Here is a 110,014-nt window from a genome sequence, read left to right on the forward strand (position 1 = left end):
GCGAGGGCCTCGAAAAGCCGCTGATCCTGTGGATCAACGACGGCCTGATGGCGATCTTCTTCTTCCTGATCGGCCTCGAACTGAAGCGCGAGCTGCTGGAAGGCAAGCTGAAGAACCCATCCGACGTGGTGCTGCCCGGCATGGCGGCCGTGGGCGGCATGGTCCTGCCCGCCGCGGTCTACCTGATCTTCAACCTGGGCAACCCCGAAACGGTCGGCGGCTGGGCGATCCCCGCGGCCACCGACATCGCCTTTGCCCTTGGCGTTCTCGCGCTTGTCGGAGACCGGGTACCTGCCTCGCTCAAGGTTTTCCTGCTGACGCTGGCGATCCTCGACGACATGGGCGCGATCATCATCATCGCCCTGTTCTACACCGCCGAGCTGAAGGTGACCTACCTGCTGATGGCGCTGCTTCCCATGGCGCTGATGTGGTACCTGAACCGTCAGCGCGTCCACCGCGTGGCACCGATCCTGCTTTTGGGCCTCGTGCTCTGGGTGCTGGTGCTGAAGTCCGGCGTGCACGCGACGCTGGCGGGTGTCGTCACGGCCTTCTTCATCCCGCTCAAGGACAAATGGGGCAAGTCCCCCCTGCACTCGCTCGAGCACGGCCTGTCGCCCTATGTCCTCTACTTCATCATCCCCGTCTTCGCCTTCGCCAACGCGGGTGTCGTGCTGGCGGGCATGGAGATGAGCCAGGTTCTGGCGCCGCTGCCGCTCGGCATCGCGCTTGGCCTGATCATCGGCAAGCAGGTGGGCGTCTTCGGCGTGACCTTCCTGATGGTGAAGACCGGAATGGCGCGGATGCCCCACGGGGCGAACTGGGCGCAGATCTACGGCATCGCCTGCCTTGCGGGCATCGGCTTTACCATGTCGCTCTTCATCGGTTCGCTGAGCTTCTCGGACCCGGCCCTGATGAACGAGGTGCGCATCGGCGTGCTGAGCGGGTCGATCATCTCGGGCATCATCGGCTTTGTCGCCCTGCGCATGTCGACCAGCAAGGCAGACACGCCGGACGAGACCGAGCGTGAGGCCAGCGCCACCGCGGCCTGAACCTACTGTGTCGGGGCCGTCCGAGAAGGTCGGCCCCGATACCGCTGTTCCTAAATATGGCCCGAGCGATAGACTTCGAATTCGTATGTTCCAGCGTTTCAAGCTCTCGGACAGAAGGCCCCATTGAGGGGCCTTCGCGGCCCCTCTCCCCAATAGCCCAACTCGACAACGCCCTGAACAGGGCGCATCGATAACGCCTTGGGCGTTGGGTTTAAGGCCAATCTGGGTTTTGGAATGCCGGATTTGATGCGACGCGCGTGTTCTGCGCCGGACGCTCGATCCAGCAGGATGCGCCCCGCCGCTGCTTGCGGGGATGCGCAGCGCCGGGTTCGGCGCGAGTAGCTTTGCCTTCCAAAGCGATTGTGCGCGCCCCCAGACCGGGGACGCGCGAAGGGTGTCAGGCCGCCGCGTCGGACCGCGCCTGCCGGATCAGCCGCAGGATGTCCTGCGCCGCTTCCGGGATGTTGGTGCCAGGGCCGAAGATCGCCTTGACGCCTGCGTTCTTCAGGAACTCGTAGTCCTGGTGCGGGATGACGCCGCCGCAGATCACGATGATGTCGCCCGCCCCTTCGGCCTGCAGCGCCTTCACCAGTTGCGGCGCAAGCGTCTTGTGACCGGCGGCCTGGCTGGAGATGCCCACCACGTGCACGTCGTTGTCGATGGCGTCCTGCGCGGCCTCTTCCGGGGTCTGGAACAGCGGGCCCACGTCGACGTCGAAGCCGATGTCGGCAAAGGCGGTGGCGATGACCTTGGCGCCGCGGTCATGGCCGTCCTGCCCCATCTTGACCACCAGCATGCGCGGGCGGCGGCCTTCGTCCTCGGCGAACTGCTCCACCGATTTCTGGATGGCGGCAAAGCCCTCGTCGCCCTCGTAAGCCGCGCCGTAGACACCGGCGAGGGTCTTCACCTCTGCCCGGTGCCGGCCGAATTCCTTTTCCATCGCCATGCTGATCTCTCCTACGGTGGCACGTGCGCGCGCCGCTTCGACCGCCGCGTCGAGCAGGTTGCCGCCCTCTTTGGCGCGGCGGGTCAGTTCGTCGAGGGCCGCGGTGCAGGCTGGCTCGTCGCGGGTGGCGCGGATCTTCTCCAGCCGGGCGACCTGGCTCTCGCGCACTTTGGCGTTGTCGATGTCGAGGATGTCGAGATCGTCCTCCTTCTCCAGCCGGTACTTGTTGACGCCGACAATCACATCGGTGCCACGGTCGATGTCGGCCTGACGGCGCGCGGCGGTTTCCTCGATCCGGAGCTTCGGCATCCCGGATTCGACGGCGCGGGTCATGCCGCCCATCTCGTCCACTTCCTCGATCAGCGCCCAGGCCCGTTCGGCCAGTTCGTTGGTCAGGCTCTCGACGTAGTAGGAACCCGCCAGCGGATCGACGACCTTGGTGACGCCGGTTTCCTCCTGCAGCACAAGCTGCGTGTTGCGCGCGATGCGGGCGGAGAATTCCGTCGGCAGGGCAATCGCCTCGTCCAGCGCGTTGGTGTGCAGCGACTGGGTGCCGCCCAGCACAGCCGACATGGCCTCGTAGGCGGTGCGGATGACGTTGTTGTAGGGGTCCTGTTCGGCCAGCGACACGCCGGAGGTCTGGCAGTGCGTGCGCAGCATCTTCGACCGGGGGTTCTGCGCCCCGAGCTCCGTCATGATGCGGTGCCAAAGGAGCCGCGCGGCGCGCAGCTTTGCCACTTCCATGAAGAAGTTCTTGCCGATGGCGAAGAAGAACGACAGCCGGCCGGCAAATTTGTCAATGTCCATACCGGCTTCCATGGCGGTCTTCACGTACTCCTTGCCGTCGGCGAGGGTGAAGGCCAGCTCCTGGACGAGGTTCGCGCCCGCCTCCTGCATGTGGTAGCCGGAGATCGAGATCGAGTTGAACTTCGGCATGTAATCCGATGTATACGCAATGATATCCGAGATGATCCGCATCGAGGGCGCGGGCGGATAGATATACGTGTTGCGGACCATGAACTCCTTCAGGATGTCGTTCTGGATGGTTCCGGACAGCACCGACCTGTCATGGCCCTGCTCCTCGCCGGTGACGATGAAGTTCGCCAGCACCGGGATCACCGCGCCGTTCATCGTCATCGAAACGGACACCTTGTCGAGCGGGATGCCGTCGAACAGGATCTTCATGTCCTCGACGCTGTCGATGGCTACACCGGCCTTGCCCACGTCGCCCACCACGCGCGGGTGGTCGCTGTCATAGCCGCGGTGCGTGGCGAGGTCGAAGGCGACCGACACGCCCTGCTGACCGGCGGCCAGCGCCTTGCGGTAGAAGTTGTTCGATTCCTCGGCGGTGGAGAAACCGGCGTACTGGCGGATCGTCCACGGACGGCCCGCGTACATCGTTGCCTTCACGCCGCGGGTGAAGGGCTCCTGCCCCGGCAGGCTGCCCATGTGCGGCAGGCCCTCGGTGTCCGCGGCGGTGTAGAGCGGCTTGACCGGGATGCCCTCCAGCGTGTCCCAGGTCAGGTCGTCGACAGCCTTGCCGCGCAGTTCCTTTTCAGCGATCGCGCGCCAGTCGTCGGGGAGATCCGTCATGTGTGTGTCCTCTCTCTTTCAGACCCGCCGCCAGGGTCAGCCTGCGGCGGCCCGGGTCCGGGTCGGCTTTCAATGTTGCGAGCCCGTCCGCCCCGGCCTCGAGCCAGAACAGATCGTCGGCATTGGCTTCGCGCAGGCGGGCGCGCTGGCCTTCTGTGAAGGGCATGTAGCGGCCCTCTCCCTCCGGCAGGTGGCCGGGATCTTCGCCCCGGTCCGAAAGTGTCGTGCGCAGGCCCCTCAGGTCGAGGCGGCGGTTGCGCCAGAATGCGCCCGGCCGGGCGACCGGCAGGTGGGTCAGCCCGCTCATCACCGTTAGCAGGCGGTCGGGGCGGTCGCAGAACGCCTCGAACGGGGTGACAACGATCTCTGCCTCCGGACAGGCGCAGGCCAGTTCGGTGACCAGTTCGCGCCAGCTGCGCGGGTTGGCGGCGATGCGGGCGAGCGTGTCATCGGAGGGCACCGCTTCGCCGCGCGGGATGACGTGCCCGATGAGCGAGGCCCACCAGGCATCCAGCGCGCGCACCTGAATACAGATCGTGTTGACCTGGCCGAAGGCCTGTGCCAGCCGGGCCACCCGCTCTCCGGCGCCGGGATAGAGGCTGGCCTGCCGCAGGCACCGGCGCGGCATGCCCAGCATGTTCTCGTCACTGACGACAAGCCGCGCGATGCCGGTCTTGCGCGCACCTTCGAGGGCGAGGCGGACGCGTCCGGTGGCGCGGCGCGCCTGTTCCGGGCTTTCCGGTGCCTCGGCCACGCCATGCAGGAGCCCCTTGCGGGTGCGCCATGGCCCCCAGAACCCCAGTTGGCGCTCCTCCAGGTCGGCGCGGTGGGCGCGCAGGTAGGTCTGGAAGCTGGTGGTGGCGGCACGATGGGCGCCGAGATGGAGAATGATCTGCATGGCCGTCACGGTCCCGAGGCGCCCGGACGCACCCGATGCGCGTACGGTCCCTGCGGGGACGGACCTTGCCCGCCACCCGGTGACGATGCCGTTAAAGGTAAAATTTTCGGGGGCTGCCGCGCTTGTGCACTGTGCAGGCCGCGTCGGGCAGCATATATCTGCTGACATGCGTTGGATTTTATGCCTGATCGCCGTTCTTAGCCTGGGGGCCGCCCCCCCGACACAGGCGTGGGCCGCAGACAACGAGGTCGAGACCGACGCCGAGAGGCCGGTCGTCCTCGACGCCGCCGAGACATCCCTGTCCGACTGGCTCTGGATCAAGCGTCCGGTGGTGGTCTTTGCCGACAATGCCGCCGATCCGCGCTTCCAGGAACAGATCGAACTGCTGACCGAGCGGTATTCGGCGCTGGAGGAACGCGACGTGGTGATCATCGTCGACAGCGACCCGGAGGCGATGACCTCCGTCCGCAAGGCGCTGCGGCCGCGCGGCTTCATGCTGGTGGTGATGGCCAAGGACGGCACCATCGTCACCCGCAAGCCGGGCCCGTGGTCGGTCAGGGAAATCTCCCGCTCCATCGACAAGCTGCCGCTCCGGCAGGACGAGTTGAAGGGCTTCTGAACCGCCCTCAGACGTTGCCGCGCATGAAGAACAGCAGCCGCGCGCTGCGGTGCAAGAGCATGATCGCGTTGTTCGCCGGGTCGTAGATCGTCAGGCTCTGCTCCGACATCAGCGCGTAATAGGCATCGAGCTGGAACTGGTCGTCCATGCAGGCCATCGACGGCCCGATGAAGCTGGACAGCAGGCCCATGCCCTCCTCCAGGCTGATGGACATCAGCTGCTCCGATACGGTGTTGGGGTTGGCCCCCGGCACGTCGAAGGCCACCACGCGCCCCGACTTCACCAGCCGCAGCCCGGAGCGCACGTCCGAGACGATACGCACCGCCTGACTGCGCACCGAGGAGGACGCGAGGTCGAAGATCGCCGCCGTGCAGGTGGGCTTCGACGTGAAGCGCCGGGTCTGCGCCAGGTAGACGAGGCCGGACAGCTCGGCGCGGACCTCCTCCTCCTTGTCTAGGGGAAGGCAGGACGACAGCACCAGCAGCGCCGACAACAGCAACACCACGTGGTTTGCGATCCGCATCATGTCCTGCCTCCGGCCGTTCGGTACGGGCCGGGAGGTTAAGCGCAAGGTCTTGAGACTTCGTTTCGCCGGTCCGGGAGGCGCCGGTCAGGCGTCTTCCTCGGCCTCCGTCAGGGGCCGGATGCCCGTGGCGCGATGGGTCAGGATCGCCCCGCCGATCACGAAAAGCGCCACGTAGCCCGCAAGGCTGCCCTGCCCCACGGTCAGGATGTGCCAGTAGACCCCGAGGAACACCAGCGCCATGACCACCAGCACGATGACCGGCCCCAGCAGGTAGTACGCCCAGCCGAGATCCACATCCAGCAGCAGCCCCACCAGCGTCAGGTACAGGCCGTAGCCCGCGCCCACCGCCACGATGGAAACCGACAGCGCCATGCCGAACAGCATCCAGGTCGGCCCGGCCACGGGCACCACCGCCCAGAGACCCACCGCGACAACGCCGGACACGATCAGCCCGGCCAGAAAGGCCAGGCTGTGCATCAGCCAGATTGCCGCGACGCGTCGCACCATCGCCCGTGTCCCCACTCGATCCCGTCCCGCGCCGACAATAAACCGGAAATTGTCCGGAGGTCACGGGTCCAAAAGCAGTGCGCACACAGAGAGGTGCGGCGGCAGCCGGCGGGCGCAGCGGAAAGGGCCGCCGGACACCCGTCCGACGCCTGCCTCTCTGCCCCTGCCTGCCGCCTGCCGCCATGGTCTCACTCGAATTCCATGATCACGTCGTCGACCCTCAGGCTGTCGCCCGGGCCCGCGTTGATCTTGGACACCACGCCCTTCTTCTCGGCGCGCAGAATGTTCTCCATCTTCATTGCCTCGACAGTGCAGAGCGCCTGCCCCTCCTGCACTTCCTGCCCTTCCTCCACGTCGATCTTCACGATCAGGCCGGGCATCGGGCAAAGCAGCAGCTTTGAAGTATCGGGGGCCTGCTTCTCGGGCATCAGCCGGGCCAGTTCGGCCTGGCGCGGGCTGCGGACATGCACCTTCAGGTCGGCGCCGCGGGTGCGCAGGCGGAAGCCCTGGATGATCTTGTCGACCTTCAGGACCAGCGGCGCGCCGTCCACGGTCATCCAGGCGAGGCTCTGGCCCGGTGTCCAGGCGCCCTCGACCCGCATCGTGCCGCCCTCGGCAAAGGAGATGGTCGCGCCCTTCTGGTCGGCGTCGATGGTCACGTCGAAGGAGGTGTCCTGCAACGACACGTTCCATTCGGCGCCCACACGGCGTTCGTGGTTGCCGAGACGCCCGGTCACACGGGTGCGCCGGATCTCCGCCACGCGGTTCATCGCGGCGGCGGCGGCGGCCACGCGCTTCAGTTGCGCCTCGTCGAGGGTCACGCCGTCGAAGCCGTCGGGATACTCCTCGGCGATGAAGGCGGTGGTCATGTCGCCCGAGATGAACTTCGGGTGATCCATCACCGCGGCGACGAACGGCAGGTTGTGCCCGATCCCCTCCACCTCGAACGAATCGAGCGCGTTGCGCATGACCTCGATGGCCGCCTCGCGGGTCGGCCCCCAGGTGCAGAGCTTGGCGATCATCGGGTCGTAGTACATGGAGATCTCGCCGCCCTCGAAGACGCCGGTGTCGTTGCGCACGACCCCCTCGCCCAGCTTGCCCTCTTCCGGCGGACGATAGCGGGTCAGACGCCCGATGGAGGGCAGGAAGTTGCGGTACGGGTCCTCGGCGTAGAGGCGGTTCTCGATGGCCCAGCCGTTTATCTTCACGTCGTCCTGGGTGATCGACAGCGGCTCGCCGTTGGCGACGCGGATCATCTGTTCGACAAGGTCGACGCCGGTGATCAGCTCGGTCACCGGATGCTCCACCTGCAGGCGGGTGTTCATCTCGAGGAAGTAGAAGTTCTTCTCGCCGTCGACGATGAATTCCACCGTCCCGGCGGAGGCGTAGCCCACCGCATTGGCCAGCGCGACGGCCTGCTCCCCCATCGCCTTGCGGGTGGCCTCGTCAAGGAAGGGGGACGGGGCCTCTTCGACCACCTTCTGGTTGCGGCGCTGGATCGAGCATTCGCGTTCGTTCAGGTAGATGCCGTTGCCATGCGCATCGCACAGGACCTGGATCTCGATGTGGCGCGGCTGGGTGACGAACTTCTCGATGAAGATGCGGTCGTCGCCGAAACTGCTGGCCGCTTCGTTCTTCGACGACTGGAAGCCCTCGCGTGCCTCCGCGTCGTTCCACGCGATCCGCATCCCCTTGCCGCCGCCGCCGGCTGAGGCCTTGATCATCACCGGATAGCCGATCTCGTTGGAGATCTTCACCGCCTCGTCGGCATCCTCGATCAGGCCCATGTAGCCGGGCACGGTGCTGACGCCCGCCTCCTGCGCGATCTTCTTCGAGGTGATCTTGTCGCCCATTGCCTCGATCGCCTTGACCGGGGGGCCGATGAACGCGACGGAGGCCTTTTCGAGCGCCTGCGCGAATTTCGGGTTCTCGGACAGGAAACCGTAGCCCGGGTGCACCGCCTGCGCGCCGGTCTTTGCGATGGCATCCATGATCTTGTCGATCACGATGTAGGACTGGTTGGCGGGCGGCGGGCCGATGTGCACGGCCTCGTCGGCCATCTCGACATGCAGCGCGTGCTTGTCTGCGTCGGAGTAGACGGCCACCGTCTTGATGCCCATCTTGCGCGCGGTCTTGATGACCCGGCAGGCGATTTCGCCCCGGTTCGCGATCAGGATCTTTTCAAACATCTCTCGTCCCTTCGTTCGTCACGCCGAGGGCGTGTTCCTTGTCGTCACGCCCCGGGCGTGTCGTCTGTCGCCCCGCCTCGGCAGGGAATGTGGGCACACGAAAACGCCGCCCGGGGACAAAGCCCCGGACGGCGTGTTTCCGTAACTGTCGGCCCGAATGCGCCGCGAAGGCGCAGGCCGGATGTCAGCTTGCGATCAGTTGCAGAGCTGCGGTGTGACGTCGTCGCAGACCACACCGGCTGCGCCGCCGATGGCTGCACCTGCCGCCACGTTGCGGTTGGTCGCTGCCGCGGTTGCCGCGCCGATACCGGCCCCCAGAGCGCCGCGCTCCAGATCGGTGCCTTCGCAGGCCGCAAGGCCGAGAGTCGCAGCGAGAGCGGCGGTGAGGGTGAGAATGCGCATTGGATGTCCTCCTTGGAAAAGGCCGGATAGTGTTGATTATTCGTACGACCATACGCACGCGCGGGGCACAAGGGTCCCGGGTCTTCGTCATTTTTCAGAAAATTTTTGACGAAAACCCCGGCACGCGCGCGTATCGTCCTGTTTTCAGCAGCGCGACGGATATGTCCTGCAATAGGCGATGTTGGCCGCGGCACCGACGGCCGCGCCCGTGATGGCGTCCTTTTCAAGGACCATGGCTGCGGCGCCACCGGCGCCCATGCCCACGACGGCCTGCTCTCCAAGCGTGTCGCCACAACTTGCAAGCAGGAACATCGCCAATATGGCGAAAGATATACGAAGGGTCTGCATCTGTCTGCCTCAGGCTTATGTTTTTTCTGCTCTGCGGTCAGAGTCGCCCAAAGAGGTGCAAACTTCCAGAAGTTTCTCCGCATGACGTGGCATGACACACACTCCTGACGATCCGACCATTCCTGGAAGTGCTCCCAAGGGCGGGGCGACCGTACTGGGGACAAGTGCGGCCGCCCCTTTGGGGAACGGGCAAGGGCGGAACGGACAGCCTTGTACGGACTGAACCCTTGACCTGTCGTCAGGCTGGCAGAAGCGGCGCTCGCGGCAAAGTGTGAAATGGCCTGCAGATTCCCGTCGGCATTGTGCCGCGCATAAAATCGGGAGATCGGCAAAACCACGCGCACGGTCATTTTTCCCACGGCTCCTGGTCGTCGAAGGCCTCGGGGAAGGATGCGCGCGCGGCGGTCTCGTCGATGATCAGGCGGGCCTCGTAGGACTCCGGATCGAAGGGGTCGTCGTAGGGCAGGACCTCGCGGCCGAACAGCCACGACAGACGTCCGGCATCGAGGTTGCCGCGTTCGAAGGGTTGGTCGCCGAAGTGATACCACAGCGCCGACATGAAGACCCAGTCGGCCTTGCGGTCTGGCGCGCGCCGGTCGCGATAGCGGTCGCGCCGTACGATAGGCGTCGCGCCCTTAGGATTGGCGCGACGGATCGTGAACTGAAAGTCCGTGCCTGGCAGGCGGCCCGGAAAACCGCGGTGCTTCAGCATGTCCGGCCCTCGTTCGACGGGGCCCGATCAGCCGTGCTCGATAGAAATGTCGGGACGAGCGGGGTTACCACCCGCCCCGATAGGTTCTTACTTGTACTTGCCCGTGTACACCGGCTCAACGCTGATCGGCTCAGGGTTGACCACGACGTACTCTTCTTCTTCCTGCTGTGCGCAAGCCGAGAGGCCGGCGACAACCGAAAGCATGGCAAGCAGTTTGATGCTCTTGGACATCTCTTGCTCCTGTCATTGAACGGGAGGCCGCACTTTGCCACCCCCCTTTCGAGGTGTCGATTGCTTGGGTGCAATCGCGTGTCAGAATAACGGCCTTGCGGGGGAAAAGATACGCGGTCCGAGCAAGCGATTTCACCTGTGACTCGGAAGACGCATAAACCCGTCCAGATGGGGCGTTTTGCGCTAGATATAGTGGAGTCATCAGTAGACCTCCCAGATGCAGAGGCCGTCTTCGACCGTGTAGCTTTCGAAAAACTGGCGGATTCCGGGCATCGCGGCGCCGAATTCCACCGGCTCCTGCATCAGCGTGACGACGATGTGTTCGGGTGACGCAGCGACAGCTTCGAGACGCGGCAGCGCCTCTTCCTGGCACAGCCACGCCATGTCGTCAGATACCGATGCGTAGTCCACGTCCTCGGACGCGAGGCCGGGCGCGGTGAAGCGGATCCGCCATGTCGGCGTGTCGTCGATCAGGTCGAAGAAGGCGACGGAAAGACCGGATACCGGCAGGACGCGCTCAACCTCCGGTTCCCCTGCCGCGACAGGCGCGGAAAGGGCCGAGATCAGCGATACGAACAGCGCAATCCGGGTGATCATGTGGCAGCCCCGGCACGTTCGCTTTGACGCGCTCGCTCCTCCCGCCGGGGCCGCTGCTGCCCCGGGCGCACCCGGGGCATGGTGTCTCATTGCGCTCATTGCGTGCGCCTCCGGGCCCATGTGATCCACCGCTCACGATTGGCGGGGTTGTCCAGAAGGGCTTGAATCTGCGAAGCGATTCCCCGTGGCGCGCGTCCGCAAACGCGCCCTCCAGCGGTAACAGTCATTCCCTGTAACGTAAAGTGAATTTGCACGATGGGCGAGAATCCACGCATATTTTTAAGGGCTCTCCAGAGGTCCTGACGAATTTGCCGGGCGAGTCGCGAGGCGCTCAGATCCGGAAAGGTTGACATGGCGGAAACATCCAGTCGCGGCGGCCATTCGCGGGCCAGAACATAGCCCTCGGCCGACCGTTGCTCGACCCAGCCGCCCTTCAGACGGCGGATTGCGACCTCCCCCTGCATCATCGGCTCACAGCGGAATGTTGTCGTGTTTCTTCCACGGCATCGACTGCCGCTTGTTGCGCAGCATCGCGAAGGCGCGGGCCACGCGGCGCCGGGTCGACCGCGGCTGGATGACCTCGTCGATGAAGCCCCGCTCTGCCGCGATGAAGGGGTTGGCGAACCGCTCCTCGTAGGCATCGGCGTGGGCCTTGATCTTCTCCGGGTCGCCCAGATCGGCGCGGTGGATGATCTCTGCCGCACCCTTCGCGCCCATCACCGCGATCTGCGCCGTGGGCCAGGCATAGTTCACGTCAGCTTTCATATGCTTCGACGCCATCACGTCATAGGCGCCGCCATAGGCCTTGCGGGTGATGACCGTGACCATCGGCACGGTCGCCTCGCCGTAGGCGAACAGCAGTTTCGCGCCGTGCTTGATGACGCCGTTGTATTCCTGCGCGGTCCCCGGCAGGAAGCCCGGCACGTCCACGAAGGTGAGGATCGGGATCTCGAAACAGTCGCAGAAGCGCACGAAACGCGCGGCCTTGCGGCTCGAGTCGATGTCCAGAACCCCCGCCAGAACCATCGGCTGGTTGGCGACGACACCCACGGTCTGCCCTTCAAGGCGGATGAAACCGGTGATGATGTTGCCTGCAAAGTCCTGCTGGATCTCGTAGAAATCGCCCTCGTCCGCGACCTTGTTGATCAACTCATTCATGTCGTAGGGCATGTTGGGGTTGTCGGGGATCAGCGTGTCGAGCGACGCCTCGACCCGGTCGACCTCGTCGAAGAACGGGCGCACCGGGGGCTTTTCGCGGTTGTTGAGCGGCAGGAAGTCGACAAGGCGGCGCACCTCGGCCAACGCCTCCACATCGTTCTCGAAGGCACCGTCGGCGACCGAGGACTTCTTCGTGTGGGTGGACGCGCCGCCCAGCTCCTCGGCGGTGACGATCTCGTTGGTCACGGTCTTCACCACGTCGGGGCCGGTGACGAACATGTAGGAAGTGTCCTTCACCATGAAGATGAAGTCGGTCATCGCGGGCGAATAGACGGCACCGCCGGCACAGGGCCCCATGATGACAGAGATCTGCGGGATCACGCCCGAGGCCTCGATGTTCTTCTGGAAGATGTCGGCGTAGCCCGCCAGCGCGTCGACGCCCTCCTGGATACGCGCACCGCCGCTGTCGTTCAGACCGATGACCGGCGCGCCGTTCTGCATCGCCATGTCCATGATCTTGCAGATCTTCTGCGCGTGGGTGGCGGAAACCGAGCCGCCCAGCACGGTGAAGTCCTGGCTGAAGACATAGGCCATGCGGCCGTTGATCGTCCCCCAGCCGGTCACAACGCCGTCGCCGTAGGGGCGATTCTGCTCCATGCCGAAATCGGTGCAGCGGTGGGCGACGAAAGTGTCGTATTCCTCGAAGGATCCCTCGTCGAGCAGCAGCTCGATCCGTTCCCGCGCCGTCAGCTTGCCCTTGGCGTGCTGCGCGTCGATCCGCTTCTGTCCCCCGCCCAGACGGGCGTTCTCGCGGCGGTCGTGCAGTTCCTGGATAATGTCCTTCATCGGCGGCCCCTTTCCGTTTGGGCGGAACATACAGGGCGCGCGCGCCCACTCAAGCATTTCCTCGCAAATTTGCAAAGTATGGAAATAATCACGAATGCAAATTGCAAAATTGAATACTACATGAGAAAGACATGTATCCGGATGGACAAACGAGCCGCACCGCCCTACCCGTCTTTCGCATGACCCCCAGCAGACACGCGCGGTTTCTGGACCGCTCCACCCCTCCTCATATCCTGACGCTCGTCCTGCTGGCCAGCATGACGGCGCTGACGCTGAACGTCTTCGTTCCGGCGCTGCAGATCATGGCGGACTGGTACGAGACCGAGTACCACATCATGCAGCTCGCGATCTCTCTGACGCTGCTGATGAACGCGATTCTCCAGCTTCTGATCGGGCCGATTGCCGACAACCTCGGACGTCGGCCGGTGATCCTCGGCGGGCTTGCGATCTTCGTCCTGGCGACGATCGGCTGCATCCTGGCGACCGATGTGAAGGTGTTCCTCGCCTTCCGCATGATGCAGGCCAGCGTGGTCGTCGGCATGGTCCTGTCCCGCGCCGTGGTCCGCGACCTGTACCCCCCGGACGAGGCCGCCTCGATGATCGGCTACGTCACGATGGGAATGTCGCTGGTCCCCATGGTCGCACCGATCTTCGGCGGCGCACTGGCGGAGGCCTTCGGCTGGCACTCCAACTTCTGGCTGATGCTGGTGGCGGGTGTCCTGATGCTGGCCCTCGTGTGGGGCGACCTCGGAGAGACGGCCACCCGAAGCGGGCTGACCCTTGGCAAGCAGTTCAGCCAGTACCCGGAGCTTTTCCGCTCGCCGCGGTTCTGGGGCTATGCGCTGGCCTGCGCATTCTCCTCCGGTGCGTTCTTCTCCTACGTGGGCGGCGCGTCCTTCGTCGGCATTGAGGTCTTCGGCCTGACCACCGCCAACCTCGGGTACTTCTTCGGCGCACCGGCGGTCGGCTATTTCCTCGGCAACTTCATCTCGGGCCGTTTCTCCGCCCGCTTCGGCATTAACCGCATGATCCTCTGGGGCGCGTGCATCGTAAGTCTGGGCCTCGCCATATCGATCCTCGTCTTCGCGGCGGGCTTCGGCAGCCAGTGGACCTTCTTCGGCTTCATGACGCTGGTCGGCCTGGGCAACGGCATGACCATCCCCAACGCCACGGCAGGCGCGCTGTCCGTGCGTCCGCACCTGGCCGGAACGGCTTCCGGTCTCGCCGGGGCCATCATGCTGGGCGGGGGCGCCGGGCTGTCGCAGATGGCAGGCACGATGCTGACACCGGAAACCGGCGCATGGCCGCTTCTGTGGATGATGTTTGCCTCGTCCGTCGCCTCGATCCTGGCCATCTCGGTGGTGATCTGGCGTGAACGGCAACTGAGAGGACTGGACGTCGCCTGAGTGAAGTTGCAAAAAGTGGTTCGAGCAGCCGCAAAATTGCAAAACGCGCAGACAGCAGGACGACCATGGCGACCCAGAAACTTTATGCCGGCGCAAAGCTGCGGGACATCCGCGGGCGACTGTCGCTGACCCAGAAGGATTTCGCGGCCAAGCTGGGCATATCGCTGCCGTATCTCAACCAAATGGAAAACAACAACCGTCCGGTGTCTACCACGGTTGTGCTGGCGCTTGCGCAGGAGTTCGGCTTCGACGTCACCGAGCTGGGCCAGGGCGATGCGGAGCGTCTGGTCACCGACATGCGCGAGGCCCTGGCCGACCCGGTCTTCGGGGATGCCACGCCGCAACTGGCCGACCTGCGTCTGACCGCGTCCAACGCCCCGGTGCTGGCGCGCGCTTTCCTTGCCCTGCACCGCGCCTATCGCCAGACCCACGAACGTCTTGCCTCGCTCGACGAGGCGCTGGGGCGCGAAGGCTCGCAACTCCAGCCCTCCCCTTGGGAGGAGGTCCGCGATTTCTTCCACTACTGCGACAACTACATCGACGCCGTGGACCGCGCCGCCGAGCACTTCGCCGGGCTTCTGGCCAGCGAGGGCGACCTGCGCACCGCAGCCGTGGCCCGGCTGGAGATCGGCGGGATCAAGGTCCGGTTCTCGCAGGCCTCGCCCATGCGCGCCTTCGACACCGAGCGGCAGGAACTGACCCTCTCCTCGCTCCTGCCGGTCGAGACGCAGACCTTCCAGCTGTTCGTGCAGATCGCGCTGCTCAGGCAGAACCAGCTGCTTGAGGCGACGTTAGACCTCGCCCGTTTCCAGAGCGAGGAAGCCCGCGCCATCGCCAAGCTGGGGCTGGCCAACTACTTCGCCGGCGCGGCCATGATGCCCTACAAGGCCTTCCTCTCCGCCGCGCAGGAAACCCGCCACGACCTCGAACTGCTGGCCGCGCGGTTCGGTGCCTCCATCGAACAGGTGGCCCACCGCCTCTCGACCCTGCAACGCCCGGGCGCGAAGGGTGTGCCGTTCTTCTTTGTCCGCGTCGATCAGGCCGGGACGATCACCAAGCGGCACTCCGCCACGCGCCTGCAATTCGCGCGCTTTGGCGGCGCCTGCCCCCTGTGGAACGTACACCGCGCCTTCGAGACGCCGGGCCGCTTCCTTCGCCAGCTTGCCGAGACGCCGGACGGTGTGCGCTACATCTCGTTGGCGCGTGACGTGTCGAAGACGGGCGGGCATTTCGGCGCCCCGGTGCGGCGCTACGCCATCGCCATCGGCTGCGAAGTGCGCCACGCCGCCGCGCTTGTCTACGCCGACGACATGGATTTCACCCGGGCAAGCGCCTTCGAACCCATCGGAATCTCCTGCCGGATCTGCGAGCGCACATCCTGCCACCAGCGCTCCGTGCCGCCGCTTGAGAAGCGCCTGACCACCACGCCGAACCGGCGCGACGTGCTTCCCTACAAGCTGGATTAGGCGAGCGCGGCCTGCGCGACGGGCCAGCGATTGGCCAGATCGTGCATCAGACGCCGATCTTCGTCCTCCAACGGCCCTTCAGCCCAGGGACGGAACCGCATGCGGAAGGCGTTCAGCACGACATCCTCCCCCGCGGCCTCCACATCGTACCCGAAACGACGTGCATCGTGCAGGAAATCCCCCGGCGCTTCCGCGGCAGAGGGCCAGATCGACAGCCCCTGAAGTGCCAGCCTGCGCCAGTCGAACCGCGGGCCGGGATCGATCTTGCGTCCCGGCGCGGTGTCGGAATGCCCGACGATCCGGTGCGGAGCGATCCGCCAGCGCGCCATGATCCCGCGCAGCAGCTCTTCGACAAACGTCATCTGCAGGTCCGGGAAAGGCGCTGCGCCGGTGTTCGCGATCTCGATGCCGATGCTGTGGGAGTTCACGTCGCGGACCGGGCCCCAGGCCCCTGCCCCGGCATGCCAGGCGCGATGCTCTTCACGCACCAGCTGCCACGCGCGGCCGTCCTCGGCCACGACGTAATGGGCCGAAACCTGCGCGGCCGGATCGCAGAGCCTCTCGCACGCCGCCTCGGCGCTTTTCATCGCGGTGTAGTGAAGGACGATCATGTCCGGCGCGACACCGCCGCGCCGGTCACCAACGTTGGGGGAAGGATGCCAGACCGGCTCCGCCGTCATCCCTTCGCAGCGCGGAAGGGCGCGGGGTTCCAGCCGCAGGCGTAGCCGTCACCGTCCGGGTCCATGCCCTTGCGGTCCTTCTCCGGGCCGCCGAGCGCGAGGAACTCTTCCTGCGCAAGGTCCGGCGAGGCGAAGGCACCGCAGGAGTTCTGGTACCGCGTCTCGGCCCGCAGCGACGACCGCTTGTAAAGCGCCGTTCCGACGGGGTTCGTGGTGCGCAGGGCGTATTCCACGATGTTCGGCCGGTTGGTGCCCGGACGGGTCGGCAGATCGGTCGGCTGGATCACCTGGTACTGCGCGCGGTTCTGCTGGATCATCGCGGCGTCGGCGGCGATGTCACGCTGCGCGGAGACGGCGTCGAAATCGTTCTCGCCGGAGATCCCGGCCGAGTTCTCGACCATCTGCGGCGCCGGGTTGGAGGGCGACGCGTCGATGGGTGCCTGGCCGGAGTTCAGCGCCGCGGCCTGCTGCGAAGCGGCCGCATCCTGCGGATCGAGCGTCCCGGACTGCACGTCTGCCGGCGGCGCGATCAGGGCGGACTGGCCGGTCGCGCCGTTCAACTGCGCCTCACGCTCTGCGCGATAGCTGTCGTAGTTGTTGAAACCGACGCCCTGCCCCGTGTCGACCACCCCTGCCGCGCTGTCGGGAACGGAGGTCGTGCACGCCGTCAACGCAAGCGCCGCCACTCCACAAAGGATATACCGCATCACATGTCCTGCCTGTCCCACCGGTTCTTCAGGCGAGCGCCTTACCACCATTGCACGGGTTTGGAAACAAAGCCTGCGGCCCGTTCCAGCGCATAGGCGGTATTCAGCAGATCGCCCTCTTCCCACGGACGACCGATCAGCTGAAGCCCGAGCGGCAGCCCCTGACCGTTCAGACCCGTCGGCACAGCAACCCCCGGCAGACCCGCCAGGTTGACCGTCACGGTGAACACGTCGTTGAGGTACATCGCGACCGGATCCGCCTCGACCATCTCGCCCAGCCCGAAGGCGGCAGAGGGGGTCGCAGGCGTCAGAATCGCGTCGATTCCTGCATGAAACGCGTCCTCGAAGTCCTTCTTGATCAGGGTCCGGACCTTTCGCGCCCGATTGTAGTAGGCGTCGTAGAAGCCCGCCGACAACACGTAGGTGCCGACCATGACGCGGCGCTTGACCTCTTCGCCGAAGCCTTCGGCGCGGGTCTTTTCGTACATCTCGGTGATGCCGTCGCCCTGGCTCAGCTTCGCGCGATGGCCGTAGCGCACGCCGTCATAGCGCGCGAGGTTCGAAGAGGCCTCTGCCGGGGCGATGACATAATAGGCGGGCAATGCGTATTTCGTGTGCGGCAGCGAGATGTCGACGATCTCTGCGCCCGCGTCGCGCAGCATGTCGCGGCCCGATGCCCAGAGGGCGTCGATCTCGGCGGGCATGCCGTCCATGTGGTATTCCCTCGGGATACCGATCTTCTTGCCCTTGATGTCGCCGGTCAGCATGGCTTCGAAATCCGGCACCGCGAGGTCGGCAGAGGTCGAATCCTTCGGGTCGTGGCCGCACATCGCCTGCAGCATGATCGCCGCGTCGCGCACGTCCTTGGCCATCGGGCCCGCCTGGTCCAGCGAGGACGCGAAGGCCACGATCCCCCAGCGAGAGCAACGCCCGTAGGTCGGCTTGATCCCGGTGATGCCGGTGAAGGCGGCGGGCTGGCGGATGGAGCCGCCGGTGTCCGTCCCGGTCGCGCCAAGGCACAGGTCCGCCGCAACCGCCGCCGCCGAGCCGCCCGAAGAGCCGCCGGGCGTCAGTTGCGCGTCGTCGTTGCCGCGCCGCCACGGGTTGACCGCGTTGCCGTAGACCGAGGTCTCGTTCGAGGACCCCATTGCAAACTCGTCCATGTTGAGCTTGCCCAGCATGACCGATCCTGCCTCGAACAGCTTTGTCGTCACGGTGGATTCGTACTCGGGCCTGAAACCTTCGAGGATCCGCGACGCCGCTTGAGAGGCCACGCCCTTCGTGCAGAACAGGTCCTTGATGCCCAGCGGGATGCCGCAAAGCGACGGCGCATCGCCCGCCTTCAGCCGCGCGTCCGCCGCAGCCGCCTGTTCGCGCGCGATTTCGGGCGTTTTGTGCACGAAGGCGTTCAGGGCATCGGCCTTGTCGATCGCCGAAAGGCAGGCGTCCGTCAGTTCGGCAGAGGTCACGTCGCCGGAACGCAGCGCATCGCGCGCCTCGGCAATCTTCAGTTTCGTCAGTTCGCTCATCACTCGACCACCTTCGGAACCGCAAAGAAGCCTTCCCGGGCATCCGGTGCGTTCGACAGGACCTTGTCCTGCATGCCGCCATCGGTCACCCCGTCCTGACGGCGCTTCAGCCGCATCGGCGTGACGGAGACCATCGGCTCCACGCCCTCGACATCCACCTCGTTCAGTTGCTCGATGAACCCGAGGATGTCGTTGAAGGCATGTGCCAGCGCGGGCAGGTCGTCCTCTTCCACCTTGATCCGCGCAAGCTTGGCGACGCGGGCGGCGGTCTCGATGTCGATCGACATGGGGGCCTCTTTCGCAGAAAGTTCACGCGCCGCTTTACCGCCCCGCCGCCCGGCCCGCAAGCATGTGACGGGATAAGGCCGCGCCCTGCCTGCATACCGCCCCCGGGCTGCCCGCTTTTCCGGATATTCACGGCAACGGACCGCAGGTGGCGATCACCAGCCGCCCCCGCGCCGCCGTCGCCCCCACCAACCGGCCAATCGCGAAATCTCGCGCGGCAGCCGGATTTGCTGCGCCCCGCCTCTGGCCTTCGGGCCGCGCCCTGCTAGCCTTTCCCCCGAAGACGACAGGGAGAACAGACATGAAGATCATCTGGATGGGCCACGGCAGTTTCCGCATCGAAACCGGCGGCGAGGTGCTGCTGATCGACCCGTGGATCGACGGCAACCCGATGATGGAAGGCAAGGACGCCGAGGCGGCCATCGGCGGTGCAACGCAGATCCTCGTCACCCACGGGCATTTCGACCACACGAGCGACATCGTCAACTTGTCCGAACGCACCGGCGCGCCGGTCCACGCCATCTTCGAATTGGGCCATGCGCTGCAGGCGATGGGCGCGAAGGAGGGGCACGCGTTCAACATGGGCGGATCGATCACCTTCGGCGAGGTCAAGGTGACCATGGTCCCGGCCTCGCATTCCTCCTCGATGAAGGTCGACGGCGCGGCGGCCTACATGGGACAGGAGGCGGGCTTCGTCATCCAGAGCGGCGGTCAGGTGCTCTATTTCTCCGGCGACACCTGCCCGATGGCCGACATGGCATGGATCGCGGACTACTTCAAACCGACCATCGGCATCCTGTCGGCGGGCGGCTACTACACCATGGACATGGAAATGGCCGCCTATGCCGCGAAGACCTACTTCGATTTCAAGACCGTGATCCCCTGCCATTACCGCACCTTCGACGCGCTCGAACAGTCGGCCGACAAGCTGGCCGCGGGCCTGCCCGGCGTCAGGGTGATCGAACCGCAGGTGCTGGAAGCCATCGCGGTCTGAGCGCCCCCAAGGTCGTTCCATGACGGCCTCGGGCAAGCGCTGCGGATCGTAGGGCGGGGCTGTGCGCCGCCCTTCGTGCGCCATCACGATCAGGGCACGATCATCAGGGCATCAGCACGCCCTGCCGGTTGAAGGTCGACCGCTCGGTCGTCAGGTCGTCGTAGATCAGCTCCACCGTGACCGTCTCCACCGACTTCAGCGGGAAGGCCCGGTAGGGCAGCCCGTCGCTCTCCAGCATGGCGTTGGGCTGGGCGGTGTCCTCGTGACAGGGCGGCAGCGGCCACTCCTCGGGGTCCGCGCCGTTCACGCCCAGCTTCATCGCCACCAGCCCGCAGCGCCAGCTCCAGATGTGGGTCACGTAGATCAGGTCCTGCCCGTCCCATTCCCGCACCGCGACCCAGTTGGCCCGCGTGGCCCCCATGATCGGCTTGATCTCGAGCGCGGTAAGGAAACGGCCCGTCGCCACCTGCGGCTCGGCCTCATACGGCAGTGCGGCGGGAGCCTCTTCGGAAGATGTGACCGGCGGCGGCGCCTCCTCTGACGAGGACGAGGATGAGGCCACGGGGGCCGGTGTCTCCGCCGGCGCCAAGGTCAATGTCTCCCTCTCAGCCCCTGCCCCGCCGCCGCCCGTCGCCAGCGCGATCATCACCAGAACCACATCCAGCATCTCAATCTCCCCGTTAAAACCTGTCGGCAGATCGGCGCTTTCGGTCTGCGCGTCCTCGCGTATACTGCCGGAAAAATGCGAGCAGCCCCATCATGCCACGCCCCGCGCGCGACGCGCAAACCGTCAATATCCTCATCGTCGGCCAGAACGGTCGCCTGGCCTACGAGGCGCTGCTGTTCGCCGCCTCCCGCGCGGAACGCTCTCCCAAGGACGGGTTCCGCCTGTTCGTGGCCGAACCCGCTCCGGGCGCCCTCTGGCCCAACGATCCGACGATCCGCGACGCGGAGATCCGCGAGGCGCTGACGGAGCTTGGCGCGACCTTCGTCTCTTTCGAGTCGCGCCACTTCGGAAACAAGTACCCTTACGGCAACAAGATCGAGGCGCTCTTTGCCCTGCCCGAGGGCGAACCCTTCGTGTTCTTCGACACCGATACGCTGGTGCTGGACGACCTGGGCGCGGTGCCCTTCGATTTCGACCGGCCCACCGCCTCTCTGCGCCGCGAAGGCACATGGCCTCAGCCGGAGCTTTACGGCCCCGGCTACACCGGCATCTGGAAATCGCTCTACGACCGCTTCGGGCTGGATTTCGAGTCGAGCCTCGACCTGAGCCAGCCCGACGAGTACTGGCAGCGCTATCTCTACTTCAACGCCGGGTTCTTCTTCTACCGCTGCCCGAAGGTCTTCGGTCAGCGGTTCCTCGACTACGCGCTGGAGATCCGCGACAACCCGCCAGAGGCGCTCGTCTGCCAGTCGCTCGACCCATGGCTCGACCAGGTGGCGCTGCCGCTGGTGATCCACTCCTTCGGGGGCGGCAAGGACACCCTGCCCGAGGGCCTGCTGGACGGGTCCGTCACCTGCCACTACCGCACCATCCCGCTCCTCTACGCACGCGAATCGGACAAGGCGGTGGAGGTGCTAGAAAGCGTGAGCGAACCCAACCGCCTGAAGAAGATCCTGAAGCAGTACGACCCCTTCAAGCGCATGATCTACCAGGGCCGCGGGCAGAAGGCGCGCGCGCTCTTCGACCGCGACGACCTCCCCCGCCGCGAACAGGCCATCCGCAACACGCTGAAGCGCGAAGGATTCTGGATGCGCTAGGCGGACCGGCCGCCCGATCTACGATCGGAACGGGGCCTGTTGGCAAGGATCTGCCACCCTCCGCGCGGCAATGGGTGGATATCAACTCTTTTCACACAAGGCGCGCCGAAACTGCTAGTCTCGCGCCACGCGACAGGAGTTTAACCATGAGCCATTGCACCACCATATTCATCGGCACCACCAAGGGGCTTTTCCTTCTCAAATCCGAAAACGGCCGCGACGGCTGGGTCCTGTCCGGGCCGCATTGCGACGGATGGCCGATCAACCACGCGCTCGGCTCCGACGGCGTGATGCTTGCGGGGGGCGGCGGCGATTTCCCGGGCGCGGGCATCTGGCGCTCCGCCGACGCGGGCGCGACCTGGGAGGTGGTGAAGCTGGCCGACGGAGAGATGGACGCATGGGCGCGCGCAGACCCGGAGGCCGCCAAGATCTTCGGCCTGGACGCGACCGCCGACCCCGCCCCCTACAGCGGACGGATCAAGGCGATCTGGTCGCTGGGCAAGGCGGGCGACCGGATCTATGCCGGTGCGAAACCGGCAACGCTATTCTCCAGCGATGACAAGGGGATGTCCTGGCAGGCGGTGGAAAGCCTGACGGACCACCCGTCGGCAGAAAGCTGGCAGGCGGGCGGCGCGGGGCTGGTGCTGCACAGCATCGTCTCGGCCCCGAAGACGCCCGAAAAGGTCTGGCTCGCGATCTCTGCCGCGGGGATCTTTGCCACCGACGACGGCGGCGCAAGCTGGGAGCGGCGCAACAGGCTGGGCAACCTCGGCCCCTGCGGACACACCCACCACCCGGCCGGACCGAAAGACGGTGAAACCGGCCATTGCGTGCACAACATCGTCCGCGCGGGCGGCGACGAGGACCTGCTCTACCAGCAGAACCACCACGGCGTCTTCCGTTCCCGCGATGGCGGGCGGTCGTGGGACGACATCACCGAAGGGCTGCCCTCCACCTTCGGCTTCCCGATTGCCGTACATCCGGAGAAGCCCGACACGATCTGGACCCTGCCGCTCAACGGCGACATGGAGGGCCGCTACCCGCCCGACGCCTCCGCCGCGGTCTGGCGGTCGCGCGATGGCGGCGACACGTGGGAGGCCTGCCGCACCGGGCTGCCGCAGGAGAACTGCTACTTCACCGTGCTGCGGCAGGCGATGACCACCGACGCAGACGCGGGGCTGTGGTTCGGCACGAACTCCGGGTCGGTATTCGCCAGCTTCGACGAGGGCGACAGCTGGCAGGAACTGGCGCAGCACCTGCCCACGGTGCTCTGCGTCGAAGCCGCGCGCTGACCCCTAGGGCGGGGGGGCGCCCCTCCGCCCCGCGTCCCCTGCCCGCCCGACCTGACGCTGGGGCAGCTTTCCTCCGGCGCGCGCGTCCGGCGCGGGCGCTTGCGCTTGTCCGCCCCCGTCCCTTCGCATACCGTCGCCGCGAATACCCAAAGGGAGAGGGACAGATGACTGACGCACCCCAGTTCGGCTTCGACACGCTGCAGATTCACGCGGGCGCCCGGCCCGATCCGGCCACCGGCGCACGGCAGGTGCCGATCTACCAGACCACGGCCTATGTCTTTCGCGATGCCGAACACGCCGCCGCACTCTTCAACCTTCAGGAAGTGGGCTACATCTATTCCCGCCTGACCAACCCGACCGTTGCCGCCCTGCAGGAACGCGTCGCGGTGCTCGAAGGCGGTGTGGGCGCGGTCTGCTGTTCTTCCGGCCACGCCGCGCAGATCATGGCGCTGTTCCCGCTGATGGGTCCGGGGCGTAACATCGTCGTTTCCACCCGGCTTTACGGCGGCTCGATCACCCAGTTCAGCCAGACCATCAGGCGCTTCGGCTGGTCCGCGAAGTTCGTGGACTTCGACGATCTCGACGCCGTGGCCGCGGCCATCGACGACGACACGCGCGCGGTGTTCTGCGAATCCATTGCCAACCCGGGCGGCTACATCACCGACCTCGACGCAATCGCCGCCATCGCGGACAAGGCCGGGCTGCCGCTGATCGTCGACAACACCTCCGCCACACCCTACCTCTGCCGCCCCATCGAGCATGGCGCAACGCTGGTCGTGCACTCGATGACCAAGTACCTGACCGGCAACGGCACGGTCACCGGCGGCGTGGTGGTCGATTCCGGCAAGTTCGACTGGTCCGCCTCCGACAAGTTCCCGTCGCTCTCGGCGCCGGAACCGGCCTACCACGGGCTGAAATTCCACGAGACCTTCGGCCCGCTGGCCTTCACCTTCCACGGCATCGCCATCGGCCTGCGCGACCTCGGCATGACGCTGAACCCGCAGGCGGCGCATTACACGCTTCTGGGGATCGAGACGCTGAGCCTCCGGATGCAGAAACACGTGGAGAACGCCAAGGAGATCGCCGCCTGGCTGGAGAAGCATGAGGCGGTCAAGGGCGTGACCTATGCCGGTCTCGCCAGTTCGCCCTACCACGACCGCGTGGCGCGGATCTGCCCGAAGGGCGCGGGCGGCCTGTTCACCGTCGCGCTCAAGGGCGGTTACGACGCCTGCATCAAGTTCGTGGATTCGCTGGAGATCTTCAGCCATGTCGCCAACCTCGGCGACACACGCAGCCTGGTGATCCACTCCGCCTCCACCACCCACCGCCAGCTCACCGAAGAGCAGCAGGTCGCGGCCGGGGCGGCGCCGGACGTGGTGCGGATTTCCATCGGGATCGAGGATGCGAAGGACCTGATCGCCGATCTGGACCAGGCGCTGCACAAGTCGCTGTCGTAAGACGCCGGCAGCGTGACGGCAGGGCGGATCACCTCCGCCCTGCCCCGTAACTTACTGATCCAGCGCGTAGGTCATCGTGACTTCGGCGCGGATCTCGATCTCGCCCGCCGCGACCGGCACGTCCTTTGCGGCACGCGCTTCCATCACCACCGGCTCTGCCAGGTCCATCGGGCGCACGATGGGCGTCGCGCTGTCGGTCAGCGTCACCAGCGAACCCAGCGACACGCCTGCCGCCTCTGCGTAAAGTTCCGCCTTGGCGCGGGCGTCCGCGACGGCCTGGCGGCGCGCCTCGTCCTCGACCTCGCGCGGGTCCTGAAGCGTGAACTGCAGGCCCTGCATCCGGTTCGCACCTTCATCCAGAACGTCGCCGAGAATCGCACCCAGCGCGTCGAGGTCGTGCACGCGCACCTCCACGAGGTTCTCCGCGCGGTAGCCTTCGAAGACCTCGACCTCCTGCTCGCGGTCCCAGCGCCGCTCTTCCGAGAGGTTGAGCGAGGTCGTCTTGATGTCGTTCTCCGCGACACCGAGTTCCTGCAACCGGCTCAGGATCGCCGACACCGCGGTCGAGGTCGAATCCATCGCCTCCGCCGCCGTCTCTCCGCGTCCCTGCGCACCGAGGCTCAGGACCGCCATGTCGGGGGTCGCCACGACCTTCGCCTCGCCCGAGACGGTCATGCGGCCGGGGGCCTGGGCCGGCGCCTGTGCGGGCGTTTCCTGGGCGAAGGCAGGCCCGGTCATCGCCACAAGTAAAATCATCGTTATGAAGCGCATCGCAACATCCTCAAATCAGGGAACATTTCTGTGTGAAGGTCGGTCATCGGGCGGTCGGCGTCCATCCCCTGAGCGAGGTCTTTCTTCCCCTCGGCGAAGAGTTGCCATATACTTCGTGGAAAAGGGATAAACCCTCCCCCGAGCACGGCAGGACTGGTAAGACCCGCGCCATGGTATCGAATTTTGCGCTCGCCCTTTCGTTCGAAGGCATCGCCTTGCTGCGTCGTGTCGGGTCCTCCTGGGCTCGCATCGAAGAGGTGCCCATCGACCACCCGGACCTTGATGTCGCGGTCATCGCCATGCGTGACCGCGCCGAAAAGCTCGACCCCAAGGGGGCCGAGGTCGCCATCGTCATCCCGACGGAGCAGATCCGCTTCCTCGACCTGCCGGACTTCGGCGGGGACGCCTCGGCGCGCGACGTGGCGATCCGCGCCGCGCTGGACGGGGCCACGCCCTACCCGCTGAGCGCCCTGGCCTACGACCACGCGCTGGTCGGCGGACGGTTGCAGATCGCCGCCGTCGCCCGCGAGACGCTGGACGAGGCAGAGACCTTCGCCAAGGAACACGGCTTCACGCCGGTCTGCCACCTCGCGCAGGCGCCCGACGGCGCGTTCGACGGCGCGGTCTACTTCGGCAAGGCCCGGACATGGAAGCGCGCGGCGGACCGCCCGTCCCGCGCCATCGAGATCGTGCCAGCCACCGAAGCGGCGCTGACCCCGGTCTCCGCCGCCGCCCCGGCGCCCCGCAAGCCCGATCCGGTGGCCGCGCCTGAACCGCTCAGCACGCCGGAGATGCCCGACCATGTCGCGGCGGAACTCCCGGAAGCGCGCAACATGGCGCCGGTTGCCACCAAGCAGGTTGTCACTACGAAGGACGACGCCCCCGCGCTGCCGCTGCGCGACGAGGCCCCGGTGCACCGCGCCCCGGCCAACTTCGCCCCGGCAACAGATGAAGAAGAGGCCGCCGCGCTGCCGCCTTCGGGTAACGCGAACCACGCGGTGTCAGAGCCCGAAACGGCACGCGCCGCTTCCGACGACAGGACGATCCCCGCATCAGCCGCACCGGCCATGCCGCGGAAGGCCGCGATGCCCCCTGCAATGCCGGTCCTCCCGGACGTGGACGCCCCCGCGCGCCCCGACCCCGTCGCCACGCACAAGACCGATGCCGCGCCGCAGCCCTCGGACAGCGGCACCGAGGCCGCCCCCGCCGAGGCGGCGCCTGTCGCCTTCGCATCGTCCCGCACGCTGCGCGCCGACGGGCGTGTGCCCCCGGCGCCGCGCCCGAACCTCGTGCCCTCGACAGACGTGCCGCCGCGCCGCGCGCGCTTTACGCCGCTGGCCACGCCCGAGATGCGCACCCGCGACTCGCATGTCACCTCCGATCACATCGAGGGGCTGCCGGATCTGAAACCGGCGGCCATGCCGATGGGCCACGCACCCGAAGCGCCGAAGCCTCAGGCACAGGCCACGCCCCCGGCGCCCGGCACACCGCTGACGGCCCGGACGGACGAGACCACGATCCCCGCAGGCACCCTGCCGCTTCCCGCAGCCCCGGCGCCGCGCACGGATGAGCCCGCGCTCGCCGCCGCGTCCCGCGCCGTGGGCCCGGCAGGCGACCGTCAGGGCGGAACCCCGGCACGCGCGCTTGGCGCACCGTCCCATCCCGACGCCAACAATGCGGCCCCCACGCTCGGCGCCGCCGGACGCGCCGACGCCGACACCCAAGCCCGCCCGCTCGGCGTCCCCTCCCGGCCGGAGGCAGGCACCGCCGCCCCGACACTCGGCGCCGCCAGCCCGCAGACCGGAGAGGCCCCGCGGTTCGGATCGGCCCTGCCGCGCACGACCTCCAAATCCGAGGGCGAGGCGCGCCCGAAGACACCGAAGAAATCCGGCCTGCGCCTTGGCCGCAAGGACAAGCGCAGCGCCCCGGCCACGGAGCGCCCGGCCTTCGCTGACCCCGCCCCGCAGGCGGCAGCGGCAGAGGCCCCGGCGAAACGCAAGTCCGGCCTGCGCCTGTCCCGGCGCGACAAGACGCCCGCGCCTGCCCCTGCACCTGCGAACGTCGCAGCACCCGCGGTCGCAGTGGCCGCCTCCGGCGCCAGCCCGCTTGCACGGCTCGCGGCCCTGCGCGCGCCCGATGCGGTGCCGCCCGCCGCCGCGCGGGTCGCGAAGTTGGCCAAGGTCACAGCCGCCCCGGAACGTATTCCACCCGCGCCCACCGGCGCGGCGCTCTCGCCGCTGAAGATCCAGCCCGATCCCGAAGCGGTCGACGATCTCCCGCTGCCGGTCTCCAAGCCGATGGCGCGAACCGCGCCCAATATCGCGCCGGTCACCCCGGGCAAGCCCGCGCTGGAACGCGACCGGCGCAGCCAGATGAGCCCGCGCGAGGAACGCGACCGCATGACCGTCTTCGGCGCGCGGGAACAGCAGGCCGTGGGCGGCAAGCCCCGCTTCCTCGGCCTGATGCTGACCGCCGGGCTGCTGCTGTTCCTCGTGGGCGTGGCGGCCTGGGCTTCCGTCTTCCTCGAGGACGGGCTGGCCCGCTTCTTCCGCGGACAGGACGAACCGACTGCCGTGGCGGCACTGCCAGACCCGGTCGCCACCGAAGACCCCACTGTGTCCTCTTCGGCGACGCCGGAGGCGACGGCCAACGACCAGACCGGCACCACGGCAGGCACGGAAACCGCCCCCGAAGCGCAGGAAGACACCGTCGACCTCGCAGCCGCGCAGCCGGAGCCGGCAGACACCGCCGACGCGCCTGCGCCGCGCAGCACCCCCGTCCCGGCCCGCGCGCTGACCCCGGAAGAGGCCGACGCGACCTATGCCGCGACGGGCATCTGGCAGCGCTCGCCCGCCTCGCCGCTGACGCCGCCGGACGACGGGGTGGAGAACGTCTACGTCGCCTCCATCGACCCGTCTGTGCGGATGTTCGACGCCGTGGCCCTGCCCGAGGCGCCGGATCTGCTGTCCCAGCCCGTCCCCGTGGACCCGGGCCTGCCGCCGCCCGCGGGCATGACCTTCGACATCGACGAGCGCGGCGTGGTCCGCGCCACGCCCGAAGGCGCACTGACCCCGGACGGCCTGCGCGTCTACACCGGCCCGCCGCCGGTGGTGCCGCCGCTGCGCAATCCGCCGGTCGAACTGGCCGCGCTGCCCGGACCGGACACGCCCGTCACAACCGACGCGCCTGACGCGACCGATACCCCCGATGCCGCGCCGGCCGTCACCGATCCGCTGTCCGACTTCCGCCCCGAGGCCCGTCCCGACGATGTGGTGGAGCAGCAGGAGCGCGCGACGCTTGGCGGCATCTCCCTGCAGGAGCTCGAGGAATTCCGCCCGCTGGCCCGCCCGCGCACCGCGCAGGAAGAAGCCGTCGAGGAGGAACCCTCGTCGCCCGCCACCGACCTCGCCGTCCGCAATTCGCTGGAACCGGTGGGCCGCCCGCGCAACATGAGCGCCATCGTCGAACGCGCCGAACGCGAACGCCCGACAGAGCCGGTGCAGACCGCCGCCGTGGCGCCGCGCGTCGTGGCCCCCTCGGTGCCGTCGAGCGCCTCGGTCGCATCATCGGCCACGGTGCGGAACGCGATCAACCTCAGCCGGATCAACCTGATCGGGGTCTACGGCACCCCGGCCAACCGCCGCGCGCTGGTGCGCCTGGCCAGCGGCAAGTACCTGAAGGTGAAGGTCGGCGACAAGCTGGACGGCGGACGCGTTGCCGCCATCGGCGACTCCGAACTGCAATACACCAAGGGCGGCCGCAACGTGACGCTGCAGATGCCGCGCGGCTGACCTGCACGGCACAGAGCCTTTCCAAACGGGTCCGCAGGGCCCGTCCCATCGGGCCATGGCCCACCCCGCCGCGGTGCGCAGCACCGGCCCCGGCGGACGGTCCCAAGCAAGCTTCCGCCTGACCCGATCCTTTTGTCAGGCGCCCCTTGCGGCCGCATTGAAGTTTGCCCGTCCCTCACCACTTACGCTCGACGCGCCGCACGTGATGCGGCTGGAGGATCATCATGTTCGATACCTGGGTGCCACTCATTGCGGGGCTTGTGCTTCTCGTGATCGGGGGAGAGTTGTTGGTGCGCGGCGCCGTTCAGGCCGCGGAACGGATCGGGATATCGCCGCTTGTCATCGGCCTGACACTGGTGGGATTCGGCACCTCGATGCCGGAACTCGTCACCTCGGTGCAGGCCGGGCTGAGCGGATCGCCGGGCATCGCCTATGGCAACATCGTCGGCTCCAACATCGCCAACATCCTGCTGATCGCAGGCATCTCGGCGCTGATCTGCCCGGTCATCGTGGCGCGCTCCGCGCTGCGCCGCGACGCCATGGCGATGCTGCTGGTGGCCGTGCTCTTTGCCGTGCTCGCCGTTCTCGTGCCGATGGGGCGGATCGTCGGTGCGGCGCTTGTCGCGGCCCTCGTGCTTTATATCGCCTTCGTCATCCAGCAGGAGCGCACCGGCCCCGGCGGCGGCGCGATCCACGACAAGAGCCTCGCCCTGGCGGAGGCCGATCCGGGCCTTGCACCGCCGCACCCCGCAAGACACCTCGCCATCCCGCTGCTCATCGCCCTGGGCGGGCTGGTGATCGTGGTGGCGGGCGGCTCGCTCCTGGTGAACGGCGCGGTGGCGCTGGCGCGCGGATTCGGCGTGTCCGAGACGGTGATCGGCCTGACCATCGTGGCAGTGGGCACCTCGATGCCCGAACTCGTCACCTCGGTCATCGCCGCTTTGAAGCGGCAGGGCGACGTGGCCTTCGGCAACGTGGTGGGATCGAACATCTACAACATCCTCGGGATCGGCGGCACCACCGCGCTGATCGCGCCCTCGCAGGTGCCGTCCGAGATCGCCGGGTTCGATGCGCCGCTCATGGTCGGCGTGTCCGTCCTGCTGGTGATCTTCGCGGCAACCGGCCTCAGAATCGCGCGGCGCGAAGGCGCGGTGCTGGTCGCGGGCTATGCCGCCTATATCTGGATGCTCTGGCCCTGACGCGCCCCCCGGCCGGGACCAAAGAAGAAGGGCGCCGCGAACGGCGCCCTTCCCCCTCTCCTCCCTGGGTCGTCTTGTTCGGGCGCACGCGCGCCCCGGGACCGATCATTCCGCGGCGATTTCGCCGTTCTCGATCTGCTCCCGTTCGATCGACTCGAAGAGCGCCTTGAAGTTGCCCTCGCCAAAGCCGTCGTCGCCCTTGCGCTGAATGAACTCGAAGAAGATCGGTCCGATCACCGTCTTCGAGAAGATCTGCAAGAGGATGCGCGTCTCGCCCCCGTCGACCACGCCTTCGCCGTCGATCAGGATGCCGTGTTTCTTCATCCGGTCCATCGGCTCGTCATGGCCCTGAACGCGGTCGTAGGACAGGTCGTAGTAGGTGTCCGGCGGCCCCGGCATGAACTTCAGGCCGTTGTCGGCAATCGCGTCGGTCGCGTCGTAGATGTCGCGCGCGCCCACGGCGATGTGCTGGATGCCCTCGCCCTTGTACTTCTTCAGGTAGGCCACGATCTGCCCGGTCTCGCCCCGGTCCTCGTTGATCGGGATGCGGATGCGGCCGCAGGGCGAGGTCAGCGCGCGGCTCAGCAGACCGGTGTACTTGCCCTCGATGTCGAAGAACCGGATCTCGCGGAAATTGAACAGGTCGCCGTAGAACCGGAACCACGTGTCCATGTTGCCCTTGAACACGTTGTGCGTCAGGTGGTCGAGATAGTAGAACCCCACGCCCTTCGGCTTCGACTGGGCGATCCAGTCGAATTCCTCGTTGTAGGGCGAGGTGTCGTAATACTGGTCGGTGAAGTACAGGAGCGACCCGCCGATGCCCTTGATCGCGGGCCAGTCGACGGTCTTGTCGGTGCCCTCGTAAGGCTCCGCCCCCTTGGCCACCGCGTGTTCAAACGCCTTCTGCGCGTCGACCACGCGCCACGCCATCGACGGCGCACAGGGGCCGTGCTCTTCCACGAACCGGGCGGCAAAGCTGTCGGGGTCGGCGTTCAGAACGTAGGTGATGTCACCCTGCTGCCAAAGCTCCACCCGCTTCGTCTTGTGGTTGGCGACGTGCTCATACCCCATGCGGCGGAAAAGCGTGCGCAGCTCTTCCGGATCGGGATGGGCAAATTCGACGAATTCGAAGCCGTCGGTGCCAGCCGGGTTCTCGGCGGTGATGGTGGACTGCGGTGCGTCGTGCGGGAAAGGTCCCATGGTGTCCTCCTGTTCGTGCGTATTTCTGTTTCCTGCCCCCAGTATGCCTTTACCGGCGCGCGGCTTGCGCGCATTCTTCGCCCTAATGGAACGCTGCACGCGCAGGATTCGCACGAACCGGAGGAAACATGCACGAAAACCGCGCCAATCTGGACCAGACCGACATCGCCCTGCTGGAACGGCTGCAGACCCGCGGGCAGGCCACCGCGCAGGAACTGGGCGAGGCGCTGAACCTGTCGGCCAGCCAGGCCGGGCGGCGGCGGCAGCGGCTGGAGGAGACCGGCGTGATCCGCGGCTACCGCGCGACGCTCGACCCGGCGCGGCTGGGGCTCGACGTGCAGGCCTTCATACAGGTGCAACTGGCCCGCCACGGCGCCGAGGAAGGCGCGGCCTTTGCCCGGCTCCTGCGCACCCGGTCCGAGATCACATCCGCCTGGACCATGACCGGTGAGGCCGACTACCTCCTGCGGGTCTACTGCTCCGACCTGCCCGCGCTCAACACGCTGATCCACGAGGTTCTGCTGGCGCACCCCGTGGTCTCGCGCGTGCACAGCCAGATCGTCATGGACCAGCCCAAGGCCGACGCGCCCCTGCCCATCGGCTGAGGCAGGGCACCTCCGACAGGCCTTCCGCGCCCCCTCATCACAACGCAACAGCGCCCCATTGACGGCATCGCGAACCCGGCGTATCCGCCGCTCCGCACGGACCCCGATCCGTGAGACTCGTGCCGTCCGCCGCGTGCCCGTCCCTGAAGGATGCGGGAAACAAGCGGGCCCTATGAAGTGACAAGGAATGACCGGAGTTCTCTTCTCCTCCGGCGTGCCCGCGGCCGACAGCCGCGCCGGTTTCGCCGAAAACATGGCGTATCTGGGCGACCTGCCCGCCGCCATCGACATCCTCGAACAGGCGCTTGCGCTTGCCCCTGACTGGGCTGCCGGATGGTTTCGCCTGGGCGAGTACCTGAAGGCCGCGGGCGACCTCCCCGCCGCCGCCGAGGCCTGGACCCGGGCGGTCGAGGCCGACCCGACCGACCCGCTGGGCGCGGGCATCAACCGCGACCTCGCGCGCGACGTGCCGATCACCGAAACCTTGCCCCCGGCCTTCGTCGAACTGCTCTTCGACCAGTACGCGCCGCGCTTCGAACGCTCCCTGCGCGACCGGCTCGCCTATCGCGGGCCGGAGGTGGTGCTTGCCGCGCTGAAGGCCGCCGGGCTGGACCGGGCAGACCATGCGCTGGACCTCGGCTGCGGCACCGGCCTGATGGGCGAGCTGCTCCGGCCGCACGTGGCGCGGCTCGACGGGTTGGACCTGTCGCAGCACATGCTGAACGAGGCGGAGGCCAAGGGCCTCTATGACCACCTCGAAAAGCAGGACATCGCCACGCTGGACCGGCGCCCGGACCGCTATGACCTGATCGTCGCGGCGGATGTGTTCAACTATCTCGGCGCGCTCGAACAGCCGGTGGCCTGGGCGGTCGATGCCCTGCGGCCCGGAGGGCTCTTCGCCTTCACCGTGGAACTGGGCGACGCCCCCGTCCTGCTGCGCGAAACCCGGCGCTTTGCCCATTCCCGCGACTACGTCGAGACGCTGCTGAAGGATGCGGGCCTGACCATCGCCCATATGGCCGAGGTCGTCCTGCGCGAAGATCGCGGCGAAGCGGTGCACGGGCTGACCGTGGCCGTCCGGCGCGGGATGCCTTTGGGCCACGCCACCGACGGATCGGAACTGGCGACCGCCGGCTGACCCGCCGCCCCGGGGGCTACGACATACCCATGAAAAGGGCGCGGAGGTGCTCCCCCGCGCCCTTCCCTTTTCTGGCCCCTAAGGGCCCGGATCACTCCATTTCGACCAGCAGGTCCTTGGCGTCGATCTGTGCGCCCGCGGCGACATGCACGGCCTTCACCGTGCCGTCGCGTTCGGCGTGCATCCCCGATTCCATCTTCATCGCCTCGATGGTCAGCAACAGGTCGCCTGTCTTGACCTTGTCGCCCGCCTTCACGACGATGGAGGACACCACCCCCGGCATCGGCGCACCGATGTGGTTGGGGTTGCCGACCTCCGCCTTGGGCTTTGCGCCACCGGCCGCCTTGGCCTTGCGGTCGGGCACGCGGATGGTGCGCGGCTGGCCGTTCAGTTCGAAGAACACCCGCACCTCGCCATCGTCCTGCGTGCCGCCCACCGCCTGCAGCCGGATCTCCAGCGTCTTGCCGGGGTCGATCTCGGCGGTGATCTCCTCGCTGGGCTCCATGCCGTAGAAGAAGGTCCGCGTCGGCAGCACCCGCACCGGGCCGTAGGTCTCGTGGCGCGCGGCATATTCGGTGAAGACCTTGGGGTACATCAGGTAGCCGTTCAGATCCTCGTCGTCGAACTCCACGCCTTCGATGGTCTTCTCCAGCTCGGCGCGTTTCTCGGCGATGTCGACCGGCGCCGCCTTCAGGCCCGGACGCTCGGTGAAGGGCTTCTCGTCCTTCAGGATCTTCTTCTGGATCTTCTTCGGCCAGCCGCCCGGGGGCTGCCCGAGGTTGCCCTTCATCATGTCGATGACCGAATCCGGGAAGCTCAGGTCGGTCTTCGGGTCCTCGACCTGTTCGCGCGTCAGGCCCTGGCTGACCATCATCAGCGCCATGTCCCCCACGACCTTCGAGGACGGCGTGACCTTCACGATGTCGCCGAACATCTGGTTCACGTCGGCATAGGTCTGGGCGACCTCGTGCCAGCGCTCCTCCAGCCCCAGGCTGCGCGCCTGAGCCTTCAGGTTGGTGAACTGCCCGCCCGGCATCTCGTGGAGGTAGACCTCCGAAGCCGGGGCCTGCATGCCGCTCTCGAACGCCGCGTACTGGCCCCGCACCGCCTCCCAATAGTTGGAGATCGCGCGGATCGCCGCCATGTCGAGGCCGGTGTCCCGCTCGGTAAAGCGCAGCGCCTCGACCACCGACCCCAGCGTCGGCTGCGAGGTGTTGCCCGACAGCGCGTCCATCGCGGCATCGACACAGTCCACACCGGCGCGCGACGCCTCCATGATCGTGGCAATCGCCGCGCCCGAGGTGTCGTGCGTGTGGAAGTGGACCGGCAGACCGACCTCTTCCTTCAGTGTCTTGACCAGCGTGTAGGCGGCATTGGCCTTCAGGAGGCCCGCCATGTCCTTCAGACCCAGCACATGCGCGCCCGCGTCCCGCAGCTCCTTCGCCATGGAGACGTAGTACTTCAGGTCGTACTTCGACCGGTCCGGGTCCAGCATGTCGCCGGTGTAGCAGACCGTCCCTTCGAGGATCTTGCCCGACTCCAGAACCGCGTCCATCGCGACGCGCATGTTCTCCACCCAGTTCAGAGAATCGAACACGCGGAACACGTCGACGCCGGTTTCCGCCGCCTGCTTGACGAAGAACTGCACTACGTTGTCGGGGTAGTTGGTGTAGCCCACCCCGTTCGCGCCGCGCAGCAGCATCTGCGTCAGCAGGTTGGGCATCCGCGCGCGCAGGTCGCGCAGGCGCTGCCACGGGCATTCCTGCAGGAAGCGGTAGGCCACGTCGAAGGTCGCCCCGCCCCAGCACTCCATCGAGAAGAGCTGCGGCAGGTTGTGGGCATAGGCGGGCGCCACGCCGATCATGTCGATCGAACGCATCCGCGTCGCCAGAAGCGACTGGTGGCCGTCGCGCATCGTGGTGTCTGTGATCAGAAGCTGCTTCTGCTCCAGCATCCAGTCGGCAACCGCCTTCGGGCCCTTCTCCTCCAGCAGCGTCTTGGTCCCCGGCGCGGGCGCATCGGCGCGCAGCTTCGGCGGCTTCGCGGGCTTCAGGTCCGGATGCGGCGTCGCGCGGCCCTGCACCTCCGGATGACCGTTCACCGTGATGTCGGCGATGTAGGTCAGCACCTTGGTGCCCCGGTCGCGGCGCTTCTGGAAGTCGAACAGCTCCGGCGTCGTGTCGATGAACTTCGTCGTGTACTGGTTGTTCAGGAACGTCGGGTGTTTCAGCAGGTTGATGACGAACTCGATGTTCGTGGTCACGCCGCGGATGCGGAACTCGCGCAGCGCGCGGTCCATCCGCTTGATCGCCTTCTCCGGCGTCGGCGCCTTGGCCGTCACCTTCACCAGCAGCGAATCGTAGTAGCGCGTGATGACCCCGCCCGCATAGGCCGTGCCGCCGTCCAGGCGGATGCCCATGCCGGTCGCGCTCCGGTAGGCGGTGATGCGGCCGTAGTCGGGGATGAAGTTGTTGGTCGGGTCCTCGGTGGTGATCCGGGTCTGCAGCGCGTGGCCGGTCAGGCGCACGTCGTACTGCGATGCCTTGCCCGTCGCCTCGGACAGCGACTTGCCCTCCGCGATCAGGATCTGCGCCTGCACGATGTCGATGCCGGTGACTTCCTCGGTGACCGTGTGTTCCACCTGCACGCGCGGGTTCACCTCGATGAAGTAGAAGGACCCGGTGTCCATATCCATCAGGAACTCGACCGTGCCCGCGCATTCATAGTTCACATGAGCGCAGATCTTGCGGCCCAGTTCGCAGATCTCCTCGCGCTGTGCCTCGCTCAGGTAAGGCGCGGGCGCGCGCTCGACGACTTTCTGGTTGCGGCGCTGGACCGAACAGTCGCGTTCATAGAGGTGGTAGATGTTGCCCTGCTTGTCGCCGAGGATCTGAACCTCGACATGGCGGGCGCGTATGATCATCTTTTCGAGATAGCCCTCGCCGTTGCCAAAGGCCGCCTCCGCCTCGCGCCGGCCTTCCAGCACCTTTTCCTTCAGTTCCTTCGGACCGTTGATCGGGCGCATCCCGCGTCCGCCGCCGCCCCAGGAAGCCTTCAGCATCAGGGGATAGCCGATCTCCTCGGCCTCCTTGGCGATGGCCTCGAAATCGTCGCCCAGCACTTCCGTCGCCGGGATGACCGGCACGCCCGCCTCGATGGCGACCCGCCGGGCCGAGGCCTTGTCGCCAAGCGCGCGCATCGTCTCGGCCCGCGGCCCGATGAAGGTGATGCCCGCCGCGTCGCAGGCGTCGACGAAATCCGGGTTCTCGGACAGGAGGCCATAGCCCGGGTGGATCGCGTCCGCGCCGCTTTCCTTCGCAACGCGTATGATTTCATCGATCGCGAGATAGGCCTGCACAGGGCCAAGCCCTTCTCCGATTCGGTAGGCCTCGTCCGCCTTGAAGCGGTGAAGGCCCAGCTTGTCCTCTTCTGCGAAGACCGCGACGGTCTTCTTACCCATCTCGTTCGCAGCCCGCATGATGCGGATCGCGATTTCACCGCGGTTGGCGACGAGAATCTTCTCGAAATCGGGCATGTGTGTTGGTCCTCTCGCGCATGATTGTTGTCAGTTTGCGCAACATTATTACTTTGACGCCTTGCCGCACCGCGGCGCAAGAGGGGTTTGCAAATTAATTTTTCAGCAAGGCCAGGTTTGCAAACGCACCGGCTTAATCCGTCATTAACGCTGACGATCTATTCGGTTGCGGAAAGACCCGGGTCAAGGAGCCCACCATGTTCGACAGATCCGAACGGCCTGCGGGCGCGCTGGCGCGAAACCTCATGGCGCGCCCCGACTGGATGATCAGCCAACACCTCGATCACCTCGACCGGGAGATCAGGACCTTCGGCTGTCTGACCCTGTCCCGAAAGGCGTGGAAGCCCTGCACGATCGAGACTTATGACCGGACGATCGTGCTCTATTCCGTCGAGGACCTCGAAACCGCGATGCTGGCGCAGGCCGACGACGACCATACCCGCGGCATCGAGCGCACCCTCCGCGTCGTCACCAAGGCAGAGGCGATTTCCGACAAGCGCATCGACGGCGTGGTGATCACGGCACGCAAGATCGACGACTTCTTTCCGGACCACCCGCTGCGCGCCGACCTGCGGCTGACACGGTGCGGCGACGACTGGCAGGTGTCCCACATCATCGCCCATATCGCGGCCGAGTGCTGGGCCTTCACCCGCCCGTTCCTGGCAAACCGCTGAGGATCTCGGTCCGGCCACGCAGTTCCGAAGGCCGCGCCACGCCAAGCTGGCCGATGGCCGCCACCAGATCGCGGCGCAGCATCTCGGTCAGGTGCGCCGGGCCGTCCTCTCCCAGCGCGCAGACGGCGTAGTGCCAGGCGCGGCCCAGCATGATGAAATCCGCGCCAAGCGCGATGCCCCGCAGCATGTCCAGCCCCGACTCGAAGCCACTGTCGGCGATCACCGGCAGGGTCGTCGCGGCGCGCACCTCAGGCAGCACCTCGGCCACGGCGGGGGCGCCGTCGAACTGGCGCCCGCCGTGGTTCGACACCCAGATGGCATCGATGCCCGCCGCCTCCAGCCGCGCGGCATCGGAGGCGCGCATCACGCCCTTGACCACCAGCGGCCCGTCCCAGTGGTCCCGGATCCACGCCACGTAGTCCCAGTCGGGCGCGGTGCGCAGCAGGTAGCCCACATGTGCCGTCGGATCGCGGGTCGACAGGTCGGTCGTGTACCGGTCGAGCGTCTTCATCCGCGGCATCCCCGCCCGCATCCGGGCCAGCGACCACGCCGGCCGCAGCGCACATTGCGCGGCGATGCGGGGCGTCAGGCGCGGCGGCTGCACCAGCCCGCCCTTCACTTGCGCCTCCCGCCGCGAGGCCACCGGCACGTCGACCGTCAGCACCAGCACGCGGAACCCGCTGTCCCGCGCCCGCGCCAGCATGTCGAGCCGCACGTCCACGGCACGGGGCGGATAAAGTTGGAACCACCCCTGCCCGCCGGTCAGCGGGCCGATCTCCTCGGGCGTGGCGGTCGCCACGGTAGACAGCGTGTAGGGGAGCCCGGCCTGCGTGGCGCCCCCGGCCAGCGTCGCCTCCGCGCCCGGCCACAAAAGGCCCGACTGCCCGACCGGCGCCACCCCGAAGGGCAGCGGATGGGACACGCCCAGAAGCTCCGTGGCAAGGTCCGGCGCCACTTCCCCGTCGAGGATCGAGGGCATGAACCCGACCCGGTCCAGCGCCGCACGGTTGCGCCGGGCGGTCGCCCCCGTTCCCGTCGCGGTGTCGAGATAGGCCCAGGCAAAGCGCGGCACGCGGCGCCGCGCACGCGCTCTCAGGTCGGCCACGGTCATGTATGTCTGCTGCGGATCCATGGCCCTTGTCTCGCCCGAAATCCCCGCCCGCGCCAGCCCCCGCCGCATTCTCCGCAAATGTTCAGTTTATTTTAAGCGCGATCGCCGAGGCTCTGCCCCGAGCGTTCCCGAACACCGGAGTAGACCATGCACGCGATGCTGTTGGACAGTGACATTCCCCGCCTGGACCGCCTTCAGATCGCCTTCCTGGAGGCGGGCATTCACGTGACCGGCTCCGGCAGCATCTCGGTCGCCGAATGCTGCCTGCGCCGCGCCGTGGCCGACGTGCTGCTGGTCGACCTCGACACCGCGGGCGCCTACCTGCCGGAAATCGTGACGCTGGCGGAACGCCGCAATCCCCGGCTGGTCACGCTGTTCCTGTCGGACGCCGTCTCTGCCGCGACCGACCGCTGGTCCGACCGCTTCGGCTCGCTCCACTGCGTGCTCGAAGGCGTGTCCGAGGCGGGGCTGGTCGCCCGCATGGCCCGCGCCTCGCTCGCCGGGCGCGCCCGGTGTTCGGAGGTCGCGCAGAAGGCCGCGGCCGAGGTGCGCGCCGCCGCCGAACAGACCACCCGCCAGCGGGCGGAGGCGGCCCGGTCGCAGACCGCCGCCGCAGACACGCCGCCGCAACCCCGGCCACAGGACATGACCGCCGCCGCGCAGCCCGTTCACCACGATCCCTCCGTCGCCGCGCGAGAGGCACACCTGAAGCAGCAGACCGCCGCCATGCGAAGCACCATCGCCCCGCAGTCCGACACACCCGTCCCGCAGACGGCAGAGACCGAACAAACTGCGGCCCAGCCCCCCCAGCCGAACCACTACCCGGCGATTCGCATGCACCCGGCGCTCGCCGCCCAACGCGCCGCCGAAGCCGAGGCCCGCAACTCCGCCGCACGGAAAGACGCGCCGGCACCGGCCACACGGCCCACAGTCCAGCCCGCGCCAGCCTCCATCCAGCCGCTGCGCGTGCAGCCCGCCGCTGCCGCCGTCCAGCCGCTCCGCCCGCAGCCTGCGCCCGCGGCGCCACGCGCCTCCGCACCGGAAACGGGGGGCGCCGACGACACGCCGCGGCCCGTCTTCCAGACCTCCCGGCGCAGGCTCGGCGTGACCTCAGGCGCGCTGATGTCCGCCTGACCCAAGAAAACCCGCGGAACACAAGGCGAACACACCTTCCCCTTCCGGCGCCCCGGCGTTAGATTGACGCCATGAGCAGCTACGACGAATTCGACGCATTCGAGGCGTCTTCGCTTTCCGCCCGCGCCATGGCCGCGCGCCCGCACCCCTATCTGGACGAGCTGAACCCGGCCCAGCGGGAGGCTGTCGAACATCTCGACGGGCCGGTCCTGATGCTGGCCGGGGCCGGCACCGGCAAGACCAAGGCGCTGACCGCCCGCGTGGTGCACCTGCTGAACACCGGCCGCGCCCGCCCGAACGAGATCCTCAGCGTGACCTTCACCAACAAGGCCGCGCGCGAGATGAAGAACCGCGTCTCGAACATGCTGGGTCAGGTGGTGGAGGGGATGCCATGGATGGGCACCTTCCACTCCATCTGCGTGAAGCTGCTCCGCCGCCACGCCGAACTCGTGGGGCTGAAGTCGAACTTCACCATCCTCGACACCGACGACCAGCTCCGCCTGCTCAAGCAACTGGTGCAGGCGCATGGCATCGACGACAAGCGCTGGCCCGCCCGCCAGCTGGCCAACATCATCGACGGCTGGAAGAACCGCGCGCTGACGCCCGACAAGGTGCCCGCCGCCGACGCGGGCGCCTACAACCACAAGGGCCCCCGCCTTTACGCCGAATACCAGGAACGCCTGAAGGAGCTGAACGCCACCGACTTCGGCGACCTGCTCCTGCACATGGTGACGATCTTCCAGACCCACCCGGACGTGCTGGAACAGTACCAGCGCTGGTTCCGCTACATCCTCGTGGACGAGTATCAGGACACTAACGTCGCGCAGTACCTCTGGCTGCGGCTGCTGGCGTCAGCGCACAAGAACATCTGCTGCGTGGGCGACGACGACCAGTCGATCTACGGCTGGCGCGGCGCCGAGGTGGGCAACATCCTGCGGTTCGAAAAGGACTTTCCCGGCGCGCATGTGGTGCGGCTGGAACAGAACTACCGCTCCACCCCGCACATCCTCGCCGCCGCCTCCGGCGTGATCCGGGGCAACTCGAACCGCCTCGGCAAGGAGCTCTGGACCGATCGGCAGGAGGGCTGGAAGGTCCGCCTGATCGGTCACTGGGACGGCGAGGAAGAGGCGCGCTGGGTCGGCGAGGAAATCGAATCGATGCAGAACGGCACGCGCCGGATGCGGCCGTTCAGCCTCGACGAGATGGCGATCCTCGTCCGCGCCTCGCACCAGATGCGCGCCTTCGAGGACCGCTTTCTGACCATCGGCCTGCCCTACCGCGTCATCGGCGGCCCCCGCTTCTACGAGCGGATGGAGATTCGCGATGCCATGGCCTACTTCCGGCTGGTGGTGTCGCCCACCGACGACCTCGCGTTCGAGCGGATCGTGAACACGCCGAAGCGCGGCCTCGGCGACAAGGCCCAGCAGACCATCCAGCGCATCGCCCGCGAAAACGGCGTCTCCCTGCTGGACGGCGCGGCGCTGGCGGTCGAGCAGAAGGCCATCACCGGCAAGGGCGCCAAGGCGCTGGGACAACTGGTGGCCGACCTCGCGCGCTGGGGCCGGATGACCCGGGCCACGGTCGCGGTGGACAGCGACGACGACGTGATCGACGACCTGGCCCAGCCGATGAATGCCCGGCCGGAGGTCAGCCACGTCGAGCTGGCGCAGATCATCCTCGACGAATCCGGCTACACGGAGATGTGGCAGAACGACAAGACGCCGGAGGCGCCGGGCCGGCTGGAAAACCTCAAGGAACTGGTCAAGGCGCTGGAAAGTTTCGAGAACCTGCAAGGTTTCCTCGAACACGTCAGCCTTGTCATGGACAACGACACCGACGAATCCGGGGCCAAGGTCTCGATCATGACGCTGCACGCCGCCAAGGGGCTGGAGTTCCCCGCCGTCTTCCTGCCCGGCTGGGAGGACGGCCTCTTCCCCTCGCAGCGGTCGATGGACGAAAGCGGCGTTAAGGGGCTGGAGGAAGAGCGCCGGCTCGCCTACGTCGGCATCACCCGGGCCGAGGAATGCTGCACCATCAGCTTCGCGGGCAACCGCCGGGTGTTCGGCCAGTGGCAGTCGCAGATGCCCTCGCGCTTCGTCGACGAGCTGCCCGAGGAACACGTGGAGGTGCTGACGCCCCCGGGCCTTTACGGCGGCGGCGGGTTCGGCGCGGCGCAGGGCGGGTTCGGCGGGGCGTCCTCGACGCTGGAAACCCGCGCGGCAGAGGCGAATGTCTACAACTCGCCCGGCTGGAAGCGCCTGCAGGCGCGCTCCGGCGAACGCCCGGTCAGCCAGCCGCGCGAATCGAAGACGCAGGTGATCGACATGCAGGCGGTCTCGGCCTTCACCGTGGGCGAACGCGTGTTCCACCAGAAGTTCGGCTACGGCGCCGTCACGGGGATCGAGGGCGACAAGCTGGAGATCGCCTTCGAGAAGGCCGGGACGAAGAAGGTGGTCGCCCGATTCCTCTGCGCCGCGGACGACATTCCGTTCTGATCTGGTCTGACCTGATGCCGGGCCGCGCGGGCCTCCGGGGCCGAAATCCGCGCAACCGTGCCTTCGCCTGTTCGCAAGCGCCGCGCGGCGTGCTATCCCGTTGCCCACGCTCACATTCAGGGAAGTCCCGTGCACCGCAAGACACCGCTCCGGATCGCCGCCGCGCTGGTCCTTTGCCTTCTGTCCGGTCCACTGGCCGCGCAGGACCCGGTGGTCAACTTCGCGCCCGAAGACGCGGACATGGCCGCCGCCATCGAGGAGGCGCGCAGCAATCTCGACTTCGTCCTGGCCCGGCTGGCGACGGAGGATGGCGGCCTGCACCCGGCGCTGAACCTCAAGGCACGGCTGCCCGTCAATCACTTCGACGTCGATGACGAGGTCATCTGGGTCGAGAATTTGGCCCTTGCCGAGGACGGCACCTTCACCGGCCAGCTCGCCAACGATCCCGCCTACCTGCCCGGCCTGACGCTGGGCGACAGCGTCAGCTTCGGGCGCGACCAGATCGCCGACTGGTCGGTGCTGTCCACCGACGGGCGGATGTACGGCCATTACACCACCCGCGTGATGCTGCCGCACCTCTCGCGGGCCGAGGCGGAACAGGTGGGCGATCTGCTGTCGCCCGATCCGATCCCCGAGGCCTGGCGCTGAACAGCGGGCTATCCTGCACGAAACACGTCGCTTTCGGCACGAAACGCCCGGCACAAGGGCATTCTGCGCCGGATTTCCGCCCTCGCCTTCCGCGCCGCCAGCTTCTACCTTGACCGCAGTGCTTCGAAACGGACAGCTTGCGACACCATGGAGAAACTCAACGTAACCGCGGCCCGCATGGTCGCCGCCGCCCGCGCCCGCATCCCCGAAATCGGCACGGCCGAGGCGATCGAGATGCTCAAGGACCCGGACGTCGTCTTTGTCGACATCCGCGATGTGCGCGAACGGCAGAAGCTGGGCTACATCCCCGGCGCCGTGCACGCGCCGCGCGGCATGATCGAATTCTGGGTCGACCCGGAAAGCCCCTACCACAAGCCGGTCTTCGCGCAGGAGGGCAAGCAATACGTCTTCCACTGCGCGTCCGGCTGGCGCTCTGCGCTGACCGTGGCCACCCTGCTCGACATGGGGTTCGACGCGGCGCACCTGCGCGACGGCTTTTCGGACTGGGTGAAACAGGACGGCCCCGTCCAGAAGGACGACTGATGGGCCTGACCCTCGCCGCCTTTGCCTTTCTCGTGCCGGAATACGACGCGGGCATCGCGTTCTTCCGCGACACGCTGGGATTCGAGCTGAAGGAAGACACCGACATGGGCGGCGGCAAGCGCTGGGTCCGCGTCGGCCGTCCCGGCCACTCCACCGAGATCCTGCTGGCCCGCGCCGTGGGAAACCAGCGCGACACCATCGGCCAGCAGGGCGGCGGGCGCGTCTGGCTGTTCCTGCACACCGACGACTTCGCCCGCGACCACGCCGCCTTCACCGCGAAGGGCGTGATCTTCGACGAAGCGCCGCGCCACGAACCCTATGGCACCGTCGCCGTTTTCCGCGACCCCTGGGGCAACCGCTGGGATCTGATCGAACCGAAGGCACCCGCCGCCTGACCGATACCCGTTTCCACCTGTCAATTCTGTCAGGTGAGGGAAAACCGGACTGCCCTCCGCCCGCGTCCCGCGCAACAGTGCGGCCATGGAACATTTTGATGGCGCGGCCGTTGCGGCCACCGAGACATTCGTACCCGCACGGCTTTTGGATTTTCTTTTGAGGCTCGAAGCGACCCGCACAACCGACGCGGTCTGGGAGCTGTTTCTCGATCTCGCCCACGGGCTGGAGCTGACCGTGGTCGATTACGTCTATGCCACGGACTTCCGCAACTGGGAGCAGGCGCAGTTCATCCGCACCACCTTCACCTCCGACTGGCTGGAGCGGCTGCGCGCCTATCCCCACATCCGCGACACCTCGAACTTCCGGATGCACGGCTGTCGCTACCTCACGCCGCTGAAGATCGGCCCCGCCTATCTGCCGCTGATGGGCGAGATCTCGGACGACAAGCGGCGGCATGTGCACCTCGCGGCCGAACAGGGCCTGAACGCCGGCGTGGCCTTCCCGCTGCGCATGGGCGACCCGGGGCATGCCGCGCTCATCGCCTTCGGCGGCAGCCACGGCGCAGAGGCCTTCGATGCCCTGCTGACCCGCCACGGCTGGACGCTGCACGCGGCGGCCTTGGCAGGGCACGCGCGCTACGCGGAGCTCTTCAAGACCGAGTTCGTGAAGCGCAACCACCTGACCCCAAAGCAGAAAGAGCTTCTGCGCCTGGTCGGCCACGGGATGATGGACAAGCAGATAGCGCATGCACTGGGCATCTCGTTCTCCGCCGTGCGGCAGCGGCTCTCGTCGGTACAGGCCAAGACCGGCGCACAGAACCGGGCCGATCTCGCAGCGCTGGCCGCCCGCATCGGGCTGGTCCCCGACCCGCTCCTGAAGGCACATGGCGACGACCTCACCGTCTTCGTCTGCACCGGCGACGGCCGCACCGGGACAGAGGTCCGGCCGCCCCGCGCGTGTGCCCACGAAGCGGCGGAATGAACCCCGCCGCCCGCCCCCGGCGCCGCGCAGGGCGGGGCTGCGCGCCGCCCCGTTCACAATTTTCCGCGGGCTCCGATTTTTCCGCTTGCGCCCCTCCCGCGGAAGTCTTAAACGCCCCCTACCATTTGGCACGCGGGCGTAGCTCAGGGGTAGAGCATAACCTTGCCAAGGTTAGGGTCGGGCGTTCGAATCGCCTCGCCCGCTCCAAGTGGCCGGACACCGAAGCAGCGCCGCACGCGCAGGACGGGGTCCAGATGACAGACTGGTTCGCGGGCGTAGCTCAGGGGTAGAGCATAACCTTGCCAAGGTTAGGGTCGGGCGTTCGAATCGCCTCGCCCGCTCCAGTCGTCAATCTTCCACATGCCGGACCAACACCGCAGCGCCACGGCGACACCCGCCGGGCTTTCGGCGCGCGCCCTCTTTCCGCGCCTGCCCCGCCCCCCTATAAGGCGCCGACCAGCAAGAGGACGACCGATGCGCCGCGCCACCGTGACCCGCAAGACCGCCGAGACCAGCATTACCGTCGAGCTCGACCTCGACGGCACCGGCACCTACGACAACCAGACCGGCGTGGGTTTCTTCGATCACATGCTGGACCAGCTGTCGCGGCACTCGCTGATCGACATGACGATCCGGGCCGAGGGCGACCTGCACATCGACGACCACCACACGGTCGAGGACACGGGCATCGCCATCGGGCAGGCGCTGGTGAAGGCGCTTGGCGACAAGCGCGGCATCCGCCGCTATGGCGCCTGCCTCCTGCCGATGGACGACAGCCTCGTGCGCGCCGCGCTCGACCTCTCTGCCCGGCCGTACCTCGTGTGGAACGTCGACCTGCCCAGTGCCAAGATCGGCACCTTCGACACGGAGCTGGTGCGCGAGTTCTTCCAGGCGCTCAGCACCCACGGCGGCATCACGCTGCACGTCGACAAGCTGCACGGGCTGAACAGCCACCACATCGCGGAGGCCGCCTTCAAGGCCGTCGCCCGGGCCCTGCGCGACGCGGTGGAACCCGATCCGCGCAAGGGCGACGCGATCCCCTCGACCAAGGGCGCGCTCTAGGCCGCCCCTCGGGCCGCGACCGGCAGGCGGCGGGCACGGTCCCGCCGCAACCACCACTCGATCAGCATCAGATTCGGCACCCACGACGACCACGCCGTGATGACGTAGATCGTCTCGAACCCCACCAGCGGCGCGAACAGGCCCAGTTGCAGCCGCAGGGTCACCGCGCCAAAGGTCATCGCGGCCGAGCGCAGCATCCAGACCCGGTGTTCCGCGATTCGGCCCGCACGCGCCAGCCAGACCGCCCGCGCCGTGCTGCCCAGCCACAACACGGCCAGCAGGCCGAAGCCCCAGGCCGCCACCGGCCCTGCCGAGGTGCCCGGCGCCAGCCACAGCCCGCCCAGCCCCGACAGCAGCACCGCAACGGCATAGACCCGCCCCGTCCAGCGGTGCAGCGCCGGGCGGCGCGCCCGCAACCGTGGCCAGAACTGGAACGGCATCGCCGCCAGCGCCACCGGCGCCAGCAGGATGTGCGCGTAAAGCGCCACCGCCCGCCCGTCGAGGTGATGCGCCATGAACGGCATCGCCTGCGCCACTCCGAACACCAGGAACCGCCACGACGCCAGCGCCACCGCCAGCGACAGGACCGCGATCAGGATCGTCCTTGTCTTCGTCATCTTCTTCGCCTCCGATGAACTTTACAGTGTCAAGTTACCCGGACGATAGCCACGCAAACTTGACAGTGTCAAGCGGCAGACATATCCCGGCGCCATGAGCAGCACGGACGACAAGACCCGCCACCATCACGGCAACCTGAAACCCGCGCTGGTGGAGGCCGGGGTCGCGCTTCTGGAGGAAGGCGGGCTGGAGGCGCTCAGCCTCAGGAAATGCGCCGCCCGTGCCGGTGTCTCCCACGCCGCCCCCGCCCATCACTTCGGCAACGCCGACGGGTTGCGCCGCGCCATCGCCGACGAGGGATTCGCCCGGTTCGAGAAGGCCATGCTGCGCCATGCCGAGGCCGCGCCGCAGACGCCCCGTGACCGCCTGCGCGGCATCGCGCGCGGCTACCTCGCCTTCGCCCGCTCCGAACCTGCGCTTTACGACCTGATCTTCAGCTTCCGCGAGGCCAGCCCCTTCACCGAACAGGAACGCGGCGCCTCGGCCGCCTACCGCGTCCTGCGCGACACCTGCGCGCCGCTCGTGCCGCCGGGCACCGACCCGCTGGTGATCGAGACGCAGGTCTGGGCGCTGGTCCACGGCTTCATTCTGCTGGAGATGACGGGCCGCATCGGCGACGCCCTGCCCGACGACGAGGCGATCCTAGCCCTGCTCGACCACGTCGGCCGCGATCCCCAGCCCTCTTGACGCCTGCGCCGTTTCGCGCGACCTCCGGGGCGGACAGGAAAGGACCGCCCATGCTCACCGCCATCATCGACTACGAAAGCGGCAACCTGCACTCCGCCGAGAAGGCCTTCCAGAAGATGGCGGCCGAAACCGGCGCGGGCTCGGTCGTCGTGACTTCCGATCCGGAAACCGTGGCGGTGGCCGATCACATCGTCCTGCCCGGCGACGGCGCCTTTCCCGCCTGTGCGGCGGCGCTGCGCGCCTCGGGCTGTTTCGAAGCGATGGTGGACGCGGTCGAAAACCGCGGCCGCCCGTTCCTCGGGATCTGCGTCGGCATGCAGCTCATGGCGCGCGAGGGGCACGAATACGAGGCGACGCAGGGGCTGGGCTGGATCGACGGCTCGGTCGAGCTGATCAAGCCCTCCGACCCGGCGCTCAAGGTGCCGCACATGGGCTGGAACGACCTTGTGATCGACACGCCCCACCCGCTGCTCGACGGGATCGAGACCGGCGAACACGCCTATTTCGTCCATTCCTACCAGATGCGGATGCTGGCCCCCGGCCAGCGCGTGGCGCACGTCGACTACGGCGGCGACGTCACCGCCATCGTGGCCGAGGGCACGAAGATCGGGCTGCAGTTCCACCCGGAGAAAAGCGCGGGCGCCGGCCTGCGCATGATCGCCAACTTCCTGACCTGGCGCCCGTAATCACGCCCGAAGGCGCCTCAGTTCACGCGCGTCCAGACCTGCCCGTCGCAGACCGGCCCCTTGCAGCCGGTGACCTCAAGCTGGTTGCCGGACAGGCGCGCGCTTGCCCGTGCGGTCACGTCCAGAAGCGGCACCCAGACGGTGCCGTCCTCGTAGTCGCCGCCGCCCGCGGGCTTCAGGTCCCAGAACAGCCGCTTGCCGACGTTGGCGGTCTTCACCTCCTGCCCGGAGGCGTCGAAGGCCTTTGCCACGGTCCCGCACAGCGCGTTGCCGCAGCTCGTGACGCTGATGTGGCTGGTCAGGTTCTTGCGGTCGGGTTCGGTGCGCCAGGTCCCCTCCATCGGGTCGGCCAGCGCCGGGGCGGCAAGGACACAGGCCATGGCGGCATACATCGCGGGACGGATCATGGTGAGCTCTCCCTCAGTGATTGTAACGTCTTTCCCTGTTGATATGGGGCCCGATGCCGCGGCGTGAAGGCCTGCATTCCGTGCCAGCAAGGACCTGCCGACCCCGGCCCGGCCAACGCATCCGCGCCCCTGTCTGCGATTTCCAGATCGGCCCGCCCGGAAGAACGCCTCGCATGACATCGCCTCCGTCAATCGGAGCCTGCCTGCCGTTCCGCCAAAGAACAAAAGACGACCGGGCGGGACGGCTTCGCGCCCTGCCCGGCCGAGGGTCACGTCACGCGATCACTTTACGCGCGCCCAGGTCTGCTTCTTGCAGATCAGGCCGCCCGCGACGCAGCCCGCAAGCTGCAGGCGGTCGCCCGCGAGGTCCATCTTGCCCATGAAGATGCGGTCCTTCGACGGCTGCCAGACCTGTCCCTGGTACTTGCCGCCGCCCTGCGGGGCCATGTCGATGACCAGCTTGCGGCCGATGTTCGGCGACTTGTATTCGCCCGACGCGTTGAACGTCCGGGTGATCACACCGCAGAGCTTCGCGCCGCAGGGTGCCATGGTGACATGGGCAAAAGACCCCTCGTCCGGCTGCGTCTGCCACACCCCCTCGACGGGGTCCGCCTGTGCAGCCGCGGCGAATAGCCCCAATGCGGCAACATATGCCAACAATCTCATTGTCTTGTCCTCCCTCTTGGTCCATTCGACTTGACGCGCATGACGGCTTTCGGACAAGGATGACGTTAGGTTCATCTTCGTTTCGTGGCGTGACGTCATAATAAGCGGGCCCCCAAGGCCCCAGGACAGGCGGGCCCACCGGCCCAAGGGCAAGTTTGAGAAGGGCAGTCCGATGATCCTCTATCCGGCGATCGACCTGAAGGACGGCAAGGCCGTGCGGCTTCTGCGCGGCGACATGGACAAGGCCACCGTCTTCAACGACGACCCGGCCGCACAGGCGCTGGAATTCGTGGCCAAGGGCTGCGAATGGCTGCACCTCGTCGACCTGAACGGCGCCTTCGCGGGCCAGCCGGTCAACGGCGCCGCGGTCGAGGCGATCCTGTCCCAGACCGGCACCCCGGCGCAGCTTGGCGGCGGCATCCGCGACATGGCGACAATCGAGACATGGCTGTCCAAGGGCCTCGCCCGCGTGATCCTCGGCACCGTGGCCGTGGAAAACCCCGCGCTGGTGCGCGAGGCGGCGGCGGCCTTCCCCGGCCAGATCGCCGTGGGCATCGACGCCCGCGACGGCAAGGTGGCCACCAAGGGCTGGGCCGAGACAACCGACGTGGACGCCACCGACCTCGCCCGCAGCTACGAGGACGCGGGCGTCGCGGCCATCGTCTACACCGACATCAACCGCGACGGCGCCATGCAGGGCCCGAACGTGGAGGCGACAGCCGCCCTCGCCCGCGCCGTGCAGATCCCGGTCATCGCCTCGGGCGGCGTCTCCTCGATCAGGGACCTGCGGGCGCTGCGCGACTGCGGCGCCAACCTGAACGGTGCGATCTCCGGCCGGGCGCTCTACGACGGCGCCATCGACCTGAAGGAAGCGCTGCAGGTCCTGCGCACCTGACCGCCACCGCCTGAACGGTGTGCCGCCCCGGCGCGGCCCGCCGTCACTCCGCCGGCAGGTCGGCGGCCTTCTCCGTCAGCGCCCGCAGCGCGTCGACGATCTCTTCCTGGCCGTCCACACCCTCGTCCACGTTGACGGAATCGAGCATCGGCACGACCTCCTGGTACAGCAGCCAGGTCTCGCCCTCGTCCTTGAAGGCCAGCACCCGCAGCGGCAGCACCAGCCCCGCGCGCATGTTGTCCTTCATCACCGGCGTGCCCAACTTGGGGTTGCCGAAGATCAGCAGCTGCGCATCGGTCAGCTCGACCCCCAGCTCCTGCGCCGCGGCGGCATGGTCGATGCGGGCAAAGATCGTCCCGCCCGCCTCCTCGACCGCCGCTTCCAGCCGGTCCATCGCTTCCGGAACCGTGCCCTTCGCCTTGACCCAGTTCAGGTTCTCGTCGGCCAGTGCGCCCAGTGGCAGAAGGGCCAGCGCCGCGGCGATCAATAGTCTCATGAAGTGTCTCCCTGATCATCTCCACCCGGTCAACACCCCCTTCGCGCCCCCGGTTCCTCCGCTCGCGTCCTTATGATCGCCGCGCATGATTTCAACCGCAGGCGGTTGCCGCCCGCGGAGCACCGCGCACCCCTTCCCCCCATTTCGGCGAGCGCGCGCCGGTTCTTCCGCCCCCGGTTGCGCCGCGCCGCCGTGGCCCTCAGGTTCAGTCCATCGCAGCGCCGGTCCGCCCGGCGCACCCGCAGACCAAACCGATGGAGACCCATGATGACCATCCGCAAATCGATCCTCGGCACCGCAGCCATCCTCGGCATCGCTGCAGCCCCTCTGGCCCCGGCCTTCGCACAAGAGGCAGACACGGCCCCCGCAGAGGCGCCGATGACGCAGGAGGCCCCGGTCGCCGAAACCGCCAGCTTCACCGACGAGCAGCTTGAAAGCTTCGTCACCGCCGCCATGGCCATCGTCGAGATCCGCCAGCAATACACCGCGCAGATCCAGGCCGCCGAAGGCGAAGAGGCGATCACCGATCTCCAGCGCGAGGCGATGACCGAGATGCAGGCCGCGATCACCGAGACCGAGAACCTCGATGTCGAGACCTACAACGAGATCGGCGAGGCCGTGCAGACCGACAAGCAGGTCGGCGAGCGTGTGGCCGCGCTGGTGAAAGAGTTCCGCGCAGCCGACGCGCAGGACACCGAAGGCGAGGGCTGAGGCCACTCCCCCAGGCACAATCGGCCTGACGCCTTTGACGCGCCGCCTCCCCCCGGAGGCGGCGCTTTTCGTTGCCGGTTTCATGTGCCCGAAGCACGCGATCTGGCAGAAAAACCGCGCCCGCGCCCGGCTGTTCACGACGATCTCCGCAGCCCCTTCCCAACATGAAGTTTTCGCGCTAACCCCCGAAGCATGTTGAAGACGCGCATCATTCCCTGCCTCGACGTGGCCGACGGCCGCGTGGTCAAGGGCGTCAACTTCGTCGACCTTGTCGACGCAGGCGACCCGGTGGAAAGCGCCCGTGCCTATGACGCTGCCGGCGCGGACGAGATCTGCTTCCTCGACATTCATGCAACCCATGAGAACCGGGGCACCATGTTCGACGTCGTGACACGCACGGCCGAACAGTGCTTCATCCCCCTCACCGTCGGCGGCGGCGTTCGCACCGTTGGTGACGTCCGCGCCCTCCTGCTCGCGGGCGCGGACAAGGTGAGCTTCAACTCCGCCGCAGTCGCCAATCCCGACGTCGTGGCGGAGGCCGCCGACCAGTTCGGCAGCCAGTGCATCGTCTGCGCGATCGACGCCAAGACCGTATCCCCCGGCAAGTGGGAGCTGTTTACCCACGGCGGCCGCAAACCCACCGGCATCGACGCCGTGGAATTCGCCACCATGATCGCCGCGAAAGGCGCCGGGGAAATCCTGCTGACCTCCATGGACCGCGACGGCACGAAGGCGGGCTTCAACCTGCCGATGACCCGCGCCATCGCCGACGCCGTGGACATCCCGGTGATCGCCTCCGGCGGTGTCGGCACGCTCGATCACCTCGTCGAGGGCGTGACCGAAGGCCACGCTTCCGCCGTGCTCGCCGCGTCGATCTTCCACTTCGGCACCTTCACGATCCAGGAGGCCAAGGCCCACATGGCCGCCGCCGGGATCCCCGTACGCCTATGATCTCCGACGGCTCGGACGTCACGCTCCGCGAGGGCGAGACAGAGCACACCGCCTGCAACTGCTGCGGAAAGCCTACCACCGTGGTCAACGGCTACCTCGAAGTCGGCGAACGCTCCGTCGGCTGGTACTCCGTCGGCGTGACGCTCGACGCGCCCAACCACCGCCCGCTCTGCCGGCTCTACATCGGCGACTGGTCGCAATCCGCAGGCCCCCGTGAACGCTGGGGGGTGCGCATCGGCATCTCGAGCGACGGGCCGCTCCTGCTCGACTGGTCCCCCGCCGAAGATGCGGAGGCCCGCCCGGTCTTCACCCCGCTGAATCGCTCCCAGATCGAAGGCACCCCGATGGAGCCGCAGTTCTGGACGCTGATCGACCTGATCCTGAAGCACGACAGCCGCCTCTGACGGCGGCCTCTCTTTCGCACCGAACGCCTCCGGAAGGACCTCGCATGACCCTGGAAGAGCTCGAAACCATCATCGCCACCCGCGCCAAGGCGTCCCCCGACGAATCCTGGACCGCCAAGCTGCTGGCCAAGGGCCCAGAGAAATGCGCCGAGAAGTTCGGCGAGGAAGCCGTCGAGGCGATCATCGAGGCGGTGAAGAACGACCCCGAAAAGCTCGCGTCAGAGGCCGCGGATGTGCTCTTCCACCTGCTTGTCATGCTGCACGCCCGCGGCGTCACCGTGGCGCAGGTGATGGAGGTGCTGGCCGCCCGCCAGACCCAATCGGGTCTCGCGGAAAAGGCGTCGCGCGGCTGACCTCGCGTTTCGGCCCTTGTGGGCATGCGGCTTTCGGGTCGCGTCGTCCGCCCTGCGACGAAGCCGCCCGTTAACCACGTTTTACGCCCCTCCCGGCCAAAAGGTTACCAACCGGCCGGTTCGAGGGGTCGAAACGGCCGGTTCACCCCTTACAGGGCGTCAACCTTGGTGAAGAACCGGCAAACGCGGGTCTGGTCAGGGCGAATCCGCCACCACATCTGGCCACCGGCCTTACCGGAAACCACCACGCGCGCGGTCTGAACGGGGTGTTGACGGGACGGTGGGCGGGGCGCCTTTGCGCCTGCGCAAACAGCGCCGGCCCCGTGCTCAAAGCTTCGAGGAAATGATCCCGGTGTTGAAGCCGCCCATGCGCAACTCCCCGAAAAGACGCTGGTATTCGATCTTGGGGCAGCGGTTCATCACCACGTCCACACCCTTCGCCTGCGCCATCTCCGCGGCCTCCGGGCTTTCCACGCCGATCTGCATCCAGACCGTCTTCAGCGCCGGAAACACGTCGAGCGCCTCCTCGACGATCGGCGGCACATGCTCCGACCGGCGGAAGACATCGACCATGTCGACCTCTTTCGGACATTCCGAAAGCGCGCCTCTAACCTCCTGACCGAACAGCTTTTTCCCGGCGTGCCCGGGATTGACCGGGATCACCTTGTAACCCTTCAGCGAAAGGTAGCGCGCCACGTAGTAGCTGGGCCGGACCGGGTTCATCGACACGCCGACCACCGCCACCGTCCTGGTGCGGGTCAGCACGTCCTTCAGGAATGAGTCGTCGTATTTCATGACCGCCACCGTACGCAGCCTTCAGGCAAAGAAAAAGCGCCCGGGATAATTTCCCGGGCGCAAGTCACGGAACGAGGGACAGTGAAGGTCTCGCGGGAGTTCCGGTCCCGCGATCCTGACAAAGAGATAGGCGCAAAAGGCACAGGTTAAAGGGCAGTAAATAAAATGTGAGCCTTTTCGCTTGACCTCGGCGAAAAACCTTACTCCGCGGGCGCGCCCGCGGGGAATGGCACATCGATGCTTTCGTGCAGCCGCTCCGACGGGTCCCGCCCCAGCACCCGGCGCCGCCGGTTCAGGAACAGCTTGCCAAAGCCCTGCCACGTCCCGACCGAGGGCGCATCCACGTCGCAGGGGAACCTGTCCCGCCAGCCCGGCGGCAGCGCCACGGCACAGCCCTCCAGCCGCTCCAGCATCCAGACCAGCGGAATGTTCGCCAGCGGCCGCGCCGCCGTGAAACTGCCGATCTGCCCGCCCACGTCGCCATGGGTGCCGCGGAACCAGACCTGCTCCATCACGCCCCGCCAGTCCGGAGGGCGTTCCCACATCACCGGGCTGAACGTCTCCCGCGTCTCGTCCAGCGCCAGCGCGTGGAACCCGTGCCGCACCGAATTGCCCAGCGCGTGGTTGTGAAAGGCGTGGGTCGCATCCGTCATCCGCCAGAGAAGCGGCAGTTGCAGGCCCAGCGCCTTCACCGTGTCCCAGACGCCGACCATCTCCACCAGCGTCACGTCATGGCAGTAGAGGCGCGCAAAATCCTCCGCCGTGTCGCTGTCGGGCGCGTACTGGTAGAGCCTGTAGGCCTGGGTGATGTTCCGCTCCGTCGCGAAGTCGGGCCTCAGCAGACCCACCCGGTCGATGATCCCCGCCAGCGACCGCGCGGCATAGGCCCCGCGCGAAAACCCCAGCAGGAAGATCCGGTCGCCCACCCGGTAGCGCGATGCGAGGTAGCCATAGGCGCGCCGGATCTGCCGGTTGATGCCACGGCCCGAGACCACGTCCCAGGTCGACATCCACGCTTCCCACTGGATACCCGCCTCGTAGTACAGGGAGGTCCGCCCGACCTCTTTCAAAAGCTTGTAGGTCAGGCCAGCGTTGCTCTCCATCCCCGGCTCCAGGGTAGAGGCCGTGCCGTCGAGGATAATGATGTGATCGCGCGGCCCACGCCGCGGCTCATAGGGCGTGTGGCCGGTGGCAAACCGCTTGCGGACCCAGCCCAGAACGGTGTTGGCGATCTGCGTGCCGATCATGTCCGGCCTCCCTCGCCAGGATGCATGGGGACGGTCCGGACACAGGGCGCCGGGGCAGAGGCTGAACGCCCGCCCCGTCCGCCCGTTCCATCATTCAGCCGCGATCCGGTCATTCTCCAGCATCGCCCAGACGCGCATTGGCGTGAAAGGCATGTCCACTTGTCTGATTCCGCGTTCCCACACCGCATCCTGCACCGCGTTCGACACGGCTGCCAGCGCGCCGACGGTCCCCGCCTCGCCGCAGCCCTTCATCCCCATCGGGTTGGCCGTCGAGGGCACCGGCTCCGTCTCGAACCCGATCATGGGTATGAGATCGGCACGCGGCATCCCGTAGTCCATGAACGTTGCCGTGAGCAGCTGCCCGTTTTCATCGTAGACCACATGTTCGGTCAGCGCCTGCCCAAGCCCCTGCGCCACCCCGCCGTGCACCTGCCCCTCGGCCAGCATCGGGTTGATCAGGTTGCCGAAATCGTCGACCACCGTGTAGCGGTCGCAGACGACAAGGCCCGTCTCCGGGTCGATCTCCACCTCTGCGACGTGGCAGCCGTTGGGATAGGACCGGCCCGGCAGCTTCGCCGTGGTCTGCCAGACCAGCAGGTCCTCGCGGCCCGCATCCCGCGCCATCTGCGCCACCTCCAGCATCGTGGGCGTCAGGTTCGACCCCTCCGCGCGGAAGCGTTCGTCGTCGAAGGTCACATCCTCCGCCGCGACGCCCATTTCGCCTGCAAGGAAGGCCGAGAACCCCTCGACCATCTGCGCCACGGCCTGCAGCGTCACGTTGGTCTGCGTCGTGACGGACCGCGATCCGCCGGTGCCGCCGCCCGACGCGATCCGGTCGCTATCACCCTGGATCACCTCGATCTTTTCCGCCGGGATGCCGGTCTGGTCGGCAAGGAACTGGCGGAACACCGTCTCGTGCCCCTGCCCGTTCGACTGGGTCCCGACGTAGATCAGCGCACCGTCACCGACAAATTCCACTTTCACATCCTCATGCGGCTGCCCGAGGATAGACTCGATGTAATAACAAACCCCCAACCCGCGCAGCTTGCCCTCCGCGGCGCTGGCCTCGCGCCGGGCGGCAAAGCCAGCGACGTCCGCCGAAGCTTCGGCATGGCCAAGCACGCGGGCGAATTCACCCACGTCGTACATTTCCCCGGCCACGGTGGTGTAGGGAAACTGGTCCGGCCTGATGAAGTTGATCCGGCGCAACTCCATGGGATCGACGCCCAGCTCGCGTGCGGCACGGTCCATCACACGCTCCAGCACGTAGATCGCCTCCGGCCGGCCCGCGCCGCGATAGGCGTCCACCTGCGTGGTGTTGGTGTAGAAGCCCTCTGCCCGCTGATAGACCGTCTGCATATCGTAAACGCCCGTCAGGACACGGGAATACAGGAACGACTGGATCATCTGGCCGAACTGGGAATTGTAGGCGCCAAGGTTCGACCGGGTGTGGGAGCGATAGGCGACGATGCGGTTGTCCGCGTCGAAGGCCAGCTCTGCCAGCGTCACGAGGTCCCGGCCAGCATTGTCGGAGAGCATCGCCTCCGTCCGGTCGGACATCCAGTGCACAGGACGGCCCAGCACCTTCGCGGCGTGCGGCAGCACGAAGTACTCGGGGTAGGCCATGCCCTTCATGCCGAAGCCGCCGCCGACGTCGGGGTTGGTGGTGCGGACCTTCTCGGCTTCGACCTTGTAGGCGCGCGCCAGTTCCTTCTTCATCCCCCAGACGCCCTGACCGCCAAAGGCCAGGTGCATGCGGTCGCCGTCCCACTCGGCAAAGGCGCCGCGCGGCTCCATGGAGTTGACGATGATCCGGTTGTCCCCGACCTCGAGCGACACGACCTTGGCCGCCGTCTCGAAGGCCGCGTTGGTGGCCGCCTCGTCGCCCAGTCCGTAGTCATAGGCCCGGTTGTCCGGCGCTTCGGAATGGATGGCCTCTCCCCCTGCGCCGATCTCCATGTGGGTGGACAGTTCGTCGTAGTCGATCTCCACCAGCTCGGCGGCGTCCTTCGCCTGCTCCAGCGTGTCGGCGACGATCATCGCCACCGCCTCACCGACGAAGCGCAGCCGGTCTTCGGCCATGAGCGGACGCTTGGGCGCGGCGCCCTGCGTGCCGTCGCGGTTGGGTGCGCAGGTGTAGGTCATCTGCGCGTCGAGACCGGCCTCTTCCAGGTCAGCTTGGGTAATGACGGCATGGACGCCCGGCGCCTCCAGCGCGGCAGAGACGTCGATCCCCTTCAGCACAGCATGCGCCACGGGAGAGCGCAGGAAATAGGCCCTGAGCGCACCCTCCGGCACGATGTCGTCGACGTAGCGCCCCTGGCCTGTCAGGAACCGCGTGTCCTCGACCCGTTTGACCGGCTGGCTCTTGCCGAACTTCTCCATGGACACACTCCCTCACGCTTCCGGATTTGCCCCGGACCTTAGCCTTTACGGGCCAAGTGTCCAGAGCAGCCCGGTCAGCGCAGGAGCGTGACGATTTTCCGTGCACCGTAACCGTTGAAACGGGTCACGAGGGCGGTGGAATAGGCACCACAGGCATGGAACAGCAGGTAGTCGCCTTCCGCCAGATCTTCGGGCAGCGCCACCTGGTCGGACAGCCGGTCGAGGCTGTCGCAGGTCGGCCCGAAGACGGTATTGGCTACGGTTTCGCCCTGGCGCCGCTTGCCGTCCTGCGAATAGGCCGTTAGCCGCTGCGACGGGGAAAGGTCGCGCCACTCCGACAGGCCGCCGTAGATGCCGTCGTTCAGGAAGACCGCACCGTCGCAGACCGCCTTGACCTGCAGGGCCAGTTCGAACGCTTCGGCCACCATGGCGCGGCCCGGCTCGCAGACCAGAGCGGGGGCCTTCTCGCCGAAAGACACGCGCACGGCGTCGCGGATCGCGTCGAAGATCACCTCAAGGTCCGGTTCCGGGTCGTTGCGGTGCGCGGGGAAGCCGCCGCCGACGTTCAGCCGGTGCAGGGTCACGCCCGACTCTGCCGCGATCTCGGCCGAGGCCGCGATATAGGCCACCCAGGCCTGCGCGTCGCGGCACTGGGTGCCGGGGTGGAAGGTGATCGAGGGCACGCCGCCCTTCGCCTTCACCGCCCGCAGGAGCGCCACGGCCTTCTCCGGCGCCGCGCCGAACTTCGTCCCGAAGTCATAGACGGCACCGGCCACCGGCAGCTTCAGCCGCACGGCGATCTCTGCGCCCTCGATGTCGCCCAGCTTGTCCAGCTCGCTCATCCGGTCCACCGACCACGACACGACGCCGAAATCGCGCGCCGCCGCAACTTCTGCGCGGGAGCGGACGGGGTTGTGGTAGTGCAGCCGTGCCTTGGGATCCACGTCGCGCACCAGCGCCATCTCCTCGGGCGAGGCGACGTCGAAGGCCTGCAGCCCGGCGCGAGACAGCGCCTCGATCACCACCGGGTCGGGGTTCGCCTTGACGGCATAGGTCACTTCTCCGGGGAAACCGTCAATGAAACGGCGCGCCATGCGGGTCAGCCGTTCCGGATCGTAGAAAAAGACCGGCTCGTCCGGCAATTCCCGGGCCAGCCATTTCGCCGGGTCACTGTAGAAGGTGTCCTGTACAACCATGTGTTCATGTCTCCTGCTCGCGTTCCCCGAAAATGCCCCGACGCCCCTGCGATTCATATCGGCAAGACGGACAGAATGTGCCATTCTCTTCGTCAGAATGACGAGGATGACATGCAGATCGACGAAACAGACCGCAAACTGATCGCCGCGCTGGCCGAGAATGCCCGCGCCCCGGTGGCGGAACTGGCCCGCCAGCTGGATCTGGCCCGGACCACCGTGCAGGCGCGCATCGACCGGCTGGTCAGCAGCGGCGCCATTGCCGGCTTCACCCTGCGGCGCGGTCCCGGCCTGCGGCCGCCGCTGCGCGCCACGGTTCTGATCTCGCTGGAACCGAACGAAGCCGCCGCCGTGCTGTCGCGCCTGAAGGCCATGCCGGAGGTCGAGACGGTGCACACCACCTCCGGCCGTTTCGATTTCCTCGTCAGCCTGACCGCCGCCACGACGGAGGCGCTGGACATCAGCCTCGACAAGATCGTGGAGGCCAAGGGCGTCCGCAGCTCCGAAAGCCTGATCCACCTCTCGACAAAGATCGACCGCGTCGGCCGCTGAAGGCGCAAGGACCTTGCCGGGAATGCGCGCCCTGATTGACAGATGTGCGCCAGCGTTTACCATGACGGTGTATTTTATTAACGAATATTCAGGAGCGCGCGTATGCCCGGTTCCCCAGATGCCCCCGTTTTCACCCACACCGGCTTTCTCGGGCAGACGGTTCCCTTCCACGCCATCACTTACGACAAGGCCGGGGTCTGCACCTCTCCGGCGACGCGCGACGCGGTCCTGCGCCTGATCCGCGACGGCGGCTACACCGACACGATCCTGTTCAGCCACGGCTGGAACAACGACTGGGACGATGCCATGCGCCTCTACCGCGCCTTCATGGAAGGTGTCTGCGCCATGGCCGACCAGCGCGGCGACATCCTGCCCGGCGGCATCAAACCCATGTTCCTCGGCGTGTCCTGGCCCAGTGCCGCACTGCTCTGGCCGTGGGAAGAGACACCCGATCTGGCCGCCGGAACACCCGGTCCGGTCGAGGAAAGCGCCGATGCGGAGCTCTTGCGCGAGGACATGGACCCGGAGGAGGCAGAGGCCCTGACCGCCTTCCTCAACGGGAAGGAAACCCTCTCCGGTCCCGAGCTTGCGCGGCTGTCGGACCTGCTCGCCCCGCAGTTCGCCCATCCCGACGAGGACGAGACGGAGACCGCGGCACCGTTCACCGCGCGCGACCTCGAACACACCTTCCGGTCCGCCGACATCCTGGTGGAGGGTCCTGAGGACGACGACGGCGGCTTCGACAGCGGCGGCACAATCGACGACACGCCCACCCATGACCCGAAAGCTGCCGGCGGCCCGCTCTCCGGCGTCTTCGGCCTGCGCAAGGCACTGAGGATGGCGACGGTCCTGAAGATGAAGGACCGCGGCGGGGTCGTGGGCGCCAATGGCGTGGCGACGCTGTTGCAGCGCGTTCTGGGCGAAACCGGCACCCGCCTTCACCTGGTCGGCCATTCCTACGGCGCGAAGGTGACGATGACCGCGCTCAGCCGGGTGCAGGCGCCGCGCGCGGTGGAATCCGTGCTGCTTCTCCAGCCAGCGGTGAACCACCTCGCCTTCTCTCCCGACGTGGAGGGGCGGCCCGGCGGTTTTCGCAAGGTGCTGGAACGGTGCCGCAAGCCTGTGCTGACGACCCGGTCAAAGAACGACATCCCGCTCCGGCATGTCTTCCACCTGGCCGTCCGCCGGCGCAGCGACCTGGGCGAGATGCAGTTCGCCTCCGGCGTCAGCCAGTTCGCAGCGATGGGCGGCTACGGTCCGCACGAACTTGCGCCGGGCGAGCTGCTGGAAGTCACCCTGCCCGACCGTGGCATCACCTATCCCGACCTTTCCGGCCACGCGGTGATCGACCTGAACGGCGACGGGCGCATCACCGGGCATTCCGACGTCACCAATCCCTACACCTTCTGGGCGATGCTCCAGAACCTGCGCTGAAAGGACCCGATGGCCACCCTCGTCCGCTCCTCCGAACATCTGCTCGCGGTCTGCTGCACGGTCGAGATGTCGCGGAGCGGGGCGCTGCTGGCCGCCGAACCCTTCCGCGGCGAGGAGGCGCTGGCCGAACCGCTGCGCGTGCCGCTGACCGACCTCGGGTTTCCGGCCACGATCCGGGAACGGCAGAACGGTTTCAGACCGAAGGTGCCCGACGCGCTGAAGGCGATGTTCGAATGGCTGGGCGATCAGGCCGACGGGCCGGAGGCGCTCTGGATTCAACTCGCCTACGGCGCGGAGACGCTTGGCGCCTACCCCTGGGAAGAGGTGTTTTCCGACACCTGCGGACGGGCGATCCTGCGGGTGCCGAACTTCGTCCGTCCGGGTTACACACCGGCTTCAGACCGGCCCATCGCGATCTGCGGGGCCACGCCCCGGGCCAAGGGGATCGAGGACTGGGGCGACGCACTTCTGGACCTGCTGGACAGCCTGCCGGTGTTCGAGAACCGCGATATCGTGCTGTTCCATGGCGACGACATGGTGCCCGACCCGGTGCGAGACCTTGACCGCCTGGGCCAATCCTACCCGCATTTCCGTTTTCTCCGCGCACCCCTTCCCGATGCGGCGGATGCACCGGCGCGCGCCCGGACCATCCCGCAGTCCGGGGAGGTGAGCAATCCGTGGCTGACATGGATGGCCGACGCGCTTGGCCCCGAGGGCGCCCATGCCGTGCATTTCCTCTGCCCCGGCTACGCCAGCAACACGCATGGCGCGCTGGCGCTGCCGGAAAGCCCGCTGTTCGACCGCGACGCGCAATGGTCCCGCTTTGTCGGTGCGCAGGAACTCATACGGTTCTGCGACACCATCGGCGCGCAGCTTGTCACCCTGACCGCCCTTGGCGGCCCGCAATGGTCCACCGGCCTGCGCCTCCTGCTGAACGAAATGTCGTGGCGGCGTCCCGGCCCCCTCCTGCTGAACCTCCGCCAGCGCGACCACCAGCTTACCGCCGCCTTCCACGCCCTGGCCGGAGAGCCGTTCTACCCGGACCCGGCGCCGGGGCTCGTGTTCTCCGTCCATCCAAAGGCCATTTCCGCCGCCGAATCCGTCGCCGCCTTCCAGACAATCACCCGGGGCGTGCGAACCGCCACCTTCGCGCCCTCCGCGCCGCCCTCCGGAAACACCCAGGGCACCGGGCATCCTGCGCCATTCGGGATGCCCGAAGACCTCTCCACGGCCTCGCCCGAGACGCAAACCTCAGACAGCGCCTTGGCGCTCCCCGCCGAACTTCAGCGCACGCTCGACCAGATCGGCAGCGCACGGCCCAAGTCCCGCACGCAGGAAGCGCGCGATCAGGGGGCCTTGCGCGCGTTGGAGTTCGTTTCGAAACTGACCGGCGGCGACTTTGGCGGAGGAACGGGCCGATGAGCGTCACCCGTATCCGGTTCGACCGCGCCATCGGCCATGACATGACCGAATACACCCAGTTCCACATCGAGGCGCCGGGCATCGCCCTGCGCGACGCCCCCCGCCCGCCGCTGCAGATAGCGGCGCACAAGGCGGTGTTCGACGCCTTCGACGCCGCCGGACCCGACGACGACGTGGTGCGCGCGGCGGGCGATGCGCTCTGGACCTGCCTGTCGGTCCACCGCAACACAGAAGAGGCGTTCCGCCCGATCCTGAGCAACGGCGCCACGGACGGGGCGCTGCGGCTGGCCTTCTCCGACCTCGCGGGCGATGCCAAGGCCCTGCCGTGGGAGGCGCTGCGCGAGACGCAGGCCGGTTTCCTCTGCTTCGACCGCCGCATCCCGATCCTGCGCGAGGTCGAGACCGAGACCACCCCCGACCTGCAGATCGCCCACACCGACACGCTGCGCTTCCTCGCCGTGATCGGTGCGCGCGGCGACGACGGCCAGGGCGAGTGGGCCAGACTGCACAGGGCGCTTCGGTCGCTCGACGGCAAGGTAAAGGTGCGGGCGCTGATCCTCGCCTCGCGGCAGGACCTCGAGGACGAGATCAACGCCATCGGCGATCCGCAGATCCAGGCCGAGACCATACCGCATGGCGCCGACGCCCTCGTGGCGCGGATCGAGCGCTTCGGTCCGCATGTCGCCCACCTGTTCTGCCACGGCTATGCCGGTGCCCAATCCGTGCTGGAGATCGAGGACGGCTCGGTCAACTACGGCGGCACGCAACCCACGTGGCTGATGCGGGGCGACCTCCTGCGCGCGCTTTCGGCCAAGGCTTGGCTCGTGGTCCTGAACGCCTGTTCGCTGGCCGATGTGGCCGGTGCGGAGGACGGCGGGCTGGGCACGCCCGAAACCGCCAGCCTGTGCGAGGATCTGGTGCAATCAGGTATCCCGGTGGTGGTGGGGATGCGCGGGCCGATGCTTGCGGAATACGCCCATGCCTTCGGCGGCGCCTTCCATGAACGGGCGCTGAAGGCGCTGGGTCACGCCATTGCGCAGGGCGGCGGAGAACTGGACCTTGGCGCCTGTTTCTCCGAAGCGTGCTGCGCCATCCTTGCCAATCCGCCGCTGCCGCCGATGCTGGCGGCCGCCCGCATCCGCGACTGGACTTTCCCGGTCATGACACTCCGCAGCGGCCCGCTGAGGATCAGGGTCATCGGCGGCGGCGCGGCCCCAGCAGGCGCCGCGCCCGACGAGGACGAGGCCACGCTTCTCGCTCGAGAAGAAGCCATCGGCGAACGCGAGGTGCTGGCCGACATGCTCGACACACGCGGCGACATGCTGCCGGACGATGCCGTGCGCGAGATCCGGGCGCGCATCGCAGAGCTGGAAGCGCAACTGAGTGCCCGCGCCCGCCCGGCCGAGGACACGGCCCTCGACGAGGCCTGAGCCGTCACGGAGACCGCCCGCCATGACCCTGCCCGACACGCTGCAACTGAACGCATGGTCCGGCGGCGACAACACAGGCGCGGTCGACCCCGATCTGAAACGCCACCTGCTGGGCCTGCCCTTCGCCGGGCAGAGCCGCCGGCTGCCCGCCGCCCCCGTCCCGCAGGACCGATGGCAGGACCCGAAGGTCGGCTGGGGCGTGATCCTGCCGGAGAACCGCGAACTGACGCGCGCCGAACTGGCCACCGCCATGGACGCCCCTGCCCCGGTCCGCGAATTGGTGGCGCGCCGCAGCGATGCGCCGGTCTTCCGGGTCGGCCAAGGCTGGCAGCCGGGCACCCTGCGCCGCTATGCGCCGGACGGCTCGGCCATGGACATCGACATTCACGTCGGACGCATCGGCACGGCACCCGGCCATATCCCGCGCTACCTGCTGATCGTCGGCAGCCCGGCGCAGATCCCGTGGGACGTGCAATACGACCTGCACCTGACCTACTTCACGGGCCGCCTCGACCTCGATGACACCGGGCTGGGTCACTACGTCGACGCCCTGCTGTCCGACTGGCAGGGCAGTCCCGTGATGAAGGCGAACACGCTGTCCTGGACGGTCGATCACGGCGGCGGGGACATCACCACCCTGATGCGCAAGACCATCGGCGACCCGATCCACGACCGCTTTGCCACCGACCCGGTGCCCGAACTCGTCGCGGGCGCGCGGGTGGTGCGCGGGCCTCAGGCCACCCAAGCCGCACTGGCCGCCGCCATAGAAGAAAGGCATCCCTCCCTCATCGTGTCGACCAGCCACGGAGACACAGCGCCGCTGGATGACGTCGATCTGATGCGGCGGAACCTCGGCCTGCTGATCGACGCCGACCTGCGCCGCCTCGACCCCGCGCTTCTGAGCGGGGCCGCCGCGCCCTCCGGTGCGATCTGGTTCGCGCAGGCCTGCTGTTCGGCGGGAAGCTCGGCGCGCACCGCCTATGACGGCGTGCTGAAGGCCGGGACCGCCGCCGACCGGATCGTGCGGGCCGTGGCCGGATGCGGGGAAACGACGGCGCCCTTGCCGCGCGCGCTGCTGGGCGCATCAAAACCGCTGCGCGCCTTCGTCGGCCACGTGGAGCCGACATTCGACTGGTCCCTGAAGAACCGGAAGACCGGGCAGTACGTGACGACCTCGATCCTCGAATGCTTTCATACGGGGTTGTTCACCGGCCAGCCCATCGGCATGGCGCTGGACCGGGTGCGCGCGACGGGTGCGTCCTTCCGCAACAGCCGCGACATCGCGGAGCAGCGCCTTCTGGCCAACCGCGACGAAAGCCAGCTTGGCGACATCCTTGCCGCGAAGCTGATTGCCGACGACTGGCGATCCATCGTCCTGCTGGGGGATCCGACCTGCCGGGTGTGGTGACACGACCCGGCCCGGAACGCTCACTCCGCCGGTTTGTCGGCCTCGGCCTCATCCTCGATGGCGTAAGTCTTGAACAGGCTGCCTTGGGTCATGAAGAAGGCAAAGACCGCCGCGGTCAGACCGAACGTCTTGAAATAGACCCATGTCTCCGTCGACATGGTGCGCCAGATGACTTCGTTCAGGACGGCCAGCCCGAAGAACATCAGCATGACGCGGCGCGTCAGGATCATCCACCCTTCCTGCCGGAGCGGCATCAGCCCCTCCATCACCGCGCGCAGCCAGCTTTCGCCGCGCAGAAGCCCGATCCCCAGTGCCGTGCCGAAGAGCAGGTAAATCAGCGTCGGCTTCATCTTGAAGAACCGGTCGTCGTTCAGCCATACCGACAGACCGCCGAAGATCACGATCAGCACCGCTGTCACAAGCTGCATCCGGCTGAGATGCCCGGTCAGCTTCCACAACAGGCCGGTGGCGATCAGGAAGACCGGGATGAACCCGGCAGTGACCACGATGAAGCCCTCGTACTCCGTCCCGCCGATGGTGAAGATCCGGTTCTTCAGCGCAAGGTAGGCCGCGAAGAAGGCAAGCAGCGGCCCGAACTCCAGCGCGCTTTTCAGCATCGGGTTGATCGGGCGCGGCCCGGCTTGGTCGGTCATGTGAGGCTCCCTTTTGTCCCCAGATAGTGGCTTCAGCCGCCCAACTCAACGATCACCGCACCCGCCGCGATCAAGGTCATGAGAGCGATGCGCCGGGGGCCCACGGTTTCGCGCAGCACTAGCCAGCCGATGACCGCCGCGAAGACGGTGGAAGTTTCGCGCAACACCGCCGCTTCGCCCACCTTGTCGAGCCGCGTCGCCAACATGATGGAGCCGAAGCTGAAGAAGGCGACAAACGCGCCGATCACGCCGCGAACCATCAGGGGCGGAAGCTCCGGCTTCACCGCCATCGACCGCCAGCGCACCGCGGCGATGCCGGGCATGAGCCAGCCGTCGATGAAGAAGAACCACGCAAGGAAGGTGAACGGGTCCGCCGTGGCGCGGATGCCGTAGGCGTCATAGGTCGTGTAGAGCGCCACGAACAGGCCGGTCGCCACGCCGAACCCCAGGGCGGCGGGCAGCGTGTCCCGGTCGACCTCAAGGAAGATCAGGTTGTAGACCGCAAGCCCGAAGATCCCGCACAGCAGCACAGCGACCCCCATCCACTGCATCGGCGCAAAGCGTTCGCCAAAGACCAGCGACGCGCCGATGACGGCGAACAGCGGGCCGGTGCCGCGCACCACCGGATAGACCACCGTGTAGGCGCCGCGCGTGTAGGCCAGGGCCTGCAGCACCTTGTAGAACGCGTGGATGACGAAGGCGCCGGCAAAGATCGGCCACATATGCGGCTCGGGCCACGGCACGACGAACAGCGCGAAGGGCGCCGCGATCAGGCCGTAACTTCCGTCGATGGCGCCGCGCGACAGCCACGGATCGTGGCGCCCCTTCTGAAGCGCGCCGAAAGCCGCGTGCAGGAACGCGGCCAGAACCGCCAGCCAGAGCGCAAGGGTGTGCCCCGCCTCCGTGCCCTCAAGGGAAATCAGCCAGTCGCTCATCGACACTCGTTCTCGGAACCCGGCGCCTTGTCGGGCGGTTGGAGGCTATGACGTTCTTGTAACACCCGGAGGTTCCGCATGTTTGAACAGGTCGCTGGCGAACTTGGGTCCAGCTTCTCTGTCGTCCCCGCATCGCTCGCGTTCACACGCTTGCTGGTGGCGGTGGTCCTGTCAGCAATTGTCGGATTGGAGCGGGAGTTGCAAGGCAAACCCGCCGGTCTCAGGACGCATATCCTCGTCGCGGTCGCCGCCTGCCTCTTCGTGCTCGTCGGGCAGGAGCTGTCGTCCATCGAGTTCGGCAATACAGGCGAACAGCGTCACGACCCGCTGCGGATGATCGAGGCGGTCACCGCCGGTGTCGCCTTCCTGGCGGCGGGCGTGATCTTCACCAGCGGCGGGCAGGTGCAGAACCTGACCACGGGCGCGTCGCTCTGGCTGTGCGGTGCCATCGGCCTCGGCTGCGGGGCGGGCAGCATCGCGCTGGCCTCCATGGCGACGGGGATCGTCGTTGTGGTGCTGTTCGTGCTGGGTCAGGTGGAGAAGTTGATCGGGACGAACAACGACGCCTGAACTCAGGGCTCCAGCCCGGTCAGGGCCGCCGCGAATTCCTCGGGGTCGAAGGGGGCCAGGTCGTCGATCTGCTCCCCCACCCCGATGGCGTGGATCGGCAGACCGAACTTGTCGGCCAGCGCCACCAGCACACCGCCCTTCGCCGTACCGTCGAGCTTTGTCATCACGAGGCCGGTCACATCCGCCAGCTGCCGGAACGCCTCGACCTGGATCAGGGCGTTCTGGCCGGTCGTGGCATCCAGCACCAGCAGCGTGTTGTGCGGCGCGTCGGGGTCCTTCTTGCGGATGACGCGGACAATCTTCGCCAGCTCCTCCATCAGGTCGGCGCGGTTCTGCAGCCGCCCCGCCGTGTCTATCATCAAGAGGTCCGCCCCCTCGGCCTGCGCCTTGCCCATCGCGTCGAAGGCGAGGCTGGCGGGGTCGGAGCCTTCGGGCGCCGTCAGCACGGGCACGCCCGCACGCTCGCCCCAGACCTGCAGCTGCTCGACCGCCGCCGCCCGGAAGGTGTCGCCGGCAGCGATGACCACCGATTTCCCGGCCGCCTTGAACTGGCTGGCGAGCTTGCCGATCGTCGTCGTCTTGCCCGATCCGTTCACGCCGACCACCAGCACGACCTGCGGCTTCTTGGGATACAGCGGCAGGGGACGCGCGACGCTTTCCATCACGCGCGCGATCTCCTCGGCCAGCAGTTCCTTGATCTCGCGGGCCGAAACACGGCGGCCCATGCGCCCCTCGGCGATGTTCGAGGTCACGCGCAGCGCCGTGTCGACCCCCATGTCGGAGGCGATCAGCAGCTCTTCGAGGCTTTCGAGCATGTCGTCGTCCAGCACGCGGCGCGGCTCCGTGTCCTCGGGCTGGCCGATGAGGCGCCCCAGCAGGCCGGGCCGGCGCGTTCCCTGCGGCTCCGTCTCTTCCGGCAGCGGCATCGGCTCCATCACCGACATCGGCGCTTCGGGCGCCGGTGCGTCGGCATGTGCGTCGTCGGCAGCCGTCTCTTCGCTGCCCTCCTCGACGATGGCGTCGAGCCCTTCGTCGAGCTTGGAGGACGTCTTGAACAGACGGTTTTTCAGCTTTCCGAAAAACGACATGTGCGGGGCCCCGTACCTTCTGGATCAGTCACACCTAATACGCCGGGCCGCTTAATGAAAGTGTGAGTTGACCATCCATCCCGATCCCCCCTTACTGCAGCCATGCGCGTGTTCCTGTTCCTGCTTCTCCTCATCCCGGCGTCACTTCAGGCCCGGCCCGACGAGCCGGGCAGCCTGTGCTCCTCGGGGGCTTTCGGGCAGGTACAGTGCATCCGGCCCTCGCACTTCGTGTACGACACCTGCCAAGCGCTGGAGGCCTTCGCCAACGATGCCGGAATCGACCCGCACTTCTTCACCCGCCTGATCTGGCAGGAGAGCCGGTTCGACCCAAACGCCCTGTCCCACGCCGATGCGATGGGGATCGCCCAGTTCATCGCTTCCACCGCCAGGTTGCGCGGGCTGCGCGACCCCTACAATCCGGCGGAGGCGCTGGAATACTCGGCGGAATACCTGGGAGAGCTGTCGCGGCGCTATGGCAACCACGGGCTTGCGGCGGTGGCCTATAACGGCGGCGAACGTCGCGCCGACGGGCTTGTGGCCCGGACCGGCGGCCTTGCAAAGGAAACCATCGACTACGTGAAGATCATCACCGGTCTGAAGGCCGAGACGTGGCGCGATGCCCCGCCGGTCGAGCCGGACTTCGCGCTGGACGACGATCTGCCCTTCCGCGAGGCCTGCCACGAGCTGGGCCGCAAGCGACGGCTGACCGCCTACCCGGAACAGGAGCCCTCGGGGCCCGTGGTGCCGGACTGGGGCGTGCAGGTCGCGTTCGGCGTGTCGGAGAAGGCGGCGCTGGCCAAGTTCCGCAGCACCACGCGACGATGCCGGTCGGTGTTCGGCACGGAAGAACCGTTTCTCATCTGGTCGAAAAGCCGGGCCAGCCCGCGCGGCGGATACTACATGGCCCGCTTCGGCCGCGACAGCCGCGATGCCGCCTGGAACATGTGCAGCAAGCTCAAAAGCAGCGGCTGCATCTGCGCGGTCTATCGCAACGACTGAAGCTGTGGATAAAGCGTCAGTCCTTTCACTTTTCTGACCAATATTCCGCGTTATGGCGCTGAAGCGATGCCAGATTCAGCCCTTTTGGAACATCCACCCCGGACGCCTGACATGCACGCAACTTGCTCAGGATCAAGGTCTATGCCGCTGGCCTGTGTCACAATGGGCCGTAGCAGAACAAAGGAGAGGCGAATGATCTATGTCCTGTTCGGCGCCGTGGCGCTGCTGACCTTGGCAGGCACGCAAGGCGCGCGGCCAAGCCGCCGTGTGGTTACAGTCCCGGCGCAGTCCGCCCAGCCACGCGAAAGCGTCCCGGTCCGGCTGAACTGAACGAAGAAGCAGGGCGGGACTGTCCCGCCCTGGCCGTTCAGATCTCGTCCGCGAAGTGCTGGATCGTCAGGCGGATCGGGTTCGGTGCCGCCTGCCCCAGCCCGCAGATCGAGGCATCCGCCATCGCCTGGCACAGCTCTTCGAGCAGCGGCTGGTCCCACTTCTCCGCCATCATCAGCTTGACCGCCTTTTCGCAGCCCACGCGGCATGGCGTGCACTGGCCGCAGCTTTCGTCCTCGAAGAACTGCAACATGTTGAGCGCGGCGTCGCGGGCGGAGTCCTTGTCGGAAAGCACCACGACCGCCGCCGAACCGATGAAGCTGCCGTGCGGCTGGAGCGTGTCGAAGTCCAGCGGGATGTCGTTCATCGACGCGGGCAGCAGTCCCGACGACGGGCCGCCCGGCTGGTAGGCCTTGAACGTATGCCCGTCGAGCATCCCGTCCGCCGCCTTGATGACATCCATGATCGTCGACCCCGCAGGCAGAAGGTGCACGCCCGGCGACTTCACGCGGCCCGACACAGAATAGGAACGCAGCCCCTTCCGGCCGTTCTTTTCCACCATCGACAGGATGTGCGACCCCTCGCGGCAGACCTTCGACACCCAGTAGAGCGTCTCGACGTTGTGGACGAGCGTCGGGCGGTCGAAGACGCCCACCTGCGCCACGTAGGGCGGACGATGGCGCGGGATGCCGCGCTTGCCCTCGATCGACTCGATCATCGCGCTTTCTTCGCCGCAGATGTAGGCGCCGGCGCCGCGACGCAGGTCGATGTAGTCCTTCTCGACGATCCCGGCCTCTTCCAGCGCACGGATCTCGCGGCGCAGGATCTCGATGATGCCCGGGTATTCGTCGCGCATGTATATGAAGCAGCGCTCGGCCTCCACCGCCCAGGCGGCGATCAGCATTCCCTCAAGGAAAACATGGGGTTCGCCCTCGATGTACACGCGATCCTTGAAGGTGCCCGGCTCACCCTCGTCGCCGTTGACCGCAAGGTAGCGCGGCCCGGGATTGGCGCGCACGAAACCCCATTTGCGGCCCGAGGGGAAACCCGCGCCGCCCAGCCCGCGCAGCCCGGAGGACAGGATCTTTTCCTGCACCTCTTCCCAGTCGCCTTCGGCACGCAGCGCCTTGAGTTCGCTGTAGCCGCCCTCTTCGAGGTAGGCGGCAAGCGTCTCGTAGGGGTCGACATGGGCGTGGGTCTCGCCGGCTGCGATGGCCGCCTCCACCTTCTCCACCGTGGCGTGGCCGATATGGTTGTGCCCCAGTTCCAGCACCGGGGCGGTGTCGCAGCGGCCCATGCAAGGAGCGCGCAGCACGCGGACCTGATCCGGGTCCATGCCGTTTTCCAGCGCGGCGCGCAGCTGTTCCGCCCCGGCCAGTTCGCAGGACAGCGAATCGCAGACGCGGATCGTCAGTGCGGGCGGCGGCGTCTCCCCTTCCTTCACCACGTCGAAATGGGCGTAGAAGGTAGCGACCTCGTAGACCTCGGCCATGGACAGGCGCATTTCCTCGGCCAGCGCGCGCAGGTGTGCAGCCGACAGGCAGCGGTATTCATCCTGGATCAGATGCAGGAACTCGATCAGCAGGTCTCGGCGGCGCGGACGGTCGCCCAGAAGGTCGCGCACCTCGGCCCAGGCCTTGTCCTCTACCTGGCGACCCTTAGGGGTCCGGCGTCCCCGTCCCTTGCCCGATTTCCATACGCCCTTGCGCTCGTCGAGTGCCATTGACGCACCTCCCCGTATTCGTGTTGGCGCAGCTTACCGTCAGCCACGTCCCGGGCGCAGATGAAAAACGACGCCCTGGGGCATGGCTCCGCCGCGAAATGCCCCGTCTTTTGCCTGATGGGTGACGGAAAGTTCCGATAGAGGTAAGACATCCAATGGTATCGGGCAGCGTTCCGGGGGCAATGATGGCACGATTCACACTCGCGACGCTGGGCATGGTGGCGCTTCTGGCGCTGGCCATGGCTCTCGGTGCGCCCTTCCCGGTACTGGGCTTGCTCTACATCACCGTCTTCACCTTCTTCATGGACAAGCTGACGGCCCTAGCCGCGCCGGACCGGCCGGAGGCGGAGTTCCCGGTGGGGAACGCGCTGTCGGTGACGCTTGGCCTGCTGCACTTTCCGCTGCTTTACGGTGGCGTTTGGGCGATCGCAGAGGGCGCCATATCCGTCTTGGACACGGTTTGCCTGTTCGCGGCGCTGGGTCTGTTCCTCGGCCAGGTGTCGAACTCGAACGCGCACGAGCTGATCCACCGCTCGCCCCGCGCCATGCGGCGGTTGGGGGTGGCGGTCTATTCCTCGGTGTTGTTCGGTTTCCATGCCTCTGCGCATACTCGCGTGCACCACGTCCATGCCGCCACGCCGAAGGATCCCAACTCAGCCCCCATGGGCGAAGGCTACTGGCGCTTCGCCATGCGGGCCTGGCGCGGCGCACTGGTCGAAGGGTTCCGGGCAGAGCGGCGGCTGGGTCGCCGGGGTCTGTCGCACCCCTATGCGGCCTATGGCCTTGGCGCGGTGTTGTCGCTGGTGATCGCCGGGGCCGTTGCGGGGTTGCCGGGCGTTCTGGTGCTGCTCGGGCTCGCGGCCTACGCGCAGGCGCAACTGCTGCTGTCGGATTACGTCCAGCACTATGGCCTGCGCCGCAAGGAGGTGGCGCCGGGCAAGTATGAACCCGTCGGCCCCGCCCACAGCTGGAACGCGCCACAGGGCTTTTCGTCGGCGCTGATGCTGAACGCGCCGCGTCACTCCGACCACCACGCGCATCCGTCGCGGCACTACCCCGGGCTGGAACTGGACCGTTCCGCCATGCCGATCCTACCGCATTCGCTGCCCGTCATGGCAGTCCTTGCGCTGGTCCCGCCGCTCTGGCGCCGCGTCATGGACAAGCGCGTGCGCCGCTGGCAGACCGCCTGACGCGCGGCCGGGCGATCCTCCGCCCACGGTCGCCATGGCTTTAACCATTCGGTAATCCCTGACCTTGCCTCCGGCGGCAAATGTGGCAGGATTGGGGCATGAAACAGATCCTGTCCGGCGCGCTGGCGCTTGCCCTCTCCGCTGCCCCCGCATTCGCCGCCGAGCCGCTGTCGGCCAATGCCTTCGAAAGCTACGTGGACGGCAAGACGCTGTACTACGGCCTTTCGGGCGATGCCTACGGGGTCGAGGAATACCTGCCCAACCGCCGCGTGCGCTGGTCCTTCCTCGATGGCAAATGCAAGGAAGGTTACTGGTACGAGGCCGAGGGTTCGCAGATCTGTTTCGTCTACGAGGACAGCCCCGACCCGCAATGCTGGACCTTCTTCCGCGAGGGCAGCAAGCTGCGCGCCGTGTTCGAGAACGATCCGTCCTCCACCGTCCTCTACGAGGCGCGCCAGAACGATGAACCGATGATGTGCTACGGCCCCGACGTCGGCGTCTGAGATCAGGCGGCGTCGCGGGACAGCCCGCGCACGGCCATCATGCCCTGCCGGATATAGTCGACCATCACCTCGGTGATCGCGGTCTTGCCGTTCCCGGCGTATAGGTTGATGTTCTGCGTGCCGAGGTCGGGCAACAGCCCATCTTCGAGATATTTCACGTAGGTCGGCGCGTGGCCCTGCAACCGCGCGGTCACCGCGAGGTCGGCGCTGATCGTCGCATCCACCGTCATGTCGCTGTCCGAATCCACCGCCAGCTCCCACGAGACATTCTCTGCATCGAGCCGCGCCAGCGCGAATTCCCGGAACCCGCAGGACCGGCAGAAGGCCACGCGCAGCGGACGTGACTTGTAGGCCTGCCCGTCCGGAGCCCCGATCCAGCGCAGCGGCACCTCCATCAGAGTCTCGCCGCCCTGGTCGACGCCGGCCTCCGTCGTCATGATGACATCCGCCTCGCCGCGGGCGAACTTCGCCTTCAGTTCCCTGGTGAAGCTGCTGAGAAGCTGGACCTTCACGCGGGGGTGCGTGCGGCCCATCCGTTGCAGAACCTGCGGAATCACCGGGTAGACGATGTCGTGCGGCACGCCCAGGACGATCTCTCCCTCCCAGCTCTGGCAGGTCAGGCGGGTGTAGATCTCGTCGTTCATCTCCACCATGCGCTGCGCGTAGGACAGAAGCTGCGCGCCCGCCGGGGTCAGGCTGACACCGCGCCCGCTGCGTTCCAGCAGCCGGAGGCCCAGCATCTCCTCCAGCCGTTTGAGCTGCATCGACACGGCGGATTGCGTCAGGTTCAGGAAACCAGCGGCGCGCGTCACGCCGCCGGCCTCTGCGACGGCGACGAAGGACCTCAGAACGGTGATGTCGAGATTTCTCATCCATTACGCTCCGTGATGGGAGGATGCAAAAACATTCACTTCGAATATCAAGCAGACTGTGCCAAATTCATCAACAGAAAATTATCGACACACCCGAACACATCACAGCTTCTGAAAGACGACGCCATGTATCATGCCGCCGAGCGCTATTTTCGTGCGCTTCTGCCCCGTGCCGAAGGCCGCGGCCGGACCCGCCTGAACGCCACCGACCTGCGTGAAGTGAACCGCTACGAAGGGTACGAACACCCCGTCCGGTGGAATGCACCGCCTTTTTGGCGCATCTGACGCGTATGTTATGTCCCAAGACCTCTCGAAAGCTTGAATATTCATGCCTCTCTGCCAATATCTCTGCCATGTTCCCCGAATAGCGTGTCGGGGCGATATGTACGCAAACGGAGGCATTGATGGCTGAATATCAAACGATCGGGGCACGGGGCGTATCCGGTGCCCGCAGCGCCCAGATTGACGAGGGGCTGCGCGCTCATATGAACAAGGTCTACGCGCTGATGTCCGGCGCGCTGCTGATGACGTTCGCGCTGGCTTACCTCGTGGCATCCAGCCCGGCCCTTCAGCAGGTTCTGCTGGTCTCGCCGGTGGTCTGGGTCGTGATTTTCGGCCCGCTGGCCTTCGTGTTGATCGCGTCTTTCGCGTTCCACAAGCTGTCCGTCGTCGCGCTGAACGCTCTCTTCTGGGCCTACGCGGCCCTGACCGGTGTGTCGCTGGCCACGATCTTCATCATGTTCGACATGATGCAGGTCATCACCGGCCTCGCCTATACCGCTGTCGCGTTCCTCGGCCTGTCGCTGACCGGCTACCTGACAAAGCGCAACCTCGGCCCGATCCACCAGGTCGCCGTGATGATGGTGTGGGGCCTCGTCGCCTTCGCGCTGATCAGCATGCTGTTCGGTGGCATGGGCGGCAACGCCTTCTGGTGGATGAACGTGGCGATCCTCGGCTTGTTCGCGGTCCTGACCGCAACCTCCACGCAGGAGATCAAGAACACCTACCTCGAGGCGCGCACCCACGGCGGCCCTGAGGCACAGCTGTTCCTCGAGAAAGCCGCGATCATCGGCGCGCTGCAGCTCTACATCTCGTTCATCGCGATGTTCCGCTCGATCATGTATCTCTTCATGGGCGGCGACGACTGATCGCAAGATCCACTGAATTGAACGAAGGGCCGGTCCAGCGACCGGCCCTTTTTCGTTGCCCGGCCCATCTTCCCGTTGCACATCGCGCGACACTTATGTTGACATCAACTAAATATCATCGCCGGGAGCATTCCAGATGACAATTGCGAAGAACACCGTCTGCCTCTGGTACGACAACGACGCGGAAGGCGCCGCCAACTTCTACGCGCAGACCTTCCCCGACAGCGAGGTCACCTCTGTCAGCCGCGCGCCAGCCGACTTTCCCGGCGGCAAGGAAGGCGACGTGCTGGTCGTCGGTTTCACCGTGCTGGGCATTCCCTGCATCGGGCTGAACGGCGGCCCGGTCTTTCCGCAGACGGAGTCCTTCTCCTTCCAGGTGGCCACGAACACGCAGGAAGAGACAGACCGCTACTGGGACGCTATCGTCGGAAACGGCGGTCAGGAAAGCGCCTGCGGCTGGTGCAAAGATCAATGGGGCGTGAACTGGCAGATCACCCCGCGCGTGCTGACGGAGGCGCTGGCAGCCGGCGGCGACGAAGCGAAGCGCGCGTTCGAGGCGATGATGACGATGCACAAGATCGACGTCGCCGCCATCGAAACAGCCCGGCGTGGCTGACGGATTGAAGACTGGAGGCTCAGGTGCCGAAGTGGACCAAAGACGATCTTGTGACGGAGCAGAGCGACGGTCCCTGCGGTCGCGCGGATATCGTGAAGCTGTCCGACACAGGCGGCCTGACGCAGTTCGGCGCGGTGATCGAGACGCTGTATCCCGGTGCAAGGTCCTCTAACACGCACTGGCATACCGACGAGGACGAATTGGTCCACATGCTGGAGGGCGAGGTCGTGCTGGTCGAGGGCGACAGCGAAGCGACGCTCCGGGCGGGCGATACGGCGACGTTCAAGGCGGGCGTGGCGGTCGGTCACCGGCTGGACAACCGCAGCGACGCCCCTGCCCGCTACCTCGTCGTTGGCACCCGTGCCACGCGCGACACGGTGACATACACCGACACGGGGCGCGCCAAGCATCTCGACGGGGGCCAGACGCGCTGGACCGACCTCGACGGCAACCCGTCCGACGATCCGTTCTGAAAGATCCCGAGGATCACAAGGGCAGCGACAGCAGGGTGACCGGAAACGCCACGCCGCCGCCGAAGGTCATGGCGCTGTCGCCGATGCTGCGGAAGCCGAGCGACTTGTAGAAGGGCGTGGCGGTCAGAGTGCTCTTGCAGTGCAGCACACGGATGCCCGCGCCCCACGCGTCGCGGATGACATGTGTCATGAGCCGCGTGCCGATTCCCTTGCGGACGGCGTCAGGGTCCGTGGCGAGGTGGCGGACGTATCCCACGCCCGGCACACGCCCCGCCCCACCGGGCATGGCCCGCGACCAGCCGCCAGCCCCCAGCAGGGCCGTTCCGCTTTCCGCGACGAAGTACAGGCCGGAGGCGATCAGCTCCGGCTGTGCGCGCGCGATGGCGGGCAAGGCAAAGACAAGTGTCGAGGGGGGATAGTCTGCCGCCAAAAGCCGGGCGTAGCTGCGGCGATAGAGGTCGTCCAGCCGGGAGATGTCCTGCCGTGTCGCTGGGCGTATGGTGATCTGCTCGGCCAAATCCCTGCCTCCGGTGTCGGAGTATTCCGGGATCCGGCCGGCCTGGCAAATCACAACCGGCGCCCTCGTGGGGCGCCGGCCGGATCGATTCAATTCAGCGCCAGTTCCTGAACCATGGTGTTGCGGGTGGACACGGTCAGCGCGTCGCCCTCGCGGGCAAAGCTGTAAAGCTGCCCGACGTGACCCGGCAGGCCGAAGGTGACAGAGTCGCCGTCCGCCAGCGCCATGATGATGCGGCCCTGATCGTCCGCATCGTTGCGCGCGGCGTAGTAGCCGACGACCTCGAAGGTCTCGCCTGCCTTGGTCCAGTAGACGGACATGTCGGTCGTGGACTGGTGCAGCGTGGCACCGGCCATCGGCGTGTCGAGGGTGACGGTCTCGGCTGCGGCGGCGACGGGAAGGGAAACAAGCGCGGTGAGTGCAAGCGTGCGGAACATATCGATTTCTCCAGTTTTCTGCGAAGCGCCAGGCCGGTTGCCAGGCGCCAAAATTCTGCATTGCAGCATGACAGAACGCGCAGCGGAGGACCAATGCAGAATGGGAAAGCCCGTTATGACGTGAAATCAATATGTTAACAGTATGCAACGGTAGACCGAACCGGTCAAGACCATTTCGCTGTTGCAGAAAAATGCATCAAAGACACGAAAAAAGCCGCGCGGATACACCGTCGCGGCCTTTGTGGGTCGTACCGGAAAGGGGCAGGATTACTTGATCTTGCCTTCCTTGTATTCGACGTGCTTGCGCGCAACCGGGTCGAACTTCCGGATGGTCATCTTCTCGGTCATGGTACGCGCGTTCTTCTTGGTCACGTAGAAGTGGCCGGTGCCTGCGGTCGAGTTCAGGCGGATCTTGATCGTGGTCGGCTTCGCCATTGGTCGTCTCCTGCAACACGCGGGGCGCCGCGCGTGAAATTCGTATGAAGCCCGCCTTTTACTTACTGCGCGGCCCGAGTCAACCGTCTCGTGACAGTTTGTCGGCGAGCGTTGTCCGGCAGGCGACCGGCGGCCTGTCCCGGCGCGCGGGCCGGTGATGCGTGGAGGGCCTGTAAGCCGGATTCTGTTGTCGGGGTTGCCCCCTCAGACGACCATTCCTCTGGGCCGCACGTTGCCGCGCGGCTCTAGCTGCCAACCCGGACCTCTCGGGCCAAAGCCGCCCTGTCCCGATATCCCGCAAGCGGGATCAGCCGGACGCGAGGTCCCTACACGGCATTGCTCCCGGTGGGGCTTGCCAAGCGGGCGATGTTGCCATCCCCCCGGTGGGCTCTTACCCCACCGTTTCACCCTTACCTGCCGACGGGCGGCAGGCGGTCTGTTTTCTGTGGCGCTTTCCGTCAGGTTGCCCTGCCCGGGCGTTACCCGGCACCGGCGCTTTGGCGAGTCCGGACTTTCCTCCCTGGGTTTCCCCAAGGCGGCCGTCCGGCCCTCCACGCGCGCCCGACATAGGCGGGGCGGCGGGGCTTGGCAATCCCGCCCGTGGCCGCCCGTGACTGTCGGTCTATGTTCAGCGCAGGACCAGCGGCATGGACAGCCACTCTGACAAGGCATCGGCCACGGCGTCGGGCTGTTCCAGCACCGCCATGTGGGCGGCCCCCTCGATCACCCGCAAGGTGGCGCCGCGGATCAGCTCTGCCATGAATTCATGCCGCTTGACCGGCAACTGACGGTTGGCGGCGCCGCACATGACCATGGTCGGCACGGCGATGCGGCGCAGGGTGCCTTGCTGGTCGCGGCGGCGCTGGAGCGCACGGATCTGGCGCGTCATGACCTCCACGCCGAGGCCCGTGGCCATTTCTTTCAGGAGTGCCGATATCTCGCCGCGCCACGGTCCGGGGGCAAGTTCCGACAGGCGCAGCGCCTCCGCAAAGACCGTCTCGACCTTGCCGGTGCGGGCCCGCGCGCGCACGATCAGCGGGTCCCGCTCGGCCGCCTGCTGCGGCGTGTCGGCCAGCGGCGTGGTGTCCATGAGGCACAGCCGCGACACCCGGTCCGGCGCCCGCCGGACGATCTCGATCGCGACGATGCCGCCCAGCCCCTGCCCCGCCAGCGCGCAGCGCTTCGGGAGCACGTCGAGCAGCGCCGAGGCGATCTCCTCGATCCGCTCGCCCTCAGTCAGCGGCGCGGCCATGACCGCGCGGCTGCGCGACAGATCCGCAAGCTGCGGTCCGAACAGGCGGGCGTCGCACAGCATATCCGGCAGGAAGACAATGGCCTCACGCATGTGCGACCCTGCACCCTTGCCCGCCGCCTGTTGTCGTCACGCTTGCACCCCATACGAAGCCGATCCCTGCGGCGGCGACCCTATCAGACACGGCAGCAGGGAAAAGAGGGGGTCCGGCGCCGGCGCGGGCGGGCAATCGCCGACGTCGCCTGTCGGTATCGGGTGCCGCGAGGGAGGCAGATGCGCCTTGCGAACCCTTGCACCCTCCGGCGCACGAACAGCCACCCCCTGCGACCGACCTTGCCGCTTCCCTGACACGCGCCAGAATACGGCCTCCCGGACGCGCACACATACGCACGACCGTGCGCGCTGGGTCCAAATCAGCCGGTCGTCGCTCCCTTCGGGCAACGGCCCCGTTTCACTGCGTCTTGATCTGGTCCCAGAAGACCCCGAGGTGCCGCGACACGATCTGGCTGTAGCGATCGCTGTCCTTCAGCGCCGCCAGCCCCGCGTTGAAGCGATAGAGGAAGGTCGTCCCCCGCCAGTGCGTCTTCGAGATGATGACATGCAAGCCTTCGGTGGCCAGCGGCTTGTCCAGCGGCACCGCGCGGCCCCTCAGCCCCATCTCCTCGATGGTCTGCGCGCCGAGGAAGACGTTGACCGTCACCGCATCCACGTCGCCATCCATCAGCGCTTGGAAACAGGCCTGCGGACTGTCGGCCTGCACGAGATCGATCAGCCCTTTCGTGACCCACTCCCGCCCTGGGCGGTCGAGGTCGTGGGTGAAATACCCCTTCGGCCGGCAGAGCCGCTTGCCCACGACGTCCGCGTCGCTCTCATAGGTGAAGCCGTCCCCTTCGCGCACGAAGAGCAGCACGAGGATCTCCACCAGCGGATCGGAGAAATGGAAGTTCGCGCAGCGCTCGTTGCCGGGCGTCGCAGCGCAGTCGGGCTTGTACCATGGGAAGCCCATGTCGAAGGTCTTTTCCGCCAGATCGGGAAAGAGGTGTTCGGACCAGTCGTCCTCCCACGTGATGGAATAGGTCACCGGGGCGGGCGTCGCCTCCATCGCGGCATTGACGATCTCGGTGATCATGCCCTGCCCCGGCCAGTCCTGATCGGTGAAGGGCGCGAAGTTGCCGCCGGTCAGCAGCTTCAGCTCCGCGTCGTCCCGGCGCAGCGGCGTGGCATCGGCAGCCTCCGTCCCCGGCGCGCACGGCAGCCGCAGCACGTCGCCGGGCGCCACCTGGAAGACCGAGGCCTGCAGCGCCGCCTCGTTGGCATAGTAGATCAGCGTCCACTTCTCCGGATCGCCATACCGCATCTCGGCGATGGTAAAGACCGTGTCGCCGGTCTTCACCGTGTAGTCCTCCGGCGCGCAGGTCTGTGCAGCGGCGGCGGCGCAGGTGCTCACGACCAGCGCGGCGATGCTCCTGAGAAGGAACATCAGAGCCCCGCCCAGATCGACGACATGTGCTTGTCGATGACCGTCAGATACTCGCCGCTGTCCCGCATCTTGGCCAGCCCGTCGTTAAAGGCGGCGATCAGCCCCGCGGCCCGAGGATTGGAGCGGTGGGCGACCACGTGCAGCCCCTCGATGGCCAGCGGGCGCGACAGTTGCAGCTCAATCGCGTCGCCCAGCCCCATGTCCTTCAGCACCACGCGGCCGGTGAACTCGTTCATCGCCACCGCATCGGCAGAGCCGGACACCAGCCGCATGAAGCAATCCTCGGCACTCGCAGGCTGCTGCAGGCGGGCGCCGACGCGGGCGAGGTAGCCCGCACTCTGGCCCTGCCGCGATGCACCGGCATGCCCCAGCGGCGCGCAGACCCGCAGGCCTTCGAGGTCGGCCTCCTGCTGGTAGGTCACGCCCGACCCCTTGGCGGTGAACAGGACGACCAGCATCTCGAACATCGGTTCGGAATAGACATAGTCGGCGCAAAGGGCGGAGGTCGCGTCGCCGCAGTCCGGCTTGCGCCAGGGAAAGGCCAGATCGACCATCCCCTCGGACAGCATCGGGTCGAGGTGCACGGAGCGGTCGTTGACCCAGTAGAACCTGTGCGCGCCGGTGTCGTCGTTGGCGACAAAGGCGCGGTTGACGATATCCGTGATCATGCCGGACGACATCTGCAGACGGTTGGTGAAGGGCTTGAAGTCGTCCCCGGCGAGCAGCCTGACGTCAACGCCCTTGCGGCTTTCGTCGGCGCTGCGCCGGCGTTGGGCCTGCACCTCTTCGGCGGAGCGGACGGGTTGGGGTTCGGCGATGGCGGTCTGCAGGACCGGCGCGCCGCCTTCGAGCCCAGCGGGCAGGCCGTTGATGCAGGGCATCCGGTAGGTCTGGCCGACGCGGATCGCATCCGGGCTGGCGATGATCTCCATGTTGGTGCGGTAGATCGCGCTCCACTGGCCCACGTCCTTGTAAAGCCGGTCGGCGATCAGCGACAGCGAGTCGCCGCGCTGCACGGTGTAGAGCCCGCCGCATGATTCCTGCGCCATGGCCGTCCCACCGAATGCCGTTCCCGAAAGCACGGCCACCGCCGCCCACACACCTGCACACCTGACCATTTCAACCGTCCCCAACTGTTGCTGGGTCAAAAAATGCGCGCATGTAGTGGTTTCGGTCAACTATTCATCTATGGAATGTGGCGTTGCCCATATCTATCAAAGACTTCCTCAGCGTCATCAATCCGTGCTCCTGCTGCGTTTTGCGCTTATCCACAGAATCAATCGGCCTCTGACGGGAGGGCATCGCAGCCATGGTCTGGCGCATAGGTCTGGCATCGGATCGGCGTACGCGTTTGGTCGCGGGGCCCATCGCACACTCCAAGGACGATTCAGCCTGGAATTGAAACAACTTTACCGAGATGCGGAACATACTCGCGGAACAGCCAGACAAACAGGAAACGCGCCGGCCATCCCACTCTGAACTGCAAGACGTCCCACCGAAATCACCCTTCCCCCCTCAACCGTCCGACGCCAGTATCTGCATCCAGACTGCCGCGCTGTCGTAAAGCGTCCATTCGCGGCGCAATCCGTCCGGACCGAATTCCGCGTGGCTGATGCCCAAGACGTGCACAGCCGCCCCGGTCGGCCGACCGAATGCGCCCCAGCCGTCGTGCCGTCCGGTCAGCGACCAGCGCAAGGCGGCGCGCGGGGGGAGCATCGGCGTCTCCTGCCCGATCCGGTGATGCACCGCGAAACTGGCAGAGGGAAACGACTGCCGCAGCCCCAGCCAGAACCGCTCCGCCGCGGCGTGGCCGTGGCGCACATCTCCGCCGGGATAGGCCAGGGAACAGGCGGGATCGTACTGGTCGGGAACCACGGACAGGTGCCCGGCCATCAGCCGCTCCACCACCATCTCCAGCGCCAGCCCCCAGCTGTCGTCGTTGCCGCGCCCGGTGTAGGGCCCCTGGACATCGACCTCCGGGCAGAAGACCGGCTCTTCGGTGTCCGGGCCGTCCAGCCGTGCGCGCGCCCATGTCTTCACGTCCTGCCCGGTCTGCGCCAGCAGCGCCGCGGTATCGACCACCTGCCATTCGTCGCTGATCCGCCCGGCCTTCGCGAAGTGATCCGCCATGACGCGATACCGCAGCCGCGCCCCGCTGGCAGGACCCCACGGTCCGTCGCCGATGTGCCTGCCCACCGCGACCATCCGCTTCGAGCCAAGCATCCCGCGCTTCTCGGACCCGCTCCAGATCACGTCTTCCGTCAGCAGGCGGCGGTCCGGCAGGGCATAGAACTCGGCCAGGCCGGAGGCCCTGAGCGCATCCGTCCCCTGCAGGACGCCGCGCGCATCGCGGCGGATGATCGCGGGATGATAGAACGCCGCAAGCCCGTCGCCGAGCGTGCGCCCTTCCCAGATTTCCCGGCCCGCAGCGCGCAGGTAATCGGGAAAGTCACGGAACCGGCTGTCGAATCCCATCATGGCGAAGGTCCCTCTGCATGGCCCGTCAACGGACAGGTCTCGCAGATTAGCTCTGAATGTCGGGTTAATCGCCTTCCGGAATAGCCACCCCGCCGCGCCTCAGTCCGGCAGCGCGATGCCCCGGAACGGCGGGAAATCGGCATACCGCGCGGCCCGTGCCGTGGCGTCCTCCTCCGGCTCTGCCCCCGCCTTCAGGAGGCTCCCCTTCGGGGCGATATAGCTGTCGATCCGCCGGATCGGCTCCGGCCGCCATACGAGGTTGAAGGCGCAGAGCTTGGGAAAGAACCATATCTCCGAGTAGGGCAGATGGTCGTGCAGCCACCACGCCAGATCCCGCCAGTCGCGCCCGGTCTCATAGCGCCGCGCGAACCACGGGATCACGACGGAGGCCCCCGCCACCGCCACATCCGGCTGGTCCCAGATGTGGCATTCCAGTGGGTTGTCGTTGCGCGCGCAGTTCAGGCGATTGGCGTTCCCGAAGCGGTTCAGTTCAGCCGACCGGAAACCGGACCGCACGAAGACCCGCCCGAAGGTCTCTTCCAGCGGGTCGAGCAGGACCGTGGCAAAAGCCCGGCCCCGTTCGAGGGCCAGGTCCGGATCGTCGGGGATGTTCGGAACGGCGTGAAAGTTGCCGATCTCGGAATAGAGGAACTCTCGCATCCAGAAATGTGCCGACAGGCGTTCACGGCCCAGCGTTTCCAGCGACCACATGCTGCGGGGGCGCCTCATTCGGCACCGTCCCGCCCGCATTTATCCGCACCAAACGCCAGCGGTTTCAATAGCCTGCCCAGCGGAAGGCCCCGTCCGACCGAAGCGGCGCGCCCGGGTTCCAGGCCACTTCCCAGACATGGCCTTCGGGGTCGGCGAAATAGCCGATGTGACCGCCCCAGAACACGTCATGCGCCTGTTTCAGGATCTCTGCCCCGGCGGCGCGGGCCGCGTCGACGACCTCCGCCACCTCGCCCTTCTCCCGCACATTGTATGCATAGGTCGCCGCGCCGTGTCCGAGCCGCTCTTCCGGCACGCCCATGTCCCGCGCTAGGTCCGCCAGAGGATAGAGGCCGATGGACTGGCCGATCAGGTCGAAGACCACGATCCCCTCCGGGCTTTCCGCCCTCTGCCAGCCGAGCGTCTCGTAAAAAGCGGTCAACCGCTCCATGTCCCGGCACCCGAGGGTCACCAGACTGATGCGCTGTTCCATACCTGTCCTCCTTCACTGTCGGTGCGTAGGGCGGGGCTGTGCGCCGCCTCCCTCCGGTCATGGCCGAACCTTACCCCGCGTGCCCTGACAGATTGCGTCAGGAGGCCCGGTCCAGACCCTGCGCCCAGGCGATCATTTTCGCGGCCACGGGCGCGGTCATGCCGGGCGACAGCGTATCGCCTGCGATGACATGGTGTCCGGGGTCGTCGTCGGGTCCGGTCTCGACCGCGAAGACCTCTGCCGGTCCGCCCCAGAGCGCCGCCATTTCCCGCGTGCGGGCATGGTCGACCAGCGCATCGCGGTCGTCGAAGACAAAAAGCGCGGGCGTCTTCAGCAGACCCGGGTCTCGCGCCGCCAGCACCCGGACGGCCTTGCCCATCGGCAGAAGTGCCACGGACGGATAGCGGCTGGTCCAGAAGTGCCCATGCGCCGCGTTCGCCGGGGTGAATCCCCGCTCCCGCCCGATCAGCAGCGGCAGCCAAAGCCGCGCGCCCGGCCATGTCACCAGCCCGGTCTTCCGTTTGCGCAGTCTGAAATTCGGCGCGACGAAGATGGTGCCGACCACACCTTCCGCCGAACGCCCGTAGAGCGTCAGCGCCGTCAGCGTGCTGCCGGTGGAGGTGGAGATCACCAGCGTCCGCCGCCCCACCGCCTGCGCGATGGCCAGCGCCTCGGAGACATCCTCCATCCATCCCGCGAACGTCGCCTCGCCCATGGCGGCGCCGCTTCGCCCATGGCCCTGAAGGCGGGTCAGGACGAGGTTCGCGCCCAGCCCTTCCGCGACCCGTTCCGGCACCGGGCGGATCTCGCCCAGCGAGGCGGAGAAGCCGTGAATGTAGACGACCACCCAATCGGTCTTCGCGCCGGGCACGCCCGCCCAGACCACCTGTTTCTGCAGGCCCTCGCGGATGTCCGTGAATCGCGCCTCCGCTGCCTCGAGGTAGGCATCGACGCCGCCCTCGAGCAGAACCGGATCGAACGCAGCATTGGGCACGCGCGGCGGTCGCAATGCGAGCCAGAGCCCCATTGCCGCCGCAACCGCCAGCAGGCCCCAGATCATGCCCCGGCCTCCGCCTCGAAGCTGTCGATGGCGGTCCAGTCCCGGAGAAGGCACCACGCGCCGTCATCCGCCTCCCCCTGCCCCGGCGTACCGACGACCAGCAGATTCCCCCCGGCGCCGCGCGGTTGGTCGTGGGAGCGGTCGATCCCTGCCCCCGTCAGGTGCGCACGGAACAGCGCGCCGATCCCGCCGTGGGCCACCACGGCGATGTCGCCCTCCGGCGCTTCGGCCACCAGCCGTTTCAGGGTCGCGACCACGCGGTACTGCGCGTCGATGGCCCGTTCCCAGCCGCGAACCGTGTCTCGCGGGTTGGCGAAGAAGGCGTCGGCCATCGCCTCGAACTCTGGTCCAGGCAGGTAGCCGGTGGCGGACCTATCGTTCTCTGCAAGGCTCAGCACCTCGCGGGGCACCAGCCCCTGTGCCTCAGCCAGAATCGCCGCACCCTCTCGGGCCTTGCGTTCCATCGAACAGAAGACCGACGCCACGGGCGGGCAGCGGCGGGCAAAGGCCACGTGACGGGCCTTGCCGCGTTCAGACAGGCCCCAGTCCGGCACCGGGACGTCCGGGTCGATCACCACATCGGCGTGGGTGATGTAGTAGAGCCGCCTCAACCCGCAATCTCGGCAATGGCGGCCTCGATCAGGGCGAGGCGCTCGGGCGTGGAAAACCGGTGGTCGGCACCCTTCACAAACGTCAGGCGGAGGTCCTCGGCCTCGATGTGGTCGAGCAGCGACAGGGCCGTCTGGCGCGAGACGGCCTCGTCCTCCGTCCCCTGCAGCAGCCGCACGGGCCACGGCATCGGCAGCGGCGCGCGCAGGACGAGGTTGCGGCGCCCGTCCTCGATCAGCTTTTTCGTGACGACGTAAGGGTCCTCGTAGGCGGAAGGCATCAGCAGTTGCCCCTCCTGCATCACCTGCCGCCGCTCGTCCTCGGAGAAGCCAGCCCAGAAGCCGTCCTCGGTGAAATCCGGGGCTGCGGCGATGCCGACGAAGCCTGTGACCCCCGGCAGGCGCCGGGTCAGCAGGCACCCGATCCAGCCCCCCATCGACGACCCCACCAGCAGCACCGGCCCCGGCGCCGCGTGCCGGATCACCGCTTCGGCGTCCGCGGCCCAGTCGCCGATGCAGCCATCCTCGAACACGCCGCCCGAGGCGCCGTGGCCCGCGTAGTCCAGCCGCAGGAACGCCCGCCCTTGCGCCTTTGCCCAGGCTTCGAGATGCACGGCCTTCGTGCCTTCCATGTCCGAACGGTAGCCAGACAGGAACACGATGCAGGGCCCTTTGCCTTCGGTCTTTGCATAGGCCAGCGTGTCGCCGCGCGGCCCCGTGACGTGGGAAATCTCTGCCAAAACTGCCTCCTTTGCGTTGCCGCGAACTCTAGCGATCCCGCCGCTAGAGCCAAGCCCGTCTCTCGCTGCGTGCAACGCGGTGTGCGTGTCAGCCGTCGATGCTTTGCGCCAGCACGCGCGAGATCGCCGTCAGGCTTTGACCGCTTTCCTGCCGCCAGGTGTTGAAGGCCTCCTGCACGGCAGCCCAGGCCTTCTTCGAAGAGGGCGCCTTGTCGACCACACCCTCGGCACTCAGCCGCGCCACGACCGAACCGGAAAGGATGTAACTGTCGCGCCCCATCATCCGCAGCATGTAGGCGCCGCCTGATCCACCCAGCCGCGATCCTTCCTTCTGCAACCATTGCAGGAGGCCGGCGAAATCCTCCGTCGGCCAGTCCCCCACGAAGCGCCCGAAAGAGCCGTGCTTTTCGGCAATCTCGCGGATCATCACCGCGTTCTGCTGGATGGCCCGTACCTTCGGCGGGCTGCGGACGATGCGCGTGTCGGCGATCAGCTCGTCGAACCAGTCCTCCGACATGTGGGCGACGCGGGCGGTGTCGAAGCCGTGGAAGGCCTCCTCGATGCCCGGCCACTTGTTCTCCACCACCTTCCAGTTCAGCCCGGCACTGAAGATGCCCTGCGCCATGCGCGCAAGCCAGCGGTCGTCAGGGATCGCGGCCAGCGCGTCTGCGGACTTCACCTCCGGCATGTCGGCCAGCACGACCTCCCGGCCGCCCTTCCGCTCTGCCGCGATTTCAAGGATCTCTTCGAATGTGCGCATGATGCCCCCGCCGGTCGACCGGGACAGGAAACTCAGGTGCGCTCCACCTCGTCAAGTCCCAGCGCCAGCATACCGCCACAAAGCGACAGCAGCGCAAAGCCCCCCAGCGCGACCTGCGGGCCGAGCGCGGCCAGCGCCCCGCCCAGTGCGCCGACGATCAGCAGCAGCGTCCCGATCAGCGTGTTGGCCAGTGCGGAATAGGATGACCGCGCGTCCTTCGGCGCCATGTCGACCAGGTAGGTCGACCGTCCCTGCCGCACGCCGTGATAGGCGACCATCAGCCCGAAAAGCACCAGCGGCACGACCCAGACGGTTTCCGTCAGCCCGGCGAACTCGGCACCCACTGCCAGTGCCATGAAGACCGCCGCGACGAAGCCCGACAGCGCCAGCACCCAGCGCGACGACCGGTCTGCCAGCCGCCCCCAGACATAGCTCGAGACGAAGGACGCGGCAGAGGACGCCAGAAGCAGCGCACCCAGCCCCTGCAAGGCCCCCTGCCCGCCGCCCAGCAGAACGAAGTACGGCGGCGCCAGTGCGGTCACCGTCAGCGCGCCGCGCGTCGCGATGAAGCGGCGGAACTGCGGGTCCTCTTTCAGTGGCGCGAGGTTGATGGCCGGGCCAGATCCCGCATCCTCTGACGGCTTCTCCTCCAGCGAGGAGAACAGCGCCGCGGCCCCCAGCCACAGCACGGCGGCCAGCGCGATGGCGATCACAACCGGCGTCGTCTCCTGCCCGATGCCGAAGATCAGCAGCGCCGCGAAGGCCAGCACCGCGAGCGAGGCCGCAGATCCCGCAACGCCTGTCACCGCCCCGCGACGTGTCTTGGGGACAGTCTTGCCGAGGATGTCCTTGTAACTGACCGAACAGAGCGCCCGGCTGGCCGCCAGCACCACCAGCGCCCCCGCGATCACGAGGCCCGCCGCCAGCCCTTCGAGGAAAAGCGCCGCCAGCGCGATCAACGCGGCCATGGCGCCCTGCCCGACCGATCCAGCCACCCAGGCCCACTTGCGGCGGCGCATCGCCTCAACCCGTCCCGCCATGACGATCTGCGGCAAAAGCGCGCCGGCCTCGCGGATCGGCACGAAGGCCCCGGTGATCGCCGCAGGCACTCCGAGGCTGCCCGCCAGCCAGCTCAGCACCAGTTTCGGGTCGATCAGGCCATCGGCGATCTTCGTCATGCTCAGGCTGATCATGTGCTTCAGACCGTTGCGGCCCTCCCGGTCGGGCGCGTCGTCGGCCCCGGTCAACCGGTTGTACACTTCGGTGCTGCTGTCACTCATGCGTCGTCCATCCTTCTCGGGTACGCGTCTGCGGTTGACAGCCCTGTCCGCCAGCGGCATGGAGAGCGCACGACATAACCCGCAACCGGGCGTTCCGTGGGCGCCAAACCGACGAGGAGACATGGCCGATGGCCCAGATTTCCCTGACTTTCCCAGATGGCTCGCAACGTAACTTCGACAAGGGCGTGACGCCTGCCGAAGTCGCGGCCTCCATTTCCAAATCCCTTGGCAAGAAGGCGATCTCCGCGCAGGTGGACGGCGCGCACTACGATCTTCAGTGGCCAATCGAGACCGACGCCGCCATCGCGATCAACACGCTGGCCGACGACGGCCCGGCGCTCGAACTGATCCGCCACGACCTCGCGCATATCATGGCGCGCGCCGTGCAGGAGATCTGGCCCGACGTGAAGGTCACCATCGGCCCCGTCATCGAACACGGCTGGTACTACGACTTCGACCGCGCCGAACCGTTCACGCCCGAGGATCTCGGCCTCATCGAGAAGAAGATGAAGGAGATCATCAACGCCCGCGACCCCGTCCGGACGGAGGTCTGGTCGCGCGCCGATGCCATCGCGCATTACGAAAAGACCGGCGAGAACTACAAGGTCGAGCTGGTCAACGCGATCCCCGACGACGGTCAGCCGATCCGCATGTACTGGCACGGCGACTGGCAGGATCTCTGCCGCGGGCCGCACCTTCAGAACACCGGGCAGGTGCCCGGCGACGCCTTCAAGCTGATGAGCGTGGCGGGGGCCTACTGGCGCGGCGACAGCAAGCGGCAGATGCTCCAGCGGATCTACGGCGTCGCGTTCAAGAACCGCGACGACCTGAAGAAGCACCTCAATATGCTGGAGGAGGCCGCAAAGCGCGACCACCGCAAGCTGGGCCGCGAGATGGACCTCTTCCACATGCAGGAAGAGGCGCCGGGCCAGGTCTTCTGGCACCCGAACGGCTGGACGATCTACACCACGCTGCAGGACTACATGCGCCGCAAGCAGCGCGCAGGCGGCTACCACGAGATCAACACGCCGCAGGTCGTCGACCGCAAGCTGTGGGAGGCCTCGGGCCACTGGGACAAGTACCAGCACCACATGTTCATCGTGGAGGTGGACGAGTCCCGCGACGGCGAGAACGACGATGCCTCCTCGAAGAACAAGGAGCAGACGCGCATCAACGCGCTGAAGCCGATGAACTGCCCGTGCCACGTGCAGGTGTTCAATCAGGGCCTCAAGTCCTACCGCGACCTGCCGCTGAGGCTGGCCGAGTTCGGCTCGTGCGCGCGGTACGAACCTTCGGGCGCGCTGCACGGGATCATGCGGGTGCGTGGCTTCACGCAGGACGACGCGCACATCTTCTGCACCGAGGCCCAGATCGAGGATGAATGCGCGCGCTTCATCGAGTTCCTGGCCGACATCTACCGCGAGCTCGGCTTCCCGACCTTCGAGATCAAGTTCGCCACGCGCCCTGAAAAGCGCGTCGGAACCGAGGAAAGCTGGGACTACGTCGAGAACGCGCTGGAAGAGGCGATCCGCAAGACCGGCCGCACCTACACGCTGGAACCCGGCGACGGCGCCTTCTACGGGCCGAAGCTGGACTTCTACCTGACCGACGCCATCGGCCGGGTCTGGCAGTGCGGCACCTTCCAGGTCGACCCCAACCTGCCCGAGCGGCTGAACGCGTCCTACATCGCCCCCAACGGCGACAAGACGCGACCCTTCATGCTGCACCGGGCAACGCTGGGCTCGTTCGAGCGTTTCGTCGGCATCCTGATCGAGGAACACGCGGGCAAGCTGCCGTTCTGGCTGGCCCCGCGTCAGGTCGTCGTCGCCTCCATCACCTCGGAGGCGGACGATTACGTGCAGGAAGTGACGGAGCAGCTGCGGAAGGCGGGTGTGCGTGCGGAGGCCGACATCCGCAACGAGAAGATCAACTACAAGGTCCGCGAGCATTCCGTGGGCAAGGTTCCGGTCATCCTCGCCATCGGCCACCGCGAAGTCGAGGAGCGGACGGTCACTGTGCGCCGCCTCGGCGAGAAGCAGACCTCTGTAACATCGCTGACGGACATCGTGAGCGAGCTGTCGCGCAGCGCGACGCCGCCCGATCTGCTGTAACATTACGTCAGAACCGACAACGTAAAGGGCTCCGATTGTTTCGGGGCCCTTTTTCGTTTCCCTGATTTCACTCGGTTTCTGCGGCTGCGCAGTGTCACACAGCCATGACGTGCCCTGACACGGGCGTGATGCACGGCTGCGTGAATGGCCTGCGGCTGGACGCCGCGTCAGGCTTGGGGCACCGACCGGCAGGACCGCCGGACCACGGTCAAGCAAACAACCGAATACTGTCTGACGAAAGGAAAAGACATGTCCTCCACCCTCAAGACCGCAGCCCTCGTAGGCGTCATAGCCGCATCGTTCGCCGCCACCGGCGTGGCCGCGCAGGAGCAGGAAAAATGCTACGGCGTGTCCCTTGCCGGCGAGAACGACTGCGCGGCAGGCCCCGGCACCACCTGCGCCGGCACCTCCAAGGTCGACTACCAGGGCAACGCATGGACGCTGGTCGAGGCCGGCACCTGCATGGACATCGAACTGCCGGCCGGAATGGACGGGATGGCGCGCATGGGCTCGCTCGAACCCCTTGAGCGGGACATCCCCGAGGCCTGATCCCGTCCTGCGGGCCGGGACTTGCCCCCCGGCCCGCCTCCAGTTCCCGGAAAACCGCCATGTTCGATACGCCCCGCTCCCTCCCTGCCCGTCCCGGTGTCGGCTACAAGCCGCAGCACTACGCCGACCTGCTGTCCGATCCCGCCCCGGTCACCTGGCTCGAAATCCATGCCGAGAACTACATGGGCGATGGCGGCCGCCCGCTGGCGCAGCTGCGCGTCCTGTCAGAACGGTTCCCGATCTCCGTGCACGGTGTCGGCCTCTCCATCGGCGGCGAGGCCCCGCTGGACCGCGACCACCTTGCCCGGCTGAAACACCTGCTGGGCTGGCTCGACCCAGCCAGCTTCTCCGAACATCTCGCGTGGTCGACCCACGACGGCGCCTTCCTCAACGACCTGCTGCCCCTGCCCTACACCGATGCTACGCTGAACCGCGTGTGCCGCCATATCGACGAGGTGCAGGAGGTCCTCGGAAGGCAGATGCTGCTGGAAAACCCGTCCTCATACCTCGCTTTCGAGGACAGCACATGGGAGGAGCCCGCCTTCCTTCGCGAGATCGCCCGCCGCACCGGCTGCGGGCTGCTGCTGGACGTGAACAATGTCTTCGTCTCGGCCACCAACCTCGGCTACGCACCGCAGGACTACATCGACCGCTTCCCGCTCGAAGCAGTGGGTGAGATCCATGTGGCGGGGCATGACACCGACACGGACGACCGCGGCGCGGTCCTGCTGATCGACAGCCATGGCGCGCCGATTGCCGATCCGGTCTGGGCCCTGCTCGACCTGACGCTGCAGCGCTCCGGCCCGCGCCCGGTGCTGGTGGAATGGGACACCGATGTCCCCGACTGGCCCGTTCTCGCCGCGGAGGCAGCGCGCGTGGAACAGGCCATCGCACTGGTGACACCATGAGTCAGGCCGCCTTTCACACCGCCCTGCTCGACCCCGCCCGGCCCGTTCCGGAGAGGCTGACCGACGGCACTGGCCGCCCGGCAGGCCGGCGCTACGACGTCTACCGCAACAACGTGGCCGTCTCCCTGCGCGAAGCCCTGGCCGCGGGTTTCCCCGCCTGTGCCCGGCTGATCGGGGAGGAGAACTTCGCCCATGTGGCCGGGTTGTTCCTGCGCGCCCATCCGCCTGCATCGCCGCTTATGATGACATATGGACAGGGTTTTCCCGAGTTCCTCGAGGGGTTCGAACCACTTGCCCACATTGGCTACCTGCCGGACGTGGCGCGGCTGGAGCTGGCGTTACGGCAAAGCTATCACGCCGCTGATCGTGCACCGATCGACCCGTCCGCCCTGCAGAACATGCACGAAACGACGCTTTTCGGTGCCCGTCTGACGCTTGCCCCCGCCGTCCGCCTGATCCGGTCCCGCTGGCCGGTGGTGCAGGTCTACGATTTCACCATGTCGCCCGGGCAGCCGAAACCCACGCCCGTCGCCCAGAACGCCCTGATCGCCCGCCCGGGATTCACGCCCCGCGCCCACGACCTTCCCCCCGGTGGCGGCGCTTTCGTCGAAGCGCTCATGCGAGTCCAGCCCTTCGGCGCGGCGATGGCGGCGGCCGGCGATGCGTTCGATCTCTCCGCCACGCTGACAATGCTTCTGACCGAAGGCGCGATCACCGATCTTAGCTGCGAGGAACCCGTCCTATGACCCGTCTCAACCGACTGACCGCCGTTCATGCCGATCTCTCCCGCCGGCTCGACCGGCTGTCCGGTCCGCTCACGCCGCTTTTGTTGCGCGCGGGTTTCGCGGCCACGCTGCTGGGCTACTTCTGGAAATCCGCGGGCACCAAGGTGTTCGACCGGCAGGGAACAGAGGGGATCTTCGACATCCTGACGCTGGAATCGGGTGTCTATGCCCAGATGTTCCCGCGCCAGTTCGAGGCGGCGGGTTACGATCCCTCGAAGCTCTCGGCGCTGCACGACCTCATCGCCTATGCGGGCACGCTGGCCGAGTTCGTCCTGCCCCTGCTGATCGTCGTGGGGCTGCTGACCCGGCTTGCGGCCCTTGGCATGATCGGCTTCGTGATCGTCCAGACCGCCACCGACGTACTAGGCCACGGCGCCGATCCGGGGCGCCTGTTCGACACCCGCTATGACCTGATCGACGAACGCACCCTGTGGGTCGTGCTGTTCGTGCTGCTGGTACTGCGCGGTGCGGGCGCCCTGTCTCTGGACCGGCTCGCCGGTCTGGAGACACCACTCGCGACCGCCCCCGTTGCGCACCCCGCCTGAGCCCGGTCAAAGCCCGAGCGCACCCCGCGTCGCCGCATCCCAGCCCAGATGCATCTCGTCATCGCCGACGATCAGCGGACGTTTCATCAACGCCGGATGAGCAGCCAGAAGGTCCAGCGGCGCGCCCGCGCGCTCCTCCTCCGACAGGCCGCGCCAGGTGGTCGAGCGGGTGTTCACCAGCTTGTCCCCGAACCGCGCCAGTGCCGACTCCATCACGTGGGCGGGCACGCCGCTCTCGCGGACATCGACGAGTTCCGCCTCGGGAAGCGCCTTCCGCGCCGCCCGGCACGTGTCGCAGTTCTTCAGACCGTAGATGCGCATGCCGCCTCCTTCTGCCGCAGATGCTCATATTTCATTAGCAAAGTTCACATAACCGCCGCACCCATGAAACACGAGCCTGTTTCCCTTGCATTTGAACAAACGGCCCTATCCTAAAATGGTGTCGCAGTATCCACCTTTGCCGGGACAGTTCACCGTTCGTGCCCTGAAACGGACCAAGGCCGCAGCTGCGCAAGGGGCGGCTTCGCCGGTGCGCGGGGCCATACTATGGACGATGATAAGGAGCACGGGAACTATGCCGAATGGCACCGTGAAATGGTTCAATACGACCAAAGGCTACGGGTTTATTGCACCCGAAGAAGGCGGCAAGGACGTTTTCGTACATATTTCCGCCGTCGAACGTTCCGGCCTGACCGGCCTCGCCGACAATCAGAAGGTCAGCTACGAGCTGCGGGAAGGCCGTGACGGACGCACCATGGCGTCCGATCTCAAGGTTCTCTGAACGAAACGCATCCGCTTTCGGGCCAGCCGGCCTGACGGGCCTTAACATTACGCAAACCACGATGACCGATAGGTTTTGTCCTGTCCGGGCATGAGAGTTACGCTGTCCCGGTTGAGGAGCGTACGCCATGTCCGTCATTGGAACCAACGCCATCGCCATCGCTGTCACGGTCCTTGCAACCGGCGCCCTTGTCGTGGGCATCCAGTTCATGCCGCCCCTGACCCAGCCGGACCCGGCCGCCTTCCCCGAATTCCAGCACTACAGGCCCCTTGGCCACGACTCTCTCCTGATCGAGGCGAAGGATGCGAAGGGCAACAGGAAGCTCGTCGATCCCGGCGCCTACTGCCGAGAAACGCTAAGCGGCGTGGACTGCGCCTGCTTCGCGGGCAAGGCGCATCAGGTGCTGGCCAACCGCAACCCGCGCGTCTCCGGCTGGCGCTATGCCAACGACTGGGAGCTCGCCGTCGGCCAGGCACGGGACGCCTGCACCTGACCCATCCTGCACCAAGGGCACATCATGCGTTCTGCAGGCGCCGCGCCTCCCGCCCGGCAAGCGAGATCAGCTCCTTCATGAAGGGCTTCTCCAGATCCTCGCTGCGCACCGCGGCATAAAGCCTGCGCGTCAGCCCCTTCTTGGTCAGCGGCCGCGTCACGTAGTCGGAGGAATACTTCACCTCGCGCACCACCCAGTCCGGCAGCACCGACACCCCGCGGTTGGAGGCGACCAGCAACAGGATCACCGCCGTCAGTTCCACCTGCCGGATCGCCGCCGGTTCGACCTTTGCCGGGGTCAGGAGCTGGCTGAAGATGTCCAGCCGCGCCCGGTCGACCGGGTAGGTGATCAGCGTCTGGCCGCGGAAATCCTCTGCCTCCACATAGGGTTTCGCCGCCAGAGGATGGGCGGACGACGCCACAAAGACCGGCGCGTAGTCGAAAAGCGGCACGAATTCGACTCCGGCGAGGTCCTCCGGATCGGAAGAGATCACAACGTCCACGTCCTGCTTCATCAGCGCGGGCAAGGCATCGAAGGCCAGCCCCGGGCGGATGTCCACGTCCACGTCGCCGAACTTCTTGCGGAACCCTTCGAGCACCGGGAACAGCCATTCGAAACAGGCGTGGCATTCGATGGCGATGTGCATCCGGCCCGTCTTGCCCGCGCGCAGGCCCGCGAACTCTTCCTGAAGCGCCTCGACCTGCGGCAGAACCTGTTCGGCAAGCCGCAGCAGCCGCAAGCCCGCCGCCGACAGGCGCATGGGTTTCGACCGTCGGACAAACAGTTCGACCCCGGCCTGATCCTCCAGACCCTTGATCTGATGGCTCAGCGCCGACTGGGTGATGTTGAGCTGATCGGCCGCCTTCGCGACGCCGCCAGCCTCGTGAATGGCCCGGATCGTCCGGAGGTGGCGAAACTCGATATGCATGTGCGCCTCATGTTGGAGATGAGATTTATGAGTTTGCCTCACCATGCTTCGCGTGCCATGTAAAGGGCAAGACGGAAACACAACGCGATGCGTCGCAAACGACCCGCGCCCGAGACCGAGAGAGACAGACATCATGACCCGCCCCGAAATCAGCCTCGAATTCTTCCCGCCCAAGAACATCGAGGGCACGTTCCGCCTTTGGGACTCCGTTCAGGTGCTTGCCCCGCTGAAGCCGCGCTTCGTGTCGGTGACCTACGGCGCCGGCGGCACCACCCGCGACCTGACCCGCGACGTTGTGGCGACCATTCACAAGCATTCCGGCCTGCGCACCGCGGCGCATCTGACCTGCGTGAACGCCACGAAGGAAGAGACCCTGCAGGTCGCCCGCGACTTCGCCAAGGTCGGCGTCAACGACATCGTGGCGCTGCGGGGCGATCCGCCGAAGGGCTCCGCCGGGTTCGAACCGCACCCCGAGGGTTTTGCCAACTCCGTCGAGCTGATCGAGGCGCTGGCCGCCGAGGGCGACTTCACCATCCGCGTCGGCGCCTACCCCGACATCCACCCCGAAGCCGCAAGCGGGCAGGCCGACATCGACTGGCTCAAGCGCAAGCTGGACGCCGGTGCATCCGAGGCGCTGACCCAGTTCTTCTTCGAGGCGGACACCTTCTTCCGCTTCCGCGACGCCTGTGCCAAGGCGGGCATCGACAAGTATGTCACACCCGGCATCCTGCCGATCGAGAACTGGAAAGGCGCGCGACGCTTTGCCGAATCCTGCGGCACGAAGATCCCCGAATGGGTGATCGACGCCTTCGAGAAGGCAGAGCGCGACAACCGCACCGACCTTCTGGCCACCGCGATCTGCACCGAACTGTGCGACGACCTCATCCGTGGCGGCGTGGACAAGCTGCACTTCTACACGCTGAACCGCCCGGAACTGACGCGCGACGTGTGCTTTGCCCTCGGCGTGACCCCGGATATCAAGCTGGAAGAAGTCGCCTGATCCAAGGCGCTTTGCCGGAAAGACAAAAAAGCCCGGTCGGCCAGGTGCCAACCGGGCTTTTTCATGCCTGATGGGTCAGCCCTTGTGGGTATCGACCCACTTGGTAAAGGCCGACATGAAACCCGCAAGGAAGTCGCGGCTGCTCTCGACCACGCCGTCGTCGGTCACGATGTCCTGCACCTTGCCGATGTAGGCCTCGGGCTGCTGCAGCGTCGGCATGTCGAGAAACACGAGGCTCTGGCGCAGGTGGTGGTTCGCCCCGAAGCCGCCGGTCGCCCCCATGGAAGCGGTCACGATCCCCGCCGGTTTCCCGCCCCAGACGCTTTGCCCGTAGGGTCGCGACCCCACGTCCAGCGCATTCTTCAGCACGGCGGGAACGGTGCGGTTGTACTCCGGCGTCGCAAAGAGCACGCCGTCGATATCGGTCATCTCTTCGCGGAAGCGCGTCCACTCCGCCGGAGGCGTGTCGGTTTCGAGATCCTGGTTGTAGAACGGCAGGTCGCCGATCTCGATGAACCGGAACGCGAGGGTGTCGGGCGCAAGCGCCGTCATCGCTTCGATCAGCTTGCGGTTCCACGACTCCTTGCGCAGGCTGCCGACGATGATCGCGATCTGGTAAGTCCTTGACATATCTGTCTCCATTATGTGCCGCCCCGGTCGGGCGGTTCAGTGACAGACCTAACGTCAACGCCGGAAAAGTCGCCTCGGAAAAACCGAACACCAAGGGTGCGTTCGGGACATCCCTGGGCGATGCCGCCGTACAGATAGACCAACAGGGCCGCCAATGCGGCCCTGTGTCACGCGGTTCGGCTGCCGCCCTCAGCGCGGCGCGCGCTTCACAAGGCCCAGCTTCTCGCGCACCTCCGCCGGGCCGATCACCCGCGCGCCCATGCCTTCGATGATGCCGACGGCCTTTTCCACAAGTTGCGCGTTGGTGGCCAGGACACCCTTTTCCAGCCAGAGGTTGTCCTCCAGCCCGACCCGCACGTTGCCCCCCGCCAGGACGGAGGCCGCCACATAGGCCATCTGGTTCCGCCCCAGCGCGAAGGCGCTGAAGGTCCAGTCGTCCGGCACGTTGTTGACCATCGCCATGAAGGTGTTGAGGTCGTCCGGCGCGCCCCAGGGCACGCCCATGCACAGTTGCACCAGTGCCGGGCCGTCCAGCACGCCCTCCTGCACCAGTTGCTTCGCAAACCACAGGTGCCCGGTGTCGAAGGCCTCGATCTCCGGCTTCACGCCCAGTTCGGTCATCATGCCGCCCATCGCGCGCAGCATCCCCGGCGTGTTGGTCATGACGTAATCGGCTTCGGCGAAGTTCATCGTGCCGCAATCCAGCGTGCAGATCTCCGGCAGGCACTCCGCCACATGGGCGACACGCTCTTCCGCGCCGACCATGTCGGTGCCCGTCTCCCGCAGCGGCAGGGGTGAAGACGTGGGGCCGAACACCATGTCGCCGCCCATGCCCGCCGTCAGGTTCAGCACCACGTCGACCTCCGCATCGCGGATCCGGTCGGTGACCTCTCGGTAGAGGTCGAGCCTGCGCGACGGTGCGCCGCTGTCCGGGTCGCGGACGTGGCAATGCACCACCGCGGCCCCCGCCTTTGCCGCAGCGATGGCACTTTCGGCGATGTCCTTCGGAGAGCGCGGCACATGCGGGCTGCGATCCTGCGTGCCCCCCGACCCGGTCACCGCGCAGGTCACGAAGACCTCCTTGTTCATCTCCAATGGCATCGTCAAAGTCCTTCCCTGTCGTTCAGCCGGATCAGCGCATCCACCGCCACGGCGTCTTTTTCCCTGCAGATCAGCGGGTTGATCTCCACCTCGGCGATCTCTCCGGCATGTGCTGTAACGAGGGTCTGCACCGCCTCGACCGCCCGCCAGACCGCGCCCAGGTCCGCCCCCGGCGCGCCGCGCCACCCTGCCAGCACCGGCGCCAGACGCAAGCGGTTCAGCGCGCCGCGCACCTCGGCCTCGATCACCGGCAGCAGCATCGACACGGTGTCCTGCCAGACCTCCGTCAGCACGCCCCCGGCCCCCAGCGTCAACACGAAGCCATGCGCCGGATCGTGCACCACGCCCAGCAAAAGCTCCGCCACCGTGCCACCGATCATCTCCTCGACCAGCACCTCGGGCGTGCCCATGGCAGCCGCCGCCGCGGCCACGGCCTCCGCTGTGCGGAGGTTCAGGGCAACGCCGCCGGCCTCAGTCTTGTGCGCCACTCCGACGGCCTTGACCGCCACCGGCAGGCCGATCTCCGCCGCGGCCTCCGCGGCTCCGGCCACCCGGACCTGCCGCCGGCCCGGCACCCGCATCCCGGCACGCGCCAGCGCGCCCTTGGCGGTGTCCTCGTTCAACAGCGCGCCCTCCGCCCCCACGAAAAAGCCCCGCTCGCCTTGGATGCCCGCGTCCCCTGGCAACAGGACCGGCGCGGCCTGCGCCTCCTGCCCCAGGAAGGCTGCCGCCGACACGGCGTCGAGCGCGGCGGGAAGGTCGCACAGCATCAGGATCCCGCGCGCATGGCAGGCTTCGGCGACAGTCTCCGGCAGGGTTTCCACCAGCGTGGACAGCACCGCCACCGGCTTGCCCGACCGCTCCATGGCCCCCGCCACGGCGTCGAGCACCGGCATCCAGTCGTCCATCGAACAGCGGTCCGCGCGGGGGAAGTCCAGCACCACCAGCCCCAGCGCCGCCTCACCCGCCATCATCGCCGCGAAGGTCGCGGCCATGGCGGGCACGTCGCCCCAGATATAGGTGTTGTAATCCAACGGGTTGGCCAAGGCGACCTTCGGCCCCAAGGCCGCGCGCAACGCCTCCGCCTGCGCCTTGCCGAGCGGCGGGAACGACACGCCCCGTCCGAGCGCGCTGTCAGCCATCAGGCTCGCCTCGCCGCCCGAACAGGACATCGACACGACCCGGTCGGAGTCCAGCGGCCCCACGCCATCGAGGATCTTCAGCGTCTCGAGGAAGGCGCTCAAGGACCCGACCTGCGCGATCCCCAGCCGCCGCAACAGCGCCCGCGCGCCCACGTCCGATCCGGTCAGCGACGCGGTGTGCGACACCGCCGCCCGCGCCGACTGTTCCGACGCGCCAAGCTTCATCGCCACGATCCGCTTGCCAAGCGCCCGGGCGCGGGCCGCCAGCCGCTCCATCCCCCGCACGTCGCGGATTCCCTCGATATACAGCCCCAGCGCCGACACGCGCGGGTCCTCCACCAGCGCCTCGCCGAACCGTGCGAGGTCTACGCAGGCCTCGTTCCCGACCGTGCCGATATAGGCGATGGGCAGGCCGCGCGCCTGCATCGACAGGTTCAGCGCGACGTTGGAGCTCTGCGTCAGGATCGCCACGCCCGCCTCGCGCCGGATCAGCCCGTGCTGGTCGGGCCAGAGCGCGGCGCCGTCCAGCGCGTTCACGAAGCCGTAGCAGTTCGGCCCGAGGAACGGCATCCCGTCCGCCGCTGTGCGCAGCGCCTCCTGCAGGTCGCCGCCATCGACCAGCTCCGCCCGCGCCTCGCTGAACCCGGCGGCAAAGCACACCGCACCGCCCGCCCCGGCGTCCCGAAGGACGCGCAACGCCTCAACCGTCGCCGTCCGGTTAATCCCGACAAAGCAGGCGTCGGGCGGCTCCGGCAGGGACTCGACCGTGGGATAAGCTGGTACGCCGCCGATTTCCTTCCGTGTCGGATGGACCGGCCAGACCGGCCCCTCGAACCCGATCTTCGTGCACTCGCGGACCACATTCGTGCACCAAGCGCCGCCGCCGATCACCGCGATGCTGCGGGGCCTGAGCAAACGGTCCAGTCCGCTCATGCCTTGCCCACCTGCGCAACGGTTCGTAGGGCGGGGCTTTGCGCCGCCTTGCGCCCAGTCATCACGCGCCTCATCACGCCCCCAGCGGCCGGAAGATTTCCCGGCTGATGATATGCCTCTGGATCTCCGACGTGCCGTCCCAAATCCGCTCCACCCGCGCATCGCGCCAGAACCGCTCGATCGGGAAATCGTCCATCAGTCCCATGCCTCCGAAGATCTGCAGCGTCGTGTCGGTGACCTTCGCCAGCATCTCCGACGCGTGCACCTTGGCCGACGCGATCTCGCGATTGGCGGGCAGTCCCTTGTCCAGTCGCCATGCCCCCATCAGCGTCAGCAGGTCCGAGGCGTCGATCTCCGTCACCATGTCCGCCACCTGGAAGGACACACCCTGGAACCCGGCGATGGGCTGGCCGAACTGCTTGCGCTGCGCGGCGTACTCCACCGCCATGTCGAAACACCGTCGCGCCCGGCCGACGCAAAAGGCCGCCACCGTCAGCCGCGTGGCGTAAAGCCATTCGTTCATCACCGCGAAACCGCCGTCGACCTCGCCCAGCACCTGCCCCTCCGGCAGGCGGCAGTCAGAGAATTCCAGCACGCAGTTCTTGTATCCGCGGTGCGACACCGACCGGTATCCGTCACGCACCGTGAACCCCGGATGCCCCCGGTCGACAAGGAAACAGGTGATCCGCTTCTTCGGCCCCTTCGGCGTCTCGTCTACGCCCGTCGCCACGAAAACGATAAAGAAATCAGCGTGATCCGCGCCGGAGATGAAGTGTTTCGTGCCGTTGACGATCCAGTCCGTGCCGTCGCGCACGGCGGTGCAGCGCATCCCACGGACGTCGGATCCCGCCTCCGGCTCGGTCATCGCCAGCGCATCCATCCGCTCGCCTCTCACGGCGGGCAGAAGGTAACGCTCCTTCTGCTCGCCCTCGCAGGCCATGAGGATGTTCTGCGGCCGCCCGAAGAAATGCGTGAGCGCCATGGAGCCCCGCCCCAGTTCCCGCTCCACCAGCGTGAAGTCGAGGTGCGACAGACCTGCGCCGCCCACCTCCTCCGGGAAATTGCAGGCGTAGAAGCCCAGTTCGATCACCTTGCGCTTCAGTTCCTCGCCAAGGCCCGGCGGCACTTCCCCGGTGCGCTCGACCTCTGCCTCGTGGGGATAGATCTCCTTCTCCACGAAACTCCTCACCGTGGAGACGATCATCTCCTGCTCGTCGCTCAGTCCGAAATCCATGAGGTCCCCTTTCCTGCCCATGAAAGACGTGAACCCCTTGGCACTCAAACACAAAACGCCGGATTTCCTGCCAAATACGACATTCGTGACGCGACCCCTTGCGCAAAGGACCGTCCGGGGGTGGAATGGTATACCAAAAGATGGGCAAGGGAGGAGACATGTCCACAGACCCCCACGCGGGCTCCAATGTGAGTCTCGCGCGCCGCGCATGGGCGATCAGACGCCATGCGCTGCGCATGGCCGAAGTGCAGGGACAGGGCTACATCGGGCAGGCGCTCGGCGTGGCGGACGTGCTGGCCACCAGCTATTTCCACGCCCTGACCTACGACCCGAAGGATCCGGACTGGGAAGGGCGCGACCGCTTCTACCTGTCGATCGGTCACTATGCCATCGCCCTCTACGCCGCCCTGATCGAAGCCGGCATCCTGCCCGAGGACGAGATCGGCACCTACGGCATGGACGATTCGCGGATGCCTATGTCGGGCATGGCCGCCTACACGCCGGGCATGGAGATCACCGGCGGCAGCCTCGGCCACGGCCTTGGCATCGCGGTGGGCGCCGCGCTGGGGCTGAAGCGCAAGAACAGCAAATCCTTCGTTTACAACATGATGTCGGACGGAGAGCTGGGCGAAGGCTCGACCTGGGAGGCAGTCATGGCCGCCAGCAGCCACCGGCTCGACAACCTGATCTGCATCGTCGACTTCAACGACCAGCAGGCCGACGGGCCGACCACGGCGGCGCTCGCCAAGGGCGACGAGGCCCCGAAGTGGGCGGCTTTCGGCTGGCACGCGCAGGAGGTGGACGGCAACGATCTGGACGCGCTGGTGGACGCCTTCGACGCCGCCCGCAACCTGACCGATGCCCGGCCCCGCGTCATCATCTGCAAGACCCAGATGTGCAAGGGCGTGCCCTTCCTAGAAGAGCGGGAGATCACCCATTTCGTCCGCGTGGAGCCCTCCGAATGGTCCCGCGCCATCGCCCATCTCGACGGGCAGATGCCTGCCTGACCCCCGATCACGGGCCGGTTTCGCTACGAAACCCCTGCCCCGGAGACACCCCATGACCGAAGCCCCGACCGGCGCGCTGAGCCGCCGCAAGTCCAAGCACCAGCCCCGCACCCTCCCCGTCTCGGAGACCGGAGAACGGCTGACCACCTCCGCGATGATCGCTTCCCTCGACGCCGAGGGCCGCGAAACCGTCACCGCCCCCTTCGGCGAGGCGCTCTGCGAACTGGCGAAGACCCGCGACGACATCGTCGGCCTCACCGCCGACCTGTCGAAATACACCGACCTGCATGTCTTTGCCAAAGCCTACCCCGACCGGTTCTACCAGATGGGCATGGCCGAGCAGGTGATGATCTCTGCCGCCGCCGGGCTGGCGCGCGAGGGGTTCACCCCCTTCGCCACCACCTATGCCGTCTTCGCCTCCCGTCGCGCCTACGACTTCATCGTCATGGCCATCGCGGAGGAGAACCTGCCGGTGAAGATCGTCTGCGCCCTGCCCGGCCTGACGACCGGCTATGGCCCCAGCCACCAGGCGACCGAGGACCTCGCGATCTTCCGCGGCATGCCCAACCTCACCATCGTCGATCCCTGCGACGCGACGGAGATCACGCAGGCCACCCACGCCATCGCCGACCATCCCGGCCCGGTCTACATGCGCCTCCTGCGCGGCAAGGTCCCGGACGTGCTGGGCGAATACGGCTACCGGTTCGAACTGGGCAAGGCCAAGCTGATCCACGACGGGCGCGACGTGCTGTTCATCTCCACCGGCTTCATGACCATGCGCGCGCTCGATGCCGCCAAGGCGCTGAAACAGGACGGCACCGACTGCGCGGTCCTGCATGTGCCGACGATCAAGCCCCTCGACGTGGAGACGATCAAGGCGGAGGCGGCGAAGACCGGGCGGCTTGTGGTCACGCTCGAGAACCACACCATCGTCGGCGGATTGGGGGAGGCCGTGGCCGCGGCGCTGATGCGCGCGGGCATCCATCCGGCCTTCGACAGCATCGCCCTGCCGGACGAATTCCTCGACGCGGGCGCCCTGCCGACCCTGCACGACCAGTACGGTCTGTCCGTCCGGGCCATCACCGAACGGGTCAGGGCGCGCCTCTGATCCCCGCCTCTCTCGCAACCCTTTCCGGGAGGACAGGCCCCGCCCCCTCCCCGCCAGCCACGGGAAACCCATCATGCTCCTGAAGGACAAGACCGCCCTCATCACCGGCGCCGCCAGCCCGCGCGGGCTGGGCAAGGCTACCGCGAAACTCTTCGCCGAACATGGCGCGCGGGTGGCCATCCTCGACCTCGACGCCAGCGCCGCCGAGGCCGCCGCCGCCGATCTGCCCGGTGACGGCCACATCGGCCTCGCCTGCAACGTCACCGACAAGGCCGCCTGCGATGCCGCCGCCGGGGCGGCCATCGCCGCCTTCGGCCAGATCGACGTGCTGGTGAACAACGCGGGCATCACCCAGCCGCTGAAGCTGATGCAGATCGAACCTGCCAACTACGACGCCGTGACCGACGTGAACCTGCGCGGCACGCTCTACATGAGCCAGGCGCTGATCCCGCACATGCGCGACCGCAGGACCGGCGCCATCGTCAACATATCCTCGGTCTCGGCGCAGCGTGGTGGCGGCATCTTCGGCGGTCCGCATTACTCCGCAGCCAAGGCCGGCATCCTCGGGCTGACCAAGGCCATGGCCCGCGAACTGGCGCCTGACGGCATCCGCGCCAACGCGGTCTGCCCCGGCTTCATCGCGACCGACATCACCGCCGGAAAGCTGACGCCCGAGATGATGGAACAGATCCTGGCGGGCATTCCCATGGGCCGCGCGGGCGAGGCTTCGGACGTGGCGGGCTGCTGCCTGTTCCTCGCCTCCGACCTCTCGGCCTATGTCACCGGGTCGGAGGTCGACGTGAACGGCGGGTCGCTCATCCATTGAGCGCCGGCCGGTTAACCATAGGTTAACGCTCCCTCCGGCCATCGCGCTCGGTATCTCGTCGGGCGCTGTCCCGGAGGGGGTACGGGGGAGGCAGCGCCTCTCCCGCGTGGCGCGGGCAAGGCCCGCGCGGATCGGATCGCGCCAGCGATCCGAGGCCCGTCACTGCGCCGCGACGGTTTCCTGCTTCTGCGTGCCGAGGCCCTCGACATAGACCTCCATCACGTCGCCCGGCTTCAGGAAGCGCTGGGGTTTCATGCCCATGCCCACACCCGAGGGCGTGCCGGTGGCGATGATGTCGCCCGGTTGCAGCAGCATGAAGTTCGACATGTACGCCACGATCTCGGCCACGCCGAAGATCATGTCGTCGGTGTTCGAATCCTGCACCGTCTCGCCGTTCAGCTTCAGCGACAGCGCCAGCTTCTGCGGGTCCGGGATCTCGTCGGCAGTCACCAGCCACGGGCCGGTCGGGCCGAAGGTCGGGGCAGACTTGCCCTTCATCCACGTGCCGCCGCGCTCGATCTGGTACTCGCGCTCGGACATGTCGTTGATGACGCAGTAGCCCGCCACGTGGGACAGCGCCTCGGCTTCCGTGATGTAGGAGGCGGTCTTGCCGATCACCACGCCCAGCTCGACCTCCCAGTCCGACTTCACCGAGCCGCGCGGGATCACCACCGGGTCGAAGGGACCGGACAGCGACGAGGTCGCCTTGTTGAAGATGATCGGCTCTTTCGGCGGCTCCGCACCGGTTTCGGCGGCGTGCTTGGCGTAGTTCAGGCCGATGCAGAAGAAGTTCGGCACGGTGGCGAGGCAGGCGCCGATGCGGCCCGGGTTCTCGACCACCGGCAGGCTCGACACGTCCACCGACCGCAGCTTGTCGAGCGCCTCGATGGAGACGCTTTCGCCCGCGAAGTCGCTGACATGGGCCGAGAGGTCGCGCACGCGGCCTTCATCGTCCAGCATACCGGGCTTTTCCTGGCCCGCCGGGCCGTAGCGCAAGAGTTTCATTTCTGTCCTTTCCTGGGGTGTCTTGTCTGAAGATGTCGTTCCGGCCGCTCGGCAGCCGTTCAGCCGGAGGTCGCGGCAGAGGCAGGGTCCGTGGTCCCGGTCTGCTCGGAATCGAAGAAATCCGCCACGTTGATCAGCAGGTGGTCGAGGTGCGCCCTGAGGCTCTTTTCCACTTCTGCCACGTCGCGGGCCCTGAGGCCCTGCACGATGGCCGCGTGCTGGTCCAGCACCCGGTCCCTTGCGTGCTTGCGGCTGGCCGAGAGGTAGCGCGCCCGCCACAGCCGTGCCAGCAGGGCGCGGTGCATCTCGGCCAGAACCGGATTGCCCGCCGCCTCCGCGATGGCGCGGTGAAAGCTCATGTCGATCTCGAAGACCTCCAGCTTGTCGAGTTTGTCGTATTCCCGTGCCATCCGGGCCGCGACGTCGCTGATGTGGTCGATCTCCGCGTCCGAGGCGCGTTCGCAGGCGAGCCGGGCAGACAGGAGCTCCAGCGCGGTCATCACTTCGATGTTGTGCGCCACGTCCTCGAAGGAGGGCTGCGCAACGATGGGCGACCGCGCCGGGCGCAGGATCACGAGGCCCTCCTTGGCGAGGATTCGAATCGCTTCGCGCATCGGCGTGCGGCTCACACCGAGTTCTCCCGCGTGATCGCGTTCCTTGACCGCCGTCCCGGGCGGCAGGACGCCCCGCAGGATGTCCCTCCGCAGACGATTCGCGATCTGCTCCGGCAAGGTCTCCTCGGCCATGCTGCGCCCTAGCCTTTTCTTTCCGTTATATTTTTTGTTGCCCGCGCAAACATGCAGCCAACGCCTCCCACTGGCGAAATTTGGTATACCAAAAATCCTTGCCTGTCGACATGGGTTTGGTTAGCGTACCTCCACGGGTGGTATACCATCCTGGACCGGGGACGAGAATCCCGGTTGCGCATCGGGGTCGAGGCGCCCCTTTTCGACACCGGGGTGGAGGTACCCCGCATACAAATAGGGCGGCCCGCTAAGACGGTCGTCATGGGAGGAGACAATGAAGAAATTGCTGACGACGGCTGCGGCCGTTGCCATTGTTGCGACCGGCGCGTCGGCGCAGGACGTGACCCTGCGCATCCAGACGCACTACGCGACCGAGCATCCCTCGGGCATCCTGGCTGCCCAGTTCGCCGACGACGTGGAAACCATGTCCGAAGGCTCCATCGACATCGAGATGTTCTACAGCTCGTCCGTCGTGGCCACGACGGAAACTTTCGATGCCGCGATCAACGGCATTCTCGACTGCGACATGACCGGCGGCGCATACCAGACCGGCAAGAACCCGGCCTTCCAGTTCGTCGGCGACATCATGGGCGGCTACGACACGCCGTGGCAGCAGATCTCGTGGCTGTACTACGGTGGCGGCTACGATGCCGCGCAGGAGCTGTACAACTCGCAGGGCATGCAGCTGGTCGGCTGGTGGCTTTACGGACAGGAATCGCTCTCTTCGTCCCAGCCGCTGGCAGGCCCCGACGACCTGAAGGGCTGGAAGTTCCGTTCGCCCCCGGGCCTCGAAACCGAGATCTTCGAGCAGTTGGGCGCGCAGCCCATCGTGATGGATTTCACCGAGGTCTTCACGGCGCTGGAAACCGGCATCATCGACGGTGCGGACGCATCCGGCCTGGCAAACAACGTGGGCCTCGGTCTCTATGACCTCGTGAACCACGCGACCTACCCGGGCTTCCACTCCATGCCGTCCGACCACCTCGCCTGCAACAAGGGCGTGTGGGACGGCCTGACCGAGGCACAGCGCCGGATCATCGACACCGCGATGCAGAAACTGACGCTGCACACCGCGCTGTCGAACGAGAAGAAGAACGCCGAAGCGGCGGCCATGCTGACCGAGAAGGGCGTGACCCTGCACAACTGGTCGGCAGAGGACCGGGCCGACTTCCGCAAGGCCGCACAGGTCGCGTGGGATGACTGGGCCGGCCGTTCGCCCGAGGCCGCTGCACTGGTCGAAAGCCACCGCAGCTACCTCAAGGATCTCGGCCTGATCGCGGAATAACATCCGCATCCGACCGATGGACAGCAACGGCGGGCTCTTTCCCGGGGCCCGCCGTTTTTGACACCAAGGGCCCCGATAACGGGGTCGCGGGGAGGCATATCATGAACGGCGAGAGCGTCTGGCTCGGGTCGATGCGGGGACCGATCCGCTTGGCCATGTTCATCTTCATCATTCTGTCGCTGGCGATTTACGCCTGGTTCCTTATCGCGCAATACACCACGGCCGAGCCGATCGGCATGCACGAGATGATCCGCCCCGGGGGCCGGCCGCTGGTGCAGGCGCTCCTGATCAGCATCTTGCTCGCGCTGCTGTTCAGTTCGCTTTACCTGTCGGACTTCAAGGGCGTGATCGAGGTGGAGCGCACCGGCCCGTTCGACATCTTCAGCCTCGTCCTCGGGCGGCTGTCGATGATCGCCACGGCCTTCATCGTCGTCACCATGGGTTTCGAGGTCGTGGCGCGCTACATCTTCAACGGCGGCACGCTCTGGGCGAACGAGTTGTCGCTCTGGATCGCGGCCTTCGTGTTCCTGTTCTCCGGCCTCTACGCCATGCAGCAGCGCTGCCATATCCGCATCTACGTGATCTACGACATGATGCCGCGCTGGATGCAGAAGGCGTCCGACTGCACGTCGGTCTTCCTGATCTGGGTCTTCGTGGGCTGCCTGATCTGGGGCGGGTACAACGACGCGATCCGGCGTCTGATGAACCTTGAGGGCTATGGCTCCGCATGGGATCCGCCGATCCCCGGCACGGTCAAGACCGCCGTCCTGGTCGTCGGCCTGGCGGTGGCGCTGCAGGCGCTGTCGAACCTGATCGCCGACTGGAACAAGGCGCCGGAACACCACTCCGCCGACGACATCGACGAACACGAAATCGAGAACATCCGCAAAACGCTCGAAGGGGACAAGTAAATGGTCGATATCGGCACACTCTCCCTGGTCCTGCTGTTCGGGATGTTCGCCCTCCTGGCCATCGGGATGCCGCTGGGCTTCGCCTCGGCCTTCCTTGCCGTGGTCACGCTGCTTCTGAAGTTCGACACCGACATCCTGTTCCGCAACTTCGGCATGGGACCGTTCTCGGTGCTGGGCCAGGCGATCTACCGGCAGATGGTCAACTACGTCCTGATCTCGGTGCCGCTGTTCATATTCATGGCCGCGCTGCTGGAACGATCCGGCATCGCACGGGACATGTACTCGTCGCTCAACGTCTGGCTCAGCCGGACCCGGGGCGGCATCGCCATCGTGACCTCGGTCATGGCCGTCATCATGGCCGCCATGTCGGGCATCATCGGCGGCGAGGTCGTGCTTCTGGGCCTGATCGCCCTGCCCCAGATGCTGCGGCTGGGCTACAACCAGAACCTCGCCATCGGCACGATCTGCGCCTCCGGCTCTCTGGGCACCATGATCCCGCCGTCCATCGTGCTGATCTTCTACGGCCTCGTGACGGAAACCTCGATCAAGGCGCTGTTCACCGCGTCCTTCCTGCCGGGCTTCATGCTGGCGTCCTTCTTCATCATCTACATCGTGGTGCGGACACGGATGAGTCCCGAGATGGCGCCCCTGCCGCCCGAGGACCCGGATGCGCCCAAGGGCAACGAGAAACGGATGATGTTCCTCGGCTTCATCTCGAAGCTCGGCATGTACATCACCGCCGCGCTGCTGGTCCGCGCGCTGTTCTTCACCATCTTCGGCATGAACGTCCCCACCGAGGGCGTCGAGCCGATCCTTCTGGGCATGGTGTCGGACCTTCCGTGGCTTGCCGGGGCCTTCGTCCTCTTCGGGGTGATCGCCTTCGCGCTGGTCGGACGCGAGCGCACCGCCGCGGGCTGGGAGATGGGCCGCGGCCTGATCGCGCCCACGGTGGTGATCGGCGTGGTCCTGGGGTCGATCTACGGCGGCATCACCGGCATCACCGAGGCCGCCGGCATGGGCGTCGTCGCCGTCTTCGTGATCGGCCTGATCCGGCGCGAGATGACCATCGAGATCGTGTGGGACGCGCTCCTGCGCACGGTGAAGTCCACCGGCACGATCATCTGGGTGACCATCGGCGCCGCCGCGCTGGCCGCCGCCTATACCCTTGCAGGCGGGCCGACCTACGTGGCGAACATGATCGTGGGTGCCGACATGCCGACTATGGGCGTGATCCTGATCATGATGTTCATCTTCCTGATCATGGGGATGTTCATGGACTGGGTCGGCATCGTGCTGCTCATCATGCCGGTCTTCCTGCCGATCGTCGTCCGCCTGCCCGCCGAAGAGATCGGCTGGTTCGCTCACGTCGACGCACGGATGATCCCGATCTGGTTCGGCGTGGTGTTCTGCATGAACATGCAGGTCAGTTTCCTGTCGCCCCCCTTCGGCCCGGCCGCGTTCTACCTGAAGTCGGTGGCGCCGCCGCACATCTCGCTGACCGACATCTTCAAGGGCTTCCTGCCGTTCATCGCGCTCCAGCTTCTGGCGCTGGCGGTGCTGCTGGCCTGGCCGCCCATCGTGACGGTCTTCCTGTAAGGCCCTGCGCGCCCGGGCGGGACGTACCGCCCGGGCGCCGCTTTCGCCCCGCATCACCGGCGGGGCGCGACATATCCCGGTGTCCGGGGCAAGGCCCCCAGTCCCACATCCTCAGCAAGGACGGGCGCCGGTCGTGGCGCCGCCCCGCCGAAAGGGCCCCGCCGATGCCGTTGATGGCACCCCCCGAACAGGTCTCCCGCTTCGAAACCGAAGGCTGCCTCGTGGTCGCCAACGTGCTCGACCCGCTGACGCCCGGCCGCTTGAAGGCCGGGTTCGCGGCCCGGTCCCGCCGCGCGCCGCAGACGGAGTTGCGCGACCGGCAGGCCCGGCGCACCCCGTGGCACGACACGCGGGCGCGGCTGTCAGGCACGGCGCACATCCCGATCCACCGCCGGAAATCCGACAGCCCGGTTTGCGCATGACTTGAATCCCCCGCCCGAAAGGCGCACAAGCCAACCCAGCACCCGAAACTGGAATATTAGAAGATCACCGCCGGGCTCCTGCCCGGTGTCTGCATGAAGCAAGAGAGATCGCAATGACCACCGTTCGTTTGTCCGAGGCCGACAATGTCGTCACCGCCGTGACCGCCCTCGAGGCGGGCAGCCACGGCGCCACGCAACTGATCCCGCGCGGCCACAAGCTCGCCACCCGCGCCATCGCCAGGGGCGAGCCGGTCATCAAGTACGCGCAGGTGATCGGCTTTGCCGCCGAGGACATCGCCGAGGGCGCGCATGTGCACACCCACAACCTCGATTTCCGCAACGTCGACACCGAATACGAGTATGCGACGAACATCCGCCCTGCCGCGCCGGCCAAGA

112 protein-coding genes, 2 tRNA genes and 1 other RNA gene (2 of these 115 only partly in view) are annotated in these 110,014 nt (G+C 67.0%); 59 read left to right on the top strand and 56 right to left on the bottom strand.

The features are described from left to right. Positions 1–1,049 carry the 3' portion of a Na+/H+ antiporter NhaA gene (gene nhaA / locus CDO87_RS01660; protein ID WP_100927146.1) on the top strand. The gene continues 157 nt to the left of window position 1, outside the view, so the window shows 1,049 of its 1,206 coding nt (coding positions 158–1,206); its start codon lies beyond the left edge, outside the window; the stop codon is at positions 1,047–1,049. A gap of 397 nt (positions 1,050–1,446) precedes the next feature. Here the strand turns inward: nhaA and scpA are convergent, their stop codons facing one another. Further along, positions 1,447–3,588, bottom strand: a complete 2,142-nt coding sequence (scpA, locus tag CDO87_RS01665) for a methylmalonyl-CoA mutase (RefSeq protein WP_100927147.1) — start codon at positions 3,586–3,588, stop codon at positions 1,447–1,449. Further along, positions 3,551–4,486, bottom strand: coding sequence for a hypothetical protein (locus CDO87_RS01670; RefSeq protein ID WP_100927148.1), 936 nt, complete (start codon positions 4,484–4,486; stop codon positions 3,551–3,553). The genes scpA and CDO87_RS01670 overlap by 38 nt, the downstream gene beginning before the upstream one ends. Positions 4,487–4,652: 166 nt before the next feature. Here CDO87_RS01670 and CDO87_RS01675 point away from each other — a divergent pair, with 166 nt between their 5' ends. Further along, complete coding sequence (locus tag CDO87_RS01675; RefSeq protein ID WP_100927149.1) at positions 4,653–5,105, top strand: DUF4174 domain-containing protein; 453 nt, start codon at positions 4,653–4,655, stop codon at positions 5,103–5,105. Between the two features lie 7 nt (positions 5,106–5,112). Here the strand turns inward: CDO87_RS01675 and CDO87_RS01680 are convergent, their stop codons facing one another. The 9 genes from CDO87_RS01680 to CDO87_RS01715 all read right to left on the bottom strand — a co-directional run bounded on the left by CDO87_RS01680 (position 5,113) and on the right by CDO87_RS01715 (position 12,621). Continuing rightward, the gene (locus CDO87_RS01680; RefSeq protein ID WP_100927150.1) at positions 5,113–5,631 is read right to left on the bottom strand and encodes a hypothetical protein; all 519 of its coding nucleotides are present in this window, start codon (positions 5,629–5,631) and stop codon (positions 5,113–5,115) included. Positions 5,632–5,715: 84 nt separating this feature from the next. Continuing rightward, the gene (locus CDO87_RS01685; RefSeq protein WP_100927151.1) at positions 5,716–6,138 is read right to left on the bottom strand and encodes a hypothetical protein; all 423 of its coding nucleotides are present in this window, start codon (positions 6,136–6,138) and stop codon (positions 5,716–5,718) included. Between the two features lie 188 nt (positions 6,139–6,326). Next, positions 6,327–8,327 (bottom strand): acetyl/propionyl/methylcrotonyl-CoA carboxylase subunit alpha, encoded by a 2,001-nt coding sequence (locus CDO87_RS01690; RefSeq protein WP_100927152.1) that lies wholly within the window; start codon positions 8,325–8,327, stop codon positions 6,327–6,329. Between the two features lie 195 nt (positions 8,328–8,522). After that, the gene (locus tag CDO87_RS01695; RefSeq protein ID WP_005856230.1) at positions 8,523–8,729 is read right to left on the bottom strand and encodes a hypothetical protein; all 207 of its coding nucleotides are present in this window, start codon (positions 8,727–8,729) and stop codon (positions 8,523–8,525) included. 144 nt (positions 8,730–8,873) lie between these two features. Then, positions 8,874–9,077: a hypothetical protein gene (locus CDO87_RS01700; protein WP_100927153.1), complete on the bottom strand. Its 204-nt coding sequence runs from the start codon at positions 9,075–9,077 to the stop codon at positions 8,874–8,876. Between the two features lie 346 nt (positions 9,078–9,423). Continuing rightward, complete coding sequence (locus CDO87_RS01705) at positions 9,424–9,789, bottom strand: hypothetical protein (protein WP_100927154.1); 366 nt, start codon at positions 9,787–9,789, stop codon at positions 9,424–9,426. Between the two features lie 87 nt (positions 9,790–9,876). Continuing rightward, positions 9,877–10,020: a hypothetical protein gene (locus CDO87_RS26960; RefSeq protein WP_005856236.1), complete on the bottom strand. Its 144-nt coding sequence runs from the start codon at positions 10,018–10,020 to the stop codon at positions 9,877–9,879. A 201-nt stretch (positions 10,021–10,221) separates the two neighbouring features. Then, positions 10,222–10,617, bottom strand: coding sequence for a DUF6497 family protein (locus tag CDO87_RS01710; protein ID WP_100927155.1), 396 nt, complete (start codon positions 10,615–10,617; stop codon positions 10,222–10,224). A 471-nt stretch (positions 10,618–11,088) separates the two neighbouring features. Beyond that, on the bottom strand, positions 11,089–12,621 hold the full coding sequence (locus CDO87_RS01715) for an acyl-CoA carboxylase subunit beta (protein ID WP_100927156.1): 1,533 nt from the start codon (positions 12,619–12,621) through the stop codon (positions 11,089–11,091). Positions 12,622–12,800: 179 nt separating this feature from the next. Here CDO87_RS01715 and CDO87_RS01720 point away from each other — a divergent pair, with 179 nt between their 5' ends. Both CDO87_RS01720 and CDO87_RS01725 read left to right on the top strand, forming a co-directional pair. Further along, the gene (locus CDO87_RS01720; RefSeq protein WP_100927157.1) at positions 12,801–14,027 is read left to right on the top strand and encodes a multidrug effflux MFS transporter; all 1,227 of its coding nucleotides are present in this window, start codon (positions 12,801–12,803) and stop codon (positions 14,025–14,027) included. 65 nt (positions 14,028–14,092) lie between these two features. After that, positions 14,093–15,493: a short-chain fatty acyl-CoA regulator family protein gene (locus CDO87_RS01725; RefSeq protein WP_100927158.1), complete on the top strand. Its 1,401-nt coding sequence runs from the start codon at positions 14,093–14,095 to the stop codon at positions 15,491–15,493. On the opposite strand, the gene CDO87_RS01730 is transcribed toward CDO87_RS01725, so the two are convergent. The 4 genes from CDO87_RS01730 to gatC are packed head-to-tail and all read right to left on the bottom strand — an operon-like array spanning position 15,490 to position 18,696. Continuing rightward, entirely contained in the window at positions 15,490–16,173 is a 684-nt protein-coding gene (locus CDO87_RS01730) for an N-acetylmuramoyl-L-alanine amidase (protein ID WP_100927159.1), read from the bottom strand. The two genes, CDO87_RS01725 and CDO87_RS01730, sit on opposite strands and share 4 nt — an antisense overlap. Continuing rightward, on the bottom strand, positions 16,170–16,880 hold the full coding sequence (locus CDO87_RS01735; RefSeq protein WP_198521802.1) for a hypothetical protein: 711 nt from the start codon (positions 16,878–16,880) through the stop codon (positions 16,170–16,172). Before CDO87_RS01735 ends, CDO87_RS01730 begins: the two co-directional genes overlap by 4 nt. A gap of 41 nt (positions 16,881–16,921) precedes the next feature. After that, the gene (gatA, locus tag CDO87_RS01740; RefSeq protein WP_100927161.1) at positions 16,922–18,409 is read right to left on the bottom strand and encodes an Asp-tRNA(Asn)/Glu-tRNA(Gln) amidotransferase subunit GatA; all 1,488 of its coding nucleotides are present in this window, start codon (positions 18,407–18,409) and stop codon (positions 16,922–16,924) included. Then, positions 18,409–18,696, bottom strand: a complete 288-nt coding sequence (gene gatC, locus CDO87_RS01745; RefSeq protein ID WP_100927162.1) for an Asp-tRNA(Asn)/Glu-tRNA(Gln) amidotransferase subunit GatC — start codon at positions 18,694–18,696, stop codon at positions 18,409–18,411. The genes gatA and gatC overlap by 1 nt, the downstream gene beginning before the upstream one ends. Positions 18,697–18,995: 299 nt before the next feature. Between gatC and CDO87_RS01750 the strand changes: the two genes are divergently transcribed. Then, complete coding sequence (locus CDO87_RS01750; protein ID WP_100927163.1) at positions 18,996–19,688, top strand: metal-dependent hydrolase; 693 nt, start codon at positions 18,996–18,998, stop codon at positions 19,686–19,688. Between the two features lie 103 nt (positions 19,689–19,791). On the opposite strand, the gene CDO87_RS01755 is transcribed toward CDO87_RS01750, so the two are convergent. Then, positions 19,792–20,355: a hypothetical protein gene (locus CDO87_RS01755; RefSeq protein WP_198521803.1), complete on the bottom strand. Its 564-nt coding sequence runs from the start codon at positions 20,353–20,355 to the stop codon at positions 19,792–19,794. A gap of 92 nt (positions 20,356–20,447) precedes the next feature. Here CDO87_RS01755 and CDO87_RS01760 point away from each other — a divergent pair, with 92 nt between their 5' ends. The 3 genes from CDO87_RS01760 (at position 20,448) to CDO87_RS01770 (ending at position 24,201) form a co-directional block, all read left to right on the top strand. Then, a complete protein-coding gene (locus CDO87_RS01760) occupies positions 20,448–21,452 on the top strand; it encodes a hypothetical protein (protein WP_100927164.1) in 1,005 nt (334 codons plus the stop codon). A gap of 146 nt (positions 21,453–21,598) precedes the next feature. Beyond that, a complete protein-coding gene (locus CDO87_RS01765) occupies positions 21,599–22,744 on the top strand; it encodes a sialidase family protein (RefSeq protein WP_100927165.1) in 1,146 nt (381 codons plus the stop codon). 164 nt (positions 22,745–22,908) lie between these two features. After that, complete coding sequence (locus tag CDO87_RS01770) at positions 22,909–24,201, top strand: O-acetylhomoserine aminocarboxypropyltransferase/cysteine synthase family protein (protein ID WP_100927166.1); 1,293 nt, start codon at positions 22,909–22,911, stop codon at positions 24,199–24,201. A gap of 51 nt (positions 24,202–24,252) precedes the next feature. Here the strand turns inward: CDO87_RS01770 and CDO87_RS01775 are convergent, their stop codons facing one another. After that, a complete protein-coding gene (locus tag CDO87_RS01775; RefSeq protein WP_157814888.1) occupies positions 24,253–24,939 on the bottom strand; it encodes an SIMPL domain-containing protein in 687 nt (228 codons plus the stop codon). Between the two features lie 203 nt (positions 24,940–25,142). On the opposite strand from CDO87_RS01775, the gene CDO87_RS01780 reads away from it, so the two are divergent. Together CDO87_RS01780 and CDO87_RS01785 are read left to right on the top strand one after the other, a co-directional pair. Then, the gene (locus CDO87_RS01780; protein WP_100927168.1) at positions 25,143–28,763 is read left to right on the top strand and encodes a hypothetical protein; all 3,621 of its coding nucleotides are present in this window, start codon (positions 25,143–25,145) and stop codon (positions 28,761–28,763) included. A gap of 224 nt (positions 28,764–28,987) precedes the next feature. Beyond that, a complete protein-coding gene (locus CDO87_RS01785; protein WP_100927169.1) occupies positions 28,988–29,962 on the top strand; it encodes a calcium/sodium antiporter in 975 nt (324 codons plus the stop codon). A 105-nt stretch (positions 29,963–30,067) separates the two neighbouring features. Here the strand turns inward: CDO87_RS01785 and hppD are convergent, their stop codons facing one another. Beyond that, positions 30,068–31,162: a 4-hydroxyphenylpyruvate dioxygenase gene (hppD, locus tag CDO87_RS01790; RefSeq protein ID WP_100927170.1), complete on the bottom strand. Its 1,095-nt coding sequence runs from the start codon at positions 31,160–31,162 to the stop codon at positions 30,068–30,070. Positions 31,163–31,290: 128 nt separating this feature from the next. Between hppD and CDO87_RS01795 the strand changes: the two genes are divergently transcribed. Together CDO87_RS01795 and CDO87_RS01800 are read left to right on the top strand one after the other, a co-directional pair. Further along, positions 31,291–31,767: an Lrp/AsnC family transcriptional regulator gene (locus CDO87_RS01795; RefSeq protein WP_254698281.1), complete on the top strand. Its 477-nt coding sequence runs from the start codon at positions 31,291–31,293 to the stop codon at positions 31,765–31,767. Positions 31,768–31,954: 187 nt separating this feature from the next. After that, a complete protein-coding gene (locus CDO87_RS01800; RefSeq protein ID WP_100927171.1) occupies positions 31,955–32,905 on the top strand; it encodes a methyltransferase domain-containing protein in 951 nt (316 codons plus the stop codon). A gap of 91 nt (positions 32,906–32,996) precedes the next feature. Here the strand turns inward: CDO87_RS01800 and CDO87_RS01805 are convergent, their stop codons facing one another. Further along, positions 32,997–36,440, bottom strand: coding sequence for a pyruvate carboxylase (locus CDO87_RS01805; protein WP_100927172.1), 3,444 nt, complete (start codon positions 36,438–36,440; stop codon positions 32,997–32,999). A gap of 197 nt (positions 36,441–36,637) precedes the next feature. Between CDO87_RS01805 and CDO87_RS01810 the strand changes: the two genes are divergently transcribed. Continuing rightward, a complete protein-coding gene (locus CDO87_RS01810) occupies positions 36,638–37,114 on the top strand; it encodes a hypothetical protein (RefSeq protein WP_100927173.1) in 477 nt (158 codons plus the stop codon). Here the strand turns inward: CDO87_RS01810 and CDO87_RS01815 are convergent. Further along, on the bottom strand, positions 37,086–38,294 hold the full coding sequence (locus tag CDO87_RS01815) for an alpha-hydroxy acid oxidase (RefSeq protein WP_100927174.1): 1,209 nt from the start codon (positions 38,292–38,294) through the stop codon (positions 37,086–37,088). The genes CDO87_RS01810 and CDO87_RS01815 overlap by 29 nt on opposite strands. Positions 38,295–38,372: 78 nt before the next feature. Between CDO87_RS01815 and CDO87_RS01820 the strand changes: the two genes are divergently transcribed. The 9 genes from CDO87_RS01820 (at position 38,373) to hisB (ending at position 45,484) form a co-directional block, all read left to right on the top strand. Next, the gene (locus CDO87_RS01820; RefSeq protein ID WP_100927175.1) at positions 38,373–39,359 is read left to right on the top strand and encodes a hypothetical protein; all 987 of its coding nucleotides are present in this window, start codon (positions 38,373–38,375) and stop codon (positions 39,357–39,359) included. A 71-nt stretch (positions 39,360–39,430) separates the two neighbouring features. Further along, positions 39,431–41,854: an ATP-dependent helicase gene (locus CDO87_RS01825; RefSeq protein WP_100927176.1), complete on the top strand. Its 2,424-nt coding sequence runs from the start codon at positions 39,431–39,433 to the stop codon at positions 41,852–41,854. A 129-nt stretch (positions 41,855–41,983) separates the two neighbouring features. Next, positions 41,984–42,502 (top strand): YegJ family protein, encoded by a 519-nt coding sequence (locus CDO87_RS01830; RefSeq protein WP_100927177.1) that lies wholly within the window; start codon positions 41,984–41,986, stop codon positions 42,500–42,502. A gap of 147 nt (positions 42,503–42,649) precedes the next feature. After that, positions 42,650–43,045: a rhodanese-like domain-containing protein gene (locus CDO87_RS01835; protein ID WP_100927178.1), complete on the top strand. Its 396-nt coding sequence runs from the start codon at positions 42,650–42,652 to the stop codon at positions 43,043–43,045. Beyond that, a complete protein-coding gene (locus CDO87_RS01840) occupies positions 43,045–43,440 on the top strand; it encodes a VOC family protein (protein WP_100927179.1) in 396 nt (131 codons plus the stop codon). The genes CDO87_RS01835 and CDO87_RS01840 overlap by 1 nt, the downstream gene beginning before the upstream one ends. Before the next feature lie 85 nt (positions 43,441–43,525). Next, positions 43,526–44,422 carry a LuxR family transcriptional regulator gene (locus tag CDO87_RS01845; protein ID WP_100927180.1) on the top strand — a complete coding sequence of 299 codons (897 nt, stop codon included), beginning with the start codon at positions 43,526–43,528 and terminating at the stop codon, positions 44,420–44,422. Between the two features lie 132 nt (positions 44,423–44,554). Beyond that, positions 44,555–44,629 (top strand) — tRNA-Gly (locus CDO87_RS01850). A gap of 62 nt (positions 44,630–44,691) precedes the next feature. Next, positions 44,692–44,766: transfer RNA gene (locus CDO87_RS01855), tRNA-Gly, on the top strand. A 130-nt stretch (positions 44,767–44,896) separates the two neighbouring features. Then, positions 44,897–45,484: an imidazoleglycerol-phosphate dehydratase HisB gene (gene hisB / locus CDO87_RS01860; protein ID WP_100927181.1), complete on the top strand. Its 588-nt coding sequence runs from the start codon at positions 44,897–44,899 to the stop codon at positions 45,482–45,484. On the opposite strand, the gene CDO87_RS01865 is transcribed toward hisB, so the two are convergent. Then, the gene (locus tag CDO87_RS01865; RefSeq protein ID WP_100927182.1) at positions 45,481–46,101 is read right to left on the bottom strand and encodes a DUF2306 domain-containing protein; all 621 of its coding nucleotides are present in this window, start codon (positions 46,099–46,101) and stop codon (positions 45,481–45,483) included. The genes hisB and CDO87_RS01865 overlap by 4 nt on opposite strands. Before the next feature lie 94 nt (positions 46,102–46,195). Between CDO87_RS01865 and CDO87_RS01870 the strand changes: the two genes are divergently transcribed. Together CDO87_RS01870 and hisH are read left to right on the top strand one after the other, a co-directional pair. Then, positions 46,196–46,789 carry a TetR/AcrR family transcriptional regulator gene (locus CDO87_RS01870; protein ID WP_100927183.1) on the top strand — a complete coding sequence of 198 codons (594 nt, stop codon included), beginning with the start codon at positions 46,196–46,198 and terminating at the stop codon, positions 46,787–46,789. Positions 46,790–46,839: 50 nt separating this feature from the next. Beyond that, on the top strand, positions 46,840–47,475 hold the full coding sequence (hisH, locus tag CDO87_RS01875; RefSeq protein ID WP_100927184.1) for an imidazole glycerol phosphate synthase subunit HisH: 636 nt from the start codon (positions 46,840–46,842) through the stop codon (positions 47,473–47,475). A gap of 17 nt (positions 47,476–47,492) precedes the next feature. On the opposite strand, the gene CDO87_RS01880 is transcribed toward hisH, so the two are convergent. Both CDO87_RS01880 and CDO87_RS01885 read right to left on the bottom strand, forming a co-directional pair. Continuing rightward, a complete protein-coding gene (locus tag CDO87_RS01880) occupies positions 47,493–47,882 on the bottom strand; it encodes a DUF2147 domain-containing protein (RefSeq protein ID WP_254698286.1) in 390 nt (129 codons plus the stop codon). A gap of 282 nt (positions 47,883–48,164) precedes the next feature. Then, positions 48,165–48,548 carry a DUF2147 domain-containing protein gene (locus tag CDO87_RS01885; RefSeq protein ID WP_100927185.1) on the bottom strand — a complete coding sequence of 128 codons (384 nt, stop codon included), beginning with the start codon at positions 48,546–48,548 and terminating at the stop codon, positions 48,165–48,167. A gap of 172 nt (positions 48,549–48,720) precedes the next feature. Between CDO87_RS01885 and hisA the strand changes: the two genes are divergently transcribed. Then, positions 48,721–49,443 (top strand): 1-(5-phosphoribosyl)-5-[(5-phosphoribosylamino)methylideneamino]imidazole-4-carboxamide isomerase, encoded by a 723-nt coding sequence (gene hisA, locus CDO87_RS01890; RefSeq protein WP_100927186.1) that lies wholly within the window; start codon positions 48,721–48,723, stop codon positions 49,441–49,443. 43 nt (positions 49,444–49,486) lie between these two features. On the opposite strand, the gene CDO87_RS01895 is transcribed toward hisA, so the two are convergent. Continuing rightward, positions 49,487–49,939, bottom strand: coding sequence for a DUF302 domain-containing protein (locus CDO87_RS01895; protein ID WP_254698288.1), 453 nt, complete (start codon positions 49,937–49,939; stop codon positions 49,487–49,489). A gap of 267 nt (positions 49,940–50,206) precedes the next feature. On the opposite strand from CDO87_RS01895, the gene CDO87_RS01900 reads away from it, so the two are divergent. From CDO87_RS01900 to CDO87_RS01915, 4 genes are all read left to right on the top strand, one after another. After that, a complete protein-coding gene (locus tag CDO87_RS01900; protein ID WP_157814889.1) occupies positions 50,207–50,650 on the top strand; it encodes a DUF4168 domain-containing protein in 444 nt (147 codons plus the stop codon). A 192-nt stretch (positions 50,651–50,842) separates the two neighbouring features. Then, positions 50,843–51,601, top strand: coding sequence for an imidazole glycerol phosphate synthase subunit HisF (gene hisF, locus CDO87_RS01905; protein ID WP_100927188.1), 759 nt, complete (start codon positions 50,843–50,845; stop codon positions 51,599–51,601). Beyond that, positions 51,598–52,005 (top strand): hypothetical protein, encoded by a 408-nt coding sequence (locus CDO87_RS01910; RefSeq protein ID WP_100927189.1) that lies wholly within the window; start codon positions 51,598–51,600, stop codon positions 52,003–52,005. The genes hisF and CDO87_RS01910 overlap by 4 nt, the downstream gene beginning before the upstream one ends. Before the next feature lie 44 nt (positions 52,006–52,049). After that, positions 52,050–52,358: a phosphoribosyl-ATP diphosphatase gene (locus tag CDO87_RS01915; RefSeq protein ID WP_100927190.1), complete on the top strand. Its 309-nt coding sequence runs from the start codon at positions 52,050–52,052 to the stop codon at positions 52,356–52,358. Between the two features lie 327 nt (positions 52,359–52,685). Here the strand turns inward: CDO87_RS01915 and CDO87_RS01920 are convergent, their stop codons facing one another. The 4 genes from CDO87_RS01920 to CDO87_RS01935 form a co-directional block, all read right to left on the bottom strand. Then, positions 52,686–53,153 carry a CoA-binding protein gene (locus CDO87_RS01920; protein ID WP_100930802.1) on the bottom strand — a complete coding sequence of 156 codons (468 nt, stop codon included), beginning with the start codon at positions 53,151–53,153 and terminating at the stop codon, positions 52,686–52,688. A 200-nt stretch (positions 53,154–53,353) separates the two neighbouring features. Then, on the bottom strand, positions 53,354–54,400 hold the full coding sequence (locus tag CDO87_RS01925; RefSeq protein WP_100927191.1) for a DUF2235 domain-containing protein: 1,047 nt from the start codon (positions 54,398–54,400) through the stop codon (positions 53,354–53,356). A gap of 90 nt (positions 54,401–54,490) precedes the next feature. Beyond that, entirely contained in the window at positions 54,491–56,785 is a 2,295-nt protein-coding gene (locus CDO87_RS01930; RefSeq protein WP_100927192.1) for a xanthine dehydrogenase family protein molybdopterin-binding subunit, read from the bottom strand. A 74-nt stretch (positions 56,786–56,859) separates the two neighbouring features. Then, entirely contained in the window at positions 56,860–57,981 is a 1,122-nt protein-coding gene (locus CDO87_RS01935; protein WP_100927193.1) for a type III PLP-dependent enzyme, read from the bottom strand. Between the two features lie 111 nt (positions 57,982–58,092). Between CDO87_RS01935 and CDO87_RS01940 the strand changes: the two genes are divergently transcribed. From CDO87_RS01940 to CDO87_RS01955, 5 genes are all read left to right on the top strand, one after another. Further along, positions 58,093–58,530 carry an Lrp/AsnC family transcriptional regulator gene (locus tag CDO87_RS01940; protein ID WP_100927194.1) on the top strand — a complete coding sequence of 146 codons (438 nt, stop codon included), beginning with the start codon at positions 58,093–58,095 and terminating at the stop codon, positions 58,528–58,530. 102 nt (positions 58,531–58,632) lie between these two features. Next, positions 58,633–59,964, top strand: coding sequence for a hypothetical protein (locus CDO87_RS01945; RefSeq protein WP_100927195.1), 1,332 nt, complete (start codon positions 58,633–58,635; stop codon positions 59,962–59,964). A gap of 9 nt (positions 59,965–59,973) precedes the next feature. Further along, complete coding sequence (locus CDO87_RS26635; protein WP_157814890.1) at positions 59,974–61,386, top strand: hypothetical protein; 1,413 nt, start codon at positions 59,974–59,976, stop codon at positions 61,384–61,386. Beyond that, positions 61,383–62,816: a CHAT domain-containing protein gene (locus CDO87_RS01950; RefSeq protein WP_157814891.1), complete on the top strand. Its 1,434-nt coding sequence runs from the start codon at positions 61,383–61,385 to the stop codon at positions 62,814–62,816. The genes CDO87_RS26635 and CDO87_RS01950 overlap by 4 nt, the downstream gene beginning before the upstream one ends. 22 nt (positions 62,817–62,838) lie before the next feature. After that, positions 62,839–64,224 carry a hypothetical protein gene (locus tag CDO87_RS01955; RefSeq protein ID WP_100927196.1) on the top strand — a complete coding sequence of 462 codons (1,386 nt, stop codon included), beginning with the start codon at positions 62,839–62,841 and terminating at the stop codon, positions 64,222–64,224. 20 nt (positions 64,225–64,244) lie between these two features. On the opposite strand, the gene CDO87_RS01960 is transcribed toward CDO87_RS01955, so the two are convergent. Continuing rightward, positions 64,245–64,877, bottom strand: a complete 633-nt coding sequence (locus tag CDO87_RS01960) for an inner membrane-spanning protein YciB (protein WP_100927197.1) — start codon at positions 64,875–64,877, stop codon at positions 64,245–64,247. 32 nt (positions 64,878–64,909) lie between these two features. Next, positions 64,910–65,812, bottom strand: a complete 903-nt coding sequence (locus CDO87_RS01965; protein WP_100927198.1) for an EamA family transporter — start codon at positions 65,810–65,812, stop codon at positions 64,910–64,912. A gap of 78 nt (positions 65,813–65,890) precedes the next feature. Here CDO87_RS01965 and CDO87_RS01970 point away from each other — a divergent pair, with 78 nt between their 5' ends. Then, positions 65,891–66,382: an MgtC/SapB family protein gene (locus CDO87_RS01970; RefSeq protein WP_100927199.1), complete on the top strand. Its 492-nt coding sequence runs from the start codon at positions 65,891–65,893 to the stop codon at positions 66,380–66,382. Positions 66,383–66,384: 2 nt separating this feature from the next. Here the strand turns inward: CDO87_RS01970 and ftsY are convergent, their stop codons facing one another. Beyond that, positions 66,385–67,470, bottom strand: coding sequence for a signal recognition particle-docking protein FtsY (gene ftsY, locus CDO87_RS01975; RefSeq protein ID WP_100927200.1), 1,086 nt, complete (start codon positions 67,468–67,470; stop codon positions 66,385–66,387). 102 nt (positions 67,471–67,572) lie between these two features. On the opposite strand from ftsY, the gene CDO87_RS01980 reads away from it, so the two are divergent. Together CDO87_RS01980 and CDO87_RS26640 are read left to right on the top strand one after the other, a co-directional pair. Beyond that, entirely contained in the window at positions 67,573–68,469 is an 897-nt protein-coding gene (locus CDO87_RS01980; RefSeq protein ID WP_100927201.1) for a lytic transglycosylase domain-containing protein, read from the top strand. Between the two features lie 192 nt (positions 68,470–68,661). Beyond that, entirely contained in the window at positions 68,662–68,799 is a 138-nt protein-coding gene (locus CDO87_RS26640) for a hypothetical protein (RefSeq protein WP_157814892.1), read from the top strand. A gap of 37 nt (positions 68,800–68,836) precedes the next feature. On the opposite strand, the gene CDO87_RS01985 is transcribed toward CDO87_RS26640, so the two are convergent. Next, complete coding sequence (locus CDO87_RS01985) at positions 68,837–70,522, bottom strand: NAD(P)H-dependent oxidoreductase subunit E (RefSeq protein ID WP_100927202.1); 1,686 nt, start codon at positions 70,520–70,522, stop codon at positions 68,837–68,839. A gap of 185 nt (positions 70,523–70,707) precedes the next feature. Here CDO87_RS01985 and CDO87_RS01990 point away from each other — a divergent pair, with 185 nt between their 5' ends. Then, on the top strand, positions 70,708–71,712 hold the full coding sequence (locus CDO87_RS01990) for an alkane 1-monooxygenase (RefSeq protein ID WP_100930804.1): 1,005 nt from the start codon (positions 70,708–70,710) through the stop codon (positions 71,710–71,712). A gap of 98 nt (positions 71,713–71,810) precedes the next feature. After that, positions 71,811–72,215: a hypothetical protein gene (locus tag CDO87_RS01995; RefSeq protein ID WP_100927203.1), complete on the top strand. Its 405-nt coding sequence runs from the start codon at positions 71,811–71,813 to the stop codon at positions 72,213–72,215. A gap of 2 nt (positions 72,216–72,217) precedes the next feature. Here the strand turns inward: CDO87_RS01995 and CDO87_RS02000 are convergent, their stop codons facing one another. Then, positions 72,218–73,087, bottom strand: coding sequence for a LysR family transcriptional regulator (locus CDO87_RS02000; RefSeq protein ID WP_100927204.1), 870 nt, complete (start codon positions 73,085–73,087; stop codon positions 72,218–72,220). Between the two features lie 126 nt (positions 73,088–73,213). Between CDO87_RS02000 and CDO87_RS26645 the strand changes: the two genes are divergently transcribed. The 4 genes from CDO87_RS26645 (at position 73,214) to CDO87_RS02015 (ending at position 75,324) form a co-directional block, all read left to right on the top strand. Then, entirely contained in the window at positions 73,214–73,372 is a 159-nt protein-coding gene (locus CDO87_RS26645) for a hypothetical protein (RefSeq protein ID WP_157814893.1), read from the top strand. Positions 73,373–73,491: 119 nt separating this feature from the next. After that, a complete protein-coding gene (locus CDO87_RS02005) occupies positions 73,492–74,235 on the top strand; it encodes a Bax inhibitor-1/YccA family protein (protein WP_100927205.1) in 744 nt (247 codons plus the stop codon). 136 nt (positions 74,236–74,371) lie between these two features. Continuing rightward, positions 74,372–74,851 carry a VOC family protein gene (locus CDO87_RS02010; RefSeq protein WP_100927206.1) on the top strand — a complete coding sequence of 160 codons (480 nt, stop codon included), beginning with the start codon at positions 74,372–74,374 and terminating at the stop codon, positions 74,849–74,851. Positions 74,852–74,874: 23 nt separating this feature from the next. Beyond that, positions 74,875–75,324 (top strand): cupin domain-containing protein, encoded by a 450-nt coding sequence (locus CDO87_RS02015; RefSeq protein ID WP_100927207.1) that lies wholly within the window; start codon positions 74,875–74,877, stop codon positions 75,322–75,324. Between the two features lie 13 nt (positions 75,325–75,337). On the opposite strand, the gene CDO87_RS02020 is transcribed toward CDO87_RS02015, so the two are convergent. The 15 genes from CDO87_RS02020 to CDO87_RS02090 all read right to left on the bottom strand — a co-directional run bounded on the left by CDO87_RS02020 (position 75,338) and on the right by CDO87_RS02090 (position 87,572). Further along, positions 75,338–75,841 (bottom strand): GNAT family N-acetyltransferase, encoded by a 504-nt coding sequence (locus CDO87_RS02020; RefSeq protein ID WP_100927208.1) that lies wholly within the window; start codon positions 75,839–75,841, stop codon positions 75,338–75,340. A gap of 89 nt (positions 75,842–75,930) precedes the next feature. After that, positions 75,931–76,278, bottom strand: a complete 348-nt coding sequence (locus CDO87_RS02025) for a hypothetical protein (protein WP_100927209.1) — start codon at positions 76,276–76,278, stop codon at positions 75,931–75,933. A 267-nt stretch (positions 76,279–76,545) separates the two neighbouring features. Further along, entirely contained in the window at positions 76,546–76,713 is a 168-nt protein-coding gene (rpmG, locus tag CDO87_RS02030; protein WP_005856346.1) for a 50S ribosomal protein L33, read from the bottom strand. 157 nt (positions 76,714–76,870) lie between these two features. Then, positions 76,871–77,268: RNase P RNA component class A (gene rnpB / locus CDO87_RS02035), an RNA gene on the bottom strand. 73 nt (positions 77,269–77,341) lie between these two features. Next, entirely contained in the window at positions 77,342–78,058 is a 717-nt protein-coding gene (locus CDO87_RS02040; protein ID WP_100927210.1) for an alpha/beta fold hydrolase, read from the bottom strand. A 358-nt stretch (positions 78,059–78,416) separates the two neighbouring features. Then, complete coding sequence (locus tag CDO87_RS02045; protein ID WP_100927211.1) at positions 78,417–79,445, bottom strand: transporter substrate-binding domain-containing protein; 1,029 nt, start codon at positions 79,443–79,445, stop codon at positions 78,417–78,419. Continuing rightward, complete coding sequence (locus tag CDO87_RS02050; RefSeq protein WP_198521804.1) at positions 79,445–80,494, bottom strand: LysM peptidoglycan-binding domain-containing protein; 1,050 nt, start codon at positions 80,492–80,494, stop codon at positions 79,445–79,447. Before CDO87_RS02050 ends, CDO87_RS02045 begins: the two co-directional genes overlap by 1 nt. Before the next feature lie 466 nt (positions 80,495–80,960). Continuing rightward, positions 80,961–81,923, bottom strand: coding sequence for an ester cyclase (locus CDO87_RS02055; RefSeq protein WP_100927213.1), 963 nt, complete (start codon positions 81,921–81,923; stop codon positions 80,961–80,963). 99 nt (positions 81,924–82,022) lie between these two features. Further along, complete coding sequence (locus CDO87_RS02060) at positions 82,023–82,634, bottom strand: hypothetical protein (RefSeq protein WP_100927214.1); 612 nt, start codon at positions 82,632–82,634, stop codon at positions 82,023–82,025. Between the two features lie 64 nt (positions 82,635–82,698). Next, positions 82,699–83,124 carry a VOC family protein gene (locus tag CDO87_RS02065; RefSeq protein WP_100927215.1) on the bottom strand — a complete coding sequence of 142 codons (426 nt, stop codon included), beginning with the start codon at positions 83,122–83,124 and terminating at the stop codon, positions 82,699–82,701. Between the two features lie 97 nt (positions 83,125–83,221). Further along, positions 83,222–84,184 carry a carboxylesterase gene (locus tag CDO87_RS02070; RefSeq protein WP_100927216.1) on the bottom strand — a complete coding sequence of 321 codons (963 nt, stop codon included), beginning with the start codon at positions 84,182–84,184 and terminating at the stop codon, positions 83,222–83,224. Beyond that, entirely contained in the window at positions 84,181–84,795 is a 615-nt protein-coding gene (locus tag CDO87_RS02075) for a histidine phosphatase family protein (RefSeq protein ID WP_100927217.1), read from the bottom strand. Before CDO87_RS02075 ends, CDO87_RS02070 begins: the two co-directional genes overlap by 4 nt. Continuing rightward, entirely contained in the window at positions 84,792–85,532 is a 741-nt protein-coding gene (locus CDO87_RS02080; RefSeq protein ID WP_100927218.1) for a carboxylesterase, read from the bottom strand. The genes CDO87_RS02075 and CDO87_RS02080 overlap by 4 nt, the downstream gene beginning before the upstream one ends. 88 nt (positions 85,533–85,620) lie before the next feature. Then, positions 85,621–86,292, bottom strand: a complete 672-nt coding sequence (locus CDO87_RS02085; RefSeq protein ID WP_100927219.1) for a DNA-3-methyladenine glycosylase I — start codon at positions 86,290–86,292, stop codon at positions 85,621–85,623. A 32-nt stretch (positions 86,293–86,324) separates the two neighbouring features. Then, the gene (locus CDO87_RS02090) at positions 86,325–87,572 is read right to left on the bottom strand and encodes an MFS transporter (protein WP_100927220.1); all 1,248 of its coding nucleotides are present in this window, start codon (positions 87,570–87,572) and stop codon (positions 86,325–86,327) included. 128 nt (positions 87,573–87,700) lie between these two features. Between CDO87_RS02090 and thrS the strand changes: the two genes are divergently transcribed. The 5 genes from thrS to CDO87_RS02115 all read left to right on the top strand — a co-directional run bounded on the left by thrS (position 87,701) and on the right by CDO87_RS02115 (position 92,470). Next, complete coding sequence (thrS, locus tag CDO87_RS02095) at positions 87,701–89,683, top strand: threonine--tRNA ligase (RefSeq protein ID WP_100927221.1); 1,983 nt, start codon at positions 87,701–87,703, stop codon at positions 89,681–89,683. A gap of 249 nt (positions 89,684–89,932) precedes the next feature. Continuing rightward, entirely contained in the window at positions 89,933–90,232 is a 300-nt protein-coding gene (locus CDO87_RS02100) for a DUF2282 domain-containing protein (protein ID WP_100927222.1), read from the top strand. Positions 90,233–90,291: 59 nt separating this feature from the next. Continuing rightward, positions 90,292–91,140, top strand: coding sequence for a DUF692 family multinuclear iron-containing protein (locus tag CDO87_RS02105; RefSeq protein ID WP_100927223.1), 849 nt, complete (start codon positions 90,292–90,294; stop codon positions 91,138–91,140). After that, entirely contained in the window at positions 91,137–91,886 is a 750-nt protein-coding gene (locus tag CDO87_RS02110; RefSeq protein ID WP_100927224.1) for a DNA-binding domain-containing protein, read from the top strand. Before CDO87_RS02105 ends, CDO87_RS02110 begins: the two co-directional genes overlap by 4 nt. Continuing rightward, the gene (locus tag CDO87_RS02115) at positions 91,883–92,470 is read left to right on the top strand and encodes a DoxX family protein (RefSeq protein WP_100927225.1); all 588 of its coding nucleotides are present in this window, start codon (positions 91,883–91,885) and stop codon (positions 92,468–92,470) included. The genes CDO87_RS02110 and CDO87_RS02115 overlap by 4 nt, the downstream gene beginning before the upstream one ends. Before the next feature lie 6 nt (positions 92,471–92,476). On the opposite strand, the gene CDO87_RS02120 is transcribed toward CDO87_RS02115, so the two are convergent. Further along, on the bottom strand, positions 92,477–92,791 hold the full coding sequence (locus CDO87_RS02120; RefSeq protein WP_100927226.1) for an ArsC/Spx/MgsR family protein: 315 nt from the start codon (positions 92,789–92,791) through the stop codon (positions 92,477–92,479). A gap of 253 nt (positions 92,792–93,044) precedes the next feature. Between CDO87_RS02120 and CDO87_RS02125 the strand changes: the two genes are divergently transcribed. Together CDO87_RS02125 and CDO87_RS02130 are read left to right on the top strand one after the other, a co-directional pair. After that, positions 93,045–93,251, top strand: coding sequence for a cold-shock protein (locus CDO87_RS02125; protein ID WP_100927227.1), 207 nt, complete (start codon positions 93,045–93,047; stop codon positions 93,249–93,251). Between the two features lie 127 nt (positions 93,252–93,378). After that, entirely contained in the window at positions 93,379–93,744 is a 366-nt protein-coding gene (locus CDO87_RS02130) for a hypothetical protein (protein WP_100927228.1), read from the top strand. A 22-nt stretch (positions 93,745–93,766) separates the two neighbouring features. Here CDO87_RS02130 and CDO87_RS02135 read toward each other — a convergent pair whose 3' ends face one another. Beyond that, on the bottom strand, positions 93,767–94,672 hold the full coding sequence (locus CDO87_RS02135) for a LysR family transcriptional regulator (protein WP_100927229.1): 906 nt from the start codon (positions 94,670–94,672) through the stop codon (positions 93,767–93,769). A 133-nt stretch (positions 94,673–94,805) separates the two neighbouring features. On the opposite strand from CDO87_RS02135, the gene metF reads away from it, so the two are divergent. Next, on the top strand, positions 94,806–95,672 hold the full coding sequence (metF, locus tag CDO87_RS02140) for a methylenetetrahydrofolate reductase [NAD(P)H] (protein WP_100927230.1): 867 nt from the start codon (positions 94,806–94,808) through the stop codon (positions 95,670–95,672). A gap of 75 nt (positions 95,673–95,747) precedes the next feature. Here metF and CDO87_RS02145 read toward each other — a convergent pair whose 3' ends face one another. From CDO87_RS02145 to CDO87_RS02160, 4 genes are all read right to left on the bottom strand, one after another. Further along, on the bottom strand, positions 95,748–96,302 hold the full coding sequence (locus CDO87_RS02145) for an NADPH-dependent FMN reductase (RefSeq protein WP_100930805.1): 555 nt from the start codon (positions 96,300–96,302) through the stop codon (positions 95,748–95,750). A 189-nt stretch (positions 96,303–96,491) separates the two neighbouring features. Continuing rightward, entirely contained in the window at positions 96,492–97,403 is a 912-nt protein-coding gene (locus tag CDO87_RS02150) for a 3-keto-5-aminohexanoate cleavage protein (RefSeq protein WP_100927231.1), read from the bottom strand. A 2-nt stretch (positions 97,404–97,405) separates the two neighbouring features. Beyond that, positions 97,406–99,478 (bottom strand): acetate--CoA ligase family protein, encoded by a 2,073-nt coding sequence (locus CDO87_RS02155; protein ID WP_100927232.1) that lies wholly within the window; start codon positions 99,476–99,478, stop codon positions 97,406–97,408. A gap of 73 nt (positions 99,479–99,551) precedes the next feature. Beyond that, entirely contained in the window at positions 99,552–100,712 is a 1,161-nt protein-coding gene (locus CDO87_RS02160; protein ID WP_100927233.1) for an acyl-CoA dehydrogenase family protein, read from the bottom strand. Positions 100,713–100,870: 158 nt separating this feature from the next. Here CDO87_RS02160 and CDO87_RS02165 point away from each other — a divergent pair, with 158 nt between their 5' ends. From CDO87_RS02165 to CDO87_RS02175, 3 genes are all read left to right on the top strand, one after another. Then, positions 100,871–101,719 carry a transketolase gene (locus CDO87_RS02165; protein ID WP_100930806.1) on the top strand — a complete coding sequence of 283 codons (849 nt, stop codon included), beginning with the start codon at positions 100,871–100,873 and terminating at the stop codon, positions 101,717–101,719. 52 nt (positions 101,720–101,771) lie between these two features. Continuing rightward, positions 101,772–102,827: a transketolase family protein gene (locus CDO87_RS02170; protein WP_100927234.1), complete on the top strand. Its 1,056-nt coding sequence runs from the start codon at positions 101,772–101,774 to the stop codon at positions 102,825–102,827. Between the two features lie 73 nt (positions 102,828–102,900). Next, entirely contained in the window at positions 102,901–103,653 is a 753-nt protein-coding gene (locus CDO87_RS02175) for an SDR family NAD(P)-dependent oxidoreductase (protein WP_100927235.1), read from the top strand. Positions 103,654–103,812: 159 nt separating this feature from the next. Here CDO87_RS02175 and CDO87_RS02180 read toward each other — a convergent pair whose 3' ends face one another. Beyond that, positions 103,813–104,658 carry a fumarylacetoacetate hydrolase family protein gene (locus CDO87_RS02180; RefSeq protein WP_100927236.1) on the bottom strand — a complete coding sequence of 282 codons (846 nt, stop codon included), beginning with the start codon at positions 104,656–104,658 and terminating at the stop codon, positions 103,813–103,815. A gap of 59 nt (positions 104,659–104,717) precedes the next feature. Continuing rightward, a complete protein-coding gene (locus CDO87_RS02185) occupies positions 104,718–105,404 on the bottom strand; it encodes a GntR family transcriptional regulator (protein ID WP_100927237.1) in 687 nt (228 codons plus the stop codon). A 274-nt stretch (positions 105,405–105,678) separates the two neighbouring features. Between CDO87_RS02185 and CDO87_RS02190 the strand changes: the two genes are divergently transcribed. The 5 genes from CDO87_RS02190 to CDO87_RS02210 form a co-directional block, all read left to right on the top strand. Beyond that, positions 105,679–106,689 (top strand): TRAP transporter substrate-binding protein, encoded by a 1,011-nt coding sequence (locus CDO87_RS02190; protein ID WP_100927238.1) that lies wholly within the window; start codon positions 105,679–105,681, stop codon positions 106,687–106,689. Between the two features lie 101 nt (positions 106,690–106,790). Next, the gene (locus CDO87_RS02195) at positions 106,791–107,600 is read left to right on the top strand and encodes a TRAP transporter small permease subunit (RefSeq protein ID WP_100927239.1); all 810 of its coding nucleotides are present in this window, start codon (positions 106,791–106,793) and stop codon (positions 107,598–107,600) included. Next, positions 107,601–109,196, top strand: coding sequence for a TRAP transporter large permease subunit (locus CDO87_RS02200; RefSeq protein ID WP_100927240.1), 1,596 nt, complete (start codon positions 107,601–107,603; stop codon positions 109,194–109,196). Between the two features lie 173 nt (positions 109,197–109,369). Further along, complete coding sequence (locus CDO87_RS02205) at positions 109,370–109,618, top strand: hypothetical protein (RefSeq protein ID WP_157814894.1); 249 nt, start codon at positions 109,370–109,372, stop codon at positions 109,616–109,618. A gap of 113 nt (positions 109,619–109,731) precedes the next feature. Continuing rightward, on the top strand, positions 109,732–110,014 hold the 5' end (the start) of the coding sequence (locus CDO87_RS02210) for a UxaA family hydrolase (RefSeq protein ID WP_100927242.1). Its footprint extends 1,211 nt past the window's final position; the window shows 283 of its 1,494 coding nt (coding positions 1–283); its start codon is at positions 109,732–109,734; the stop codon falls past the right edge of the window.

This window comes from Sagittula sp. P11 (genome assembly GCF_002814095.1).
GTDB lineage: Bacteria > Pseudomonadota > Alphaproteobacteria > Rhodobacterales > Rhodobacteraceae > Sagittula.

What these genes read in the sequence shown, in the direction of transcription:
- CDO87_RS01925 (WP_100927191.1), bottom strand. Translation starts at nt 54,400, where the DNA reads ATGATCGGCACGCAGATCGCCAACACCGTTCTGGGCTGGGTCCGCAAG.
- CDO87_RS01690 (WP_100927152.1), bottom strand. Translation starts at nt 8,327, where the DNA reads ATGTTTGAAAAGATCCTGATCGCGAACCGGGGCGAAATCGCCTGCCGG.
- CDO87_RS02185 (WP_100927237.1), bottom strand. Translation starts at nt 105,404, where the DNA reads ATGGCCGAGGAGACCTTGCCGGAGCAGATCGCGAATCGTCTGCGGAGG.
- CDO87_RS01810 (WP_100927173.1), top strand. Translation starts at nt 36,638, where the DNA reads ATGTTCGACAGATCCGAACGGCCTGCGGGCGCGCTGGCGCGAAACCTC.
- CDO87_RS02115 (WP_100927225.1), top strand. Translation starts at nt 91,883, where the DNA reads ATGACCCGTCTCAACCGACTGACCGCCGTTCATGCCGATCTCTCCCGC.
- CDO87_RS02190 (WP_100927238.1), top strand. Translation starts at nt 105,679, where the DNA reads ATGAAGAAATTGCTGACGACGGCTGCGGCCGTTGCCATTGTTGCGACC.
- hisF (WP_100927188.1), top strand. Translation starts at nt 50,843, where the DNA reads ATGTTGAAGACGCGCATCATTCCCTGCCTCGACGTGGCCGACGGCCGC.
- CDO87_RS01730 (WP_100927159.1), bottom strand. Translation starts at nt 16,173, where the DNA reads ATGACGGCGGAGCCGGTCTGGCATCCTTCCCCCAACGTTGGTGACCGG.
- CDO87_RS01980 (WP_100927201.1), top strand. Translation starts at nt 67,573, where the DNA reads ATGCGCGTGTTCCTGTTCCTGCTTCTCCTCATCCCGGCGTCACTTCAG.
- hisB (WP_100927181.1), top strand. Translation starts at nt 44,897, where the DNA reads ATGCGCCGCGCCACCGTGACCCGCAAGACCGCCGAGACCAGCATTACC.
- CDO87_RS01815 (WP_100927174.1), bottom strand. Translation starts at nt 38,294, where the DNA reads ATGCGGCGGGGGCTGGCGCGGGCGGGGATTTCGGGCGAGACAAGGGCC.
- CDO87_RS02205 (WP_157814894.1), top strand. Translation starts at nt 109,370, where the DNA reads ATGGCACCCCCCGAACAGGTCTCCCGCTTCGAAACCGAAGGCTGCCTC.
- CDO87_RS26960 (WP_005856236.1), bottom strand. Translation starts at nt 10,020, where the DNA reads ATGTCCAAGAGCATCAAACTGCTTGCCATGCTTTCGGTTGTCGCCGGC.
- CDO87_RS02060 (WP_100927214.1), bottom strand. Translation starts at nt 82,634, where the DNA reads ATGTGGTCGCTGGAAACGCTGGGCCGTGAACGCCTGTCGGCACATTTC.
- CDO87_RS01680 (WP_100927150.1), bottom strand. Translation starts at nt 5,631, where the DNA reads ATGATGCGGATCGCAAACCACGTGGTGTTGCTGTTGTCGGCGCTGCTG.
- CDO87_RS01895 (WP_254698288.1), bottom strand. Translation starts at nt 49,939, where the DNA reads ATGAGACTATTGATCGCCGCGGCGCTGGCCCTTCTGCCACTGGGCGCA.
- CDO87_RS02085 (WP_100927219.1), bottom strand. Translation starts at nt 86,292, where the DNA reads ATGCGCACATTCGAAGAGATCCTTGAAATCGCGGCAGAGCGGAAGGGC.
- CDO87_RS02195 (WP_100927239.1), top strand. Translation starts at nt 106,791, where the DNA reads ATGAACGGCGAGAGCGTCTGGCTCGGGTCGATGCGGGGACCGATCCGC.
- CDO87_RS02010 (WP_100927206.1), top strand. Translation starts at nt 74,372, where the DNA reads ATGACAATTGCGAAGAACACCGTCTGCCTCTGGTACGACAACGACGCG.
- CDO87_RS01775 (WP_157814888.1), bottom strand. Translation starts at nt 24,939, where the DNA reads ATGACCGGGCCTGCCTTCGCCCAGGAAACGCCCGCACAGGCGCCGGCC.
- CDO87_RS01710 (WP_100927155.1), bottom strand. Translation starts at nt 10,617, where the DNA reads ATGATCACCCGGATTGCGCTGTTCGTATCGCTGATCTCGGCCCTTTCC.
- CDO87_RS01765 (WP_100927165.1), top strand. Translation starts at nt 21,599, where the DNA reads ATGAGCCATTGCACCACCATATTCATCGGCACCACCAAGGGGCTTTTC.
- CDO87_RS01910 (WP_100927189.1), top strand. Translation starts at nt 51,598, where the DNA reads ATGATCTCCGACGGCTCGGACGTCACGCTCCGCGAGGGCGAGACAGAG.
- CDO87_RS01970 (WP_100927199.1), top strand. Translation starts at nt 65,891, where the DNA reads ATGTTTGAACAGGTCGCTGGCGAACTTGGGTCCAGCTTCTCTGTCGTC.
- CDO87_RS01705 (WP_100927154.1), bottom strand. Translation starts at nt 9,789, where the DNA reads ATGCTGAAGCACCGCGGTTTTCCGGGCCGCCTGCCAGGCACGGACTTT.
- thrS (WP_100927221.1), top strand. Translation starts at nt 87,701, where the DNA reads ATGGCCCAGATTTCCCTGACTTTCCCAGATGGCTCGCAACGTAACTTC.
- CDO87_RS02175 (WP_100927235.1), top strand. Translation starts at nt 102,901, where the DNA reads ATGCTCCTGAAGGACAAGACCGCCCTCATCACCGGCGCCGCCAGCCCG.
- CDO87_RS01930 (WP_100927192.1), bottom strand. Translation starts at nt 56,785, where the DNA reads ATGGAGAAGTTCGGCAAGAGCCAGCCGGTCAAACGGGTCGAGGACACG.
- CDO87_RS02160 (WP_100927233.1), bottom strand. Translation starts at nt 100,712, where the DNA reads ATGGATTTCGGACTGAGCGACGAGCAGGAGATGATCGTCTCCACGGTG.
- CDO87_RS02040 (WP_100927210.1), bottom strand. Translation starts at nt 78,058, where the DNA reads ATGCGTGAGGCCATTGTCTTCCTGCCGGATATGCTGTGCGACGCCCGC.
- CDO87_RS02065 (WP_100927215.1), bottom strand. Translation starts at nt 83,124, where the DNA reads ATGGAACAGCGCATCAGTCTGGTGACCCTCGGGTGCCGGGACATGGAG.
- CDO87_RS01820 (WP_100927175.1), top strand. Translation starts at nt 38,373, where the DNA reads ATGCACGCGATGCTGTTGGACAGTGACATTCCCCGCCTGGACCGCCTT.
- CDO87_RS01845 (WP_100927180.1), top strand. Translation starts at nt 43,526, where the DNA reads ATGGAACATTTTGATGGCGCGGCCGTTGCGGCCACCGAGACATTCGTA.
- CDO87_RS01915 (WP_100927190.1), top strand. Translation starts at nt 52,050, where the DNA reads ATGACCCTGGAAGAGCTCGAAACCATCATCGCCACCCGCGCCAAGGCG.
- CDO87_RS02110 (WP_100927224.1), top strand. Translation starts at nt 91,137, where the DNA reads ATGAGTCAGGCCGCCTTTCACACCGCCCTGCTCGACCCCGCCCGGCCC.
- CDO87_RS02025 (WP_100927209.1), bottom strand. Translation starts at nt 76,278, where the DNA reads ATGTTCCGCACGCTTGCACTCACCGCGCTTGTTTCCCTTCCCGTCGCC.
- CDO87_RS01725 (WP_100927158.1), top strand. Translation starts at nt 14,093, where the DNA reads ATGGCGACCCAGAAACTTTATGCCGGCGCAAAGCTGCGGGACATCCGC.
- CDO87_RS01995 (WP_100927203.1), top strand. Translation starts at nt 71,811, where the DNA reads ATGAAACAGATCCTGTCCGGCGCGCTGGCGCTTGCCCTCTCCGCTGCC.
- metF (WP_100927230.1), top strand. Translation starts at nt 94,806, where the DNA reads ATGACCCGCCCCGAAATCAGCCTCGAATTCTTCCCGCCCAAGAACATC.
- CDO87_RS01865 (WP_100927182.1), bottom strand. Translation starts at nt 46,101, where the DNA reads ATGACGAAGACAAGGACGATCCTGATCGCGGTCCTGTCGCTGGCGGTG.
- CDO87_RS01720 (WP_100927157.1), top strand. Translation starts at nt 12,801, where the DNA reads ATGACCCCCAGCAGACACGCGCGGTTTCTGGACCGCTCCACCCCTCCT.
- CDO87_RS01920 (WP_100930802.1), bottom strand. Translation starts at nt 53,153, where the DNA reads ATGAAATACGACGACTCATTCCTGAAGGACGTGCTGACCCGCACCAGG.
- CDO87_RS01750 (WP_100927163.1), top strand. Translation starts at nt 18,996, where the DNA reads ATGAAGATCATCTGGATGGGCCACGGCAGTTTCCGCATCGAAACCGGC.
- CDO87_RS01950 (WP_157814891.1), top strand. Translation starts at nt 61,383, where the DNA reads ATGAGCGTCACCCGTATCCGGTTCGACCGCGCCATCGGCCATGACATG.
- CDO87_RS26640 (WP_157814892.1), top strand. Translation starts at nt 68,662, where the DNA reads ATGATCTATGTCCTGTTCGGCGCCGTGGCGCTGCTGACCTTGGCAGGC.
- CDO87_RS02155 (WP_100927232.1), bottom strand. Translation starts at nt 99,478, where the DNA reads ATGAGCGGACTGGACCGTTTGCTCAGGCCCCGCAGCATCGCGGTGATC.
- scpA (WP_100927147.1), bottom strand. Translation starts at nt 3,588, where the DNA reads ATGACGGATCTCCCCGACGACTGGCGCGCGATCGCTGAAAAGGAACTG.
- hisH (WP_100927184.1), top strand. Translation starts at nt 46,840, where the DNA reads ATGCTCACCGCCATCATCGACTACGAAAGCGGCAACCTGCACTCCGCC.
- CDO87_RS02145 (WP_100930805.1), bottom strand. Translation starts at nt 96,302, where the DNA reads ATGTCAAGGACTTACCAGATCGCGATCATCGTCGGCAGCCTGCGCAAG.
- CDO87_RS01795 (WP_254698281.1), top strand. Translation starts at nt 31,291, where the DNA reads ATGCACGAAAACCGCGCCAATCTGGACCAGACCGACATCGCCCTGCTG.
- rpmG (WP_005856346.1), bottom strand. Translation starts at nt 76,713, where the DNA reads ATGGCGAAGCCGACCACGATCAAGATCCGCCTGAACTCGACCGCAGGC.
- CDO87_RS01715 (WP_100927156.1), bottom strand. Translation starts at nt 12,621, where the DNA reads ATGAAGGACATTATCCAGGAACTGCACGACCGCCGCGAGAACGCCCGT.
- CDO87_RS01800 (WP_100927171.1), top strand. Translation starts at nt 31,955, where the DNA reads ATGACCGGAGTTCTCTTCTCCTCCGGCGTGCCCGCGGCCGACAGCCGC.
- CDO87_RS01695 (WP_005856230.1), bottom strand. Translation starts at nt 8,729, where the DNA reads ATGCGCATTCTCACCCTCACCGCCGCTCTCGCTGCGACTCTCGGCCTT.
- CDO87_RS02135 (WP_100927229.1), bottom strand. Translation starts at nt 94,672, where the DNA reads ATGCATATCGAGTTTCGCCACCTCCGGACGATCCGGGCCATTCACGAG.
- CDO87_RS02150 (WP_100927231.1), bottom strand. Translation starts at nt 97,403, where the DNA reads ATGCCATTGGAGATGAACAAGGAGGTCTTCGTGACCTGCGCGGTGACC.
- CDO87_RS01835 (WP_100927178.1), top strand. Translation starts at nt 42,650, where the DNA reads ATGGAGAAACTCAACGTAACCGCGGCCCGCATGGTCGCCGCCGCCCGC.
- gatA (WP_100927161.1), bottom strand. Translation starts at nt 18,409, where the DNA reads ATGAGCGAACTGACGAAACTGAAGATTGCCGAGGCGCGCGATGCGCTG.
- CDO87_RS02180 (WP_100927236.1), bottom strand. Translation starts at nt 104,658, where the DNA reads ATGAAACTCTTGCGCTACGGCCCGGCGGGCCAGGAAAAGCCCGGTATG.
- CDO87_RS01945 (WP_100927195.1), top strand. Translation starts at nt 58,633, where the DNA reads ATGCCCGGTTCCCCAGATGCCCCCGTTTTCACCCACACCGGCTTTCTC.
- CDO87_RS02100 (WP_100927222.1), top strand. Translation starts at nt 89,933, where the DNA reads ATGTCCTCCACCCTCAAGACCGCAGCCCTCGTAGGCGTCATAGCCGCA.
- CDO87_RS01755 (WP_198521803.1), bottom strand. Translation starts at nt 20,355, where the DNA reads ATGCTGGATGTGGTTCTGGTGATGATCGCGCTGGCGACGGGCGGCGGC.
- CDO87_RS01935 (WP_100927193.1), bottom strand. Translation starts at nt 57,981, where the DNA reads ATGGTTGTACAGGACACCTTCTACAGTGACCCGGCGAAATGGCTGGCC.
- CDO87_RS01700 (WP_100927153.1), bottom strand. Translation starts at nt 9,077, where the DNA reads ATGCAGACCCTTCGTATATCTTTCGCCATATTGGCGATGTTCCTGCTT.
- CDO87_RS01840 (WP_100927179.1), top strand. Translation starts at nt 43,045, where the DNA reads ATGGGCCTGACCCTCGCCGCCTTTGCCTTTCTCGTGCCGGAATACGAC.
- CDO87_RS01965 (WP_100927198.1), bottom strand. Translation starts at nt 65,812, where the DNA reads ATGAGCGACTGGCTGATTTCCCTTGAGGGCACGGAGGCGGGGCACACC.
- CDO87_RS01825 (WP_100927176.1), top strand. Translation starts at nt 39,431, where the DNA reads ATGAGCAGCTACGACGAATTCGACGCATTCGAGGCGTCTTCGCTTTCC.
- CDO87_RS02125 (WP_100927227.1), top strand. Translation starts at nt 93,045, where the DNA reads ATGCCGAATGGCACCGTGAAATGGTTCAATACGACCAAAGGCTACGGG.
- CDO87_RS01770 (WP_100927166.1), top strand. Translation starts at nt 22,909, where the DNA reads ATGACTGACGCACCCCAGTTCGGCTTCGACACGCTGCAGATTCACGCG.
- CDO87_RS02170 (WP_100927234.1), top strand. Translation starts at nt 101,772, where the DNA reads ATGACCGAAGCCCCGACCGGCGCGCTGAGCCGCCGCAAGTCCAAGCAC.
- CDO87_RS01735 (WP_198521802.1), bottom strand. Translation starts at nt 16,880, where the DNA reads ATGCGGTATATCCTTTGTGGAGTGGCGGCGCTTGCGTTGACGGCGTGC.
- CDO87_RS01780 (WP_100927168.1), top strand. Translation starts at nt 25,143, where the DNA reads ATGGTATCGAATTTTGCGCTCGCCCTTTCGTTCGAAGGCATCGCCTTG.
- CDO87_RS02200 (WP_100927240.1), top strand. Translation starts at nt 107,601, where the DNA reads ATGGTCGATATCGGCACACTCTCCCTGGTCCTGCTGTTCGGGATGTTC.
- CDO87_RS02105 (WP_100927223.1), top strand. Translation starts at nt 90,292, where the DNA reads ATGTTCGATACGCCCCGCTCCCTCCCTGCCCGTCCCGGTGTCGGCTAC.
- CDO87_RS26635 (WP_157814890.1), top strand. Translation starts at nt 59,974, where the DNA reads ATGGCCACCCTCGTCCGCTCCTCCGAACATCTGCTCGCGGTCTGCTGC.
- CDO87_RS01985 (WP_100927202.1), bottom strand. Translation starts at nt 70,522, where the DNA reads ATGGCACTCGACGAGCGCAAGGGCGTATGGAAATCGGGCAAGGGACGG.
- CDO87_RS01870 (WP_100927183.1), top strand. Translation starts at nt 46,196, where the DNA reads ATGAGCAGCACGGACGACAAGACCCGCCACCATCACGGCAACCTGAAA.
- CDO87_RS02090 (WP_100927220.1), bottom strand. Translation starts at nt 87,572, where the DNA reads ATGAGTGACAGCAGCACCGAAGTGTACAACCGGTTGACCGGGGCCGAC.
- CDO87_RS02055 (WP_100927213.1), bottom strand. Translation starts at nt 81,923, where the DNA reads ATGATGGGATTCGACAGCCGGTTCCGTGACTTTCCCGATTACCTGCGC.
- CDO87_RS01960 (WP_100927197.1), bottom strand. Translation starts at nt 64,877, where the DNA reads ATGACCGACCAAGCCGGGCCGCGCCCGATCAACCCGATGCTGAAAAGC.
- ftsY (WP_100927200.1), bottom strand. Translation starts at nt 67,470, where the DNA reads ATGTCGTTTTTCGGAAAGCTGAAAAACCGTCTGTTCAAGACGTCCTCC.
- CDO87_RS01670 (WP_100927148.1), bottom strand. Translation starts at nt 4,486, where the DNA reads ATGCAGATCATTCTCCATCTCGGCGCCCATCGTGCCGCCACCACCAGC.
- CDO87_RS01990 (WP_100930804.1), top strand. Translation starts at nt 70,708, where the DNA reads ATGGCACGATTCACACTCGCGACGCTGGGCATGGTGGCGCTTCTGGCG.
- hisA (WP_100927186.1), top strand. Translation starts at nt 48,721, where the DNA reads ATGATCCTCTATCCGGCGATCGACCTGAAGGACGGCAAGGCCGTGCGG.
- CDO87_RS01880 (WP_254698286.1), bottom strand. Translation starts at nt 47,882, where the DNA reads ATGATCCGTCCCGCGATGTATGCCGCCATGGCCTGTGTCCTTGCCGCC.
- CDO87_RS26645 (WP_157814893.1), top strand. Translation starts at nt 73,214, where the DNA reads ATGTATCATGCCGCCGAGCGCTATTTTCGTGCGCTTCTGCCCCGTGCC.
- CDO87_RS02130 (WP_100927228.1), top strand. Translation starts at nt 93,379, where the DNA reads ATGTCCGTCATTGGAACCAACGCCATCGCCATCGCTGTCACGGTCCTT.
- CDO87_RS01900 (WP_157814889.1), top strand. Translation starts at nt 50,207, where the DNA reads ATGACCATCCGCAAATCGATCCTCGGCACCGCAGCCATCCTCGGCATC.
- gatC (WP_100927162.1), bottom strand. Translation starts at nt 18,696, where the DNA reads ATGTCGATCGACATCGAGACCGCCGCCCGCGTCGCCAAGCTTGCGCGG.
- CDO87_RS01785 (WP_100927169.1), top strand. Translation starts at nt 28,988, where the DNA reads ATGTTCGATACCTGGGTGCCACTCATTGCGGGGCTTGTGCTTCTCGTG.
- CDO87_RS01675 (WP_100927149.1), top strand. Translation starts at nt 4,653, where the DNA reads ATGCGTTGGATTTTATGCCTGATCGCCGTTCTTAGCCTGGGGGCCGCC.
- CDO87_RS01760 (WP_100927164.1), top strand. Translation starts at nt 20,448, where the DNA reads ATGCCACGCCCCGCGCGCGACGCGCAAACCGTCAATATCCTCATCGTC.
- CDO87_RS02070 (WP_100927216.1), bottom strand. Translation starts at nt 84,184, where the DNA reads ATGATCTGGGGCCTGCTGGCGGTTGCGGCGGCAATGGGGCTCTGGCTC.
- CDO87_RS01955 (WP_100927196.1), top strand. Translation starts at nt 62,839, where the DNA reads ATGACCCTGCCCGACACGCTGCAACTGAACGCATGGTCCGGCGGCGAC.
- CDO87_RS01805 (WP_100927172.1), bottom strand. Translation starts at nt 36,440, where the DNA reads ATGCCCGATTTCGAGAAGATTCTCGTCGCCAACCGCGGTGAAATCGCG.
- CDO87_RS02165 (WP_100930806.1), top strand. Translation starts at nt 100,871, where the DNA reads ATGTCCACAGACCCCCACGCGGGCTCCAATGTGAGTCTCGCGCGCCGC.
- hppD (WP_100927170.1), bottom strand. Translation starts at nt 31,162, where the DNA reads ATGGGACCTTTCCCGCACGACGCACCGCAGTCCACCATCACCGCCGAG.
- CDO87_RS02000 (WP_100927204.1), bottom strand. Translation starts at nt 73,087, where the DNA reads ATGAGAAATCTCGACATCACCGTTCTGAGGTCCTTCGTCGCCGTCGCA.
- CDO87_RS02120 (WP_100927226.1), bottom strand. Translation starts at nt 92,791, where the DNA reads ATGCGCATCTACGGTCTGAAGAACTGCGACACGTGCCGGGCGGCGCGG.
- CDO87_RS02005 (WP_100927205.1), top strand. Translation starts at nt 73,492, where the DNA reads ATGGCTGAATATCAAACGATCGGGGCACGGGGCGTATCCGGTGCCCGC.
- CDO87_RS01685 (WP_100927151.1), bottom strand. Translation starts at nt 6,138, where the DNA reads ATGGTGCGACGCGTCGCGGCAATCTGGCTGATGCACAGCCTGGCCTTT.
- CDO87_RS02050 (WP_198521804.1), bottom strand. Translation starts at nt 80,494, where the DNA reads ATGGCGCAGGAATCATGCGGCGGGCTCTACACCGTGCAGCGCGGCGAC.
- CDO87_RS01940 (WP_100927194.1), top strand. Translation starts at nt 58,093, where the DNA reads ATGCAGATCGACGAAACAGACCGCAAACTGATCGCCGCGCTGGCCGAG.
- CDO87_RS02045 (WP_100927211.1), bottom strand. Translation starts at nt 79,445, where the DNA reads ATGTTCCTTCTCAGGAGCATCGCCGCGCTGGTCGTGAGCACCTGCGCC.
- CDO87_RS01885 (WP_100927185.1), bottom strand. Translation starts at nt 48,548, where the DNA reads ATGAGATTGTTGGCATATGTTGCCGCATTGGGGCTATTCGCCGCGGCT.